General features: G+C 60.0%; 105 protein-coding genes (1 of these 105 running past the window's edge). 66 read left to right on the top strand and 39 right to left on the bottom strand.

The features are described 5' to 3' along the window. Positions 1–3,131 carry the 5' portion of a TM0106 family RecB-like putative nuclease gene (locus ABIB48_RS11385; RefSeq protein WP_354213030.1) on the bottom strand. Its footprint begins 595 nt before the window's first position, so only the first 3,131 of its 3,726 coding nucleotides appear in the window; it begins with the start codon at positions 3,129–3,131; its stop codon lies beyond the left edge, outside the window. A 129-nt stretch (positions 3,132–3,260) separates the two neighbouring features. Here ABIB48_RS11385 and ABIB48_RS11380 point away from each other — a divergent pair, with 129 nt between their 5' ends. After that, positions 3,261–4,778 carry a TIGR01777 family oxidoreductase gene (locus tag ABIB48_RS11380; RefSeq protein ID WP_354213029.1) on the top strand — a complete coding sequence of 506 codons (1,518 nt, stop codon included), beginning with the start codon at positions 3,261–3,263 and terminating at the stop codon, positions 4,776–4,778. Positions 4,779–4,799: 21 nt separating this feature from the next. Here ABIB48_RS11380 and ABIB48_RS11375 read toward each other — a convergent pair whose 3' ends face one another. Continuing rightward, positions 4,800–6,056 (bottom strand): MFS transporter, encoded by a 1,257-nt coding sequence (locus ABIB48_RS11375; protein ID WP_354213028.1) that lies wholly within the window; start codon positions 6,054–6,056, stop codon positions 4,800–4,802. 64 nt (positions 6,057–6,120) lie between these two features. Here ABIB48_RS11375 and ABIB48_RS11370 point away from each other — a divergent pair, with 64 nt between their 5' ends. Next, positions 6,121–7,314, top strand: a complete 1,194-nt coding sequence (locus ABIB48_RS11370; protein ID WP_354213027.1) for a MalY/PatB family protein — start codon at positions 6,121–6,123, stop codon at positions 7,312–7,314. Between the two features lie 68 nt (positions 7,315–7,382). Here ABIB48_RS11370 and ABIB48_RS11365 read toward each other — a convergent pair whose 3' ends face one another. Then, on the bottom strand, positions 7,383–8,276 hold the full coding sequence (locus ABIB48_RS11365) for a LysR family transcriptional regulator ArgP (RefSeq protein WP_315914570.1): 894 nt from the start codon (positions 8,274–8,276) through the stop codon (positions 7,383–7,385). A gap of 97 nt (positions 8,277–8,373) precedes the next feature. Between ABIB48_RS11365 and ABIB48_RS11360 the strand changes: the two genes are divergently transcribed. After that, positions 8,374–8,982: a LysE/ArgO family amino acid transporter gene (locus ABIB48_RS11360; protein WP_354213026.1), complete on the top strand. Its 609-nt coding sequence runs from the start codon at positions 8,374–8,376 to the stop codon at positions 8,980–8,982. Positions 8,983–9,052: 70 nt separating this feature from the next. Here the strand turns inward: ABIB48_RS11360 and ABIB48_RS11355 are convergent, their stop codons facing one another. The 14 genes from ABIB48_RS11355 to ABIB48_RS11290 form a co-directional block, all read right to left on the bottom strand. Continuing rightward, positions 9,053–9,460, bottom strand: a complete 408-nt coding sequence (locus ABIB48_RS11355; RefSeq protein WP_315914567.1) for a hypothetical protein — start codon at positions 9,458–9,460, stop codon at positions 9,053–9,055. Between the two features lie 111 nt (positions 9,461–9,571). Continuing rightward, entirely contained in the window at positions 9,572–10,555 is a 984-nt protein-coding gene (locus tag ABIB48_RS11350; RefSeq protein WP_354213025.1) for a GmrSD restriction endonuclease domain-containing protein, read from the bottom strand. Positions 10,556–10,729: 174 nt separating this feature from the next. Continuing rightward, positions 10,730–11,545 (bottom strand): HAD family hydrolase, encoded by an 816-nt coding sequence (locus tag ABIB48_RS11345; RefSeq protein WP_315914565.1) that lies wholly within the window; start codon positions 11,543–11,545, stop codon positions 10,730–10,732. Continuing rightward, a complete protein-coding gene (locus ABIB48_RS11340) occupies positions 11,542–12,711 on the bottom strand; it encodes a cysteine protease StiP family protein (protein ID WP_315914564.1) in 1,170 nt (389 codons plus the stop codon). The genes ABIB48_RS11345 and ABIB48_RS11340 overlap by 4 nt, the downstream gene beginning before the upstream one ends. Before the next feature lie 77 nt (positions 12,712–12,788). Continuing rightward, positions 12,789–14,258 (bottom strand): phosphoribosyltransferase domain-containing protein, encoded by a 1,470-nt coding sequence (locus tag ABIB48_RS11335; protein ID WP_315914563.1) that lies wholly within the window; start codon positions 14,256–14,258, stop codon positions 12,789–12,791. 26 nt (positions 14,259–14,284) lie between these two features. Then, positions 14,285–15,466: an HpcH/HpaI aldolase/citrate lyase family protein gene (locus tag ABIB48_RS11330; protein WP_110105748.1), complete on the bottom strand. Its 1,182-nt coding sequence runs from the start codon at positions 15,464–15,466 to the stop codon at positions 14,285–14,287. Positions 15,467–15,515: 49 nt separating this feature from the next. Next, positions 15,516–16,418, bottom strand: a complete 903-nt coding sequence (locus ABIB48_RS11325) for a hypothetical protein (RefSeq protein WP_354213024.1) — start codon at positions 16,416–16,418, stop codon at positions 15,516–15,518. A gap of 10 nt (positions 16,419–16,428) precedes the next feature. Continuing rightward, positions 16,429–16,980 carry a TerD family protein gene (locus ABIB48_RS11320; protein WP_170120930.1) on the bottom strand — a complete coding sequence of 184 codons (552 nt, stop codon included), beginning with the start codon at positions 16,978–16,980 and terminating at the stop codon, positions 16,429–16,431. Further along, complete coding sequence (locus ABIB48_RS11315; RefSeq protein ID WP_110105752.1) at positions 16,968–17,525, bottom strand: hypothetical protein; 558 nt, start codon at positions 17,523–17,525, stop codon at positions 16,968–16,970. Before ABIB48_RS11315 ends, ABIB48_RS11320 begins: the two co-directional genes overlap by 13 nt. A 35-nt stretch (positions 17,526–17,560) precedes the next feature. Continuing rightward, complete coding sequence (locus ABIB48_RS11310; protein ID WP_354213023.1) at positions 17,561–18,754, bottom strand: toxic anion resistance protein; 1,194 nt, start codon at positions 18,752–18,754, stop codon at positions 17,561–17,563. A 114-nt stretch (positions 18,755–18,868) separates the two neighbouring features. Then, on the bottom strand, positions 18,869–19,450 hold the full coding sequence (locus ABIB48_RS11305; protein WP_110105754.1) for a TerD family protein: 582 nt from the start codon (positions 19,448–19,450) through the stop codon (positions 18,869–18,871). Between the two features lie 87 nt (positions 19,451–19,537). Beyond that, a complete protein-coding gene (locus ABIB48_RS11300; RefSeq protein WP_110105755.1) occupies positions 19,538–20,119 on the bottom strand; it encodes a TerD family protein in 582 nt (193 codons plus the stop codon). A 69-nt stretch (positions 20,120–20,188) separates the two neighbouring features. Beyond that, positions 20,189–20,782, bottom strand: coding sequence for a TerD family protein (locus tag ABIB48_RS11295; RefSeq protein ID WP_110105756.1), 594 nt, complete (start codon positions 20,780–20,782; stop codon positions 20,189–20,191). A 47-nt stretch (positions 20,783–20,829) separates the two neighbouring features. Then, positions 20,830–21,945: a DUF475 domain-containing protein gene (locus ABIB48_RS11290; RefSeq protein ID WP_354213022.1), complete on the bottom strand. Its 1,116-nt coding sequence runs from the start codon at positions 21,943–21,945 to the stop codon at positions 20,830–20,832. A 705-nt stretch (positions 21,946–22,650) separates the two neighbouring features. On the opposite strand from ABIB48_RS11290, the gene ABIB48_RS11285 reads away from it, so the two are divergent. The 11 genes from ABIB48_RS11285 (at position 22,651) to ABIB48_RS11235 (ending at position 43,285) form a co-directional block, all read left to right on the top strand. Then, positions 22,651–23,175 (top strand): hypothetical protein, encoded by a 525-nt coding sequence (locus ABIB48_RS11285; RefSeq protein WP_354213021.1) that lies wholly within the window; start codon positions 22,651–22,653, stop codon positions 23,173–23,175. Beyond that, complete coding sequence (locus ABIB48_RS11280; protein ID WP_354213020.1) at positions 23,176–26,007, top strand: VWA domain-containing protein; 2,832 nt, start codon at positions 23,176–23,178, stop codon at positions 26,005–26,007. Between the two features lie 62 nt (positions 26,008–26,069). Further along, positions 26,070–29,597 carry a tubulin-like doman-containing protein gene (locus ABIB48_RS11275; RefSeq protein ID WP_315914555.1) on the top strand — a complete coding sequence of 1,176 codons (3,528 nt, stop codon included), beginning with the start codon at positions 26,070–26,072 and terminating at the stop codon, positions 29,595–29,597. A 1-nt stretch (position 29,598) separates the two neighbouring features. Continuing rightward, positions 29,599–32,277, top strand: coding sequence for a hypothetical protein (locus tag ABIB48_RS11270; RefSeq protein WP_354213019.1), 2,679 nt, complete (start codon positions 29,599–29,601; stop codon positions 32,275–32,277). A gap of 86 nt (positions 32,278–32,363) precedes the next feature. Beyond that, positions 32,364–34,922, top strand: a complete 2,559-nt coding sequence (locus tag ABIB48_RS11265; RefSeq protein ID WP_354213018.1) for a SaeA-related protein — start codon at positions 32,364–32,366, stop codon at positions 34,920–34,922. Then, positions 34,912–37,710: a GAP1-N2 domain-containing protein gene (locus ABIB48_RS11260; RefSeq protein WP_315914552.1), complete on the top strand. Its 2,799-nt coding sequence runs from the start codon at positions 34,912–34,914 to the stop codon at positions 37,708–37,710. The genes ABIB48_RS11265 and ABIB48_RS11260 overlap by 11 nt, the downstream gene beginning before the upstream one ends. Beyond that, positions 37,710–38,768, top strand: coding sequence for a vWA domain-containing protein (locus tag ABIB48_RS11255; protein WP_315914551.1), 1,059 nt, complete (start codon positions 37,710–37,712; stop codon positions 38,766–38,768). Before ABIB48_RS11260 ends, ABIB48_RS11255 begins: the two co-directional genes overlap by 1 nt. A 92-nt stretch (positions 38,769–38,860) precedes the next feature. Continuing rightward, positions 38,861–39,928, top strand: coding sequence for a hypothetical protein (locus tag ABIB48_RS11250; protein ID WP_211315105.1), 1,068 nt, complete (start codon positions 38,861–38,863; stop codon positions 39,926–39,928). 56 nt (positions 39,929–39,984) lie between these two features. Further along, a complete protein-coding gene (locus tag ABIB48_RS11245) occupies positions 39,985–40,932 on the top strand; it encodes a hypothetical protein (RefSeq protein WP_315914550.1) in 948 nt (315 codons plus the stop codon). A gap of 111 nt (positions 40,933–41,043) precedes the next feature. Further along, positions 41,044–42,174, top strand: coding sequence for a type I restriction enzyme HsdR N-terminal domain-containing protein (locus ABIB48_RS11240; RefSeq protein WP_354213017.1), 1,131 nt, complete (start codon positions 41,044–41,046; stop codon positions 42,172–42,174). 58 nt (positions 42,175–42,232) lie between these two features. After that, positions 42,233–43,285, top strand: coding sequence for an adenosine deaminase (locus ABIB48_RS11235; RefSeq protein ID WP_354213016.1), 1,053 nt, complete (start codon positions 42,233–42,235; stop codon positions 43,283–43,285). A 91-nt stretch (positions 43,286–43,376) separates the two neighbouring features. On the opposite strand, the gene ABIB48_RS11230 is transcribed toward ABIB48_RS11235, so the two are convergent. Next, on the bottom strand, positions 43,377–44,099 hold the full coding sequence (locus ABIB48_RS11230) for a LysE family translocator (protein ID WP_354213015.1): 723 nt from the start codon (positions 44,097–44,099) through the stop codon (positions 43,377–43,379). 117 nt (positions 44,100–44,216) lie between these two features. Between ABIB48_RS11230 and ABIB48_RS11225 the strand changes: the two genes are divergently transcribed. The 5 genes from ABIB48_RS11225 to ABIB48_RS11205 all read left to right on the top strand — a co-directional run bounded on the left by ABIB48_RS11225 (position 44,217) and on the right by ABIB48_RS11205 (position 48,322). Then, positions 44,217–44,672 carry an Lrp/AsnC family transcriptional regulator gene (locus ABIB48_RS11225; RefSeq protein ID WP_110105770.1) on the top strand — a complete coding sequence of 152 codons (456 nt, stop codon included), beginning with the start codon at positions 44,217–44,219 and terminating at the stop codon, positions 44,670–44,672. Positions 44,673–44,762: 90 nt separating this feature from the next. After that, positions 44,763–45,560, top strand: a complete 798-nt coding sequence (locus ABIB48_RS11220; protein WP_315914545.1) for a (Fe-S)-binding protein — start codon at positions 44,763–44,765, stop codon at positions 45,558–45,560. Further along, positions 45,557–47,095, top strand: coding sequence for a LutB/LldF family L-lactate oxidation iron-sulfur protein (locus ABIB48_RS11215; protein WP_354213013.1), 1,539 nt, complete (start codon positions 45,557–45,559; stop codon positions 47,093–47,095). Before ABIB48_RS11220 ends, ABIB48_RS11215 begins: the two co-directional genes overlap by 4 nt. Beyond that, entirely contained in the window at positions 47,092–47,742 is a 651-nt protein-coding gene (locus ABIB48_RS11210) for a LutC/YkgG family protein (RefSeq protein WP_110105772.1), read from the top strand. The genes ABIB48_RS11215 and ABIB48_RS11210 overlap by 4 nt, the downstream gene beginning before the upstream one ends. A 70-nt stretch (positions 47,743–47,812) precedes the next feature. Further along, positions 47,813–48,322, top strand: a complete 510-nt coding sequence (locus tag ABIB48_RS11205; protein ID WP_354213012.1) for a mycothiol transferase — start codon at positions 47,813–47,815, stop codon at positions 48,320–48,322. A gap of 101 nt (positions 48,323–48,423) precedes the next feature. Here ABIB48_RS11205 and ABIB48_RS11200 read toward each other — a convergent pair whose 3' ends face one another. After that, the gene (locus ABIB48_RS11200; protein ID WP_110105936.1) at positions 48,424–49,845 is read right to left on the bottom strand and encodes an MFS transporter; all 1,422 of its coding nucleotides are present in this window, start codon (positions 49,843–49,845) and stop codon (positions 48,424–48,426) included. 115 nt (positions 49,846–49,960) lie between these two features. Here ABIB48_RS11200 and ABIB48_RS11195 point away from each other — a divergent pair, with 115 nt between their 5' ends. Beyond that, the gene (locus tag ABIB48_RS11195) at positions 49,961–50,437 is read left to right on the top strand and encodes a MarR family winged helix-turn-helix transcriptional regulator (protein ID WP_315914541.1); all 477 of its coding nucleotides are present in this window, start codon (positions 49,961–49,963) and stop codon (positions 50,435–50,437) included. A gap of 178 nt (positions 50,438–50,615) precedes the next feature. Next, positions 50,616–51,827, top strand: a complete 1,212-nt coding sequence (fdhA, locus tag ABIB48_RS11190; protein WP_110105775.1) for a formaldehyde dehydrogenase, glutathione-independent — start codon at positions 50,616–50,618, stop codon at positions 51,825–51,827. Between the two features lie 61 nt (positions 51,828–51,888). Here fdhA and ABIB48_RS11185 read toward each other — a convergent pair whose 3' ends face one another. From ABIB48_RS11185 to ABIB48_RS11175, 3 genes are all read right to left on the bottom strand, one after another. Beyond that, positions 51,889–53,457: a stealth family protein gene (locus tag ABIB48_RS11185; RefSeq protein ID WP_354213010.1), complete on the bottom strand. Its 1,569-nt coding sequence runs from the start codon at positions 53,455–53,457 to the stop codon at positions 51,889–51,891. Between the two features lie 75 nt (positions 53,458–53,532). Continuing rightward, on the bottom strand, positions 53,533–54,927 hold the full coding sequence (locus ABIB48_RS11180; protein ID WP_354213008.1) for an FAD-binding oxidoreductase: 1,395 nt from the start codon (positions 54,925–54,927) through the stop codon (positions 53,533–53,535). Positions 54,928–55,069: 142 nt separating this feature from the next. Next, a complete protein-coding gene (locus tag ABIB48_RS11175) occupies positions 55,070–55,492 on the bottom strand; it encodes a hypothetical protein (RefSeq protein ID WP_110105778.1) in 423 nt (140 codons plus the stop codon). Between the two features lie 156 nt (positions 55,493–55,648). Between ABIB48_RS11175 and ABIB48_RS11170 the strand changes: the two genes are divergently transcribed. After that, positions 55,649–56,059, top strand: a complete 411-nt coding sequence (locus tag ABIB48_RS11170) for a hypothetical protein (protein ID WP_354213007.1) — start codon at positions 55,649–55,651, stop codon at positions 56,057–56,059. Between the two features lie 28 nt (positions 56,060–56,087). Here the strand turns inward: ABIB48_RS11170 and ABIB48_RS11165 are convergent, their stop codons facing one another. Further along, positions 56,088–56,774 (bottom strand): TetR/AcrR family transcriptional regulator, encoded by a 687-nt coding sequence (locus ABIB48_RS11165; protein WP_354213070.1) that lies wholly within the window; start codon positions 56,772–56,774, stop codon positions 56,088–56,090. Positions 56,775–56,920: 146 nt separating this feature from the next. Here ABIB48_RS11165 and ABIB48_RS11160 point away from each other — a divergent pair, with 146 nt between their 5' ends. The 3 genes from ABIB48_RS11160 to ABIB48_RS11150 all read left to right on the top strand — a co-directional run bounded on the left by ABIB48_RS11160 (position 56,921) and on the right by ABIB48_RS11150 (position 60,863). Continuing rightward, a complete protein-coding gene (locus ABIB48_RS11160; protein ID WP_354213005.1) occupies positions 56,921–58,300 on the top strand; it encodes a flavin monoamine oxidase family protein in 1,380 nt (459 codons plus the stop codon). A 74-nt stretch (positions 58,301–58,374) separates the two neighbouring features. After that, a complete protein-coding gene (locus ABIB48_RS11155) occupies positions 58,375–59,334 on the top strand; it encodes a universal stress protein (protein WP_354213003.1) in 960 nt (319 codons plus the stop codon). Beyond that, positions 59,331–60,863, top strand: coding sequence for an APC family permease (locus ABIB48_RS11150; protein WP_110105782.1), 1,533 nt, complete (start codon positions 59,331–59,333; stop codon positions 60,861–60,863). Before ABIB48_RS11155 ends, ABIB48_RS11150 begins: the two co-directional genes overlap by 4 nt. 97 nt (positions 60,864–60,960) lie before the next feature. On the opposite strand, the gene ABIB48_RS11145 is transcribed toward ABIB48_RS11150, so the two are convergent. Then, entirely contained in the window at positions 60,961–61,323 is a 363-nt protein-coding gene (locus ABIB48_RS11145) for a DUF5997 family protein (protein ID WP_110105939.1), read from the bottom strand. 90 nt (positions 61,324–61,413) lie between these two features. On the opposite strand from ABIB48_RS11145, the gene ABIB48_RS11140 reads away from it, so the two are divergent. Next, positions 61,414–62,211 carry a substrate-binding domain-containing protein gene (locus ABIB48_RS11140; protein WP_110105783.1) on the top strand — a complete coding sequence of 266 codons (798 nt, stop codon included), beginning with the start codon at positions 61,414–61,416 and terminating at the stop codon, positions 62,209–62,211. A 321-nt stretch (positions 62,212–62,532) separates the two neighbouring features. On the opposite strand, the gene ABIB48_RS11135 is transcribed toward ABIB48_RS11140, so the two are convergent. Continuing rightward, positions 62,533–62,796: a hypothetical protein gene (locus ABIB48_RS11135; RefSeq protein ID WP_146212954.1), complete on the bottom strand. Its 264-nt coding sequence runs from the start codon at positions 62,794–62,796 to the stop codon at positions 62,533–62,535. Between the two features lie 282 nt (positions 62,797–63,078). On the opposite strand from ABIB48_RS11135, the gene ABIB48_RS11130 reads away from it, so the two are divergent. The 4 genes from ABIB48_RS11130 (at position 63,079) to ABIB48_RS11115 (ending at position 66,968) form a co-directional block, all read left to right on the top strand. Further along, positions 63,079–64,098 (top strand): proline racemase family protein, encoded by a 1,020-nt coding sequence (locus ABIB48_RS11130; RefSeq protein WP_354213001.1) that lies wholly within the window; start codon positions 63,079–63,081, stop codon positions 64,096–64,098. A gap of 212 nt (positions 64,099–64,310) precedes the next feature. Next, on the top strand, positions 64,311–65,465 hold the full coding sequence (locus tag ABIB48_RS11125; protein ID WP_146213020.1) for a sensor histidine kinase: 1,155 nt from the start codon (positions 64,311–64,313) through the stop codon (positions 65,463–65,465). Positions 65,466–65,872: 407 nt separating this feature from the next. Then, on the top strand, positions 65,873–66,541 hold the full coding sequence (locus ABIB48_RS11120) for a response regulator (protein ID WP_110105786.1): 669 nt from the start codon (positions 65,873–65,875) through the stop codon (positions 66,539–66,541). A 187-nt stretch (positions 66,542–66,728) separates the two neighbouring features. Next, positions 66,729–66,968, top strand: a complete 240-nt coding sequence (locus ABIB48_RS11115; protein ID WP_110105787.1) for a hypothetical protein — start codon at positions 66,729–66,731, stop codon at positions 66,966–66,968. A gap of 69 nt (positions 66,969–67,037) precedes the next feature. Here the strand turns inward: ABIB48_RS11115 and ABIB48_RS11110 are convergent, their stop codons facing one another. Next, a complete protein-coding gene (locus tag ABIB48_RS11110) occupies positions 67,038–68,141 on the bottom strand; it encodes a GTP pyrophosphokinase (RefSeq protein ID WP_354213000.1) in 1,104 nt (367 codons plus the stop codon). A gap of 136 nt (positions 68,142–68,277) precedes the next feature. On the opposite strand from ABIB48_RS11110, the gene ABIB48_RS11105 reads away from it, so the two are divergent. The 5 genes from ABIB48_RS11105 (at position 68,278) to ABIB48_RS11085 (ending at position 72,633) form a co-directional block, all read left to right on the top strand. Continuing rightward, entirely contained in the window at positions 68,278–69,228 is a 951-nt protein-coding gene (locus ABIB48_RS11105) for a carbohydrate kinase family protein (RefSeq protein ID WP_315914528.1), read from the top strand. A gap of 24 nt (positions 69,229–69,252) precedes the next feature. After that, positions 69,253–69,783: a YbhB/YbcL family Raf kinase inhibitor-like protein gene (locus tag ABIB48_RS11100; protein ID WP_110105790.1), complete on the top strand. Its 531-nt coding sequence runs from the start codon at positions 69,253–69,255 to the stop codon at positions 69,781–69,783. A 78-nt stretch (positions 69,784–69,861) separates the two neighbouring features. Then, on the top strand, positions 69,862–70,665 hold the full coding sequence (locus ABIB48_RS11095) for an HAD-IIB family hydrolase (protein WP_354213069.1): 804 nt from the start codon (positions 69,862–69,864) through the stop codon (positions 70,663–70,665). Positions 70,666–70,696: 31 nt separating this feature from the next. Continuing rightward, positions 70,697–71,479 (top strand): glycerophosphodiester phosphodiesterase family protein, encoded by a 783-nt coding sequence (locus ABIB48_RS11090; RefSeq protein ID WP_354212999.1) that lies wholly within the window; start codon positions 70,697–70,699, stop codon positions 71,477–71,479. A gap of 38 nt (positions 71,480–71,517) precedes the next feature. Continuing rightward, the gene (locus ABIB48_RS11085) at positions 71,518–72,633 is read left to right on the top strand and encodes a glycerate kinase (protein ID WP_354212998.1); all 1,116 of its coding nucleotides are present in this window, start codon (positions 71,518–71,520) and stop codon (positions 72,631–72,633) included. 27 nt (positions 72,634–72,660) lie between these two features. Here the strand turns inward: ABIB48_RS11085 and ABIB48_RS11080 are convergent, their stop codons facing one another. Next, complete coding sequence (locus tag ABIB48_RS11080) at positions 72,661–73,974, bottom strand: uracil-xanthine permease family protein (RefSeq protein WP_354212997.1); 1,314 nt, start codon at positions 73,972–73,974, stop codon at positions 72,661–72,663. A 68-nt stretch (positions 73,975–74,042) separates the two neighbouring features. Then, positions 74,043–74,354, bottom strand: coding sequence for an ArsR/SmtB family transcription factor (locus ABIB48_RS11075; RefSeq protein ID WP_110105795.1), 312 nt, complete (start codon positions 74,352–74,354; stop codon positions 74,043–74,045). A gap of 53 nt (positions 74,355–74,407) precedes the next feature. Here ABIB48_RS11075 and ABIB48_RS11070 point away from each other — a divergent pair, with 53 nt between their 5' ends. After that, positions 74,408–75,337, top strand: coding sequence for a cation diffusion facilitator family transporter (locus ABIB48_RS11070; protein WP_110105796.1), 930 nt, complete (start codon positions 74,408–74,410; stop codon positions 75,335–75,337). Between the two features lie 90 nt (positions 75,338–75,427). Here the strand turns inward: ABIB48_RS11070 and pgm are convergent, their stop codons facing one another. After that, positions 75,428–77,071: a phosphoglucomutase (alpha-D-glucose-1,6-bisphosphate-dependent) gene (gene pgm, locus ABIB48_RS11065; protein ID WP_354212996.1), complete on the bottom strand. Its 1,644-nt coding sequence runs from the start codon at positions 77,069–77,071 to the stop codon at positions 75,428–75,430. A gap of 166 nt (positions 77,072–77,237) precedes the next feature. On the opposite strand from pgm, the gene ABIB48_RS11060 reads away from it, so the two are divergent. Next, a complete protein-coding gene (locus ABIB48_RS11060) occupies positions 77,238–77,723 on the top strand; it encodes a DUF4190 domain-containing protein (protein WP_354212995.1) in 486 nt (161 codons plus the stop codon). 89 nt (positions 77,724–77,812) lie between these two features. On the opposite strand, the gene ABIB48_RS11055 is transcribed toward ABIB48_RS11060, so the two are convergent. Next, on the bottom strand, positions 77,813–79,210 hold the full coding sequence (locus tag ABIB48_RS11055) for a peptide MFS transporter (RefSeq protein WP_110105940.1): 1,398 nt from the start codon (positions 79,208–79,210) through the stop codon (positions 77,813–77,815). A gap of 237 nt (positions 79,211–79,447) precedes the next feature. On the opposite strand from ABIB48_RS11055, the gene ABIB48_RS11050 reads away from it, so the two are divergent. From ABIB48_RS11050 to ABIB48_RS11040, 3 genes are all read left to right on the top strand, one after another. Further along, positions 79,448–79,774 carry a rhodanese-like domain-containing protein gene (locus ABIB48_RS11050; RefSeq protein ID WP_110105799.1) on the top strand — a complete coding sequence of 109 codons (327 nt, stop codon included), beginning with the start codon at positions 79,448–79,450 and terminating at the stop codon, positions 79,772–79,774. A 30-nt stretch (positions 79,775–79,804) separates the two neighbouring features. Then, a complete protein-coding gene (pheA, locus tag ABIB48_RS11045) occupies positions 79,805–80,743 on the top strand; it encodes a prephenate dehydratase (RefSeq protein ID WP_110105800.1) in 939 nt (312 codons plus the stop codon). A gap of 123 nt (positions 80,744–80,866) precedes the next feature. Further along, complete coding sequence (locus ABIB48_RS11040; protein ID WP_315914523.1) at positions 80,867–81,040, top strand: hypothetical protein; 174 nt, start codon at positions 80,867–80,869, stop codon at positions 81,038–81,040. A 56-nt stretch (positions 81,041–81,096) separates the two neighbouring features. On the opposite strand, the gene ABIB48_RS11035 is transcribed toward ABIB48_RS11040, so the two are convergent. After that, positions 81,097–82,164, bottom strand: coding sequence for a diacylglycerol/lipid kinase family protein (locus ABIB48_RS11035; protein ID WP_110105801.1), 1,068 nt, complete (start codon positions 82,162–82,164; stop codon positions 81,097–81,099). A 51-nt stretch (positions 82,165–82,215) separates the two neighbouring features. Here ABIB48_RS11035 and serS point away from each other — a divergent pair, with 51 nt between their 5' ends. Next, positions 82,216–83,493: a serine--tRNA ligase gene (gene serS / locus ABIB48_RS11030; protein ID WP_110105802.1), complete on the top strand. Its 1,278-nt coding sequence runs from the start codon at positions 82,216–82,218 to the stop codon at positions 83,491–83,493. Between the two features lie 137 nt (positions 83,494–83,630). After that, the gene (locus ABIB48_RS11025) at positions 83,631–84,479 is read left to right on the top strand and encodes an HAD family hydrolase (RefSeq protein ID WP_315914522.1); all 849 of its coding nucleotides are present in this window, start codon (positions 83,631–83,633) and stop codon (positions 84,477–84,479) included. Positions 84,480–84,571: 92 nt separating this feature from the next. Here ABIB48_RS11025 and ABIB48_RS11020 read toward each other — a convergent pair whose 3' ends face one another. From ABIB48_RS11020 to ABIB48_RS11005, 4 genes are all read right to left on the bottom strand, one after another. Then, positions 84,572–85,195 carry a PrsW family glutamic-type intramembrane protease gene (locus ABIB48_RS11020; RefSeq protein WP_354212994.1) on the bottom strand — a complete coding sequence of 208 codons (624 nt, stop codon included), beginning with the start codon at positions 85,193–85,195 and terminating at the stop codon, positions 84,572–84,574. Between the two features lie 217 nt (positions 85,196–85,412). Further along, on the bottom strand, positions 85,413–85,937 hold the full coding sequence (locus ABIB48_RS11015; RefSeq protein WP_110105804.1) for an RDD family protein: 525 nt from the start codon (positions 85,935–85,937) through the stop codon (positions 85,413–85,415). Next, complete coding sequence (locus ABIB48_RS11010; RefSeq protein ID WP_110105805.1) at positions 85,937–86,719, bottom strand: hypothetical protein; 783 nt, start codon at positions 86,717–86,719, stop codon at positions 85,937–85,939. The genes ABIB48_RS11015 and ABIB48_RS11010 overlap by 1 nt, the downstream gene beginning before the upstream one ends. Beyond that, positions 86,716–87,702 carry a WXG100 family type VII secretion target gene (locus ABIB48_RS11005; protein WP_354212993.1) on the bottom strand — a complete coding sequence of 329 codons (987 nt, stop codon included), beginning with the start codon at positions 87,700–87,702 and terminating at the stop codon, positions 86,716–86,718. The genes ABIB48_RS11010 and ABIB48_RS11005 overlap by 4 nt, the downstream gene beginning before the upstream one ends. Positions 87,703–87,729: 27 nt before the next feature. Between ABIB48_RS11005 and ABIB48_RS11000 the strand changes: the two genes are divergently transcribed. Continuing rightward, positions 87,730–87,870: a hypothetical protein gene (locus tag ABIB48_RS11000; protein WP_170120935.1), complete on the top strand. Its 141-nt coding sequence runs from the start codon at positions 87,730–87,732 to the stop codon at positions 87,868–87,870. A 90-nt stretch (positions 87,871–87,960) separates the two neighbouring features. Here ABIB48_RS11000 and ABIB48_RS10995 read toward each other — a convergent pair whose 3' ends face one another. Continuing rightward, the gene (locus ABIB48_RS10995; RefSeq protein WP_110105807.1) at positions 87,961–88,449 is read right to left on the bottom strand and encodes an inorganic diphosphatase; all 489 of its coding nucleotides are present in this window, start codon (positions 88,447–88,449) and stop codon (positions 87,961–87,963) included. Between the two features lie 183 nt (positions 88,450–88,632). On the opposite strand from ABIB48_RS10995, the gene dacB reads away from it, so the two are divergent. The 14 genes from dacB (at position 88,633) to panC (ending at position 102,505) form a co-directional block, all read left to right on the top strand. Then, positions 88,633–90,036: a D-alanyl-D-alanine carboxypeptidase/D-alanyl-D-alanine endopeptidase gene (gene dacB, locus ABIB48_RS10990; protein WP_354212992.1), complete on the top strand. Its 1,404-nt coding sequence runs from the start codon at positions 88,633–88,635 to the stop codon at positions 90,034–90,036. A 131-nt stretch (positions 90,037–90,167) separates the two neighbouring features. Continuing rightward, positions 90,168–91,316, top strand: coding sequence for an Rv3626c family coenzyme F420 biosynthesis-associated protein (locus tag ABIB48_RS10985; protein ID WP_354212991.1), 1,149 nt, complete (start codon positions 90,168–90,170; stop codon positions 91,314–91,316). Beyond that, positions 91,316–92,398, top strand: a complete 1,083-nt coding sequence (gene tilS, locus ABIB48_RS10980; protein WP_354212990.1) for a tRNA lysidine(34) synthetase TilS — start codon at positions 91,316–91,318, stop codon at positions 92,396–92,398. Before ABIB48_RS10985 ends, tilS begins: the two co-directional genes overlap by 1 nt. Positions 92,399–92,462: 64 nt before the next feature. Next, entirely contained in the window at positions 92,463–93,014 is a 552-nt protein-coding gene (gene hpt / locus ABIB48_RS10975) for a hypoxanthine phosphoribosyltransferase (RefSeq protein ID WP_110105810.1), read from the top strand. A 399-nt stretch (positions 93,015–93,413) separates the two neighbouring features. Beyond that, complete coding sequence (gene ftsH, locus ABIB48_RS10970) at positions 93,414–95,489, top strand: ATP-dependent zinc metalloprotease FtsH (RefSeq protein WP_315914516.1); 2,076 nt, start codon at positions 93,414–93,416, stop codon at positions 95,487–95,489. Positions 95,490–95,508: 19 nt separating this feature from the next. Further along, the gene (gene folE, locus ABIB48_RS10965) at positions 95,509–96,096 is read left to right on the top strand and encodes a GTP cyclohydrolase I FolE (RefSeq protein WP_308467752.1); all 588 of its coding nucleotides are present in this window, start codon (positions 95,509–95,511) and stop codon (positions 96,094–96,096) included. Between the two features lie 11 nt (positions 96,097–96,107). After that, positions 96,108–97,061, top strand: coding sequence for a dihydropteroate synthase (gene folP, locus ABIB48_RS10960; protein ID WP_354212989.1), 954 nt, complete (start codon positions 96,108–96,110; stop codon positions 97,059–97,061). Positions 97,062–97,081: 20 nt separating this feature from the next. Next, positions 97,082–97,465 carry a dihydroneopterin aldolase gene (folB, locus tag ABIB48_RS10955; RefSeq protein WP_218913004.1) on the top strand — a complete coding sequence of 128 codons (384 nt, stop codon included), beginning with the start codon at positions 97,082–97,084 and terminating at the stop codon, positions 97,463–97,465. After that, positions 97,462–97,986: a 2-amino-4-hydroxy-6-hydroxymethyldihydropteridine diphosphokinase gene (gene folK / locus ABIB48_RS10950; RefSeq protein WP_354212988.1), complete on the top strand. Its 525-nt coding sequence runs from the start codon at positions 97,462–97,464 to the stop codon at positions 97,984–97,986. The genes folB and folK overlap by 4 nt, the downstream gene beginning before the upstream one ends. Before the next feature lie 97 nt (positions 97,987–98,083). Then, the gene (locus ABIB48_RS10945) at positions 98,084–98,587 is read left to right on the top strand and encodes a DUF3180 domain-containing protein (protein ID WP_354212987.1); all 504 of its coding nucleotides are present in this window, start codon (positions 98,084–98,086) and stop codon (positions 98,585–98,587) included. 31 nt (positions 98,588–98,618) lie between these two features. Continuing rightward, positions 98,619–99,101 (top strand): PH domain-containing protein, encoded by a 483-nt coding sequence (locus ABIB48_RS10940; protein WP_245932117.1) that lies wholly within the window; start codon positions 98,619–98,621, stop codon positions 99,099–99,101. Next, a complete protein-coding gene (locus tag ABIB48_RS10935) occupies positions 99,098–100,582 on the top strand; it encodes a PH domain-containing protein (RefSeq protein WP_354212986.1) in 1,485 nt (494 codons plus the stop codon). Before ABIB48_RS10940 ends, ABIB48_RS10935 begins: the two co-directional genes overlap by 4 nt. Continuing rightward, entirely contained in the window at positions 100,572–101,495 is a 924-nt protein-coding gene (locus ABIB48_RS10930; RefSeq protein ID WP_354212985.1) for a Rossmann-like and DUF2520 domain-containing protein, read from the top strand. The genes ABIB48_RS10935 and ABIB48_RS10930 overlap by 11 nt, the downstream gene beginning before the upstream one ends. A gap of 62 nt (positions 101,496–101,557) precedes the next feature. Continuing rightward, positions 101,558–102,505 (top strand): pantoate--beta-alanine ligase, encoded by a 948-nt coding sequence (gene panC / locus ABIB48_RS10925; RefSeq protein WP_354212984.1) that lies wholly within the window; start codon positions 101,558–101,560, stop codon positions 102,503–102,505. Positions 102,506–102,608: 103 nt separating this feature from the next. Here panC and ABIB48_RS10920 read toward each other — a convergent pair whose 3' ends face one another. Genes ABIB48_RS10920 through uriH form a run of 3 tightly spaced genes read right to left on the bottom strand, consistent with a single transcriptional unit; the run spans position 102,609 to position 105,957 of the window. Continuing rightward, positions 102,609–103,544 carry a ribokinase gene (locus ABIB48_RS10920; protein ID WP_110105819.1) on the bottom strand — a complete coding sequence of 312 codons (936 nt, stop codon included), beginning with the start codon at positions 103,542–103,544 and terminating at the stop codon, positions 102,609–102,611. Next, on the bottom strand, positions 103,541–104,911 hold the full coding sequence (uriT, locus tag ABIB48_RS10915; protein WP_354213068.1) for a uridine transporter UriT: 1,371 nt from the start codon (positions 104,909–104,911) through the stop codon (positions 103,541–103,543). Before uriT ends, ABIB48_RS10920 begins: the two co-directional genes overlap by 4 nt. Positions 104,912–104,967: 56 nt before the next feature. Then, the gene (gene uriH / locus ABIB48_RS10910) at positions 104,968–105,957 is read right to left on the bottom strand and encodes a uridine-preferring nucleoside hydrolase UriH (RefSeq protein WP_110105820.1); all 990 of its coding nucleotides are present in this window, start codon (positions 105,955–105,957) and stop codon (positions 104,968–104,970) included. Positions 105,958–106,128: 171 nt separating this feature from the next. On the opposite strand from uriH, the gene ABIB48_RS10905 reads away from it, so the two are divergent. From ABIB48_RS10905 to dhaM, 9 genes are all read left to right on the top strand, one after another. Then, complete coding sequence (locus ABIB48_RS10905) at positions 106,129–107,169, top strand: LacI family DNA-binding transcriptional regulator (protein WP_245932119.1); 1,041 nt, start codon at positions 106,129–106,131, stop codon at positions 107,167–107,169. A 167-nt stretch (positions 107,170–107,336) separates the two neighbouring features. Next, positions 107,337–108,785, top strand: coding sequence for a lysine--tRNA ligase (gene lysS, locus ABIB48_RS10900; protein WP_110105946.1), 1,449 nt, complete (start codon positions 107,337–107,339; stop codon positions 108,783–108,785). A 14-nt stretch (positions 108,786–108,799) separates the two neighbouring features. Further along, positions 108,800–108,952, top strand: a complete 153-nt coding sequence (locus tag ABIB48_RS10895) for a hypothetical protein (RefSeq protein ID WP_170120936.1) — start codon at positions 108,800–108,802, stop codon at positions 108,950–108,952. Between the two features lie 96 nt (positions 108,953–109,048). Then, positions 109,049–109,390, top strand: a complete 342-nt coding sequence (locus tag ABIB48_RS10890) for a histone-like nucleoid-structuring protein Lsr2 (RefSeq protein ID WP_110105821.1) — start codon at positions 109,049–109,051, stop codon at positions 109,388–109,390. 176 nt (positions 109,391–109,566) lie between these two features. Next, positions 109,567–112,056 (top strand): ATP-dependent Clp protease ATP-binding subunit, encoded by a 2,490-nt coding sequence (locus tag ABIB48_RS10885; RefSeq protein ID WP_110105822.1) that lies wholly within the window; start codon positions 109,567–109,569, stop codon positions 112,054–112,056. 135 nt (positions 112,057–112,191) lie between these two features. Then, entirely contained in the window at positions 112,192–112,698 is a 507-nt protein-coding gene (locus ABIB48_RS10880) for an amino-acid N-acetyltransferase (protein WP_110105947.1), read from the top strand. Between the two features lie 116 nt (positions 112,699–112,814). Then, positions 112,815–113,816, top strand: a complete 1,002-nt coding sequence (dhaK, locus tag ABIB48_RS10875; RefSeq protein WP_110105823.1) for a dihydroxyacetone kinase subunit DhaK — start codon at positions 112,815–112,817, stop codon at positions 113,814–113,816. Next, positions 113,817–114,461, top strand: coding sequence for a dihydroxyacetone kinase subunit DhaL (dhaL, locus tag ABIB48_RS10870; protein WP_354212982.1), 645 nt, complete (start codon positions 113,817–113,819; stop codon positions 114,459–114,461). Continuing rightward, positions 114,458–115,159 carry a dihydroxyacetone kinase phosphoryl donor subunit DhaM gene (dhaM, locus tag ABIB48_RS10865; protein WP_354212981.1) on the top strand — a complete coding sequence of 234 codons (702 nt, stop codon included), beginning with the start codon at positions 114,458–114,460 and terminating at the stop codon, positions 115,157–115,159. The genes dhaL and dhaM overlap by 4 nt, the downstream gene beginning before the upstream one ends. The last annotated feature ends 184 nt before the right edge of the window (positions 115,160–115,343 follow it).

Genomic DNA, 115,343 nt, shown 5'->3' with positions numbered 1-115,343 from the left:
TTCAGCTTTCCTGAGTAGCTCAACCGGGACACCGCAGCACAAAGGTCCTGCTGCATGCGCCACGAATCGGCCAGGAAATAGCCCTTCTGCGCTGATAGGGTGGCTTCCCCGGCGGAGATCCAGCCCAGTGCTGATTCGTCCACAGGTGCTGGGTGTGAACCCTGCGTGACCTGTGGCAGTTGCTGCGGATCCCCGAGCAGCAGAAGCCGTTTTGCCGCACGGGATACGGCCAAGGTGTTGGCCAGTGAGTACTGCCCGGCCTCGTCAACCACGAGCAGGTCCAGCGAACCTGCGGGAACATTCGCCCCTGTCATGGTCCATGCAGTGCCGCCAATCAACGCGCCACCCTCGCTGTCCAACAGCTTGGTGAACTGCAAGTCGCTCGTGACTTTCCACGGCACCTCGTACGTGCCGTTGAGCTTCTTTCCCACGCGTTCCGGATCCACTTTTGCCTTCTCAATGGCTGCACGCAGCATGTTTTCCACCACGGCGTGCGACTGCCCCACCACGCCGATTTTCCAGCCTTGCTTCATGAGGTTGGCAATGACGTGCGAGCCCACATGAGTCTTGCCCGTGCCGGGCGGGCCCTGGACGGCCAGGTAGGAATCCTCCAGCCTCTCCACAGCAGCCGTGATGGCGGCAATGTAGTCGTGCTCCTGAACACTGTGCCCGTCCCCATGCATGACCGCGGACGGCAGCGCGCCGCCGTCTTTCAGCCTTGGTTTGAGCTTGCGCAGGATATCCAAACCGGGGTGGTTGGGCAGATGCGGCTGCTCACCCGGCTGGGGCACGGTGCTGCCCACGGTGGTGGCCAAATCCGCCAGTGCGGCCCGGATGCTGACGGTGGGGACAGGCTTGTTCGGGGCAAGTGCCATGGGTAGCTGGCCATAAGGCTGGACCTTAGTGGTGGACTTCTCCGCAACCAGCAGTGTGGTCAGCTCGGGTGTGGCCGGGTCCGAAACATCTTCCAGAACGGTGACATTGAATAGCCCTCCACGCGGGGCGGGCGCTTTGCCCGAGTCACTGGGCGTTTCCTCCATGCCTTCCGGCAGCGGGGCCTCGTGCATGCCAAACCAGGTTGTACCGGCACGGAAGTCTGAGCCTTCCGTGGCGATTCCGGTGATTCTTAGCGTGCGACCTTCTGTGCGGGCACGTGGCTTGTCGGCTGGCCTGGCCCAATCCGCCACGATCTCTGCCGTGTCAATGCGCAGCATGTTCCGCTCTTCGGTCCACGCGTTGGGACCCTTTTCCAGCCGGTCAAAGTGGCCCCACCAGAACTGCTTGTCCTCACGGCGGTGGTAGCTGGCTGCGGCGGACACCATGGCGACGGCGTTTTCATCCGCGCTGAGCTTATAGTCCTTCATGTCCTGCACGGCTTCGACGTAGGTGTGGAGCCGGAGTTCTTCCGGAGCAGGTTCGTAGCTGCTCTGCTGCTCCTCGGTGCCCGTGACGTTGAGCTTGCCGCTGCCTTCAGCCCACGAGCCCACTGTTGTGGCGGCGCTTATGTCAAAGAGCCAGTCACGCAAGCGCAGCGTGGAGACGCAGTCGTATCTGTTGTAGTCCGTGATGGAGGCCAAGGTTTCCGTAGCTTTCGCGGCCTCTTCAGCATCTCCACCCAGTCCTGCATCGCGCTGCCTGCAGTAGTTGGCGTACGCCACAACCGAGGCGCCGGCATCCTTTACCTCTCCTGAACGGACGTTGGAGCCCATGTAAAACGGTTCGAGCTTCTTAATTGAATACGACGATTCGGAGATCCGCACCGACTGGCGCACAGTGTCCAGCAGGTCCACGAGCAGGCCCGAACGCAGCCATTCGTCAATAATGTCCTCGCCCGTGCCATGCAGCACGGAAAGGTTGCGCAACGCCGACTTCTCATAGGGTGCGTAGTGGTACACATGCATCTCCGGCCATGTTTTTCGGCGCGCCTGGACATATTCTAAAAATGACATGAATGCCGCCTTTTCCTGCTGGCGGGAATGCGCCCAAAAGGGCTTGAATATAAGGTCAGCATCGGTCACTGATGAGGCCGCAACGCCGGCGGGCACGGCTTCAATGGAGCCAAACAGGTACTCAATGCCCCACTTTTCGGTGGTGGGGTCCTGCCACAGCGGATCTCCCTCAAAGTCAAAGAAGATGTCGCCGTCGCTGGGTTTAGGCAGCTGGCTGACGCTGTCCAACACCTTGTAGCTGATCTGGTGTGCGTCAGCGCCCTTCCCAACCGTGGCTGAGCCCTTTACTTCTTCCAGGTCCAGCTGCATGCGTGCCTGGTCACGGAGCCGGACCAGCGGCCCGGCAACCCCGGCTTCCGGCAACGCCGCCAGATCCTGGATGGTGGCAATACCCTGCGCCATGAGTTTGCGGCGCTGGGAGCCTGTCATGCCGTTCACCAGCAGCAAGTCTTGATGCGCCGCGACCTGCTCGGCGCAGTAGTCGCAACGCCCGCAGTACTTGATGCCTTCCTGCATCCACGTCACAGGAAGCGGCTGTGTGCGGTGGGCAGCCGTGAGCGTCAGGAACCGCTCACGGTGCTCCCGGAACACCGGCAGCAAGTCTGCCATGGCGTGGTCGCTATGCTTTCGGTTGCCCAGCACCAGCGTGGTGGTGGGGGCCACGGGGATGACATATTTTTCCAGTTGGTCTCCGTACGCTGCCAGCTGTAGCAGCGCACTGACCCGAGCATGCCTGGCTAGTTTGGTGTCGTGCACGGCGTACGAGCCGTCCGGCTGACGCATCAGAAAATCGGCGAATCCCACAAATGAACCGTCAAAGAAGGTGGCCTGGAAAACGACGTCGGCACCGGTCCGCAACGCCTCCAACGTTTCCTCACGCTTGGCCTCAAGCCCGGTCCAGCTCAGCTCGCCGCGGTCGAGGGACTTCACACCCTTGCCTGCGGATGCATCCCATTCGCCAAATTCGGCCGAGTACTCCTGCAGGATCTTCTTTTCAAAGGCGTCACCAAGCTGTGCTGCGCGTTCGCGCATGTCATCCTTCGCGAACACGGCCTTGGCGGTACGGCCAATCTTCTCATCCAGAATCCGCAGCGTCCGGTACTGGCACTCACTGGCCGTCACCAGATCTGACGCCGAAAAGATCAGCTTCGTCTCGCCTTCGGGGGAGTCAAGCAAAAACATGGGAGTGCCTTCCTGCAGCGTCGAACCACACGGTTTCGATGCTTTGAATGTAGCAAGCGGCACCGACAATGTGGCCACCGCGCATCAAGAAGCAGACCAAAATGTCACAGGGGTAGGGCAAGATGGGAAATGTCAACAAACTTGGAGGACATCATGCCCGTGTTCCGTTATGAAACGCACCTTGCTCACCCGCGCGAGGAGGTGTTCCGGTGGTTTACCCGGCCCGGCGCCTTGGTGCGGCTCACGCCGTCGTTCTTTGGCACAATTCTGGCCGAGCCCAGCGATGGCATTAATCCAGGCTCGACGGCGGCCATGGGCGTGGGTGCCCCCGGTGGGTTGGGTATGTGGCTGGGCTCAGCAGCGGGGACTGTGCGCGGCATGCTGCCCGCGCGGCTGGGGTGGGCGCGGCCGGAGCTCCGCTGGGATGCCCTGCACACCGAGCTGGTGCCGAACGAAAGCTTCACCGACGTCATGGCGAAGGGGCCGTTGGCATCGAGCTCGCACAAACACAGCTTTTTCGACGGCGATCCAGGCACCACCGTGATGCTCGACGAGATGCATTATGAACTGCCGTCGCCAGTTCGAGGCGCCTGGACACACCAGCGAATGGAGGCGGAACTGGCGCGCATGTTTGCGTTCCGGGAGAGGCAGCTGCGCGGGGATCTCGCATTTCATGCGGCACATTCAGCGGCTGGAGCCGATGACGGTGAGCCGCTCGTGATTGCGGTGAGCGGGGCGTCGGGCCTTATTGGGCGTGCGCTCTGCGCCCTTTTGGGAGGTGGTGGGCATACGGTACTTAAACTAGTCCGCCGTGCGCCACGAAGCAGCGACGAGATTTACTGGAACCCTGAGGCCGGGCACCTCGATACGGCCGGTCTGGCCCGGGCCACTGTGGTGATCCATCTTGCAGGGCACCCGATCGGTGGGAGGTTCACGGAAAGCAACAAGGAAGCGATTTTGCAAAGCCGGGTCCTTGGCACCGGTTTGCTGGCTAAATCCTTGGCCACTCTGGCAGCCGACGGCGTCCGGCGCACCTTGGTGTCCGGTTCTGCGGTGGGGTACTACGGAGCGGATCCGAAGAGTGCGGCAGGGATGAGCAGCCCACCGCCGTTGGTGGAATCGGATCCAAACGGGACCGATTTTCTTGCCAGTGTTTGCCGAAGGTGGGAGGCCGAGTGCGCGCCTGCGGCTGATGCAGGTGTGCGGGTGGTCAATGTTCGCACGGGCATTGTGCTCTCAGCAGGTGGCGGGGTCTTGCAGCGGCTACTGCCGTTGTATTTGGCTGGAGTAGGTGGCCCGCTCGGGAGCAAACAGTGGCAAAGCTGGGTAGGTATTGATGACATTGCGGGAATTTTTGCCCACGCAGCCCTGTCCCAGGACGTCAGCGGTCCGGTGAATGGTGTTGCCCCGCACCCGGTGCAGGCCGCCGAATTCGCGCGCATTCTGGGCAAAGTCTTGCACCGGCCCGCTGTTGTCAAGGTCCCTGCTCTGGGCCCACAGCTCTTGTTGGGAAAGCAGGGTGCAGCGGAACTGGCCATGGCAAACCAGCGGGTTTCGGCTCACAGGATCCAAGATTCGGGGTACGAGTTCCGTCATGGCGATCTAGATTCGGCGCTGTGGCATATTCTGGGTGCGCCACCGCGCTAAGCCAAGATGCTTGCCTGCCGGTTAGCTCACCGGGTCGGAGAGTCTCTGCTCGGGAGCGGATTCCGGTGTGCTGCGCAAGGCGCGCAGCCCAAAGGTGACCATGACGATGAGCACCGCCAGCGCCATCATGTTGACCCAGAAGAAGCCGCCAAGGGCCAGGACAGGACCGGCCAGGGCTGCCATCCCGGCAGCACCGAAGTTCATCATCATGTCATTGGCGCCCTGCAGCGGGACGCGCAATTCATCCGGGGCGGATTGGTTCAGGAGTGAGGAACCGCCAATCAGGGTGGCCGACCAGCCCAGACCCAGCATGGTCAGGGCCACTGACATCAGCACCGGATCGCTGCGCTCGGAAACGACGGCACCAACAGCGATGGCGGCCAAGAAAATTCCGCAACCGATCATGACAACGCTTAGTGCGCCGCGCCTGTCCACTAGCCAGCCAAACACCGGACTTGCCGCGTACATGCCCAAAATATGCAAGCTGATGACGATCCCAATGACTTCCAGCGAATGCCCGTGCGCGTTCATGGCAACGGGAGTCATGACCATCACGCCCACCATGATGGCGTGCCCGCCAGTCACCGCAATGAGGGCAAAAAGTGCGCGCGGGTTGTGGCTGGCCAGCCGAAGTGCACGCCACGCACCATGTGTTTTAGTGCGTTCTTTTGGGGCTATCTGCTGCGAGGCAGGTGGGGTGAGGAAGAAGATTCCCACCACCAGAGCCGCCGTCACGAAGGCAACCAAGGAGAACACGAACGGCCCGGACAAGGGCACCAGTCCCAGGCGGATGCCGAAAAGACGTCCAGGTTCTGACAAGTTGGGCCCGGCTACCGAACCGACGGTAGTGGCCCAAATGACGATGGCCATGGCGCGGCCTGCCTTCTCCGGCGCAGCACCATCCACTGCGGCGTAACGGGCCTGCAGCCCGGATGCCGTGGCCGAACCGAAGAACAACATGCCAACAGCCATGAGCCAAAACTGGCCCATTGATGCGGCGAGCAATACTAGCGCAGCTCCCACTGCTCCAAGGGCGAACCCTGTGCTGAGTGCCCAGCGACGCCCGGCCCGGACGGCCAGATTCGCTAATGGCACGGCTACTAGTCCCGCGCCCAAAGCCGAGGCTGTTTGTACAAAGCCGGATGCCGCTGTGGTGCCAGTCAATTGGGCCGCGAGGATGCCACCCACGGCAACGCCGGAGGCCACGCCAACCCCTGACAGGAGCTGGCCTACAACCAGTACGCCTTGGTTTCGGCGCTGGTGGGAAGTGGTATTCATGGGTGAATCCTTGTGTCATAAGGTGAAGGCAGACCAAACCAGTGTGACAGAGGAGCGCCTAAGTATGAGAACCGCGCAACCCCAGAGATCTGCAGCAGCGGCAGCGTTTGATGCGATTTCGGAGGAGCAACTTCGTAAGGTGGGTAGCCTTAAATGGAGTGAGCACCCTGATTCTCTGCCGGCATGGGTGGCGGAAATGGACTTTGGCCTGGCCGCGCCCATTGCGCTGCGGCTGCAAGAGTCCATTAGGAATGCTCAGGTGGGCTACCTGCCCAACGCGTTGATTCCCGCCATGAGCCGTGCCTGCGCTGATTTCATGGCGGTCCGGCACGGATGGCACGTTCGCGCTGAGAACATCCGCCCCGTTGCCGATGTTCTCACCGCATTGGAAAGTACCGTGCGCTTGTTCACCCCTGGAACCGGACGCATTGTGGTTTTGACACCCGCCTACATGCCCTTCATCTGGCTGCCCGCCACGTACGGCCGCGAGCTCATCCAGGTTCCGATGCTGGCTACCGGTGATGCTTGGGAGCTGGACTTCGCCGCGATTGAGAATGCGTTGCATGGGGGAGATTTGCTGATTTTGTGCAATCCGCACAACCCCATTGGCAAGGTTTACACGCGCACCGAGTTACTGCGGCTCGCTGAGATTGTGCAGCGGCGCGGGGCCCGGGTGTTCTCGGATGAGATCCATGCGCCCCTGGTGTACGACGACGCAAGGCACGTTCCGTACGCATCGCTAAGTGACGCTGCGGCCAGCCACACCGTGACGGCCACCTCGGCGTCGAAGGCATGGAATTTGGCCGGTTTGAAGACGGCGCAAATTATTTTCTCCAAAGCTGCGGACGCTGCTGTGTGGACGCAAAAGGGGGCGGCCAAGGAACACAGCGCCACGCCACTGGGGGTTGTGGCGAATACTGTGGCGTACAGCGAAGGTGCTCCGTGGCTGAGGGATGTGCTTGAGTACCTGGACGCTAACAGGTCTCTGCTGGCGGAACTGGTGGGTCAGCACCTGCCCGGGGCCTCTTTGGTGCGCCCGGCAGGGACGTATTTGGCGTTCATTGACTGCAACGGCCTCAACTTGGGCGGATTTGAGGGCACCCCCACCGAATTCTTCGCCGCGAATGCAGCCGTGGTGCTGACCGAAGGAGGGCTGTGCGGTGACGCCGGTGCCGGTTTTGTACGGCTGAACTTTGCCACTCCCGCGCCGATTTTGCGCAAGCTCGTGGAAGCGATGGGGGCGGCGCTTCCGAGATGATTTGGCGTTGCCGGGCTGGTAGGCGCTGCCGGAAATTAGGGCACGGAGGTGCTTAAGGTCGGAGGTCCTCAAGGTAAGGCTAGGGCTGCGGCCGCGGCCTGGCGGACTGCCGTGCTCAGGAGGTCTAGGGCCGCTGATTGGATCTTCCAACGCTGCCAGTAGAGCGGGATATGTGTGCGATGCCCAGGAACCAGTTCTACGAGTGTTTGTGCCGCGAGCCCGGCGCGGCAGTGTGCCTCCGGCATGAGGCCCCAGCCCACGCCGCGGGAAACGGCCTCGGCCAGTTGCAGGGTGTCCGGGAGGAAGTGCCGGGGCCCGGTCAGTGGTTTTCCGGTGATGGCCGCCGTGAAGTTGCTTTGCAAGGTATCGCAGCGGTCGTAGTTCAACGACGGGGCAGCATTGAGCGCCTCAGCCGAGAATCCCTGAGGAAACCATTTGGCCATGAAAGCGGCCGAGGCCACGCCACGGTAGGTCATGGCGCCTAGCGGCGTTGAGGAGCAGCCCTGGACCGGCTGTTCCGTGGCCGTAACGGCTGCCATGACAATGCCGGAGCGCAGCAGGTCCACGGAATGTTGCTCGTCTTCGCGGATAACCTCCACACCTGGCTGCCCGGACCCCGGCAGGAGCTCCAGCGCATCCAAGAACCACGTAGCCAGTGAATCGGCATTGACCACGACTGTTAACGTGTTGGGTCCGCTCACTGCTAGACCGAGCTCGGTGGCGGCGTCTGCCTCCAATTGGCGCAGTTGGCGTGCCAGTCGGTGAACTATGGTCCCGGCAGGGGTGGGGAGAATGGGGGTGGTGCGCTGGAGTAGAACCTGTCCCGCTGAGCCTTCCATGGCCTTGATCCGCTGCGAGATGGCCGACGGCGTGACGTGTAACTGCTGGGCGGCGGCCTCAAAGGTGCCATGGTCCAGCACCGCTAGGAAGGTACGCAACTGTTCGGTCTGAAAGGTTGACATTAGATTTCCTTAACTTACATGAAAAACATTAGCTGTACTGCTGATCTTTAGCCTAGTAGTTTCAATGCTTGTGACTCCATTAGATATTTTTGCGACCATGACCACCGGCCTAGGTGCTGGCCTAGCCCTCATTATTGCCATCGGCGCCCAGAATGCTTTTGTGCTGCGTCAGGGCATCCGCGGAGAGCATGTGGGCCTGGTGGTGCTGGTCTGCATGCTCAGCGACGTGGTCCTGATAGCTGCTGGCATTGTTGGCATCGGGGCCGTGATTACAGCAGTGCCTGCCGTGGTGGTGGCTGTGCGGCTGGCCGGAGCAGCTTTCCTGATTGGCTACGCTGCGCTGGCGGCCAAGCGTGCAGTGCACCCCGGGGCACTGGTTACGGGCGTGCAGGTTTCAGGGGGGCAGCAAGGTGCGCTGGGCAGGAAAGCGGCCCTGGTGACAGCGTTGACGTTGACCTGGCTGAACCCCCATGTCTATTTGGATACGGTGCTGTTGCTAGGAACCTTGGCCAACCAACAAGGAGAACTGCGGTGGTGGTTCGGTGCCGGAGCTATTGTTGGCAGCGTGATCTGGTTCAGCGCTCTGGGGTATGGGGCAAAATTCCTGCGGCCCATTTTTGCCAAACCGGGTGCGTGGCGCGTGCTTGACGGTTTGATTGCCGCCGTGATGCTTTTCCTGGGCATCAAAATGGCGCTGGGGACGTAGCGCAAGAGAGCGCAGGAAAGTTTTCCCTGAACGGCTGCGGAGCCCACGCTGAGCGTACGGTTCACCGGCCCTAGAAGAAGTCCATCTCCACCTGGAGGAAAGATTCGGCGGATTCAATGGCTGCCGTGAAGGCGTCATCCGCCGTGGGCGGTGTGTTGGGGTTGCGGGTGTACCACTCATGAACTGTTGTCCGGACATGCACAACACCTCCCTGGGCGGGCGCATAGAACAAGCCGAACCGCTGAACTGGCCACTCAGCTGAAGTTTCAATGCCCACTAAAAGTGCCGCATTCAGTGCAGGGTTAAACCATTGCGCAATAGGGCGGCGCCGATCCTCAAAGAACAGCCCGGATGCATAACGGCTTGCCACTGTGGGCCCCATTTCCAGGCACAGCCGGTCCCGCCACAACGGCAATATCTCCGAGTCATGGCGCTGCCACACTGCTGGGACCAGCGGCTGGTCGCTGCGAGAGCTCACACACTAATTTTAGCCAAAAGAGAGCGGCAGTTGCCAGAGGCTGTACCGATTGACCAGGTGTGGCACCCAAATGCGGGTGCGGTAGCGCTGCTAACAGGGTGTCCGGAGGCGTTATTCGCAGCCTACACCGTCGCCGTCGCGGTCAAACTTGGACTGGAACCCCGGGTCACCAACACGGATCGGGGCGGCACCGGCTGCCCGCACGGCAGTACAGTTCTGGTAGTACACATTCGCCGGAGCAGGGGCAGGGACCTCCGCCAGCGGAGCAGGAGCCGGGGCAGGTGCAGGGGCCGGAGCTGCCTCAACCGGGGCCACGGGAGCAACCGGAACCGGTGCAGGCAGAATCACGGGTGCTGCCGGCGCAGCGGTCTGGTTGGTGGGAACTTCAATTTGGGCGCAACTATCCAGCACCTTCGCCATGGCATCATGTTCGGCCTGTGTCACCCAAAGCTTGTAGGTGGCCTTGACGGAAATCTGCCGAGCCACGTACTCACAACGGTAGCCCTTGTTCGGGGGCAGCCAGGTGGCGGCGTCGCCGGCCCCCTTCTGCTGGTTACTGGGACCGTCAACGGCCAGGAGGTTCAAGGGATCGTTCGCCAACGCTGTGCGCTGGTCCTTGCTCAACTGCTGTGCACCCTTTTGCCAGGCGTCATTGAGAGCCACCACATGATCAATTTGAACAGCGCTGCTCGTTGTGGTGCCACGGACAAAGTCAATGGTGACGGCCGTGTAAGGGTCAGCCAAAATTCCTGTCAGGACCATGCAGTCACGGGTGCCTGGCTTAAACGTCTTGGCGCTCAGATCCCGGTCCAGAATGTCATTGCGGGTGTCGCAACCATTTTTATCCACATCCGCCCAAGCCTGCCCAAACATGGCGCGGGTGTAGCCGGTTTTTGGGGCACGGCCCTTGATGGGCAGGGTAGCAAGCACCGTCAACGCCTTCGCAGCGAAGGGAGGCTGTTTGTTGGAGGCTAGCTCAGCCCCGCCAGCATCGGGCGCCACGTCACCGTCCAGCGGGGTTTCATCCTCAGAAGTCGGGGTGGCACTGGGCGTGGCGGTGGGAGAGAAGCTCCCAGCTGGAGACTGCGTTGCCATGCTCGAGGAAGACGAGGCTACAGGTGCACCGCCGCACCCCGTTGTTACTACAAGAACGGAGGCAAGCACTGCTCCCATGAGGAAATCGGTTGCCCGAAGGGAACGGGTGGTGCGGACAGCAGTCAAGGCGCAGTTCTCCTGAAAAGTGAAGGGGTATCCCTTGAGCTTACCGCGTCAGTTAGCGGTGACTTCGGCCAGGATGCTGCGCAGAATTTCCTCACCCGCAAGAACACCGCGTACCGAGGTGAGCCGCAAATGCGAGGCCCGGTAGTCGGCGTCGTGCAATTCTCCGTGAAGGGGGCGGAAGGCGAGGTGGGCGAGCTCCAGCATGCCCTGATCCAGCAGCGAATCACCGGCGGAAATGACGTTCCCAGTGCCCGTCCGCGAGACTACTTCTGCCAGGGCGGCGCGTTTGTTAATGGGCTCAGGGACGCAATACAACTTCCGGCCCTGCACCGAAACGCGCCAACCCGCCGTGGCGCAAAGGTCCACAAGCTCGCTCAGGAAGGCCTCAGGCATGGCTTCCCGGTCAATGATGGCGTAGATAAACAGGTCCTCAGCCTGGCGCAGCCGCAGGATCCACGGCGCAAACTCCGGCTTGGAAAGGTGCGCCTGAATCTCTTCTAACGGTGCGCAGCACGCCCTCAAACTGGCTATCAGCTGCGCGTTCCACGCCGTGTCCGGCGTGCCGTGATGCAACAGCACCCCACCATTTGAGGTGATGGCATATTCGGGGACAGGGCCCGGCAGTTGCACCCGCTGGTACTGGGCCTGCGTACGTGTGGTCGCGGGGACAAAACAGGCAAGCTGCTGTACCAAAAGCAGCAGTTCCTGAGCTGTTCGCGTCATGAAGGACAATGGGGCACCCTCATAAACCTCTGCAACCACCATGGCCGGGGCATCCTTATCGGCACCAGTGAGCCAGAGCGCGTTTTTGGAATAAATGAGGGTGCGGTCCAGATCGCACGCCACAACAGAGGAGTAACTCATGCGTTGGGCACCGCTTTGCCGTCGGCGCCCACAGCGCTCTTATCGAACTGCGGATGGATCAGGCCCACACAGCTGTACGGCAGGCCCGGGACTTCCTCCACAGGGGTGCCGCGCTGTTGCGCCAGCAACAAAACATGGGCCACGTCGGCCCTCGCCTCCGGGTTGACCAGCACCTTCCATGGCACCCGCCGCAGCAGCACCCGGGTGGTTTCGCCCACGCCAGGCTTGACCAGATTGACGTTGTTAATGCCATATTCGGTGCTGATCCGTTCCACTGCCGCCCACCCAATCCAGCTGGGGGCAGGTGCCGCGGTTAGGTGTTCTTTTGCCAAACGCAGCGCGTCGGGACGGACCTGTGCAAAGTGGGTGCAGACGGCGTCGAGGAAGCCGTTGGAGACATCATTGGGAGCCAACTCGGAGTAGAACTTGGCACCGTGGAAATCATGCGGATCAATGTGGTCCACGTTGTACACGGTGCGTGAAACCAGCCCGGAAACCGTGGAATTCAAACAGGCTGACGGAATGAGGTAGTCCTCCCGGGTGCCGAACATGGATACGCAGTGTCCGGGGTCCGCCAACACGGCCAGATCGTCGGGGAAACGGATCCCGGAACGTGCGGCGAAGTCATCCAAGGCTGCGCTCAGCTCACGGGAAATAGCGCCTTTACCGGTCCAGCCATCTACAAAGAGAATCCTTGCGGGGTCAAAGTTGGCTGCTAAATAGCGCAGCGCCGTCTGGTCCAAGCCAACACCGCGCACAATGCTCATGGTGAAGTGCTCCAGTTCCAAGCCGTGGATCTCCTTGGCCCAACGCCGCATCAAAATACCTATGGGCGTGCCCGCACGGGCCAGGGAAACCAGCACCGGAGCGTTGTTGCGGGCGGCCAGAGCCAGCTCGGTCACCACTCCCACGGCCGTGGCAAGCCGTGCACCGGCCCGGGTCACGGCCTCGGTGTAAAGCTTCTGATACTCGGGGCTCGGAGAGTATTCCACTGGCAGCGACTCGGCGTAGTTGGCGGCACCGGACTGGATGGCGTGTTCACGATCCGCGGTGGGGGCCTCCAATGCCAGGTGGCTGAGGTCCTTCAAGAGCCAGGTGACCTCATCGGAGGCATAGGAGCCAAAAGCAGGCCCGGTCAGGGGTGTTGGCAGGGCAGGCTGGCTCATGATGGACCTCTGATCGACTGGACGGCTGGGTTGGCTGGGCTGGGCTGGATGGCTAGATAGTTGGCTAGCTTTAACGGTTAGGGTGCGGTTCGGGGTGGTGCAGGAGAGTGGGCCGGGAGCAGAATGATCACTGCGTCATCGGCTACCTTCGTCATTGCTTGCGCCATCCCCAAAGGGGCAAGCTCCGGAACGGCACTGTGCACCACGTCGCGGCGGGAGGTGCCAGGTTCCGGGAACACCACCACAGTCCCTGGCCGCTGGCCTGAGCCGTTCAGGTTGTAGGCAAAACGTACGCCGGGACCGTCATGGGTGAGATCATGACTGGCGAATGTCAACGCCCCGGAAATGGCGTAATCATCCCGATCGATGGGCACAATGGGGGAGCGGGTTGTGGTGGAAAAGCGCACGTTATCAGCCGGACGCAGCACCTCGAGCGCCTGCGCCACCGCCAACGGCACGAACATGTTTTCCTCACAGCCCACCACCACAATGGGCCCCTGACAGTCCAGAGCCGCTAAGTGCTCCGCTACGTGCGCCGCAATTGATGCAATGGTGGCGGCGGCGGGTGGGGCAGTAGTGCCAAAACGGTCGCTGCGCACGGGGGTGACATCCGCGGCCGTGAGTTCAAGCGTCGAGAGCCGGCCTCCGGGAAGCGGTACCGTGCCTTTAGCGGCTTCTTGAGGCAGCGTCTGAATTAACGCGCTGGCACGCGCCAAAATGTCCTCCCCCAACTCGATCCGGCCCGTACCCAACGCCGTCACCGAAATTCGGCACTCCAGCTCCTTCGCGAGGGCCGTAAAACGGGCCCGGTCCACTGCGCTGCGCAGGTCAATCAGCGCAGCCACAACATACGTGGAGTGCGGCACCAGGGCGTGCAGTTCACGGATTGTGTTGATGACGGTGGAACCGGTGCTGAACTCGTCATCAACAAGAATCACGGGCCCGTTTCCGTCGAGCCAGTGCGGATCGGTGGGGACCATGGTGTGCGAGGTGGCGTGCGAATGCCCTTCCTCAAAGCCTGCCACTGAGGCTACCCCGGGCGTTGCATGGCGGGTGGAATGGATGTAGTAGGCGCCCAAGGCATTGGCCACGAGCCGCCCCAGCCCGGTGGCCGTTTCGGCATAGCCAATCACCACGGCGTCCGGCACCTGGGTACGCAGCCGCGCCACATGCTCGGTGAGAGCGGCGATGGCCGCACGCCGCTGTGGTGAGGGCGATTGCAGGACCGTGCTCAGAGCTTTAGCAGCCTGAAGTAGCGGAGCAGGGGGTGGGCTGGAGCATGGCGGGTGAGGATCGGCGTCGTCCGCCATGGCCGCGAGCCGGTCCGCGACAAAAGCACCCAAGAGTTCACCAGCAGCAATAACCAGCCCCGGTTCGGTGGGGACATGCTTGGCCAAAACCTGAGAGACCAGCAAATGAGCGCGCTTGGGGTTGCGGCGCAGGGCCAGACCCACCAGATCGGCCACGTCCACGGCGCTAGAGGGGTCGGTGTGAAGGGACACATCCAGTGCCGTGGCAACGAAGGTTCCACGCCACGGCGCGCTCACGCTGTGATCCCTTACTCCATGCCCATTCACGCCATGCTCACTTCGAGGAGGTCCACAAAAGTGATGTCAGCCGCCGCCACACCGAAAGCGTCGGCGCGCACAAGAGTGCGGTGCGCCCACGGTTGGTGTGGTTTCATCTCATTCATTTTGTTGCCATAAGGGGACGCCGCGGCACCGCCGTTGACGTTGCCGGCAATGGCCAGAGCGTCAAGATATTCCTCATGGCTGACAACGCTCATGGCGTGCACTAGAGCCACATGGGTGGGATGGATGACGGTTTTGCCCAGCAACCCGTTGGCTAAATCGAGTTCTATCTCGCGGATGAGAGTGTCCAGGTTGGCTGTCATGATGCGTTGGCGCAATTGAATTTCTTGCGGCCCCACAAACGGGGTGAGCCGCAATTGTGGGCGTAGCACCCTTTCCGTGTTGGCAAAGTGCTCCCAGACGGGGCCGGAGATAACAAAGCCGCTCTCCGGCCGGCCCAGAACGTTCACAATATCGCCAATGACACTAGCCACCACTTTGACGTCGTATATGGTCATATCGCGTGAGCGGCGCAGGCCGAAGGCGCTGGACATGTCCGTAGCGCCAATCCGGACTGAGAGAATGTCCTCCCGGTGGGCGGACAACAAGGCATGAACATTTGTCAGTGCCGTGGCACGGCTTTCGGCATGGATCACGGCCGGTGATTCCAAAATGGGCATAATCCGCAGGCGGTGCTTACCCTCCGTGGTGCCGTCCAATCCGAGCTCGGATTGGATCAGGTGCAGGGCGTGCAGGAATGCGGCCGCCACCCCTGATTCGTTGTCAAACTTGGGGATGACAAAACCTGTCAGGACCCCCGTGCTGGGCCCGGCCCGGCGGGCCACCGAGAGAAGTTGCTCAGGTGTTCTGACCCTGACAAAGAGCAGGGGTAAGGGCTCGTCGCAGGCGGCGAGCACACCGAGCGCAGCGATCACATTTTTCTCGGCGGCGGCAACCTCCGCGTCAGCAATGGAGTCTTCTAAGCACAGCACCATGGACACGCAGCCAAGGTCACGTTGACGGCGCACATCTTTGACCAGATCCGGCCGGTTGGCGGGGGTGTAAAGTGTCCCACCCAAGGCAACGGCCTGCAGCTCGGGGGCGCTATCCGCCGTCAATTCCACCGGCAGCCGGTGGAAAAGTCTCGCTTCTTGGGAGGCTGTCAGGGAGCGGAAGTGTCGCATGTGCTCTTTCAAGGTGCTGCGTGAAGTAGGCATTATTTGGGCGGATACCCTAGCGTCCGTAGGCGGTGGTGGGTGCGCGGTGAGTCATGGAGAAGTCAAACTCCTGCCAAATCTGTAAATCAGACCAGTCGTGCGGAATAGGTTCTGCCCGCAGTTCCAAGACATTACCGATCCTGTGCAGCAGCAGCACCATTTGTGTGCCGTCAGCTGCTGGCGGCAGGGCCACGGACTCCCCGGAATACAGCCGCACTCCCATGGCGGAGCTACTGCGATTGATGAAAATAGCGCGCCGCAGCTCACGGACGTGACGGAGGGAAACCAGGGCATCGCGGCCATGATATCCCACAAGCTCGCGGTTTCCGGAGGTCATCACGGCGGTGCCAGCCTTGTGGCCGTCAACGCTCTGGCCACCAGTCACATGGCGCACGTCCTCCCAGGCCACGGCGGTGCTGCCGCCCACCAGCAGGGTGCCAACGGATGACTCCAGCGCGGATAACCTCAGGACCCGGTCCGCGAGGTTCAATTCAAAAATATCCCGGATGCCAGGTGCCTCGAACAGCAGAGCCACCTCATGGTCCTCACGCCTTGCCTTTTCCCTCTGAGCTGCCAACTTCTTTGCCCTAGGACTCGTGGACGAGTCCGGTGCCGCGCCTCCTAACACCAGTCCGGAGGGCCGCGGCGCCCCGCCCTGGGTGGCGGTTGGTGTGGCCGGTGTGGCTGCCGGTGCCGTGGCTGGTTGACGCAGGCTCAGCGACGGACTTGGAGCCGAAACTGGTGCGGGGGCCGCTGCTGCCGGGGAACGAAGGCTCAGCGAAGGGCTTGGAGTGGAAGCTGGTGCGGGGGCCGCCGCAGCCCGAATTGGTGCCTGAGCGGGAGCCGGTTTGGCGGTGCCTGGCTTGACCCGGCGACGCAAGTACGGAAGATCTGTGCGTGGAGTTGAAGGAATGTTCACGTCGGCGGGCCTACAGGCTGATCCCGTAGTCCTTGGCCACCCCGGCCAGGCCGCTGCTGTAACCCTGGCCCAAGGCACGGAATTTCCAGTCGTCGCGGTGCCGGTAGAGTTCGCCGAAGATCATGGCAGTTACTGAATCCAGCTGACTAACGGCAAGATCAAAACGGACAAGCTCGCGGTTCTCAGCCGTGGCTACACGGATGTGGGCGTTGCGCACTGCCGCAAAAGTGCCTTGGCCGCGAAATTCCGGGTCAACGTAGGCCAAAAAGATGATCTTGGAAATATCCTGCGGAATCAGGCTCAACTCAACATCGATCTGTTCTTGATCGTTGCCGCCCACAAACGTCACGGAAGCATCGGCGCTGACAAGCTGGTTGAAAAATACCAGATGCTCATTGGAGACAGCCTTGCCGTCTGAATCGCACATAATGGCGAAGGGGACCAGCTCTGCCTGCGGGCCATGGCTCGGGATGGTATCCCAACCCATGGCCACAAGAACCTGATTCAGGCCCGGGTTTTCAGCTGTCAGGGCCGCATTGGCCCCCGCCACTAGTGATGCCACGATTGGCCCTCCAAACGCAATGGATCTCTCTCTGTTGGGGGTGGTTGAAGCTGCAGCGCAGCGTCCTGGGCCGAGAACTTGTCAGCCAAGAAACGCCCATGAGTGGAAAGTTCCTCCACGGCGCCAATGCGGATCTGATTCAGCAGGTCCGCCAGAGTCAGTTGCAAAGTGGCCAGTTGCTCCGCAAAAAGGAACGTTGCGGGGGACTCTTCGTCATGGTGTGCAGGAGGCAGCGCCAAGTAGGCCTGTAGCGGGGTGGGGACGTAGCTGCAAATCATGGCGTTGAGCAGCACGCGCTGCTCCGTGGAGCAGCCTCTTATGCCAATATCAGTCACGGCCTCGCGCATCAGGTCTCCCAAATGCCGCAGCTGCGAGGTGATCAAAGGGGGAAGCCTGCTGCCGGAACGGCGCACGGATGCCCGCAAATTGTCCACGGAAAGGCCCATTTGGGCGATTTCCTCCGCCACCGGGTCAACTGCAGGTGAGGCAGGTGTTTGGGGCGCTTGGCCACCGCCAAACCTGCCCCCCACAAAACGGCCAATCATTGCTTTACCCTTGCTTCGTCGTCGTACGTTTCAGCCTACTCGCGTTCTGACTGGCGTGAACGCTCCAAGTACGGTTTTGCCTTGGCAAGACCGTCCTCGAGGGCGTGCACAGTGCCTTCCATGTTTTTGGCGGCCGATGCGCGGAAGGTATCAATGGCGTCCATGGTCTCAAAGACGTTGTCGAAGGCCTTCTGCAGCGTCTCAACGCTGACACCGGAGCTGGCAGCCTGCTGGTGGATGCGCACCGTCTGATCCTTGAGCATCTCTGAAGTCTTCAAGATCATGTTGTTCGTGGTGGTGTTGATGGCATCGATCTGATCCAGCACCATTTTCTGGTTCGCCAGGGCCTGAGCCACAATCACGGCCGTGCGCAGCGCCGAAATGGTGGTGGTACGAGCCCTGTCAACACCCTTGATGAGTTCTAAGTTGTTCTTGCGGATCAGGTCCATGGCCAGGTAGCCCTGCACCGAAACTGCCAGCTGCGTCAGGATGTCCTGATGGCGCTGGCGGATGGGGAAGAGTACATCGGCCTCAAGCTTTTGAGCCTGCTCAATCTGGCCCGAGGCCCGGGTGGCGTCAATCTTTTCAACACAGGCACCATCCAACGCCTTGGCGAAGACGGCGTATTCACTCAGGCTCTGCATGGTTTCCCACAGCTGGACCTTTTCCCCTGCCAAGGAGGCGTTGTCCTTGAGGAGTTCATCCTGGCCGGCCATGAGCGATTTAATGATGGCATCGAGCTGGGTCTGCGCCGATTCGTACTTCTGGAAGTACTTGGCCATCTTGTTGCCGCCGGGGATGAACCCCAGAATTTTCCGGCCAACACCCAGATCGGCGTTGTTGGGCGTCAAGGATTCCACCGTGCTGCGCAGGTCATTCAAGGTGCCAGCCACCTGGGCCTGGGCACTATTGCCGCTCTTCTTTGCCCCGGCAACAAAAGTTGATGAGCGTTCCAGCATGCGGCTTGAGGCATCCGAAGAGTTGGTCATCTCGCTGCCGGCCAACTTTGAAATACCGTCCACCTTGGTGGTGAATTCGGGGCTGCGGGCATCAAAAGTGGCGATCTCCGCGATGAAGTCCTTGGCCTGACGGTTGATTTCACTCTGACGTTCCATCGGAACGGGAACCATTCCGGGTGCTTCGTCAGCCACGACGATCGCGGGGGCGTCAGGGGCCTTCAGGACAAGAGCGGTTTCGGCTTCGGTGGGAGGGGTCAAAGGAGAAGTCATGGTGAGATCCAATTTTCCAAATAGTTGGAGGTTGCGGCAAATGCTAATTTATGGCTGAAGCCCGTGCCACGCGAAGAGCTGTTGGCACGGACTTCTGCACGCTTGTGCGGGTGGTTATCCGAGCGGGACACCGAAGTCGGTGGCGATCCCTGCGAGGCCGCTGGCGTAGCCCTGGCCCACTGCCTTGAACTTCCATTCGGTGCCGTTGCGGTAAATTTCCGAGAACAGCATGGACGTCTCTGGGGCTGCGTCCTCGCTCAGGTCAAAGCGCACGATTTCTTGCTCATTGCCCTGGTTGACCACGCGGCAGTACGCGCCACGGACCTGGCCAAAGTTCTGACCACGGGCTTCTGCCTGGTCAATGGAGACCACAATGACAATGCGTTCGACGTCGGAGGCGACCTTGGTCAAATCAATAAGGATCTGCTCGTCGTCACCTGCCCCGTCACCGGTGCGGTTGTCACCGAGGTGTGTCACCGAACCGTCCTTGGCAGCGGGCTGGTTGTAAAAGATGAAATCATCGCCGGACCGGACCTTGCCGGATGCGCCGACGAGGAGCGCCGAGGCGTCTAAGTCAAAGGCCTCACCCGTGGTGGTGCGAGGATCCCAGCCCAGGCCGATCAGGGCCTGCTGGAGGCCCGGGTCAGTCTTGGTCAGGGAAAGGTTGTTGCCCTTGGCAAGCGAAAGTCCAGCCATGAGATCGTGTCCTTACGTTGTTAGTGGTCGGCGGATTGCCGGTTGCGCTCGTGTGGTGCGCGGATCATTCCGCGCACCAAAGGTGGACTAGTCCAGGACGATTCCGTAGTCGGTTGCAATGCCGTGAAGGCCACTGGCGTAGCCCTGACCCACGGCACGGAACTTCCATTCGCCGCCGTTGCGGTAAATTTCAGCGAAGACCATGGTGGTCTCAGATGCGGCGTCCTCGGAAAGGTCGTAGCGGACAATTTCGTGGTCATTTTCCTGGTTGATCACGCGGCAGTAAGCGTCACGGACCTGACCGAAGTTCTGGCCGCGGGCTTCCGCCTGGTCGATCGAGACAACAATGACCACGCGGTCAATGTCGGAGGGGACTGTGGCGAGGTTGATCAGGATCTGCTCGTCATCACCGTCGCCCTCACCCGTGCGGTTATCTCCCTGGTGCACAACCGAGCCGTCTTTGGACTCGAGCTGGTTGTAGAAGATGAAATCGTCATTGTTGCGGACTTTGCCGCTGGCAGTGACCAGAATTGCTGATGCATCCAAGTCGAACTGGTCACCGCTGGTGGTGCGCGGATCCCAACCCAAACCAACCATGGCCAATTGCAGGCCGGGATCGGCCTTGGTCAGGGAAAGGTTGCTGCCCTTAGAAAGTGTCAAAGATGCCATAAGAACTGAACTCCTCTAATTACAAAAGTGCCGCTAATAAACTAAAACAAAAGAGCCTTTGGCGAAACCCTACAGTGCGTTGGCCGCGGGCTGGATCAAGTCCATGGCAGTGCGCCCGTTGGCGCGGTCCCCAATGGCCGTGAACTTCCAGCCGGTTCCTTCCCGGGAAACCTTGGACATGATCATGGCTGTGTGTGTGCCGGCATCCGTCAGCTGGAAGCGGGCCACCTCGGGGGAGCCTGCTGTGGAGTCATCGATCAGGCGGCAAAACGCGTTCTGGATGGTGTCAAAGCTCTGGCGGGAGTAGCTGCTGATCACAAAGACAATCTGGGCAACGGCAGGAGAAACCTTGGCCAGGTCAACCAGAATGGTCTCGTCGTCGCCTTCGCCTTCACCTGTGAGGTTGTCACCGGTGTGCTGGGTGGAACCGTCCTTGCTTTGCAACTGGTTGAAGAACACCGTGTCAATAGCCTTGCCACTGGCGTCAAAGAAGATGGCCGAAGCGTCCAAGTCAACATCAGCAGCCTTTTTCAAGCCACCGAAGAGTCCGCGCTTTACCGGGGCTGCAGAGTCCCAGCCCAAGCCCATCCGCACCCGGGTGAGGGCAGCGCCGTCGTTCTTTTTCAGTGAAAGGGCCTGGCCCTTTTGCAAACTAAGTCCCATAACGTTTTGCTCCTAGTGAATAGCAGTGGAAAAAATTGGTTTGAGGGTTAGCGAGAGAGCTGCCCAACAGAGGGTTTGGCAGCCGCAACCCGCTTGTTGCGGACAATAGAGGAAAGGAATGCTGCACCGATGAAGAGGACTCCAATGACGCCTGTCACTATCTCGTTGACCTCGATGCTGATGGTCAGCAACAAGATGATGGCCAGTGCGCCAATGGCCCAGTGGGCGCCGTGGTCAAGGTATTCATAGTCATCCAAGGTGCCTTCGCGGACAAGGAAAACCGTCAGTGAACGGACAAAGATGGCACCGATCAAGCCCAGACCCAGGGCGATGATGATGGGGTCGGAGGTGATGGCGAAGGCGCCGATCACGCCGTCGAAGGAGAACGAGGCGTCAATGACTTCAAGGTAGAGGAAGAGCATAAAGGCGGCCTTGCCAACAGCCTTGCCCACACCCCTATTTGCCTTCTTGGCGATTTTTGCCGCCTCGGCGTCGATATCGTCCGCATCCGAATCACCGTCACCGTCGACGTCGAAAAGGTCACCGAGGCCGTTGACGAGCATGTAGGTGACCATGCCGAGGATGCCCGCAATCAGGACGTCAACCTCCTTGCCGGGACGGACCATGAGGGCCGAGGCAACAAGGATCAGCAGGGCGATCGCCATGGACGCACCGTGCAGACGGCCAATGAACGCCAACGGCTTTTCAAGCCACTTGATCCAGTGCAGCTCGCGTTCTTCGAACATGAAGTCCAGGAACAGCATCAGCAAGAAGACACCACCAAAGGCAGCGATTTGCGGGTGTGCATCATGGAGTAAGTAGGCGTAGCTGCCGGGCGTGTGGATATCGCCCTTTTCCAGTGCGAGCGAGATGGCTTGCACCGGGTTGAGATTGGCCGTAACACCAACAATCAACAACGGGAACGCGATGCGCATACCGAGCACGGCGATGAGAATACCGACTGTGAGGAAGATTTTCTGCCAGAACTCGCTCATCTTCTCCAGAATGCGCGCGTTGACCACAGCATTGTCGAAGCTGAGGCTGATCTCAAGAACACCGAGGATGGCACAGAGAATAAGCGCTTCAACGCCACCGTAGAAGTAGGCGACAATCAGTGCCACCGCGGTGATCCCGAAGGACCAGCCAAAAGTTTTTATGAACACGCGCTGACAAGCTCCTCAAGATATCCCATGAACTGACTCAGATCAGGGATTTGGTCGATCTGGATAGGCGATGCAACGCCTCGCGGCGCTGGCGTGGATCGTGCAAACTCAATTATCTCCATTCACGCTACATATTCCTAATGGTTGGCAACGCTAAAACGTTCCATCATGTCACCGAAACTAGTGACAAACATTGTGCCCTTCCCCACTGACATTTTGCGTTTCGTGTTGTGCATACGGGATTCTCTGGAACGTTCGCAGGTGGCAGCTTGGGCGTTGCGGACGGCATAGATGCGGCCTTGAGGGCCAAGAATGTCTCACCCCCGCCCTAGTGTGGGCAATCAGCTCAAAGGTTCCTACCTTCCTCACTGAAGTTCCACGAGTTCTTTGAGGATTCTTGGGGTTTCTCTGGGCAAATGAATGGTGTGCATGGACAAGGCAGGGGCATGAGCAAGGCGGATCTGATCAGGGCACGGCCCTTTCAGCCGGCTTGGCGTGGCATTAAAGTTCCGGCGTCACAAAAACTCGGTAATGCACCTCTTGAAAGTCTCCCGGGACTTATAGCGGTAGACATTTGTCCGGAGAGTGGTCAAATGCCTACTATTACCAAAGTGATGGCGGTCTCAAAGTTAAGTAACTGTGCGTGCGTTCGCGCGGGAATTTTGCTTTCACTACGGATCGTCCAATATGCGGGGGAGCAGCACCATGTCTGACAACGGAAGGCCATTCGATTTTGGCCAGTTTGGTGGCGCTAGTGCCTCGGGCAATGCGCCCTCACCCGCGGGTGCTTCGGGTAGCGCCAATCCATTCGGTGCTGTTGGTGCTGATGGTGCTGACCGAAATGTCTACGGCGGGTCTACTCCTGCCGGCTTCGGTACTGGCATGGCGGTTGGCGGCGGTCACTACGACGGCGCCTCCGCACTCCTGCGTCCCACCAACGCACCTGTTGTTTGGCTGTACACGGCAGTTGCCACCAGCATCATCGCCATGCTCGTGGCACTCATGCTTGGCAGCACCGCAGCATTCGCCATTGGCGCCTGGATCCTGGCAGGCCCCATTGCGATCGCTTTGGTTGCGGTTTTTTCTATCCAAGACACGCGAGCACGCACAGCCGCGTTGTATTCCTCCAGCGGATTTGTCTCGTGGCTCTACCGCGGGGCCATTGTGCTTAGTCTGATCGCCGTTGTGATCAGCGCCTTGAAGATCGCTGATTGGGTGGGACGAATCTAAATGAAGCGCATACTTTCCCTTTTAGCTGCCACGGCTCTGGCCCTGCCAGTAGCGGGCGTGTTGGCAGCCCCGGCACAAGCCGCTGACGAGTCCCCGGTCCGTCCCGTGACCATGGTTGATGACTTTCGCGCCTGCATTGCTGGTGGTGGGGCCACTGACATGCTGCTTTTGGTAGACGAATCGGCCAGCCTGGGTGACCGTGACCCGGCAAATGCCCGTGTCACGGCGGCAGAGTACCTTGTTAAGCAATTGGCAGGATTCACTGACGGTGCCGAAAGTACGCTCAATGTTTCCATCAGTGTTTTTGCCAACGAGTACCGCAACGTCAAGGATTGGACTGCCCTGACCCCGGCCACCCTTCCGGATCTGCAAGGAAGCATTGCGTCGCTGAAGTCCATGACCAAGGGCATGGAAACCGACTATTGGACAGCATTGGACGGCGCGCGCCGGGACCTGGCTGCGAAGGCCGCTACCAGGGGTGATGCCCCGAGTTGCCAGGCCGTGGTCTGGTTCACCGACGGCGGACTGAACTTTGAACCCCGCACCACCGACGCTGCAAAGAAAGCCTTCGGAAGCAACAAATCCTTCGCACCTGACTTAGAGCTGACCACCCGGAAAAACACCATCGAGGCCGGCAAGCTCGCGGCCGAGGACATCTGCCGCGCCGGCGGGTTAGCCGATCAGCTACGTTCATCCAAGGTGGCCATGTTCGGCATTGGCCTTGGCGGGGCAACCCCGGAAGAGGCTGAGTTTAATTTCATGAAGTCCGTTGCCACCGGAACTGCCGGTAAAGGCGGGACCGAGTGCGGCAAGTTGACCACCCCGATTCCCGGTGAATTCCATCTGGCCAGCGGGATCGACAGCCTACTCATGGCCTTCGACGGCATCAGCTCACCAGGGCGCAGCCCCCTGGTTCAGACAAGCGGCATCTGCCAGATCGATTTCTGCGAAGACCAGGCGCATCGCTTTGTCCTTGATGCCACCACACCTCAGGTCCGCGTGCTAGCCACAGCCGACGCTGATGGCATCACGGCGTCCATGGTGAACCCTGATGGCAAACAAATCCAGTTGCCGCGTGGCGAACTGAACAAGGAAACCAAGCTTGCTGATGGCCAGAACACCATTCTTTACACATGGCTGTCAGAGAAGACGCTGACAGTGTCGATGAAGTCCGGTTCCTCCGGAAAGGGCTGGAGTGGGCTGTGGCAGTTGGGGTTCACCGATCCTGCGGGAACATCCAAAGACAAGGTGTCCAAGTCAAGTGTTCACATCTCGGGAAATCTCCTACCTGTTTGGCTGAATCCGGATGAGACACCCCTGCACGTCGGGGACACCGTCCCGAACGCACAATTTGGGCTCGTTGATCAAAACGGCGATGCCGTTGACGCCACTTCGCTGCTGGGTACCGCGCAATTGACTGCAACGCTGGTCGATTCCCAAGGCAAGGGCACCGTGATTGTCAGGGAATTGGACAAAAATTCATTGGGCACAGCTGCCTCCATGGATTTGAAGGATCTTCCCGTGGGCCCGGCGCAGATGCGCCTATCCCTGACACTGACCACAGCCCCCACCACGTTCAAGGGCAAGGACGTCCCCGGCACCGTGTTGGAGCCGGCCATGGTTTCCGTCCCCGTCACCCTGACTCCACCAGCTGACTTCCCTGTGCTGGGCTCCAGGGTGGACTTCGGCCAGGCCGAGGGCGTGCCCAACTTGAACGCCAAACTGGCCGCTTCTGGTTCGGGTTGTGTCTGGCTCCCGGACGGGCAGGAACTGAAAGTAGTTGCATCGCCGTCGGATATCGGTGGCTCGGCCATCACCCTGGGTGAGGCCAAGTCCGCGGAAAGCTGCATCAGCATCACCTCCGGTGCGGACCTGCCCCTGACATTCAAGGCCGAACATGCGGGCAACGGCTCCATCAACGGGACCATCACCATGATGATCGCCCCCGATGGTGAGCCGGCAAAGGCTATGGCCGTTGAGGTGGCCTTTACCGCAAGTCTGGCCAAGCCGCTGAACACCACCAACTTCATTCTCGCCCTAGTAGTGGCACTGATCCTGGGACCAGGCATCCCACTACTACTGCTCTATGGAGCCAAGTGGCTGGTGGCCAAGATCCCCGGCAGCTCGCTTTCTGCAGAGCTGATCCCCATCACCGTGGCCTACGGGCAGCTTGAACGTGATGGCGGGCCGTTTGCGTTGCGCCCCACTGACCTCGTCCAGCTAGTCCCCATGGAACCGGGCGGAACCCGCTCCCTCAGTATTTTCGGTGTCGACTTCAAGGCCCGGACAGGCCTCTCACCCTTGGGGACCGGCTACGTGAGCGTTGAATCCCCTAACCGGGTGGGTATTTCCTCCGCCTACCCTGGTGCTGACAGCACGGGCACGCAGGCGCGCCTGCCCCTGGCCATCCACAACCACTGGGTGTTACTGCGTGACAGGGGCACCGATCCCCAGGCTGGCTACGTACTCCTTCTGGCCAATGGTGATATTTCAGCTGCGCGCAGGCAGGCCCTGGAAGATGACATCAAGCGCCGTTTGCCCGAAATGCTTGGCAGGCTCAACGAAGCTGCCACCGAACCCGTTTTGGAGCCGGCACTCGCCGGAGCCGGCGGTGATGGTGGCTTCGGGGGATTTAGCCAGAACACAGGCCAGGGTTTCGGCCAAGATGCCAACCAGCAGCAGGGTTTTGGGCAGGGCTTTGCATCAGGGCCTGCCCAGCAGCAGGGCTTTGGCCAAGACCAGAGTTGGGGGACGCCTCCGGGGCGGGTTCCCGGACCTGAGGAAACACCGCCTGCTGGACCGTACAACCCTTGGGGACCACCTGGTGCCTAGCGCCTGCAGACTCACCTTCTTCAGCATTTTTTCACTCTAGTTTCAGGACAGGCAGACCAATAATGCGCAAATTCCTAGTAGTGGGTTGTGGCGGATCCGGCGGATCGACCCTGGCATTCATGATGGACCAGCTCAAGTCCGAGCTAGCAGCACACGGAGTTGATTCAATTCCTGCAGGCTGGCAATTTGTTCACGTTGATGTCCCAACAGCACCTGACACTGATATTGCCGGTATTGGGACTGTCTTCCAGCAAGGTGGAGATTATATTGGCACCGGCCCCGCCAGCGGCAGCTACTCCATTTTGGATAACGCCTTGAGCCAAACACTCAACCAGGCCTCCGCGCTTGGCGAAATTGGCACATGGGCACCGCGGGAGCCAGAACGGATCCACACACCGATCCACAGCGGTGCGGGGCAGATGCGTGCTGTTGGCCGCATGATTACGCTGAGCAAAACCAATGAGGTCCGCAGCGGTCTAGAACGCGCCTTCCAGCGACTAAATCTCGTTGAGACGAACACCGAAATGGCTTCCCTGAACGTTCCCGGAATGGGCGACTTCCATCAAGCCGATCCACCCATGGTCCTAGTGGTTTCCTCCATGGCAGGCGGTGCCGGCGCCTCCATGGCACTTGACGTTTGCAGACTCCTCTCGCTGGTTCCCGGCGTCACGCCCTCGATGATTGGTGTCTTCATGGTGGCGGCGGATGCCTTCGACGGTCTTCCGCCGGCAGCCCGTGGAGGGGTACGTGCCAATGCGTTGGCCATGTTGGGTGAGATTGTTGCCGCACAGACAACAGCCGCTGCCGGACATGACACGGCAACCTTGTCCGCATTGGGCCAGAAGAACGGTCTACAACCCGGGCTACCCTTTGCCCGTGTCTTCCCGGTGGGCCGCTTTGCTGGCGTTTCCCGGACCATGTTTGGTGATGGTAGCCAAAATACGCTGTATCGCGGCCTAGGCCGCGGCCTTGCCGCCTTGATGCTCAGCGGGAAGGCTTCAGGCGACTTCATCGCTTACGACCTCACTAATAACTCCACCGACAAGCCTGCATTGCGTGACACCTTCGGGTGGGGCGCCAGCTCGGAGAACCTGGCCTGGGGCGCCTTTGGCTTTGCCAGTTTGAGTATGGGCCGTGATCGTTACAGTGAGTATGCGGCACAGCGTCTGGCTCGTACTGCTGTTGACAGGCTCCGGCTCGGGCACATGCAGCCTGGCAGTACGGCGTCATCCATTGATCAGGTCAATGCCCTGGCGGATAGTCAGTGGAGCAACATTTGCCGCGCCATGGAACTGCCGGTTCCCAGCGGCGTCGTCATCAACCAAAACGATGTGCAAGCTTGGTTCAGCGCATCCGCATTCACCCGTGAAGACGCCGCCCGGATCTCTAACTCCATTACGGACGAGCAGATTGTGCCCTACATTCCGCAGGCGGGAGGTGTCCCGGCTAGTCAGTGGCTGGGCGGCCTGCGTCAACGACTGCACGAGCGCAAACCCGCGCTGACCAATGTGGCTGTCGAAGCCGCCTACCACTGGGGCTACGGCTACAAGGATCACCTGCTGGCCCGTTTCACCACAGTGGTGGAAGATTCAATCAGCCAGTTCGGGTTGCCCTACGCCCGGATCGTGGTGGACCGTATTGAAGCACTCATCAAGGAGCAACTCCTGGGCACGCTGGAGACCATGGCCGCTTACGGTGTGCCGCCGGTGGCAGCCATCCCGCAACAGTTTGAAACCGAGATTGCCATGATGAAGGTCATTGCAAACGGGCAGGCAGTCATTGACCGACTCGTAGACATGCTGCGCGGGCAGACATCGAATCTGCTCCAACTGCAGGTAGGCAAAACGATGTCCACCGTGTTGTCCGCCTTTGCCAGCGAGGTTGTGGGGCCCATGCGCGAGGCGCTGAGCGAATCCTTGACCATCCTGGATCAAGCCCAAGCAGCACGTCCCACCGCAGTGGGGCTCGCCAACGTTGCCACGAACCAGTACTCTGCCTGGCCCAGCGATGACAACCTTTCGGTGCCTGCCCGCTTCGATGTGGCAGATAACGAAATCCTGATCACCGAATCCAAGACGTTCTCCACACAATATGAGAATGACATTGTGGAGGCAGGTTCGGCAGGCGCCGGTCAGCGCGGCTTCAAGGAGGGCCAGTGGCTTGCTGTGGGCCAATCTATCAGGGGCCTTTGGCCTGTGGCCGGCGGAGATCTAGCCCCGGGCGGTTTGATGGAGCAGCTCACGTCCTGGCAGCCTGCAGAGTTCAACCGTGACCCCTTGACGGCCAAGCCCCTAACACCGTCTCGGGCATCGTTCCATGTGCATGTTGCTCCCGCGGAACTACTGGACCGGGCCCGTAAGTTCGTGGCTCGCAAGAACGAATCCTTCGACAAATTCTGCTCACTTTCACTGCGCGAGTACGTGAGGGGAACTGACGCGCGGCCCTCGGAAATCCCTGAGCGTCAGCGCGATGTGATCGCCAAGTTCAACGAGACTCTCAACCGTGCAGTGCCGCTGATCAGCGTGAACCGTGAAGTAGTGCAACAACTCCACACTGACGATGTGAAATACCGTTTCAAGTTCTCCTCCGTGCCCTTCGGTGAATTGGATGAGGTATCCGCCGCATTATTCTCAAAAATTGCTGAGAATGATGACATCGCGGAGGAAACAGCGGCCATCCTGGCCCAAGCCATGACAAGCGAGGACAAGGTCCAGCGGATCGATATCTTCGGCTCGTACCGCAACTACTCGCCGCTGGTCTTTGATTCGGTTCTGGCCCCCGTTGCCCAGCAATGGGCGGGAACATCATTGCCTGAACGCAAGAGCTTCTGGAGCCAGCGCCGCTCACGCCCACTGGCCGCATCCTTGCCCATGGGCGATGAAGAACGGCAGGCCCTCGTATCAGGCTGGTTCGTTGCCCAAATCACCGGCAGGCTGCGCCTGCCCGAACCGCCCTACACCTCAGCCGTGGAAGTCTGGGACGAGGAAAACAAGCGCTGGTCCCAATTCCCCAACCCGCTCCTTACACCGCCCTCACAGTTCCTGGCCAAGTCTTATGATTGGCTCCCGGCAGTTCTGGAATCGTACCTGCTAGCCGTAGCGAACACGCACCAAACCCCGGTACTCTCCTCCATGCGGCCCTACAACTTGCTGCGGAGTATCTATGACGGCAGCATAGAGGAGCCGGCGTCCGGCCTGTTTGAAATCTCGGCAGTTGACGATCTGGCCCAGTGGATCGCGCGGGGCCAGACGAAGTCGGGCATGGCCGGCCGGGTGCCGGAACTGACCGCGAACAGCACCATGGAAGAACGGTACGAGAACACTGCCAAGTGGCTCACGTCCATTCGCGACCTAGCAGGGGTTCATTTCATGGAACCCGAATATCTCGGAGCGCCCGGTGGTGGATCATTCTCGAAGATTCAGAACCGTAAGACGGCGGCATCAACGCCCCTGTTCCGTGATATTGCCCCAGATATTTTCGCAAGTCTGGGTGGTTTGCTGGAACATTTGGAAATAGCCTACAAGAGGGCATTGTCCGGGCCCGAATCCGGTCCGGATAGCATGGGCCTACCTGATTTGGGGGCGTTCTAGCATGGCAGCCTTGAATGTTCTTGTTGCCGCAAAGGGGCAGTTGGCCGGTCTGCGAGAGGTCCTCACTGACTGGTCAGGGCTTAGGCTGGTGGACGGCTTTATTTGGGTGGAACAGGACATGGTCACTCCCACCGGCATCAAAGGCATTGAAGTCATCGGTGGAAACCAGCGGGCTGTGAGCTTGCAGTCCATGGCCGCCGCAGCGGGCAACTACGACCGCATCCGGGTAGCCGTGCTGGTTAATGCCGCCGAGGGTGCCTTGCAGGTTCCGGCAGACATTGGGCAGCGGATTGCGCTGTTCCTTGAGTCATCTTTCGGCGGCAGGCCAGTGACTCGGGTCAGGGCCGTCACGGCGCGGATCCAGGATGTAGAGACGGTCCAGGAATTTGCCCAGGAGGGTTGGCACAACGTGGTGTTTGCGCCGGAAGAATCTTCCGGTGTGAACCAGGGGCACAGTCTGCTGTACTCCACCACCGATCCCTTTGACCTTGGCCGGCATGCTGCTGTGGGGTGCGCTGGAATCCTGGGGATGTGGCACGGCATGGAAGGTTCGGTGCTGGACCATGAAATGCCATTGCCAGGAAGTAATGCCCGTCTGGTGCGCTCCTTCTACCGCAATTTGGATGCCACAGCCGTAGAGCAGGAACTGCGTTCCCAGGTAACAAACGTTGGGGAGCGGCTCCCGCTACCAGCTCGAATGGGATCCTCAGCTATCTACATTGAAGATGTTGCACTGGCCTCACGGACCATGGCCGAGCAGTTGTGGACCAAACACGCGCATGTGCTCCAAGGTCCGAGGGAACAGCAGGTGGTCTCTACAGCCAAACCGATAGGCGCCTGGACGGCGCTGAAAATGATGTTTGGCTTTATTTGGGCTGCTCTGAAAAATGCGCCGCGCAACTGGGTCAACAGCATGGCTGTGCGCATCAAGTCTCAAGCCGCAGCCACCGTTCATTCGGTTGTGTTCGGTTCCGCCCCGGCCCAGTACACGGTAGTTGTTGATGGCATTGCCCCGGATGGCATGCCTGCCTCGTGGCTGGATGTCCGTGAGGCAGCCATTGGACTGGATAAAGTGCTGGAAAATGCTGGCATGCCGCGTGAACACGAGATCCATGCGGATCTGTCCTCTCTCTGGCAAGACTATGCCGCTGGCGCGTTGACGCTGGCGGATGCAGGAGAGCGGGTACCGTCACTGCCGCCTGTCCAGATCGGTACCGAGCGTGGGGTCCTGCGCAGCCCGCATTCTGCCGTTCCACGGGCTGCTGACAGCTTCTCCAATGTTCCCGCCCATCTGAATGCTTCCATGTCATTGAGTCCGGTGCCGCCATACGATGTGATGGGAATTTACAACACCGAACAGCGGCTGCAGACGGCCAGTGCAGACCCCAATCTTGGCGTTCCAGCAAGTACCGCACTGAATGCAATGCGCGGCTGGAAACAATACTTTGCCGATAGTTACGCCGTTCACGTAGGAAACCGGATAGCACAATTTCTGATCTCCACCACGAGCGAATTGCAGGTGGTCCTTCAAAGGATTCGCCAGGCCGGCGATGCTGCGGACAGCCTGGCCCCTGTTCTGCAGGCACAGAAGAAACTGGCCACCTGGATGAAGATCATCCTGGGCATTGCCGTGGTTGCAGTCATCGTTACAGTTGTTTTGCTACTCACCGCCACGATCGAGGGAGGCGTTGCTGCGGCCATTATTGGCGGCATTGTCATCCTTTGGTTGATCACGGCACTAATTGTCTTCATGCGAGGGCAACGTGAACTGTTCAGGCTGCTCAACGCCCGTAGCGTCATGCTGGAACAGGATGAGATCAACCGCCGGAACTTACGCCACATCCTTCGTGATTTGCGGCGTTTGGGGGACACTTACAGCCAGTTCTTGGCGTGGTCGCACGTAGTGGGCAATGTGTTACATGAACCCTTTGGCAAGGTGGAGGGGCAGGGTGCTGTCAAGGACGTGTACGTGCAGGGCCTGCCCTTGAACGTAAAAGTTGGCAGTGCCGCAATCCAGACCCAGTCCATCAGCATGGCTGCAGCGCAGCTCCGCCAAGGCATATTTTCCACCGGCTGGTTGAATCAGTCCTGGACCACTGCCATCAATGGTGCGCCCGCTCAATTGGGTGCGCGAGGCTTTGAGATTGCAGGCAATCCGGATGTGCTGTTCCGCCAGCATGGCGACGGCGACACTTCCCTGCTGCCTTTGTGGATTGCGGCGTTGGATGAGCAAGGGATCAACAATGCTGCCAGTCACGAAGTCTGGAACCGTGTGTTGGCTGAACTGCAAACCACGCGTTCGGACCTTGCCGAAGGAATGACTTCGGCTGTCAACGAGGTCCGTGGAGCAACGGTGGTGCAGTCCACTTTGGCAGCGTTCATGTCGGGCATGAGCCAGGCGGATGCAGCCATGCCGAGCCAGTTCGACGGCGAGGTGCTCACCGATCTGGGACGTAACTCAGGCAAGGGCCGCGTTGAACGCAGCGTCCCATTCCATGCCCGTAACGGCATGAGCCAATGGGCCGGGCTGGTTCAGTTGAGCCAAGGCATCGGTGCGCACGAATTCAAGGCCTATAGGGAAGCCCCGAGCGGTCCCAAATGGTGGGAAAGCTCTGCCGAGCAGGGTGTTCCCACACCTGAGGTTTGCAACGTCGAGGTGCCGGATGGGCCCGTCTTCTAGACCACGGCGGGACAGTACTATTTCGTCGTCGTCCTTTGACAGCGGGAGGACAGCAGCGGAAATCCACAGCAGTAAAGGTGAACGCAATGACAATTGATCAAAAGTATGAGGCGCGGCTCAGTGCATTGCGCTTATGGGCCAACGACGTTGCGGCCAGGGGGTACCTTGCCCCGTCGGAGAATGATTTGGCCGCGATTGCCATTGCCAAGGGAGTTGACGCGCCCGGCGTGGATGTGGATCTCGTGCAGGCGTGGCAGGGTGCCATCCGCACGTTGTTGAAGCAGGTGGCATTCAACATTGCCGATCCACACCGTCAGCTGGGCAGCGAATACGACCGGCCAGAAGGTGCAGCAGCTGTCCGGGCCTCCGCCCCGCCCGAAGTCACCGCACCCGGGCCTGTGCGAGCTCAGCCTTTGGAATATGTTGTGGAAGAGGTAGACGTGGAAGTTACCGAACAGTCGGTCCCCGCAGCCCAAGCGCCTGCACCGCCAACGCTCGCGGAACGATGTGAGGAACTGTTGAAGAACTGGCGCAGGGCGGCAGTGGATGAAGGACGGCCATTTGCCAACCAAATCAAGGATCGAAACTTGCGAGCCGTGGCCAACAGCAAACGTGATTTGGAAGCAGTCCAGGCGCAACTGCCTGGTTTTGCACAAGATTATGCGCAGGAAATCGTGAACCTTCTGGCCGCTGTGGCCCCGCCGGCTGAGATGTCCCACTCCGGCGCACCGCCTCTGCCGGATGCTGCGCCACACCCGCTTAGCGCTCAACCATCGATGGTGCCGCCCGCTGTCTCCACAGGAACGGCCTCTGTGCACTCTGAGGCCCCGGCCAAGGCTTCCACTTCAGCCATGGCCCAGCAAGCACAGCCCAGCGTTGCTGCGGCCGCAACTGCCAGCGCGCCGGGTCAAGCGGCTTCTGGGGTGCTGGAGGTGAGCATGTTTGCTGCCTATGACTTCATGTCAGCAGAAACAACACCGGGCGAGATCAAATTGACGCGAACCCAGGATGGGTCCCGCCGTTACGCGTGGGACCCCAACTCCGACCCTGGTGACTTTAAGATTTACCGCATTATTTCCGGCGATGGGATGGTGCCTTACAACCCAGACCAAGCTGACGTCATTGCCATCTCCACAGACGCGGCTGCCTTGGATCCTCGAGCATTCCGCACTGCTGTTCGCCATGTTCAGGTCTGGTGCAACTCCGGTCGGGACCAAACTGACGCGTTAAACTCCCAGCCCGTTCTGCACGCAATGCTGGATGTGGTGGGTGAAGTTCCTGTGGTGGACATCCGTGAAGACAGCGGCAGGATCATTGGACAATGGACGGCGCTTCCCGGAACTGAAAAAGTTCAGATCTTCCGTATTCCTGCCGCAGTGGCAGCATTTGCTGGCAGTGACCCCGCCTACCGGATCTTAGCTGGTGGGACCAACCTGGGCGGTTTTGTCGATACCGAGGCCGAGCGCGGTGTCAGCTACATCTACAAGGTGTATACGGAAGCTGCGGTCCATAACGTCAATCGGCTATCGGCACCCGCCGTGGTCCATATGAACGTATCCTCTGTCCTGTTGCCCGTTGATGATCTTGCCGCAACGGTCAAAGCCGACGACGATAATGAGACCGTCCTCGTTGACTTGAACTGGAGCATTCCGCCCGGGGGCCGCGTGGACATTTACCGTACCGCCACCCGGCCGGCTGCCGGCATTGAGCTAAAAGCCATCGAAGAAGCTACTTTGGAACAGGGTGGCCTGCGCCCTGAATTCCGGTTGGCCCACCCCATAGAGCCTTTGGATGGCACGGCCTCCATGCTCAATGTCCCCTGGCCGGTGGAATGGACCAGAACGTACTTCACACCAGTGACAGTTCTTGAGGGCCGCGCACATGTGGGCGCCAGCACGGTGAGCACCCGGCCCACCAGAATCCGCAATGCCAAGGTTGTGGAACGTGTGGACAGTCAGATCCTGACGTTTGAATGGCCAGACGGTGCCGATGCTGTGATGGTTTACAGCGGGGCTCCCGGTCAAGGTGCTGAAGCTGCGTTGACCGGCCAGCCGCAAGAGATTTCCCATTCGGGATATAACCAGCGCGGCGGCCTCTACTTCTCTACTCTGCTGCCGGCGGTAGGCTGCGACCTGCACTTGGTTCCCGTCAGCTATGAAGCCGGGTCGAGGGTCAGCGGTACTGTCACCACCATCAACTACCCCTGGCTGCTGCGTGTTTCTTATAACGTGGCGCAGCGAAAGAACCGATTCACAGGCAAGATCACCGGGTTGACGGTGGCGGTGCAATCCCGCATGCCGAACGCACAGTTGCCGGGATTCGTACTCGTCTATCATCCTGAGCGGCTGCCTCTGACTGCGGCGGATGGGCTGCACCTGAATATGATGCGTGACATGGACGGAGCTGCTCCGGCGGCCCGTGTGTTCCAACCCGAAAACAGGGCGCCATCAGACCCTGCCGATGTTTGGAAGACTGACCAGGCAACGTGGGATGCCGAAGTTCGCCCGGGGACAGGATATGTTCGGCTATTCCCGGCAGTGGCGCTGGAGGGGCTTAAGATGATGGCCGTACTGGATCCTGGCGTCAACGAGCTCTCATTGTTGTCCCGGGGCAATTCAGCGTGGGGGCTGCTCGGTGGACGCTGAGACTTCGTTGCCGCGATGGGGTCAGCTTAGCTATGCCTCCTTCGATCTGGGCCATGGGACACGGGGAGGGTGGCAGTTGAAGGAGCGTAGCGGTGGCCTACTCGATCAGGAATTTGCTGCCCTGCAGTCCAGGATAGTAACCCAATTCGACCCAGTGGTAGCGCCCAATGATTTCCCTGGGAGTGCAGAGATTGCAGCCATGCCCAGGCGTTTTACCCATGTTCGCGACGAATCCGGCCAAGGCCGCTACTGGCACGCCGTCATGGCCGGTGCGGATACGTCCGGACGGCCGGGAAACGTTTTCAGCCATGTCCTGGTGGACAGAAACCCCGAAAATGCCAGCCCAGGAATCCGGCCCATCCAATGGTGGAATTCGCCCGAGTTACTGCGGCCATACGGTGCTGAGCAGGTCAATGGCGCAAAACTCCCCGTGTTTTCGGCAGGAGCTTTCGCCCCTGGGCTGGGGGCCTCTAGCGTCTTGGACTTCCTCTTCGCCCAAAATGTGTGGCGGGCCGGAGTGCTTGCCGTTCTCCTTGATGCTGTGAGTGGGGCAATGCGTGGGGGACCCGGCGTCGTACTGGTTGCAGACTCGACGAACAACGCCGCCTTGTGGACGGCCGCAGTGAGCTTCCTGTGTTCTCCCCACTTTGCCCGGCAGCTTAACTTTTCACTCTTTGAACGTGCGGCTTCGCTGGAGACAGTCTTTGCCCGTGGTGTCCATCTTGCTTGTGTACCGCGTGAAGATGCGCCGTTGTTGGGTGAGCTCTCAGGCATTGTGATTCTTGATGAGGCGGAAACCCCAAATATGGGGGACGTGGGAGGTCACCCGCACACCACGGCGGCCGGATCCACCATTTCTGCAACATATTGGGGAACATTGGCTCAAGACGCTGTTGCCTCGCGTGAAACAACACAGGAAGTCATGGCGGAATTGGACCACGTCAGTGCGCGGTTGGGAGAGACCGGGGCCGACCCCAGCTGGCCACTGGCATTGACGGCTGTGCGGCAACCGCATATTTTTGCGGATGCGGCTGCCGAGGCTGTTGTTGTGTTGAAGATGTCCTCGCCGCCCTCCCTGCGCAATGACGGCGAACTTTTGGCTCAGACACTGGCGGCCATCAGCGCATCCGGCAGTGTTCATGCGCAGGATGCGTGGAATGAGCTCTTTAGGGGTGAGACATCCGAGCTGGTCCGAGAAACACTGGTGCAGACTTATCTTGAACGGGCCTTAAACGATGTTGACTGGCTGGAACTCCCCGGCAGTGTGCCGTTGCCGGAGGACTACCGGGTGGAGGTTAACACTGCGAGCCTGAAGGCTCTGGCCCGGTCAACCATCCTTGGGCTTCGCACCAGGCTGGCCGAACAGAGCAGCCGTCAATCCGTGTTGACGGCTCCGGGTGTGCTGGACTTTGTTGCTTCATGCCAGCTGATTGATTTATCAGCAAGGGCTGACACTGAACTTGCTGATGCCACGGAAGAGATCATTGAACGGGTGATCGGTGCTGTCATTGACTTTGATGATGAGGCACAAGCATTAGCCGAGATGAACGGCCCTTTGCGCAGTGGCGATGTGGCCCGGAGGTTCTTGGACGGTGTGGCACGCACAGGACGATTTGAACAATCCCTGCCTGGGAACCGGATGCCTGCAGTGTTTCGGGATTGGTTATTCCCCGGTGTGCCCCAGGCTGTGGTCCCGCAAGAGCTGAGCCGCAATGGCATGAAGCTCGATCCCATGATTGTTGAGGTGGCGCTGTGGCGTTGCGTCAACGGGCAGGGGGCCGTTGATAGGGCGCGAGTCGTTGCGGCCGTAGGGCTGATGGAAACCTTTTCCGGAACGCAAGAACCAGAGCTATTGCCGCAGCTTCTCTTTAACCAGGCCACTGCGTGGAATGGTGAAGAGCTGTGGCTCGTTGAAAAACGGTGCCCCAAGGAACTGCCCGGAGAATTGTTTTACAGCGTTCTGTTGGAAGAGCCGTGGTCCCAAGGCCTTGCGGAACTGTGCAAGCTAGTGAGTATGCGGGGGGTTCAAGACATCACGCCGTTGGAAGCTGAATTGGCCAACCTGCGCCGGGCCAGCGAAGACCAGGCTCCGGGAGTGGCCGGTCTGGCCCACTCCTGGGTGCAAGGCAGTCCTGATGTGGTTTATGAGAAGGCCGTGATGTTCGTGCGGACACTGGACAACGCTCTGACAGGCTTGGGCCGGATGCTGGGGCCAGGAAGCGTTAGCGCACTTCTGGTGGTTGCAACGGTCATAGTTCTGGGTTCGGACAAGCCATTTGGGCCGTGGCCGCACGCCCTGAAACAACAACTGAGAAGTCTCGGGAGGATGGCGGATCCCGGAATTGCCAACGCGCTTGGCAGGTGTGTGGAAACGAGCTGTCTCAGTATTGCCGACGCCGAGCATCTGGGCAGGATCGCCTTGTACATTCAGCCCGGCTTTCCAGTGGGCGCTGGCCTGGAGGGGCGCTACCTGGGCGGTATCCGGGTGCCTCTGAATGGAAGCTACGTTCCTGTTCTGGAAGTTCCGCTGCGCAAGGTCCTGGCGACCATGCCACTGTACGATCTTGATGGCGCCGCTGCCGCAACCCTGGAAGTCATCCGCGAGGGATTGCCGGAAACGGAATCGGATCGCCAACGGGAGAAGGCGTTCCAGAAACGCGAAAAGATGTTCTCCGTTTGGTGGCATCAGTTGTGTACCGAATCTGGAAGGATGGCGGCAGAACAGGACCGCCCAGCCTTCCGTGAGTCTATTAAGTCCATCAAATCGGCGTTGTGGAAGGATCGATAATGCCCACTTACATGTTGGAGGGCGCAGCTGAGGTAAAGCTCAATGTGCGCCCCCTGAGGTTCATCCTTCGCCTTGAAGGCCCCGGCGTCCAAGGCTGGTTGGAGATCTCCCAAGACTCCCGGGCCGTACAGAACGTGATGCGTCCACCCAGTGCGGAAAGTATGGTGATCCTGCCGCAAGTGGCTGGTGCCACCATGGTCTCGCTACTGCCGGTTGGGATGGAACGGTTCCCGGCCCCCACAATCGCCCACCTGTCCATTGTTGTGGAAGACAAGGTGACCGCGGATCCACAACGGGTTGTGTTGGCCCCCGTTGACGTTTCCGGGCTGGATCGCAAGGACCTGATCTTTATTTCTCCTGGCGAAGGGGCCTTGAGCGTTCGGGCAGCACACAATCAGGCAGACGCTGATTTAGGCGCGCTTGGCAACGCAGCGCGAGTGGCCACGAGGGAAATTCTGGGACTGCAATGGGTGGAGCCAGCCCTGTCCGTGAACATGGTGGTTGCTGTGGATGGCTCAGGATCCACCGTGGATCTGGTTCAAGAAGGGACTATCGCTACCGTGGCTCAGGTGATTGCCGGGATTTCCCAAGTTGTATCAAACGGCCGGGACGTCAACGCGGCAATTGTTGACGAGTCGTTCCACCTGCTGCCACCTGCTGACCTGGCGCAACTGCCAGCGCTTATCAACGAACACTTCAAGAACCGGATTCCATCCAGCGGTTTCCGTTCAACGAGCCGCCTTGATAGTCACTACGGGCTCCCCGCACAGCAGCTGGTGTATCTGCTCACTGATGGGCTGCCTGCGGATGCCGAAGAGCTGCCACGGTATGGGTCCGGGGAGGAAATCCGCCACATAGTGGCAGTTGGTGATCCGGCAGCGTGGCAGCTTTTGGGCGGCTCGCATGCTCCCAACACACTCATAGAAGCGCCTATCCAAGGCGAATCGGTCAGTGACAGGCTGCTGCGGGACCCCCGTGCACTATCTGCAGTGGTCGCATCACTACTGCAGGCATGTTTCCCTGCAGGCTCGGATTTGTCAGGGAAGGTGAACCGATGAGCACTAAATGTCCTAGTTGTTTTCAGGAGATTACGGATCAGCAGGCGTTCTGGGTCTGTACTACAGGGCTATGCCCCACAGAGACTGACGAAGTGGCTAGCGGATTCATGGGTTTCGAAGTCAAAAATGGTCCCAAAATATATCAGCCACCACCCGCTGATGCCGGTAAAAACTGGCGCCCGGCAGATACCGCCGCGTGCGGTGGCTGCAACGAACCGGCACAGGATGCATGCCCGCGCTGTCACTACGTGCTGCCTATTGATTGGCGTGTGGGGCGGGCTACGTGCATTGCCATGAGTGGCGCCCGGGCAACCGGGAAGTCACTTTATTTGGCTGTTTTGGTCAAAGAACTGAAGTACTTGATGAGCCTGCTCAATTGCTCGGTTGACTTTGCAGACAACCGTTCACGGGAGAAGTACACGGAAATTTATGAGAAGCCACTCTTCAAGGAGCGCGGCCTCATGAACCCCACCCCCAGCAATCTGCAGGCGGATTCGTACACCCGCGACCCGGTGATTTTGAGCCTTGGCATGGTCAATGGGGTGCGCCGTTTCCTCTCCATTCGCGACGTTGCGGGTGAGGACATGGAGAACCCTCCAGAAAACCTGCGTCCGCTCTCTTTCCTGGCTAATGCCGATGCTTTGTTCTTCATGTTTGATCCGCTGGCCGTCCCCGATATTCGGCTCAAATTGCAGGACCTCATCCCCGCGCAGCTCCTTCTCGGAGGGGACCCGCAGATGGTCTTGGGAAATCTGCTGCGCATGCTGGGTTCCGCAACACCACATTTGGCGGTGATCCTGTCCAAGTTTGATGCGCTCCAGGAAATGCGCAATGTGGATGATGTTGCATGGCAGTCAATCATGTCCAACTCAGGGGCTGCTTTTCTGCGAGACCCAAGTCTGCAAAGTGCTGCCTACAACCAGCAGGATGGGGACCTTCTGCACGAGGAAGTGCGCAGCCTGTTGCACAAACTTGAGGCCAAGAACCTTGTTATGAGTTTGGAGAATCCAAATAACGGACGGCCGTTGAACTACCGCTTCTTCGCGGTCTCAGCCCTCGGCGAATCACCCAATGGGAAATCCGTGCACGCCCGGGGGATAGCCCCGTTTAGGTGCCTGGACCCGGCGAAATGGGTTCTGAGCGCTACGGGTGTCCTCTAGAAGTTCGCCCGGCTAGGCCAGCGGATACGGGCAACATTATCAAAGGTGGAACGGTCATGGATCTGAACATTTGGTTGAATTTCCTCATGCAGTCCGCCATGATTGCTGCCCTGGCCAGTCTGGTTTTTGGCGGACTGGCCGGGTATGCGCTGGCTTCTCTGGGCAGTATCCCGGTGTGGGTAGGAATCCTTGTTGGCGCCTTGATACCCGTGCTCGGTTTGCTGATCTTGGCCATTGTGGCTTTGGCCAGTCACAAAAAGATGGCGCCCCTTCCCGGGGAACTGTGGTGGATTCGCTCCCGTGCAGGAAGAGTTTTCTTGACAGCACTGGGTATCCTGGCGGCAGTGTTGCTGTTGTCCATGTTTCTGGGCTGGTTCAAGATGCGAATTGCGGGGATACCCGCGCTGAGCATTGGCGCCTGGGGCACAGTCATTGGGGCCGTCTTGGTGATTTCCCTCGTGGTTGTTGTGGGTGCGGCTGCGCTCGGGGTAAGGCGTCCCACACGTACGGGGGCCGTGCTGATGGGCTGGTTTGGCTGCTGGTGGATGTTCCTCTCCGTCGTGGCCATTGCACTCCAAGCCCCGGCTGTCTCCCTTGCCAGTTCGGTGGGTGCGCTCAAATATACGGTGGGGGACGTGACGAAGTTGCTGAACCTGGAAAATGTGGCGGGGGAGGTGCGACTTCCCGACGGCGTTGACCCGGCATGGTTGGGCTTGGACAGTTCCACTGTGGACCTGTCCACGGTTGATCTGGGCCAAGCCATCCCCGATCTCTCCTTCAGCGTGGGGCCCGGGTGGTGGTTGGCCCTCACCTTCGGTTTTGGTGCCGTGGTGTGGTCCTTTGCCATGATCAACAGGGCGTCCGAGAGGACCCGAGCGTGTGCGGCACCAGCAGCGCATCTTATTAAAATTGACCCCGTTCAATCCCAGGGTTTTGGAGCGCCGGGGCCATATACCAACATGCCGCAGCCTTACAACGGCCAAAGGAATTATTGGGAACAGTAAACGGGCACCCTGGCCCGGATGCTGCAGCACTATCCAAGGAAGCGCCCAACGGGGCCGGGCAGTGGATAAAAAACAGCAACTTCAATGCACAGACGCAAGGAGTACGGACGTATGGAGAAAATTTCATTGGATGCCAAGGGCCAAAACCGGCTCAATATCTTAATCAGGTGGGCTGCTGAGCTAACCCGCGCCGGGCGTCAAGTGCCAGATTATGCAGACTTGGAACTTATTGCCCACACCAAAGTTGTCGCAGTAGACGGTGCCGGGGCTCACATTGTTCAGGCCTGGGAGCCCACCATCAGTTGGATGCTCAAACAGGCAGCCTTTGGCGTAGGTGACCCCTACCTGCATCTGCCGGAAGAGCTTCTCGTCCCGGCAGGAAGCGAACCGGAGGTGGCCGCCATCGTCCAGGTGGAGGTGACAGTAGAAGCAGTACAGATAGAAGAGGTGCAGGTGGAAGTATCGCTTGCCCCCTCTCTTGACTCCGTTCCTGTCCCGGTCCCGGCAGAGGCGCAGGCGGCAGAGCCCAAAGCGGTGCCAGTATCCCGCACCCCCAAATGGGAACTTGCGGCGATTGAACAAGTGCACGAGGCCATTAAGCGCTACGTCAAGCCGCTTGAGGCGCTCAAGGCCCGGGATGCCAACGAGGGAGATACCCGCATGGTAGTGACGGACATGCTGTGTGAGGGGCTGGACTATGACAAGTTCAAGGACCTCACCACCGAATACATGGTCAAACAGGACTTTGCCGACTACGGTGTGCGGATCGACAAGCAGATGGTGGCCTTCATCGAGGTCAAACGGATCAGCCAGAAACTCAACGAACGCCACCTGCGCCAAGTACTCATGTACGCGGTCAATGAAGGTGTGGAGTGGATGGTGCTGACCAACGGTGCCGTGTGGCAGACCTACCACCTCACCGGCGGGTTGCCCGTGGTGGTTGATCTTGTGTTTGAGGTTGATCTTTTGGGGCCGGCACCGCTGGCTGAGAAAACAGAATTGATGTTCCTATTGCACAAGGAAGCCCTGAAGCGCCGGCGTATTGATGAGATGTGGCGGCACAGGGCAGCCACCGAACCTGGCGCGCTGTTGGAGTTGATCCTATCCGAGGCCATGCTGGATGAGTTGCGCAAGGAAGTACGCCGCAGAACGGGCATCGCCACCACGGCAGAAGCTCTCAGCGAAGTGATTCGCACTGAAATTGTGGATCCAAAACTGCTGGCAAAGCTGTTTAAGGCCTAGTCACGAGGCGGCCTAGTCACACCGCGGCTCAATGGCCGCTCCCACGTAGACTGGCACCATGACTGACGCCTCTGCTGAACGCGATGACTCTGTTAACCACGTTGACGCGGGGGCCCTGACGGCCCTGCCCAAGGCTGAGCTGCACCTGCACATTGAGGGCACGCTGGAACCGGAATTGATCCTGGAACTGGCCGCCCGCAATGGCATCGCGTTGCCGTTCCCCACGCTTGAGCTGCTGCATGAGCAGTACCAGTTCACCGATCTGCAATCCTTCTTGGATCTGTACTACGCCAATATGGCAGTGCTGGTAACGGCGGATGATTTTACCGATATGACCCGCGCGTATTTGCGCCGGGCCAAAGAGTGCGGGGTACGCCACGCGGAAATCATGTTTGACCCGCAGGCCCATGTGGCGCGGGGCGTGGAATTGGCCACGGCGGTCAACGGCATAGCGGCTGCGCTCGCTACCAGCGTGGCTGACTTTGGAATCTCCACCGAACTCATTGCTGCTTTCCTGCGTGATGAATCCGAAGGCTCAGCGCTGGAGGTGTTGGAAGAACTGCTGGCCATGAAGGCGCCGATCATCGGCATTGGGCTGGACTCCGCAGAGGTGGGCAATCCGCCGTCGAAGTTCATCCGGTTGTACAAGCGGGCAGCCGAGGCAGGGTTGCGGCTCGTGGCCCACGCGGGGGAAGAAGGCCCTCCCAGCTACGTTGAGGACGCCTTGAACTTGCTGGGTGTGGAACGCATTGACCACGGCATCAGGGCTGTTGAGGACAGGATCCTGGTCAAGCGGCTGGTTCGGGAGCAAACCCCCATGACAGTTTGTCCGCTCTCGAATGTGCGCCTGCGGGCGGTGGACACCTTGGCTGCGCACCCCCTGCCGCAAATGATTTCAGCAGGGCTCAATGTCTGCGTCAATTCCGATGACCCCGCCTATTTTGGCGGCTATGTGAGCGCCAACTTCGAAGCACTGGCTGCCGAGTTCGGTTGGGATGTGGCAACCGTGGAGCTTCTGGCGGGCAACTCCATCCGTTCCTCCTTCGCATCGGTTGCACGCAAGGCCGAGTTGCTGGCCGAACTCGCGGCCTGGCGGGCAGCTCAGGGCTAGTTGCTGGCCTGAGGCGCTTAGTGTCCGTAGGCGCGGGCTGGCCAGCTGGTCCAAGGCGCCTGAGGCGCTTAGTGTCCGTAGGCGCGGGAGCCTAGCCTCCGGCCAGCAGTTGGCTGGCCGCCTGTGCCACGGGGGCAATTTGCTCCACCAACAGCACCCCTCCCAGCCCGCACATGATGATGCCGCTGGTGAGGGTCACACCGCGGGCTGCACCCGGGCGTGAACGCAGCAGTTTACGGGCGCCGGCTGCCACGAAGGTGTAAATGATTGCGGTCATCAGAACAAAGGAAAGCCCCAGAATGGCGGACTGCAGTGGCACCGAAAATGCGGCGTCGGCCCTGATGAACTGAGGCGTAAGGGCCACAAATAGCAGCATTCCCTTCGGGTTGATGCTGCTGGTGCCAAAGCCCTGCAGGAACGCCCCCCACTCAGATCCGGGACGGTTGCGAAGAGCGTCAGCTGCTGGCAAGGAGTTTCCGGCGGCCATATCCACGGGCAGTTCGCCGTTGGGTCCCACGGTGAGGAATCCGGCACCACGCCATGACTTGGTGGTCATGAACCCGAGCCACAAAAGGTAGATTGCCCCCGCTATGGTCAGCCAGAGCAACAAGCTGGGCATGGCAGTCATCAAGGCCGCAATTCCCGCCGCCAACAAGATGGTGTGCAGCACATAGCCGGAGGATAGCCCCGCAACGGCGGGAACAAAGCTGCGCTTGCCCAAGCCTGCCGCAATGGCGAACGCCCAATCCGGGCCCGGGGTGCATGTCAGAGTGACGGCGACTATAAGGAAGCCTGTGAGTGCCTGCGGATCCATGCTGCTCCTGCTGCGTGCTGTGGTGATGCTGATGGGTACCGCAATCTTAGGGAAATTTATGCCATAAGTGTTTACCTTTTTCGCCCACAATAGTGGTTATGGCGATAAGATATATCTGTGATTGATGCTATAGACAAAGAAATTTTGCGCACGCTCCAAGCTGATGGCCGTAAGAGCGCTACCGCACTCGCCGCTGAGGTGGGGTTGACGGTTGCGCCGTGCCATCGCCGGTTAAAGGACTTGGAGGCGTCGGGTGTCATTAGCGGCTACCGGGCCATCATTGATCCGGCCGCCGTTGGGCTGGGCTTTGAAGCGTTGGTCTTTGTCACGCTGGCCCGCGTGGACCGCCCCACCATCGAAGACTTCGAAGCCATGGTTGTGGCCAATTTGCACATCACCTCGGCCCAACGCCTTTTCGGAGACCCTGACTACATTCTCAAGGTCATGGCGAAGGACCTCAGCGATTACCAGCAGTGCTTTGACAATGAACTGACCATGCTCCCCGGCGTGCAGCGTGTGAGCTCAACGTTGGTCATGAAAAACCTCAAGCCGGGTGCGGGACTGCCGCTGTAGTCTTGCGCCACGGACCAGCGTTAGAGGCCGTGACAAAAGTTAGGGTGTGGTCAGTCCACATTGAATGTGTTTTGGCCTACAGTGGAGAACATGAAAATTGCGCTCTTCGCCACTTGCATCGTCGACGCCATGTATCCGCGCACAGCACAGGCCACTGTGCTCATTTTGGAACGGCTAGGGCATGAGGTGGTGTTCCCGGCGGGGCAGGCCTGCTGTGGGCAGATGCACGTCAATTCCGGCTACTTCAAGGAAGCCCACGCCGTGGTGGCGAACCATGTTCAGGCCTTTGACACGCAGGATTACGACGTCGCCGTGGCGCCTTCTGGTTCCTGTGTTGCCAGTGTGAAGCACCAGCATGAGCTGGTGGCCCGCCGTTGTGGGGACCCCGCATTGGAGGCCCGGGCCGCGGTGGTGGGTGCAAAAACGTATGAGCTGTCCCAGCTACTAACAGATGTCCTGGGCATAACCAACGCCGCTGAACAACTGGGCTCGTACTTCCCCCACAAGGTCACCTACCATCCAAGCTGTCACGGCATGCGCCTACTGCACTTGGAAGACCGCCAATTGAACCTGCTGGCCAGCGTGGGCGGCATTGAAATGGTGGAACTGCCGCAAGCGGATCAGTGCTGTGGCTTTGGCGGCACCTTCTCCATGAAAAACGCCGATGTCTCCGCCGCCATGAACGCGGATAAGGCGGCCAATATTTGTGGCACCGGCGCCGAACTGTGTTCCGGCGGCGACGCCAGCTGCCTCATGCACATTGGCGGCGGACTGTCTCGCCAAGGCAGTGACGTGGGCACCCTCCACTTCGCCGAGATCCTGGCCAGCACACTTCAAAACCCCATCACCGTCACCGGCGAGGTCACATTGGCAGGGAGCAAGCGATGAGCGGCAACACTTTTCTGGGCATGCCTACACTTCCGGTTTTTGGACACGGTAACCTCAACGCGACCGAGCCGTTTCCGCAGGCCGCGCACCGCGAACTGGGCAATGAGCAGCTGCGTGCCAACCTGAGCCACGCCACCCACACCATCCGGGACAAGCGGCTGAAAGTTGTTGCCGAGCTGCCCGACTGGGAAGACATGCGAGATGCTGGCAGCGCCATCAAGAACGCCACCATGGCGAACCTGCCGGCCCTGCTGGAACAATTCGAGACGAACTTCACCGCACGCGGCGGGATCATCCACTGGGCCCGCGACGCCAACGAAGCCAACCAGATTGTCACCGCGCTTATCCGTGAAACCGGCGAAACCGAGGTGGTCAAGGTCAAGTCCATGGCCACCCAGGAGATTGGCCTCAATGAATACCTCGAAGAGCAGGGCATTGCCGCCTACGAGACCGACCTTGCGGAGCTGATAGTCCAGCTCGATCATGACAAGCCCAGCCACATTCTGGTCCCGGCCATCCACAAGAACCGCAGCCAGGTTCGGGAGATCTTCCTGCGCGAGATGCCTGTTGTGGACCCGAACCTGACTGATGAACCAGCGCGTTTGGCCGAAGCTGCCCGCACGCATCTTCGTAAGAAATTCCTCTCTGCGAAAGTGGCCATTTCTGGTGCCAACTTCGGTTTGGCGGACACGGGCACCCTGACAGTGGTGGAGTCCGAAGGTAACGGCCGCATGTGCCTTACCCTGCCGGAAACCCTCATCACCGTCATGGGCATTGAAAAGCTGCTGCCCCGCTGGGAAGACCTGGAAGTGTTCATGCAGTTGCTGCCGCGTTCCTCCACAGGGGAGAGGATGAACCCTTACACCTCGTTGTGGACCGGAGTCACCCCCGGCGACGGCCCCCAAAACGTGCACCTGGTGATGCTGGATAACGGCCGTACCGCAGCACTTGCCGACGAGTTCGGCCGGACCGCGCTGAACTGCATCCGCTGCTCGGCGTGCATGAACGTTTGCCCCGTCTACGAACGCACCGGCGGACACGCCTACGGTTCCACTTACCCAGGACCCATTGGCGCCATCCTCTCCCCGCTGATGACCGGCATCAAGAGCGAAGAAAATAACTCTCTGCCCTACGCCTCCTCCTTATGCGGGGCCTGCTTTGACGCCTGCCCGGTGAAGATCAACATCCCCGAAATCCTTGTCCACCTGCGCGGCGAGGACGTTGACTCCCAACGTGCAAAGCTCAAGGTCCCCAGCCAGATGGACCTCATGATGAAGGGCGCCGAGTGGGCGTTTTCCTCAGGTGCGCACCTGAATCTGCTGGAAAAAGGGCTGCCTCTGGGCAAGTTTGCCGCCGGCCGCGACAAGGTCATCAAGAAGCTTCCCGGACTGGCTGGTGGGTGGACGCAAAGCAGGGATATCCCCGCACCGCCGAGCCAGTCATTTCGCCAATGGTGGGCCAAGGAACACAAGCCAGGTGCCGCCGCGATACCCGGAAACAGCAGCGCTGGAACCACAGAAGGGGAGCAGGCATGAGCGCCCGCGAAGAGATCATGACCAGGATCAAATCGGCGCTGCGCGATGCACCCGAGACTCCCGTGGTGCCACGCGAGTACCGCCGCGCCTCGAACATGAGCGCGGAGCAGCGGCTCGAGCAACTCGTGGAGCGGCTCATCGACTACAAGGCGAACGTGTTCCTCACGCCCGCCGCTGAGGCCCCGGCGCGCCTGGCGGAACTGCTGGCCGGATCGGCCTCGATTGTGGTGCCGCACGGCCTGCCCCAGGCGTGGCTTTCCCGGCTCAAAGACGTTGCTGTGAAGAACGACGCCGGGGCGCTGGCTATCCATGTTGACTCACCCGAGCATCGCCTCACCACCGCCGAGTTGGATGCCGTGGACGCCGTGGTAACTGCTTCCGCTGTGGCAGTTTCAGAGACCGGGACCATCATGCTTGACGGCAGTGAGGATCAGGGCCGGCGCATCATCTCACTGGTTCCGGACCGGCACATATGTCTCCTGACGGTGGTCCAAATTGTGGAGGTGCTGCCCGAGGCCATTGCGCGCCTGGAAGCCACCCGCCCGCAGACGTGGATCAGCGGGCCTAGTGCCACGAGTGATATTGAGCTTGAACGGGTTGAGGGTGTCCACGGTCCGCGCACGCTGGATGTCATCATCCTGACATAAGCCAGGACGCTCCGCGGCTCCGGCGTACTTCCCCTCGACAGTGCCCGGCGGTGGTGGGAGCATGGCCCCTATGGAAACTTCGCAGCTCTTAGAAGATGCTTTTGGTCGGATTGACACCATTGTCTCTGCGGTTCTGGACGGGCTGAGCCCGGAGCGGGCGAATTGGCGGCCCGGCGGTACAGGCAATTCCATCGCATGGCTTGTATGGCATCTAAGCCGGGCACAGGACGAGCAGATTGCCAACGTTTCGGGCCTGGAATCAGTGTGGAGCAGGGGCGGCTATGCCGAGAGTTTCGGCTTTGCGCTTGACCCTGCCGATCACGGCTATGGGCACACGTCGGCGCAGGTGGATGCGGTGCGTGTACAGTCTTTGGCTCTCCTGCAGGAGTACCACCACAACGTCCTAGCTCAGAGCCTGGATTACGTCCGGGAACTGTCCAATTTTGAGCTGGATCAGGTGGTGGACACAAGGTGGAACCCACCCGTCACGCTGGCGGTGCGCCTCGTCAGCATTGTCGATGACTGCGTACAGCACGGTGGGCAGGCGGCCTACGTCAAGGGCCTGCCCACCACGCTCTGACGCGGATCTGCGCAGGATCAGCGCCGGAGAAAAACACAAAAGCGCAGCTTCCCCCGGCGTGTGTGGCTGCCAAGGGAAGCTGCGCTGTCAAAGCCGCTACGTTAGGCGACGGGCACGCCCGACTTGGCGGCCGGCGTCGTGCCATGAGCTGGTGCATGGGAGGGCGCCGCACCTCCTGTGGGGATGCAGGCGGCGAGCACGGCCGAGGCCACAGCAGCGCCGATGGCCAGCAGGAATGTCACGCGGAACGCATCCATGGTGGGCAATGAGTACGGGCCAAGCTGCATGCTCATGGAGGCCAGCACCACTGTGATGACGGCGGCTGAACTGGACGTTCCGATGGCACGCATCAACGAGTTGAGGCCATTTGCTGCGGCTGTCTCGGTAATGGGCACGGCGCCCATGATGAGGGCGGGCATGGCGGCGAAGGCAAGGCCCAGGCCGGCGCTGATCACCATGGAAGCGACGATGATTTCCCATACGGCGCCGTTGAGGAACAGGGCGACGACATATCCGGCTGCGATAACGAGGGCACCCAATGTCAGGGTCACCTTCGGACCGCGGCGTGCGGAGAGCTTCGCCGAGACGGGGGAGAGCAGCATCATGACAATGCCGCCCGGTGCCAGCGCCAGGCCTGCCTGGATCATGGTCAGTTCAAGCCCATAACCGGTTGCGGCCGGGGCCATCAGGAGCTGGATGAAAATCAGCGACATGCCGTACATGGCGAAGCCGATCATGATGGAGGAGAGGTTTGTCAGCAGTACTCGCGGACGCGCCGAAACCCGCAGGTCAACGAGTGCGTTGGTGGTGCGAAGCTGGTAGAAGCCCCAGACGAGCAAGACGACCACTGACGCGACAAACATGCCGATGGTTAGGGGGCTGTCCCAGCCCCATTCACTGCCCTTGGTGACAGGTACAAGCAGTGCAACCAGACCTACCGCCAGTCCGGCAGCGCCCCAGCCATCAAAACGGCCGGGTGTGAAAACGGGGGATTCGGGCAGAACAAAGGCTATGAGCAAGGTGCAGGCAAGGCCCAGCCCCGCCGCAACCCAGAAGAGTATGTGCCAGTTGGCGGTTTGGGCAATCAAGGCGGACAACGGGATACCGATGGCCCCGCCCACACCCATGGTGGCGCTCATGGTGGCGATGGCAGGCCCCACCTTTGCCGGCGGCAGCTCGTCACGCATGATGCTGATACCCAACGGGATGGCTCCCATGGCCAGTCCCTGAAGTGTGCGTCCCACTACGATGATCGAGAGCGAATCACTTAGAGCACACAGCACTGAGCCAACCACCATGGCTAGCAAGCTCAGGATCAGGATTCGGCGCTTGCCGAACATGTCACCTAGACGTCCGCTGATGGGCGTCACTACAGCGCCGGCCACCAGCGTTGCTGTGATGGCCCAGGAGGCATCAGTGGCGGAGGCGTTGAGGAACTTAGGCAGCTCGGGAATCAGCGGAATGATCAACGTTTGCATGAGCGAGACAACAATGCCGCAAAACGCCAACGTTGCAACAATCATGGCCGGTGAAGGTGTGCGGGTGGAACTTTTGTTTTTACTACTGAACACTGGGCTCCCGATAAAATCAATCTTGTGTATGATGCAATAAGTATGCATCATACACAAGATTATTGAGATGAGGATTGTGCTACACGAAGAAAAGGTGCTGGAACAGCTCGAATATGAGCTGATGTTGCTGGCTCGGCATGCTCTGCGCCCGTATCACCGGCACGAGGAAGTCCTCGACCGCTCGGCCATGGTCCTCCTGAGTTGGCTGGAAAATGTTACCCCCATGACGCTCAAGGAGCTGGCCGCGGCGCTCCGGTTGGATGCCTCCACTGTGCACCGTCAGGTGGCGGCACTGCTGCGCACTGAATTGCTCGCCTATGCCCCAAATACAAGCGGCGAGGTAGCCCGCCGTGTGACGCCCACACCAGCCGGGATTGCTGCCATGAAGGCGACGCGCACTATCCATGCCCAAGGTATTGAGCGGGTTATGGAGGAGTGGCCGGTGGCGCGCCGGGCACAGTTTCTGGCCGGACTCCAGGAGTTTAACAGCGATGTTGAGCGGCTGGAAGGTAGCCCCTGGCCGCGCGGCGCCGTCACATCGTGATTTTCCTTACATATTTACTTTTTCCGGCCTAGGCTGGGCTTTACTCCACCGTCCCTGCTCTCGCCACGTAAGTAGTTGTGTGCGTGGCAGTTGCCTGTAGCGGCCGTTGGGGATGTGTCTCGTTGCACTAGAGGGCGTCAAGTGCCGCCTTCTGAACTAACAGATAGGAAGCATATCCATGTCAGGAAACAAAGCAGTTGCCTACAAGGGACCTGGAGTGGTTGAGGTCATTGACATTGACTACCCCACATTTGAGCTCAAGGACGGGCCGGGCGTCAACCCGGCAAATGTGGGACGCAAGGTTCCCCACGGCGTCATTTTGCGCACAGTTGCCACTAACATTTGTGGCTCGGATCAGCACATGGTCAGGGGACGCACCACAGCTCCTGCTGATCTGGTCCTGGGCCACGAAATCACCGGCGAGGTCGTTGAAGTGGGCCCCGACGTCGAATTTATCAAGGTTGGCGACATCTGCTCCGTCCCCTTCAACATTGCCTGTGGCCGGTGCCGGAACTGTAAGGAGCGCAAGACCGGCATCTGTCTGAACGTCAACCCTGACCGCCCGGGCAGTGCCTACGGTTATGTGGACATGGGCGGCTGGGTAGGCGGGCAGGCCGAGTACGTGCTGGTCCCTTACGCCGACTGGAACCTTTTGAAGTTCCCGGACCGGGATCAAGCACTTGAGAAGATGCTGGATCTGACCATGCTCTCCGACATTTTTCCGACAGGGTTCCACGGTGCGGTAACGGCCGGGGTAGGGGTTGGTTCCACGGTCTACATTGCCGGTGCCGGACCCGTGGGCCTTGCCGCAGCCACCTCAGCACATTTGCTGGGTGCCGCCGTGGTCATTGTTGGAGACATGAATGCGGAGAGGTTGGCGCAGGCGCGCACATTTGGTTGCGAGACCATTGACCTATCCAATGGCGATCCAGGGTCTCAAATTGAGCAACTGCTGGGTGTTCCAGAGGTTGACTGTGCTGTAGATGCTGTTGGCTTCGAGGCGAAGGGTCACGGTCATGGGGCGGGGGAGGCTCCGGCCACCGTGCTGAACTCGCTCATGGACATCACCGCGGCAGGTGGTTCCTTGGGCATTCCGGGACTCTACGTGACAGGCGATCCCGGCGGCATCGATGCGGCAGCGCAGAAGGGCGCGTTGAGTCTGAGTTTGGGCACAGGCTGGGCCAAGTCGCTAGCCTTCACTACGGGGCAGTGCCCTGTGATGAAGTACAACCGCGGCCTCATGATGGCGATCTTGCATGACAAGGTCTCCATTGCCAAGAACGTCAACGCCCAGGCGATCTCGCTCACCGATGCGCCGCGCGGCTATGCCGAGTTCGACGCCGGTGCGGCCACCAAGTACGTCCTGAACCCTAACGGGTACCTGGACTAAGTCAGGCGGTGACCGCTGGCCCGGGAAACGCGTTTCGTTGCCCGGGCCAGCTTGCATCCGGTTACTTTTCCCACGGCGCTTTGAAGGGGAAGTAGTCCTCTAGGAAATCTGTGACAAGTTTCCGGCGCAATTCTGGTGTGGCATCGCCGAAGCTGCCGTCATTGAGGCACAGAAAGTCAGCATTGCGCCGGGCCAGCACGTGCGGGAGTTGGGTCAGGCCAGCCATGTTGGCGGTGTCCACATAGATACCCCTGCCATCCTTGTGCATGACCGCCCGGCCGGTCAGCAAGGCGTAGTAATGGTAGAGCGAATTCGTCACGGAAATATTATTGGCAGCCCTGAAGGTGCTGGCCGCGGTTGCCGCAAACTCGGGCTCAAATTCCTTGTTCAATTGGGTCAGGACGGACCTGCGCAAGGGGGCCGCGCTGTGTTCCAAGTGGCGGGTTGTGAAGGCGCCGAATCGATCCAATAAAAGCCTACGGTTGACCCGGGCTGAATTCTCAAAGCCGCTTCGTTCTTGGGCGCTTTCGCCCAGACCAATGCGGTTGGGGGAAAGCATGAAACGGCTGATGCCCCCTGGCGTGAAAAAGAGCTCGGGTGAGAGTGGGCGAGCAAAAAACATGTCGTCATTGGAATATAGAAAATGCTCGGCCAACCCCTCGATGTGATGCAGCTGTGATTCCACGGCCATGGAGTTGTGGGTTGGCAACACGGAAGGGTCCGCGAAGTGCTCGTGGCTGCGGACCAGCGTGATCTTTGGATGATCGTTTAGCCAAGCCGGTGCGGCTGAGTCTGTAGCGATGAAAATTCGACGAATCCACGGGGCAAACATATGCACCGAACGGAGGGCATACTTTAGCTCATCCACTTGCCGGAAACGCGATTCATGATCGTCGCCCTCGCCTAGTACGGCTCCAGATTCAAGCTCACGCCGGGCGGCCTGGTAGTCCTCGGAGCTGCCGTCAACCCACGAAAACACCATGTCTATCTCAAAGTTGATGTCAAAGACGTGGGGTGCAAGCATGTTTTCAATGGTGGGCCAGCTCCGGCCGTACCGCGTGAGCGTAGCCGGAACAAAGTCCCGGCGTTCGATGCTGGTGCGGGTGAGAGCGTTGGTGCCAGGGGGAAATATGTGGGCGTCAGAGTAGTCCCAAAATTCAAGTTGAATGGCACCTGCGGCGCCGTAATACAGGCCGCCCCGGGGTTCTACGCGTGGCCGGTACAGCCGAATGATTAGGGCTTCTGGATCAGTAGATAGAGCACCGTCGGCGAGCAGCACTGTGGATTTTTTCTTAGCCACGGTTCGGGCGTAGAACGGTTCATTCCGGAACCCGAGCGCCAAGGAGTGCTCCACGCCAGCCCGTAGGGCAGAGTTGATAGCGAGCACGGGGCGGTTATCTTCTCCTCGAACCAAGAGGTACTCGATGGAGCATGCATCGAGGGCGTCACGAACAGCCAATAGATCGGCCACTGTGGCGTCCTGCGGCAATACGGGGTTTTTGTGGTCTGCGCCGTTGATCAGCGCCAGCATGCCACGGTGCTTCACCACATCGTCACGGCGCAGAATGACTGAGCTGGCGTTACTTTCGGATAGGGGTGAGCAGTGTTGGGGCTGGTTGGCGCTGTTCAAGGGACGGCTCCGAATTGGCAAGAAAGAGATGGGCCGGCGGGCAATAACCCACTTGCGAGTCTATCGCCCTGCGGACTACCGCATGGGCACTTGCCCCATCCGGAACACATGAGAGGGATCGAAGTGTTCGGCTAGCCCCGACAGTCGCTCTAGAACCGGTGCCGTATAGCTTGTGGCAAAGCCAGCCTGTCCCTCGCTCGAGGCGAAGTTGGGCAGCGTGCCACCATGTGCCCACGGAGACATATGTTCGCGCTCCCCGGCCGCGTGTGTGGCAAGCGCCGGTAAGTCCGGTGGCGGTGCCGCGGCCACGGTTGAGAGTCCAAATTCGGCATCACGGTGGCACAGGGCGCTGGGAATCTCGGGCTCTTGGGAGAGCAACCCACCGAACTGGCGGATTTCCACCATGAGTTGCGGGGAATCAGAGTCCGGCCCGGCCACGTTGAGAAGGGTTTGTGCTGCTGCGGCATCGAAGGTGGCCAACAAGGCTGAACCTTCCGTGGCTGGTAGGGCGTCCTCGGGGTCGGAATGCACCAGGCCAATCATGGAGGAAGGCATGGGCCCCACAGCATCCTTGAGCATCGGCGCAACGGAACGCAACGGCGCAAGCCAGCGAGCGCCGTCGTCCGGTTTTCCGGCAAAAACATACCGCACCGCAATGGTGAACTTGCCGGCGATGGGTTCGGGCACTCCCGGCAGGGGCGGCATTTGCATCAGAGCCACCGAGGTGGTTGCGGCCGCTGTCAGCGTGGATCTCCATTCCGTCCAGGCGTGCAGGATATCGGAGACGTGGTGCGTGTCGAAGAACAGTGCACCGGCATAGATCATGGGCAGTGGGAGCAACTCGAATTCCATGCCGGTGATGATGCCCAGTGAGCCTTTGCCGCCACGCAGCCCCCAGAATAGTTCGGGCTCGTCGGTTGCGGTGGCGTGGTGCAAGGCGCCGTCGCCGGTCACAACATTGATGGAGCGGACCCTATCCGAGGCTGCCCCGTATGTCCGCGCCATGGGGCCGATCCCGCCGCCGCTGGTGTACCCGGCCACACTGACGCCAGGTGCGGAGCCGCACAATCCCGCCAAGCCGAGGCCTTCGCACTCGCTCAGTACGGTTTTCCAAGTGACGCCGGCGCCGGTGGAGGCTGTCTGGGTGTCAGTGTTGATGGTGCACTCATCTAGTGCGCGGGTGTGGATGAGTAAGGCCCCTGCCATGTCGCTGGCGACCCCGTGCCCCGTGGCTTGGGCGGTGACCGGGAGACCGTTGGCGGCGGCGAACTTCACCGACTCCACCACGTCCTGTGGGTTGCACGCCTCCACCTCTGCTGCCGGGCAGGTAAAGACGGCCATGTTCCAAGGTGTGGCGAGTTCGGCGTAGTGAGGGTCGATGGGTTCGTAGAGTGGCCCGGAGAGACGGTGGCGCAGTGAGTCAAAATCAGGGCCTGCGCCGGATGGTGTCTGTGTTGATGCTGTGTGCATGCTGATCCTCCGTGGGTTGGCCGCTGCTAAACGCTACGACCCCCCAGGGCGGCCTCTTTCCAGCGTGCCACTTTGCACCGACTCTGACTAGATGTTGTGTCTGACTTTGTGGCACATTTCTGGTACGACGGCGGAGCCCCTGTCAGCTTTCCTGCGTGCGCTTCTTGCGGTGGAAGATGAGGGCAACGGCAATTCCGGCGAGCCAGAAGTCTTTGGCCATGGCGGTGCCTGCGGGTGTGGGGCGAATACTGCCGGGGTGGGTCATCCCCGGTGCCTTCAAATAGGTGGCCACTAGGCCGCCAGAAAATACGCCCAGTGCCAGCCCCGCAAGCCGGGTGGGGACGAAGGGGGCCAGCACAACAGTCCCCAGGGCGATTTCGGAGTAGCTGAGATATTTGCCAAACTTTTCAGGCGCCAGCTGGCCCAGTTGCGGGATTGCTCGCTGGGCGGATTCCTGTAGTCCGGCAGCCTGCTCCATAGGAAGGTTGAGTTTGCCAATTCCGGTATTGAGAATGAACGCTCCGGAAACGAGTCGAAGTGCTGCGTTGCTAATGCTGAATCCCATGGTTGTCTCCTGAAGTCTGCGGTTAACGTGCAGCTTTAGCCTATGGTTACCAGCAAACCCTGGCTAGTGTGGTCCGCTTTCTGGGCCGAGACTCAGTCCCTACTGGCTGTAGGACGGAGATTTGATGGCGGCGATTCCTCCAGATATGGTTGCGCGATGAAGCAAAAGCCTGGCTCGGGTGTCCGTCGGGCGTGGATGAAGGTGATCCTGATGCTCGCAATACCCGTCCTCTTTCTTGTCTGGGTGATCATCGTGGTACCAGCTTTGGTGATTTACGACAGTTTCCACCCAGTAGCGGTTCAATGCACGGTTAAGTCCACGAGCCTCTATGAGGGGTCAAAACGGTATGTTCCATTTCGGGTAATTATTGAAACTGACGACTGTGGCGATGTGTCTGTTGCTAGGGGAGTAACTGCTGAAAATCAGCAGGACATAGCCGATAGTTTTGTTCTAGGTGAGCGCTATGAATTCACCGTGGGTAAGTTCGAGCTTGAGTGGTGGAGCCCCTTGAAACAGAAAGCCGGCGGAACACTCGTGGCAGAGCACTACCGCAAAATTCTTACCTAGGACTGCGCTTCGATCCTCCCAGTAGCACTTACTCCGTATCACTGACTCTGGTGCTAGTTGCCAGCAATCCCGCTATCATGGCGCTGAGTCCAAGAGTGAAAGCGGCATTGGCATCGCTTTGACCGCCGGGGTTGCTGCGCTGGGTGACCGCGGCGGCAAAGTGAGGTGCCTGCGGGGCCAAGGATCCGGCGTCGAAAATATCAGCGGGAGCATTGACATCATAGGCGGAGCCATAAATGAATGACTCCAGCGCCACCACGGCGTCAATGATGGAATCCGAGGGCCAGCCGGCCGCAAGGAAGCCCTTCGTAACGGCCTCATACATGGTGATTGTGGCGGGTGCGTTGGTGACCGGCAGCAGTGCAATCACAGGGATCAGCGGCAAGTGCGCGGCAAAAACATTACGGTAGGAATGCGCCCAAATCTTGACGGCGTCCGCCCATGGTTCCACCCCAAAAGCAGTGACATCCACCCGGCCCATCAAGTGATCCTCCACCAGCAGCAGCACATCCTGCTTGGAGCGGACATGGTTATACAGCGCCGAGGGGGCCACATTCAGTGATTTGGCGAGCGCCGCCATGGTCAGGCCCTTGTACCCGTCAGCGCTAACCAGCTTCAGTGCAGCTTTGGTGATGCGAACGGAACTGAGTACCGCCTGTGGTGGGCGCCCTGCCCGGCGTCGTGCATGGGTGGGTGCGCCTGCAGCTGAGCCCAAGGTCACGTCCCCTTCCGTGCGCAACGGCGCAAGATTTTTACTCCACCCTCTTTACGGGAGGCGGTGATGTCGGTTACAGTCTAATCTAAATGAACGGCATTCATTTAGTGAAGCCTGTCACGAGCAGCTTCGCAGGAGAGGGAAATATGACATCCGAGACAATCAGCATGGACCGCGACGTCGTCATCATCGGCGCAGGACCGTCAGGGCTCACCGCAGCACGCGAATTGAAAAAGGCTGGCCTGAGCGTGGCCGTCCTTGAGGCGCGGGATCGCGTGGGCGGGCGCACCTGGTCCAACACGATCGACGGCGCTTGGCTGGAAATTGGCGGTCAGTGGGTCTCCCCGGATCAGACTGCGCTGATTGGTCTACTCGACGAGCTCGGCCTGGACACCTACCCCCGCTACCGCGACGGCGACAGCGTTTACCTGGCGCCGGATGGCACCCGCACCCGCTACACCGGTGAGATGTTTCCCGTCAGCGCCGAAACCGAGGCTGCGATGAACAAGCTCATCGAGACCCTAGACGCGCTCGCTGCCGCCATGGACCCGGCCAAGCCCTGGGAGCACCCGGCGGCACGCGAGCTGGACATCATCTCCTTCCACCATTGGTTGCGCAGCCAGTCTGAAAATGAGGAGGCCTGCAACAACATTGGCCTGTTCATTGCCGGCGGCATGCTCACCAAGCCCGCCCACGCCTTCTCCGCATTGCAGGCCGTGCTCATGGCTGCCTCGGCAGGCTCCTTCAGCAACCTAGTTGATGACAATTTCATCCTGGACAAGCGGGTCATCGGCGGCATGCAGGGACTCTCCCTCGCCATAGCTGCCGGTTTGGGTGAGGACGTTATCTTGAACTCCCCGGCCCGCACCATCCGCTGGGAAGAGGCCGACGGCGGCTACCGCGCCACCGTGATTGCCGACGGCGCCACCGTGAGAGCCAAGCGTGTAGTCATGGCCGTCCCGCCAAACCTGTACAGCCGCGTCTCCTTCGACCCGCCGCTGCCGCGCCGCCAGCACCAGATGCACCAGCACCAGTCCCTGGGCTTCGTGATCAAGGTTCACGCCGTGTACGAAACCCCGTTCTGGCGTAAGGACGGACTCTCCGGTACCGGCTTCAGCGCTTCCTCCCTGGTTCAGGAGGTGTATGACAACACGAACCACGAGGATCCCCGCGGCACTTTGGTGGGGTTCATCTCCGATGAAAAAGCTGACTACGTCTTCACCCTCAGCGCTGAAGAACGCAAGAAGGCCATCACGGCAGCCCTCGCCGAATTCCTTGGCGATGAAGCAGCCGAGCCGGTGGTCTACTACGAATCTGATTGGGGCTCGGAGGAGTGGACCCGTGGCGCCTACGCTTCCAGCTACGATCTGGGCGGTCTGCACCGCTATGGCGCCGATCAGCTGACACCCGTTGGGCCCATCCACTGGTCCTGTTCCGACCTCGCAGCAGAGGGCTACCAGCACGTTGACGGGGCTGTGCGCATGGGCCAGGACACTGCAGCGAAGCTGATCGCAGAACTGGCGTAGCAACCGTTGGTGGGCTGGCCCCGCCCGGCATCCCCGGCAGCACAATGACAATGACGTCCTGAGGAGGACCCTTTATGCGGTATGTAGTTGGATATACGGCCAACGGCCGTGGCGGCGATGCCGTCAACCTAGCGGTTGCCTTGGCCCGCCGCCAAGGGGCCGCCTTGGACCTTGTCATGGTGATGCCTGAGGATTCGCCATACAACGGTGTCTACCCGCCCGCGGCGGGCTTTGAAAACATTTTGGCTCAGCAGGTTGGTCAGTGGCTGGAGGAAGGCTTGGCCTTGATCCCCTCCGACGTTGTGGCCACGGCGCACGTGGTCCGGGGTGAATCTGAAGCTAGCGCCTTGATCGAGGCAGCCAAAGACCTCCACGCTTCGGCGCTGATCATCGGCGCCAGCAGCACAGGCCTGTTCAAACGTTTCACCGTTGGTTCGGTGGCCAGTGCCTTGCTGCACGCATCGGCCGTTCCTGTGGTTTTGGCTCCCGCCGGTTATAGCCGCACTGAGCCCATTACCCGCCTGACCTGCGCCGTTGGTTCGCGTGAGGGTGCCGAACAAGTGCTCATGGTGGGGCTCACCACGGCTAGGCGCCGCGGCTTGCCGCTGCGCCTCGTTTCCCTCGTAGCCCTTGGCAACGATGACGGCGGCACCACAGTAGAGGATGCCAGCAAGCACTTGCATGGGCTCGTCGATGCCAGTGCAGCGCTCGATGCGGACTTGTTGGCGAAACTGGACATCGAAGTTGTGGTCGGTAGCGGGCGGACCATTGAGGACGCCGTTGATGGCCTGCATTGGAAGAAGGGTGAGATCTTGATCATCGGATCCAGCCGGCTAGCACAAGGTAAGTCCATATTCCTGGGCAGCACGGCCAACCGCATCCTGCGCGCCCTGCCTGTGCCTATGATCGTGGTTCCCCGAGACTATGCGGGAACTGCGGATGATCTGCTCCAAACCAGCCAGGTTCCCGTGGTTGACGCCGCGGGGCCATCATCGGTTGCCCCCACATCGGAAGTAAAAGAGGCAGGCAAATGAGTTCTCGGGACACAGTAAGGAATGCCACGGGAGATCACGGGCTGAGCGAGAAGGGCCTCAAGGCCGGCTCGGTTGGTCTGATTGGCGCGGTAGTCATAGGTATCTCCTGCATCGCTCCGGCCTATACTCTCACCGCGGCTCTGGGCCCCACCGTTTCGGAAGTGGGGGTGCACCTACCTGCCATCTTCCTTGTAGGCTTCATCCCCATGCTCTTGGTGGCCCTTGGTTATCGGGAACTGAACAATGCCATGCCCGACGCCGGCACCTCCTTCACATGGGCATCGCGCGCCTTTGGTCCATGGCTGGGGTGGATGGGTGGCTGGGGACTGATCGCTGCCACCATCATTGTGCTTTCTAACCTGGCTGCCGTTGCGGTGGACTTCTTTTATCTAATGTTGGCGCAGATCTTCAGCAATCCGGGCCTAGCTGATCTGACCCGCATCCTGCCCTTGAACATTGCCACCACGCTGGTCTTCATTGCCGGCGCCTGCTGGATCTCATACCGGGGCATGGAAACAACCAAATCCTTCCAGTACATACTGGTGGCATTTCAGCTGCTGGTGCTGGGCTGGTTTGCGATTGCGGCCTTCGCGCACGTTGCCAATGGCACAGCCTTTGACGCCACTACCATTTCGGCCGACTGGTTCAACCCCTTCGCGGTTGAATCCTTCTCCCAATTTGCTGCGGGAGTGTCCTTGTCCATCTTCATCTTCTGGGGCTGGGACGTGACCTTGACCATGAACGAGGAGACAAAAAACCCGAAGAAAACCCCAGGGCGGGCCGCCACCGTCACGATCGTGGTGATTGTCTTGATCTACATGACGGTTTCTTTGGCTACCTTGTCCTTCGCCGGGATTGGAACAACCGGTCTGGGCGCGGGAAACCCAGAGAATCAGAACAGCATCTTTGCTGTGTTGGCAGGGCCAGTCATGGGACCCTTTGCCATCTTGATGTCACTGGCCATCTTGAGCTCATCCGCCGCATCACTGCAATCCACCTTTGTCTCCCCAGCCAGGACGCTGCTATCAATGGGACACTACCAAGCCCTACCGAAGAGCTTTGGCAAGATCAGCCCCACCTATAAGTCCCCGGGGTATGCCACGATCGTCGCCGCCATTGCTGCAGCAGCGTTCTACATCGTCACCCGGACACTGTCCGAGAATGCTCTGTGGGACACCATTACGGCCTTGGGCATGATGATCTGCTTCTACTACGGCATCACCGCGCTGGCCTGTGTCTGGTACTTCCGGGCAGAAGCTTTTCACGGTGCAAAGAATTTTGTGTTCAAGTTCCTGGCCCCACTAGTAGGCGGCGTGATCTTGCTGGTCATGTTCTTCAAGACCGCCTATGACTCCATGGATCCCGCTTACGGTTCCGGCTCCAACATTGGCGGGCTCGGCTTGGTGTTCATCCTGGGCTGTGGGGTGCTCTTGCTGGGGGTGGTGCTGATGTTCATCATGTACAAGCGCAGCCCCGAGTTCTTCAAGGGCCAAGTCCTGAGCCGGGCCAGCCAGCCCTATAACCCGTAACCGGAGCAGGGATCCCAAAAAGGACGGAGCTTGCGGGAAGGGACGGCGGTAGACCGCCGTCCCTTCCCGCAAGCTCCGTCCTTTAACGTTCCGGCGGTCAGCTCTTGGGGCGGCGGGCTTCCTCGCGCTCCTTGGCCAGCTTCGCCTCGGCGCGAGCCTTGGCGTGCACGGAGCGTTCCTCAACCAGCCACGCCGGGGGAGCCTGCAGCAGCGCGGTGATCTCCGCCGTCGTGAGTGCCTCGGTAATTTCTGAACGGTTCAGGCCACCAATGGAGATGTTCAACTTCTGCGCAATCACTGGGCGCGGGTGCGGGCCATTGCGGCGAAGCTCGGCCAGCCACTCCGGGGGAGTGTCCTGCAAAACCTTGAATTCCTCCCGGCTGATCGCGTTCTCTTGGAATTCAGCGGGAGCCGCGGGCAGGTGGATGCCCAGCTTCTTGGCCGCTGTGGCGGATTTCATGGCTTGGGGGGAAGGTTTGATGCTCATATATCAAGGGTACCGGTGCGGAGACGGTAGTTTAGTGGCAAAGCTGTGAGTTAGGGTAAACAGGTGTCTGAATCCCGCGAACTTACAGTGACCTTCATCCCGGGCGTGACCCCTGGAAAGTGGATCCACCGATGGCAGGAGCGCATGCCTGACGTGCCGCTTGTCTCAAATCCGGTTCCGGAATCCCATCAACTTGATGCCTTGCGCGCCGGCGAGGCGGACATGGCGTTTGTCCGCCTGCCCGTGGACAAGTCCGATCTGAACGTGGTGAGCATCTACAGCGAACTCTCCGTGGTGGTGGCACCTAAGGATCACCCTATCGCCGCCTTCGAAGAGCTCGACGTTGCGGATCTGGCCGACGAATACCTGCTGGCTGACCCCGATGACTTCCCGGCCTGGCGCGATATTTCCACCGAAATTGCCGCCGGAACCCGCAAGCCGTTGCCCGCCATGGGCTCCCTCGAAGAGGCCCTGGATCTGGTGGAGGCCGGGCTCGGCATCCTGATCCTGCCCATGTCCGTAGGCCGCCACTTCAGCCGTAAAACCCTACGATCACGGCTGCTGCACGGTGTGCCGGACACCAGCATTGGCCTCGCCTGGCCGCTTCTCGATCCGCCCAGCGCGGACGAGGAAATCTTCCAAGAGTTCATCGGCGTGGTGCGTGGCCGCAGTGCCAACAGCTCCCGCCAGCCCTCCGTCCTAGCCAAGCAGGATGCCGCACCGAAAAAGGGCGCCAAGTCTGCAAAAGGTACGACGCCGGCACGCAGTAATGCGGCCAAGTCCAAGTCCGGCGGTGCCAACCTGCGCGGCGGTGGCCGGCCAGGCGGCAAGGCGCGGGCCGCAAAGCGCGGTCGGCGCTAGTCCCCAACCCCTCCCACTGCTCGCAAGCTCGTAGCGGGTCCCTCGGGGCGGGGGCCCACCCAACCCCTCCCACTGCTCGCAAGCTCGTAGCGGGTCCCTCGGGGCGGGGGCCCACCCAACCCCTCCCACTGCTCGCAAGCTCGTAGCGGGTCCCTCGCGGGCGGGGGCCCACCCAACCCCTCCCACTGCTCGCAAGCTCGTAGCGGGTCCCTCGCGGGCGGGGGCCCACCCGCCTGCTCCCCCGTCTTATGATCACGTCTTAAACTAAGGAACCCCCAGCGTTTGCCGGGGGGTTCCTTAGTTGCGCTGTAAAAAAACTTCTTAGCGTGAAGCTTCGATCTGCTGCAGCTTCTGCTTGTTGACCAAGGTCTTGACCTGGGTCAGATCATTGATGACGTTATTGAGCTGCTTCTTTGAGGTGGGCCAGGTGGTGCCCTTGAAGCGGGTGGCGTCGGCGCCTTCCCAGCGAACGGACTGAGCCTTGCCGTCAAGGGTGGACATTGCCGTGGTGATCTGGTCAATGGCTGAAGCCAACTTGGAAACCAGTTCTGCCATGTCCTGGGGATCATTACCGATCATTGCCATGATGAACATCCTTTGCTAGAAAAATTTGCGGTTCTGCCGCTGTGCCTTCGCTGTTACCGGGGGTTTCCGGGGAAGCGATTACTTAGAATCTATCCCGGCTCCATCAACATCGTCGATGGGTTGGCCTACCCATGCAGACCTCCCCATGCCCTGTGGCCCGGCTGTGGACCGCCGGGGACTGGCCAGCGAATCATTGACACGCCGAAGGTGCCGTGCCATATTGACGTGAAATGGCGGAGGAAGAGCCCACGCCTGGTGTCTGCGCTCGAGGGAGAGACGGCTATGAAAGCGGCAATGTGGGAAATTGAAACTTTTGACTATCACACAGCCGGTGAACCCTTCCGGATTGTGCCTACCTTGCCCTTCTTAATTGAGGGCAGTACGGTGCAAGAACGGCGTGAATATGCCATCTCCGGGGATGCGGATAAGATCCGCAAGTTGCTGGTGAACGAGCCCCGCGGGCATGGCGATATGTACGGCGGGTTTGTGGTGCCGCCCAACGATCCGGGCGCACACTTCGGAGCCCTCTTCTGGCACCGTGAGGGATTCTCCACGGTCTGCGGCCACGGCACCATGGCGTTAGGAACCTGGGCCGTGCGCAGCGGCCTTGTCCGCGCCCCGGACGACGGCGACACTGACGTTGTGATTGATATTCCTTCGGGTCGCGTCACGGCAAGGGTGAGCATGCTTGAGGGGAAAGTTCATGAGGTGGCATTTAGGAACGTGCCTTCCTTTGTGGTGGCCAGGGACGTTGAAGTCCAGACCACGGATTTTGGGCGGCTGCGTGTGGACTTGGCCTGGAGCGGGGCACTGTACGCATCGCTGCCGGCAGCAGCAGTGGGTCTGGAGGTGACGCCGTCGAACTTGGCAAGAGTGGTTGCTGCGGGACATCAAATAGTGGCCGGACTTGAAAGGCAGCCAGCCAGTTTCGGCCCCTTTGAAACAGGGATGGACGGTGTTTTCGGGACCATTTTTCATGAACCGGTGAAGGCGCCCGGAGATGCTTTGAAACAACGCAATGTGAGCGTTTTTGCTGACGGTCAGGTGGCGCGCTCGCCCAGCGGATCGGGCACGGCGGCACGTGTGGCGTTGCTCAGCGATTCAGGAGAGTTGGCCGAGGGCGAGACGTTGGAGAGCTATTCCATCATTGACTCGCGCTTTGCCGCACGCGTGGTGGATCGGCTCAGCGGACCGGACGGAGGGCTCGTGGTGGAGGTTAGCGGCCGCTCTTTCCCCGTAGGCGAAGGAAAATTTTCTCTCGATGCCGACGATGAGCTGGGACTGGGGTTTGTCTTGCGGTAACCCGGGGCCCGGCTGTTTGAGTGGACTGGTTGGCCCGGCTGTTTGAGCCGGCTTCGTTACAGCGTGGGGGTGGGCTCGTGGATTGGCGCAAAAGCTGGGACGATAAGCCTGTGATTGAACACAAAAGTCCTTCTTTGGACCACGCGCAACAAGCGTCTGCAATCCGGCGGAATCTGAAATTTTCTGATGTGCTGCGGGCGGGAAGCTCGCCCATGCCGCTGTGGATTGCTTTCGTCTTTGCTGTTTTCGCCACTGTCTCGGCCTTTGACGATGTACGGCTATTTTTCTTCTCCGATAAGGGATCACAGGCCCAGTGGCTGGTGATCGCCTGCACGTTCGCCTACTGGTTAGTGTGGATGTCAATGGCTTTCCGGCCACGGTTAGTCGCTGCGTTGTTTGTTCTCCAACTTGCCACCATGCTGCCACAAACAGAGTTGGGTGGGCCCCTCCTGTTGGCCTTCGGCACGCTAGCTGTAGCGGCGTACAGGGTTTCCGCGCGCTCCCTTGCAGTGATGGCGGGTAGTTTCTTGGTGTGGCAGTTTCTCTGGGCGTCTTTTGTCTCGGATTTGGGAACTGTGCAGCTGTGGGCCTATGTGCCGGTCACCCTCTTCGTGATGACACCGGGATTAGCTATCAAAGTGTTGCGGGAGCGGGCTATCCAGGTTGAGCGCACCCAAATGGCAGCTGATGAGAAGGCTGTCAGTGCTGCCTTGGAAGAACGCAGCGAACTAGCGCGCGAGCTTCATGATGTTGTCACTCATGGGCTCACCATGATCGCTGTGCAAGCCAACCTTGGCAAGTTTTCCCATGAAAGCCAGGCGAAGCAGGAGGCCCTCGATGAAATTGGGTCCATGGCCCGCAGTTCTCTAGATGATCTACGCCGGCTACTTGTGACCATTCGCATCGACGAGCGCCCTAACCAGAATTCCTCCGAGAATAATGTTGGAATAAAGCCCAGTGTTGCTTGTATTGACTTGGGGCTTAGTCTTAACGACTCACAGAAGCGGCTCAGCGGTCTGGGACGTCCCACCCGGGTGACAACCTCAGGAGATCTAGAGCGGATCCCCAACGGTCTGCGTCCCACAGTCCTGCGAATTCTTCAAGAGAGCGCCACCAACGTGCTCAAGCATTCGGGCAAGGGTGCGCACTGTGAGATCTCCTTGAATGTGGGAGAGGACAGCTTGAAGGTAGTGATCCGCAGCCGCATGACAGCAGGGACGCCGCGCTTACCTGCTTCCGGAACCGGCTTGGCGGGGCTGCGTGAACGGACTTCGCGGCTGGGCGGAAGTCTCGAGGCAGGCGCAGAGGGACGCTGGTGGAGTGTCAGTGCCGTCTTGCCGTTTAAAGGGCGCCAGACACTGGCCTAGCAGACTAACTCCGTCAGGATGACCACAAAAGGTATTTTATTGGCTCGATCGAAAAAAGTGACCATAAGGCTAATCTTGATCTTTTTGCTCTTCAAACCCTAGTCCACGGGGACAGTCATGCCCCTAAAGCATTGAAGCGCGGGTGCTCTGTGCATAACCTGAAATGTATTGGGCGGCAGTTTATCCCAGCTAATTAGGGACCTAGCCAGAGCACGTCCAACCCGCACGTTTGGAGATCATCATGAACGCACACATTTTCTCAACACGCACAAGCGCCGTAGCGCCAGCAAAGTTGATGCCGGCAGGTATCTGGCCCACAGATTCCACCACCCTTCCCACGCGCTAGAAGGTAGCTAGAGACGGGCTGGATGATTTCCCCTAGTGCCAGAGCTACGTAGACTGACACCATGAGTGTGCCGGTTGATGAAGTCCAGACAATTGAGATAGTCATTGTTGACGACGAAAAATTTGTGCGGGGAGCCCTGCGAACATACCTATCCCAGACCAAGGACCTTGTGGTTGTTGCTGAGGGGGAGAACGGCGAAGATGCCATTCGTCTGGCTCGGGAGCACCGCCCCGACGTCATGCTAATTGATTTGCAGATGCCAGTCATGGACGGTGTCACCGCCATTCGCCACATTGTGGCTCAAAATCAGGAGATAGGCATTCTTGTGGTCACTGGCCACATCTCCGACATCCATCTTAAAGCGGCACTGCTGGCAGGTGCGGGCGGCTACGTGGTCAAGGACGCGGAACCCGAAAGAATCGTGGCAGCCGTGAGGGATGTACACGCGGGGGATTGCCCTATTGACCCTGCCGTTGCGCACTTACTTATTGAAGATCTCCGAGGCAGCCGTCCGGTGACCCGGGGAGACCAAAACATTGAGCTGACGGAGCGGGAAGAAGAAGTACTCAAATTGCTGTGCGATGGCCGCAGCAACAGTGAGATTGCCGCTGAGCTTTACCTCTCTGAATCGACCGTGAAATACCATCTAGTTCGATTAGGCAGGAAGTTTTCCACGCGAGACCGCCTGCAACTGGTGGTAACAGCGTTGCGTTCCGGATTGGTCAGCTAGAGAGCTCTTATTGCTCAAAAGCACTCATTTAAGGCCCCAAAAGGGGTCTTACAGCAGCGTTCTTTAAAGACTATCCAAAAGGACAGGCTTAAAGGGTGTGCTGTCCGTATCCGGGCGGAAGCTGTGGACCTAAGCTGAGAGAACTGTGGCCTCTGGTGCTACAGGCCCGCCATTGAAAGGAACACCCATGAAATCCCCCTTTACCTCCGTAGGCATCGCTGCAGTGCTCACCGCAGGACTCATCATGGCGCCGGGGCTTTCAGCTGCCCAGGCTAGCGGCCCTGATACTCAAGCCCCCATCACGTCGACGCAGTCCACCAACGTTACTGGAGGCTCGAATGCGGGCAATCCCATTTCTAGCGGGGCTGTAAGCACTTATGGCATGTTCTTCATCCCCTGCAACATCTTTTTCCTCCGCCTCTGCTAGAAGCAGCGATACAATCCAGATTGATAGCAGTGAGAGCGTCATCGGGTGAACCCGATGACGCTCTCTGCTTTAGAAACCCTGGGCTTTACGGTAGCGGCGCATCTGCTGGTGACGGCGGATCAGGCTGTCCCGGCGCGGGGTTTGCTCCGTTCCGGGTTCTTCCGCTGTCAAATCGATGTGACTCTCCCCGAACTGCCACAGCAGCAAATCGTCCAAGAGACGGTCTGGCCCGGGGGAGTACCTGTGATCCAGCGCCTTGCGAACATTGGAAATAATCTCCGGCTGTAAGAGCGCGGCCAAGTCCACTGTCTTACCCAACCCGTGCGCGGCTACCAGCTCGGCAGCCCAGCCCCAATCATCGTCGGACTTCCTATCAACATGCGGCAGCAAGGTTTGCCAGACAGCCTTGATCCGGTTGGGGGTCAGTGAAACATTGCCCTCACCGTCCGTATCCCAGTAACTAGTGACTGTTTCATACCGGTCATGAAGCTCCGAGAACGCGGACTCCACGGTCTCCAACATGGCTGCCGTAGCCGTGAACTGGCGGTCAAAGTACGGGCTCCACGCGCGTGGATCCTGGGACTTGAAACGAATATCATGCTCAATCTCGCTCCACGCATGCGCGAAGATGGTGCGGATTTGGCATTCAAAAAAGTAACTGCCGCTGGGCTTTGTCTCTGGATCCAGGAGTGACTGATAAGCCCGCACCACATCATTTTGAATGGTGCGCAGGATCAGGTGACGGCTGGAGTAGCCATACGTTCCCGACTCAATGGAACCAATATCCTTTTCGGTATCGCCACGGCAGTCAAAAATACTGCGCTGGCGCTTGATCAGGTTGGCGGCCTGCGCGTTCTCGCCCGGCAAGGTGGTGATGACACGCACGCCCACCATATCGGTCAGGTTGCGCAACGGGTCAGGGAACTGCAGGGTGGGGGCGGCATCGGGTTCGGGCACCATCCGGGAAGCCTTCTCCCTAAACGATTCAACTGTTTTTGTGCGGCTCGTGACAAAGAGCGGCTTGTCCTCGGCTTCTGAAAGAACTTCGCGGATGAGAGATTCCAGCTCAGCAGTGGCGTCCATTAGTGCCGGCCTGGTCCGTTCGAAGTCTGCCACCGAGGCGCGCACGGCCGGGCGCAGTGAATCATCGAGACGTTCCCAATTGCTACTCATGATCTGAGCTTAATCGGCATTGCGGTGCACGGGCGAACAGCGATGCCGCGTGTCAGAGAAAAATTGAGTCCAGTTGGTCGCTAGGCAGCCTGCTGCGATGAGAGCGCCAACACAGCTGGCACCGTAGTCTTGTGCCATGTTGACTGTTATTGGTGAAGCCTTGATCGATGAAGTTGTGCACGCCGGACAGGGGGCTGTTCCGCATGTGGGTGGCAGCCCCATGAACGTGGCTGTTGGGCTGGCACGGTTGGGGCACCCCGTCCAGTTCCTTGGCCGCATGGGCCAGGACGCCTACGGTGACATGGTGTCCGGCCACTTGAAAAGCAATGACGTCCTGGTGCCGTTGCTTCCCGATCAGCTGCCCACCTCCGTGGCTCGGGCGGTGTTGGATGCCAACGGCGCCGCCAGTTACGAATTTGCGCTGGACTGGACGCTGCCTGCCCTGGCAAGCTCCGGGGGTTCGGGCGAAAGCGTTGGGAGCTTCATGCTGAACGGGACCACCTTGCTGCACACTGGCTCCATTGCCACCATGCTGGCCCCCGGCGAGGACCACGTCCTGGCTGCCGTCATCAGCGCCCATCCTCACGCAACCATCTCCTACGATCCCAACTGCCGCCCCAGCATCATTGCGGATGTGGCCCATGCCCGCAGCCAGGTGAAAAAATTTGTCCAGCTAGCTGACGTCATCAAGGCCTCCGATGAGGACCTCGCCTGGCTATACCCCGGCGTTGACCCTAAGGAATCGGCCCGCAAATGGCTGGCTCACGGAGGTGCGGAAGGCCCCGCCGTCGTGGTTCTCACACAGGGTGCAGACGGGCCGTGGGCAGTGTGCGCAGCCGGTGAAGTAGCCTGCCAAGTGCCCTCCGTAGAGGTTGTGGATACGGTGGGGGCGGGGGATTCGTTTATGGCGGCCCTGCTCTCTGGCCTCGTGGACAGGGAATTGGACGGCGCCCAGCGTCGAGCCGAACTTCGAGCCATCAGTAGCGGGGTCCTGGCTGACATCATTGATTATGCTGCCCGTGCAGCAGCAATCACCGTTTCCCGTGCGGGAGCCAACCCGCCACACCGCACCGAACTGCAGAATTAAGCAGAAGTAACTAGAGAGGTAACCATGTTTGACTACGATCCATACGCATTTTTGACCCCCGTGCCGAGCTTTGAGGTGCGCAGTGATTCCTTCACCGACGGGAGCGTTTTTGCCCCCGCGCAAGTCCATGCCGGCGCGCATCCGGACGGTTTGGATCTTTCACCGGCGCTGTCCTGGAGCGGGTTCCCGGCAGAAACACGCAGTTTTGTGGTGACCATGTTTGATCCCGATGCGCCCACCGCGAGCGGGTATTGGCATTGGGCAGTGGCGGACCTCCCGGTTTCCACCACCTCGCTGGCGCAAGGTGCCGGGACACCCGGATCGCCGCAGCTGCCCGCCGGAGCCCTGTGCCTGAAGAACGACGCCGGGTTCCCCGGTTACATGGGCTCGGCACCTCCTGCAGGGCATGGGGCGCACCGGTACATGGTGGTGGTGCATGCTGTGGATGTGCAGACGTTGGAGCTTTCCCCAGATACCACTGCCGCTACCCTGGGCTTCAACCTGCATTTCCATACGCTGGCCCGTGCCCGGCTTACGGGTCTTTTTGAACTGTAACTACTGGGTGGGCCGAAGCCGTAGCCGTAGTGCTGCCCGCACAAGTGGGACTTTGGCAGAAGTTGGATAGCCTTGAGTATGCGTTTAATTGCCAGTGATATAGACGGAACCATTCTGGGCCGCGACGGTTTGATCAGCCAGCGCACCGTGGAGGCCTTTGCCGGCGCTGCCGCAGCAGGCGTTGACATTGTGTTTGTGACAGGACGTCCGCCCCGCTGGCTCGACCCCATCCGGGAACAGATCGGCCACACCGGCACAGTCATCTGCTCCAACGGCGCCGTCAGTTACGATCTCGCCACGGAAGAAGTGACGGCGTCGCACGTCCTGGACTGGGACACCGTGGCGCAGGTACGCGCCATCGTCACAGAGCTGGCGCCCGAACCGTACTTTGCACTGGAATCACTCACAGGCTTTCACGTGGAAGACGGCTTCTTTGGCAACCGGACCGCCGGCGCAGGCTTGGTGCCCGGTGCGCTCACCCCGGGCATGGCCGATGGTGGCATCATCAAGATGCTCGCCATTCTCCACAGCGGCAATGCCGACGAGTTCCTGAACCTGGTCCGCCCCGGCGTGGCCTCCCTGATGACCGTCACCCACTCGGCACCCGATATGGCCCTGCTTGAAATGGGCCCGCTGGGTGTCAACAAGGCCGTCACCTTGGCCCAGTACGCAGCAGCCCGGGGGATCGATGCCGCTGACGTTGTGGCTTTCGGTGACATGCCCAATGACATTGAAATGTTGTCCTGGGCAGGGGCCGGGTATGCCATGGCCAGTGGACATCCGGATGCGCTCGCGGCCGCAGCGTTGCAGGCGCCACGTTTTGAGCTCGACGGCGTAGCCCAAGTCATCGAGTCCCGTCTGGCAGCGCTTCGGCTGGCATGAGTGCTCGGGAACGGGCCGGGGACTGAAGCCGATGGCTAAGAATAAACCTCCGAAACCATTTTTACTCTCCGCTGCGCGGTTGGCCATTGCGCATCGAGGCTACTCCCGGGATGGTCTGGAGAATTCCTTAACGGCCTTCAAAGAGGCTCTCGATTTAGGCTTTGACTACGTTGAAACTGACATCAACACCACGGCAGACGGTGTTGCCATGGTGTTTCATGATGCAACGCTGGAGCGCACCACCGATGGTCATGGCAGCATTGCCGAGCTACCGTATGCCGAGGTGCGCAAGGCGCGCATTGCTGGCAGGGAAGTCATCGCCACGCTGGAGGAATTTGTTACGGCCCTGCCGGAGGCCAGATTCAACATTGACGTCAAGGATGCCGCCTCCGTGGGCCCGTTGATTGCGGCCATTGAAAAGCACGGGCTGCACCATAGGGTTTGTGTGGCTTCCTTCTCCGACAAGCGGCGCCGTTCGGTGTTGGCCGGGTTGAGTCAACCCGTGGCCAGCTCACCCGGACAACGTCTTCTCGTGGCATATTTTCTTCTCTCATGGTGGCTGCCGGCACCGGTTATCCGGAAATTAATGCGTGATGTGGACGTCTTGCAGATCCCTACGCACTACGGCCGGGTACCGCTTGTTACGGAGTCTGGGGTGCGCCGGGCGCACGTGCTGGGCCTGAAAGTTCATGTCTGGACCATTAATGATCCGGCAGAGATGGAACAGCTTTTTGACATGGGTGTGGACGGCATTATGACGGACAGGGCAGACCTTTTAGCCGCCGTCATGCGCCGCAGGGGCTATTGGGCGTAACGTTCGGCCATGTTAGAGACGGGTGGGAGGATGGAGACATGCGAATCCTCATTGCCCCGGACAAGTTCAAGGGGACCCTCACAGGTCCGGAAGCCGCTGCAGCCATGGCTGAAGGTGCGCTGCGGGTCTACCCCGACGCAGTAGTCACCGCCTTGCCCATTGCCGATGGCGGCGAAGGGACAGTGGAGGCTGCTGTTGCTGCTGGTTTTTCAGAGCGCCTGAACGCCGTGGTGGGGCCCATCATCAAGCCCGTTGGTGCCGTCTGGGGTTTTCACGAAGACAGCAAGGTGGCCGTCATTGAAACGGCGCAGGCCAGTGGATACCTGCTGAGCGAGCCCACAGTGGAAAACTCCCTGCGCGCTCACTCTTATGGCTGCGGACAGTTGATTGCCGCGGCAATGGATGCCGGTGCCACGGAAATCATTATTGGTTTGGGTGGTTCCGCCATGACCGACGCCGGTACGGGCGCCCTGCGTGCGCTGGGCCTGAAACTCCTTGATGCCCAAGGGAACCTGGTACCGCTGGGCGGAGGCTCACTGCTTGACGTGGTGGCGCTTGATGCCAGCGGCTTGGATCCCCGGCTGGCGGATGTGAAGGTGCGGATGGCTGTGGATGTGGACAATCCGCTCTACGGCCTCAACGGTGCCGCACACATTTTTGGCCCTCAGAAGGGAGCGGACCCGGACGCCGTGGAACTTTTGGATGCCGGGCTGCGCAACCTGGCCTCGGTGGTCAGGGAAGCCACAGGCGTTGATATTGACACACCCGGAGCGGGAGCAGCGGGCGGTTTCCCGTCAACGTTCATCGCCTACGCCGGCGCCCTGGTGGAGCGCGGATTTGACCTTGTCGCTGACCTGATCGAACTTGAAAAAGCCCTGGATGAAGCCGATCTAGTCATCACGGGCGAAGGCTCCCTGGATGAGCAGTCGTTATCAGGGAAGGGGCCCCTGGGCGTGGCTGACGCCGCCCACGCGAGGGGCATTCCCGTGGTGGTGGTGGCCGGACGCATCACCGTGACGTTCGAGCAATTGGCCAAGCACGGGGTGGTTGCAGCGGTCAGCGCAACGGATGTTGCCGGGTCCCCGGAAGCGGCATTGGCGGACGCTGCCCGGTACACCACGCGTGCCACCTCCGAAGCGCTCAACGGCATCTAAAAACCCAGCGTTGAGAATAAGGTGCGGCTAGGGGGCCTTACTCAGGGCCGGCTCTTCTTCGTGTTCCAAAGGATCGCTTGCCGTGCCGCGCCACTTCGCCAGGGCGCTCATGCCGTGGTAAATGATCAACGCGGTGGCCGTGCCCAGTGCGATGCCCTCAAAGCTGAGGGTTCCTACGGACCAGCTGAAGTTCGCGATGCCCACAATCAGTGCGACGGCGGCCGTGGTCAAGTTGATGTTGTTGGAGAAGCTGACCTTGTTCTGCACCCAAATCCGCACCCCCAGGACACCGATCATGCCGTAGAGCAGCGTCGCGGCGCCGCCCAATACGCCCACGGGGACGGTGGCGATTAGTTCACCGAACTTGGGGGAGAAGCTCAGCAGCAGCGCGGCCAGGCCGGCCACGTAGTAGGCGGCGGTGGAGTACACCTTGGTGGCCGCCATGACGCCAATGTTTTCTGCATAGGTGGTGGTACCGGAGCCGCCGCCAAAGCCGGCCAAGGTGGTGGCAACGCCGTCGGCAATAATGGCCCGCCCAGCGTACGGGTCAAGGTCCTCACCGGTCATGAGTGCCACAGACTTCACATGGCCAATGTTCTCGGCAATCAGAACCAGCACCACGGGGATGAAAAGGCCCAGGACGGCGAAGTGGAACGTGGGGGTTTGGAAATGGGGCAGGCCAATCCATGCGGCGGAGTCCATCTTGCTGAAGTCAACCTCATGGCGCAGCACGGCCACCAAGTAACCCACCACCACGCCAACCAATATGGCCAGACGGCCCAAAATACCGCGGAACAAGACGCTGACCAAGATGATGGTCAGGAGAGTGACGAGCGCCGTGATGGGCGCCTGCTCAAAGTTGCCGCGAGCCGCCGGTGCCAGATTCAAGCCGATCAGGGCAACAATAGTTCCCGTCACCGGGGCGGGCATGAGGCGGTTGATCCACTCCGCACCGAACTTTTGCACAATCAGCCCCAAGACGGCCAGTGTCACGCCGGCCACCACAACGCCTCCCAGTGCTCCGGACACGCCAAATTGCTGTTGGGAGGCCATGATGGGGGCAATGAAGGCGAAGCTTGAACCAAGGTAACTGGGCACACGGCCCCGGGTCATGACCAGGAACAGCAAGGTGCCGATGCCGGAGAAGAACAGTGTGGTGGCAGGGGGCATGCCGGTGATCAGGGGCACCAAGAAGGTGGCGCCGAACATGGCCACCACGTGCTGTAAGCCTATGCCGATGGTGAGGGGCCAACTTAGCCGCTCATCAGGAGTGACAACCTGCCCTGGAGTGATGGACTTGCCATCGCCGTGAACGCTCCATTTTGTGCCCAGCAAACTCATCTTTTTCTCTCTGTTTGTGCCGGGCTTAAGTATCCGGTCCGCAGATAAGAATATAGGAGGCGCGGGGCTTAGGGGTGCGGGATGTGTCCCTCGTTGGCCAGAAGTACCACGCCGAGGAGATCGTTCAGTGCGTGGGCCAAGTCCGGGTGGGCTAGCTCATACCGGGATCGCCGGCCTTCTGCCACTGCAACGGCCAGGCCGCATTCACGCAGGCAGGAGAGGTGGTTGGACATTTTCTGGCGGGAAACGTCCAAGCGCTTCGCCAGATCTGCGGGATACTGCGGCTCCCTGGCCAAGCTGATCAAGATTTCGGCCCGGGTGGGGTCGGAGAGTGCATAGCCAAAACGGGCCAGCACTGCTGCGTTGCTAATGGGCTTCATTCTCAATATCATACAGCATTTGGTGAATTCAGCGTTGCCTGTACTATTAGAGCATGTCTGGTCACAATCATTCCCACTCCCATGCTGGGGCTCCCGGCGAAAGTCACCATGGCCGCATTGCTGTGGCTTTGGGGATCACGCTGGTGGTCTTTGTTGTCCAAGTGATCGGTTCCATTATCACTGGTTCGCTGGCCCTGCTTTTCGATTCAGCGCATGTGCTCACCGATGCCGGGGGGCTGGCCATGGCGCTATTGGCTGCACGGTTGATGGTGCGGCCAGCTAACAGCAGGCGCACGTGGGGCTTTGCCCGTGCCGAGGTACTGGCGGCCACAGCGCAAGCCGCGGTGCTTCTCGCCGTCGGACTTGTGGTGTTGGTGGAAGGCATTCAGAGGCTCTTTAATCCCACGGAGATTGCCTCCAAGGAAATGATTGTGTTCGGAGCCATCGGCCTCTTGGGCAACATTGTCTCCATGTTTGTGCTGATGGGCGGGCGCAACAAGAACTTCAACATGAGGGCAGCGTTCCTTGAGGTGGTCAACGATGCGCTCGGCTCGGTGGCCGTGATTGTGGCCGCGATCATCATCGCCACCACTGGTTGGATGCAGGCCGACGCCCTTGTTGCCATGCTGATTGGCGCTCTGATCCTGCCGCGCACCGTGAAGTTGCTGCTGGAGACAGTCCACGTGCTGCTGGAATCGACGCCGTCCGGGCTGGACCTGGACGAAGTCCGCGAGCACATTCTCGGCATTGACCACGTGCGCAGCGTGCACGATCTGCACGCCAGCCAGATCGCAACGGGTCTGCCCATTCTCTCGGCCCACGTGGTGGTGGACGATGAATGCTTCCATGACGGGCACGCACCTCAGATGCTCGACGCCCTGCAAAGTTGTGTAGCCGGGCACTTTGCTCTCAGCATTGAACATTCCACCTTCCAGCTGGAGACCGCGAGTCACGCAGAACACGAACTCGGCGCCCATCACTAAGAGAGACATGAAAAATGCGCCCGCCTCCCGAAAATGCGCCCCGTCTGCGGGGCGCATTTTCGGGAGGCGGGCGCGAAACTTCCGCCGAGGCTAGGAGATGACGCCGTCCACGAGCGCCTTCGCCTCTGCCTGCACCTGTGCCAAGTGCTCGGGACCCTTGAAGGATTCGGCGTAGATCTTGTAGACGTCCTCGGTGCCTGAGGGGCGGGCCGCGAACCAGGCGTTTTCGGTGGTGACCTTCAACCCGCCAATTGGCGCCCCGTTGCCGGGCGCCTCGGTCAGCTTGGCCGTGATGGTTTCCCCGGCCAAGGTGGTGGCAGAAACGTCCGCAGCGGAGAGCTTGCCCAACGCAGCTTTTTGCTCACGGGTGGCGGCCGCGTCAATGCGCGCGTACGACGGCGCCCCGAAGCGGTCTGTCAGCTCACCATAATGAACCGAGGGAGACTTGCCGGTGACGGCGGTGATTTCCGAGGCGAGCAGGGCCAGCAGGATGCCGTCCTTGTCCGTGGTCCAGACAGATCCGTCCTTCTTTACAAACGATGCGCCAGCGGACTCCTCGCCGCCAAAGACGCCCTCGCCGGAGAGTAGTCCGGGCACAAACCACTTGAAGCCGACGGGCACCTCGACGAGTTGGCGGCCAAGATCCGCAGCTACCCGGTCAATGATGGAGGAGGACACCAGTGTCTTGCCAACCCCGGCTGTTGCGGGCCACTGGGTGCGGTGCGTGTAGAGGTATTGGATGGCCACGGCCAGGTAGTGGTTCGGGTTCATGAGCCCCGCATCCGGGGTGACGATGCCATGGCGGTCGGCGTCGGCGTCGTTACCGGTGGCAATGTCATAAGGTGCCCCGGCCGCAAGCTTGTTGATCAAGGAAGCCATGGCCGACGGGGATGAGCAGTCCATGCGGATCTTCTCATCCCAGTCCAGGGTCATGAAGGCCCACTGCGGGTCCACAAGGGGGTTCACCACTGTCAGGTCCAAGTGGTGGCGCTCACCAATTTCACCCCAGTAATCAACGGAGGCGCCGCCCATGGGGTCCGCCCCGATGCGCACGCCCGCGGACCGGATGGCATCCAGATTCAGTACGGAGGGCAGATCATCCACGTAGCCGGAAAGGAAATCGAACTTCCCCGTGGTGGCCGCGGCCAGAGCCTCGGTGAAGGGCACTCGGCGCACACCGCGCAACCCGTCCTCCAGCAGCGCATTGGCACGGTTGGCGATCCAGCCTGTCGCGTCGGAATCAGCCGGGCCGCCGTGCGGGGGGTTGTACTTAAAGCCTCCGTCGCCAGGCGGATTGTGGGAAGGTGTCACCACAATGCCGTCGGCCAAAGCATCAGTGCGGCCCAAGTTGTAGGAGAGGATGGCGTGCGAAACAGCAGGGGTCGGTGTGTAGCCGTGGCGTGCGTCGATCAAAACCTGTACGCCGTTGCCAGCCAACACCTCAAGGGCGGTGTTCTGTGCAGGCTCACTCAAGGCGTGGGTGTCCTTGCCCATGAACAAGGGGCCGGTGATGCCCTGGCCGGCACGGTATTCCACAATAGCTTGCGTGATAGCGGCAATATGGCCCTCGTTGAAGGATGCCTTCAACGAGCTGCCGCGGTGTCCGGAGGTGCCAAAGGCAACCCGCTGCCCCGGATCGCTGAGGTCCGGCAACAGATCGTAGTACGCATCCATCAAAGCAGTGATGTCAACAAGGTCCTGGGGAAGGGCAAGAGTGCCCGCGCGGCTAGCCATGAACACAGCATGACAGAGCCGAACCCCGTATGGCACGCGTTGCCCAGAGTGTGAACTACAAAAGGAGTGCCGTTTCTAGGGTGACGGTGGCTGCTGGACTACCATGGAGGTCAATACCAGTCATAAATTTGTGCCATGGTGGGCACACATCCTGTAGGAGAAAAAAGTGTCCAACCAGCCGGATCAGCCGCAGCCATACGTGCCCCCGGGCTACTACGCCCCACCGGTTCCCCCGTACATTCCTCCGGCCCAGCAGGAACAGCCGAACTATGCGCAACCGAACTACGCCCAGCCGGCGCAGCAGGAGCAGTACGCCCAGCCGCAGTTTCAGCAGCCGCCACAGTTCAACGCCCCCGCCTACTATCAGGGCGGCCCTGGCTACCCCGGAAATTATGGGCCCAAGGGATTGAGCGTGGCGAGCATGGTCATTGGGCTGGTCTCAATCTTCATGCTCGGCATCTTCATTGTCCCGCAAATTGTGGGCGTCATCTTAGGACACAAGGGCCTCAAGCAGGAAAGTCCCCAGGGCCGTGGATTCGCTATCACGGGTCTGGTGACAAACTACCTGGCCCTGGTGGGTTACGGCCTCATTGTTGGGCTGTGGGTGGTCCTGATGGTGGCCGTTGGTTCCTCCTCCTCATACTCCTACTAATAATCTGCCAAAGTACATGAGGCGGCACGGACCTTTTCGAGCGAAGGTCAGTGCCGCCTCATGTGCTTTAACGCAGGAGTGCTTGAGGGCTACCGGACCCCGGCCATCAACTTCTTGATGGGCTTCTTGGCCAGGAACAAGGCGGCGCCGAAGGCAATGGACACTAGACCGATCGCTAGGAAGTACGGGGTCTCATTAGCGGGGTTGTACCACTGAGCAAGCACCCCGGACATGGCAGTGCCGAGTGCGACGGAGAGGAAGAACAACGCCACCATCTGCGTCTGGAAGGCCGCCGGTGCCAGCTTGGTGGCCAGCGAGAGACCTACGGGGGAAAGCATGAGCTCGGCCACCGTGAAGAGCAGCAGGATGAACACTATGGCCAGCATCGGCACCATAGCCATGCCGGCAAACGGAATGAAGGACAGGTACGCCAGTCCCATGACAACCAGTGCCACGGAGAATTTCACGGGTGTGCCAGGCTGGCGGTCACCCCATTTGGTCCACAGCGCGGCAAACACACCAGCCAGGATGATAATAAACACCGGGTTGATCGAGGAAACCCAGCTCGCCGGAATTTCCCAGCCGAGGATGGTTCGGTCCAGGCGCTGGTCAGAGTAGAGGGCAATCACGGTGAACTGCTGCTGGAAGAGCGACCAGAATACGGCGCTCGCCAAGAACAGCGGGATGAAGGAGAACACGCGGCTGCGCTCGAGGCCGGTGACCGTCTTATTGGCCAGGATGACGGCAAAGTAAGCAACCGCGGCCACAATAACCACGGCAACAATGACCCACTTGAGGTTTTCTGCCGTGATGAGCTTCAAGGTCACAGCAACCACGACCAGTGCCACGCCACCGACTGCCAGGGCAATAAATTTGCCGTACTGTGCGCGGGGGAGCGGGTTCGGGATCTCGTGGGCGGATTGGGGCAGGTTCTTGCGTGTCAGACCGTACTGGAGCAGGCCGAAGGCCATACCCACAGCCGCTGCGGCGAAACCAACGTGGAAGCCGTATGTGACCTGCAACCAACCTGTGGCCAGAGGGCCAATGAGTCCACCAATGTTGATGCCCATGTAGAAGATGGAGAAACCAGCATCGCGGCGGTTATCGTCCTTGGCGTAGAGGCTGCCCACTAGGGCGGTGGCGTTGGCCTTCAAACCACCGGAGCCCACGCCAATGAGAATCAAACCCAGAGCCAGGCCCGCGGCACCCGGAACCAGTGCAAGGGAGAGGTGACCGGCCATGATCATGATGGCACTGTAGAACAGCACCTTTTCCGAACCCATGAGGCGGTCAGCCACCCACGCACCGAGGATGGTGGACAGGTAAACGCCGCCACCGTACGCGCCAACAATCCCCAACGCGGTGGGCTGGTCAATACCCAGGCCGCCCTGGGTGATTGAGTAGTACATGTAGTAGGCAAGAATTCCTTGCATACCGTAGAAGGAGAACCTTTCCCACAGCTCGACGCTGAAGAGGTTCAGCAGCATCTTTGGCTGGCCAAAAAATGCGGTGTCAGGATTCTTGGGGGGAGCCGTTGCCTGATCGGCGGGGCTGTTTTGTGAGCTCACATCTTCAATTTTCGCACTCGAGACGCGTTACGTCATATTTGCAATTGTGTGCATATTAGTTAGCAGCTCCCTCCCGGGTGTTCGTTGCGCTCATAGAGGGCAGCTCGGGAGCTAGGCTTAGTTAGTATTGGCTTTTATTTTCAAGGAGAGAATCACATGTCAGACATCATGAACGTAACGGTCGCCGATCTGGGCGGGGATGCTGTGATCCTGGATGTCCGCGAAGACTACGAGTGGGAAGCCGGCCATGTGGACGGTGCCCTGCACATCCCGTTGGAGCAGTTGCCGGCCAGATTTGAGGAGCTGGACCCTGACGTTGACGTCAACGTCATTTGCCGCACTGGCGGACGATCCTTTAGGGCCACCACCTGGCTGGTGCAAAACGGTTACAGCGCCTTCAACGTCATTGGCGGCATGGGTGCCTGGTTTGAGGCAGACAAGCCCATGGTTTCCACCAACGATCAAGCCCCGCGCGTGCTCTAACTCCCTTCCCCCATCAACGACAGGCCCCCCATGACAGACGCGCCCTTTGACTCCAGCTTGCCCCTGACCTTTCTTGGGCCGGAAGGAACCTTTACCGAGGCTGCCCTGCTGCAGGTTCCGGGCGCTGGTGCGATGCTACGGATCCCGTCAACCAATGCTGCGGCCGCCCTCGCCAAGGTGCGCGCCGGTGAAGCTTTTGCTGCCATGCTGCCCATTGAGAATTCCATTGAAGGCGGTGTTCCGGCCACGCTGGATGCCATCTCCAAGGGAATGGAGTTGCGGATCATTCATGAAGTAGTGGTCCCCGTCAGCTTCGTCCTGGTGGCGCCGGCCGGGGTGGAGTTGGCGAACATCAGCTCCGTGGGCACGCATCCGCATGCCTGGGCGCAGACACGGGAATGGTTTGGCGAACACCTGCCACTGGCCTCGCATGTGCCAGCAAATTCGACGGCGGCTGCCGCCCACTCGCTGCTGGAGGGTACGGATGCGTTCCAAGCTGCGGTGTGCGCTCCGCTGGTGGCCGAGCAAACGGGGCTCAACATCCTCGCCGCAGGCATTGAGGACAACATGGGTGCCGTGACCCGGTTTGTCCTGGTGGCACGTCCTGGATCTTTGCCGGAGCCCACAGGCGCTGACAGGACCACGCTGTCCATTGCCCAGCCTGATGACCACCCGGGCGCCTTGATGGCTCTGCTGGAGCAATTTGCCAGCCGCGGTGTGAACCTGAGCCGCATTGAGTCCCGGCCCACGGGACAATTTTTGGGGCACTATGTTTTCAGTGTTGATTTGGAAGGGCACATCCGTGATGCTCGCGTGGCCGATGCGCTGCGGGGCCTGCACCGGGTAACCGCTGAAATTCGCTTCCTGGGGTCCTATCCGCGCGCCGACAAACAGCCGCCATTGATTCGCCCCTACAACTCGGATACGGCCTTTGAGGACGCCGCACACTGGGTCCAGGCCCTCCGCTAGTATCTGCCACCGGCGCATCCCTTTCGGACAAGGACCGGCAAGTCTATGCTTGGCCTATCTCCACAAGATCACTTGCAGGAGATGGAAAGAAGTTGCTCCCACCAGGGAAGAGGCGCGTCAATCATGGATCAGCATGCAGAGCAAAATAATCGCCAAGACGGCACCATTGTGAACCCGGGTAAAAATACCGGCAAGGACACATCAGTTGGTGACGAGGGTGATGACGCCAACGAGTTGCGCTTCGATGAAGAGCAACGCCTCATCCAGGAACAATCGCACCGGCCCGAAACCGACTAGGCCCGAAACCGACTAGGCCCAAATCAGGCTGGTGTGCCGGCTGAACCCCCAGCGGGCTAGGCCGGGCCGTTGGGTGCAGCGACCCGGACCAGCACGGCCTTGGGCTCAACACTGACCTTGACGGCTGTCGCTGGCCCGGACGGGTCTCCATCGATCTGGGTCTCCACCGGCAGGACCGTGCGAATGGTCAGGTTCCGGGAGCGGTAAAAATTGATGACCGGCAGGTGGTTTTTGTGCTGAAACACCACTTTTCCGGCCATCGCCAGCCAGCCGAAAGCGCTGCGCGGGCTGATCACAACAACGTCCAGAACGCCGTCGTCAATTAAGGCCCCGGGCACAAAGTCAATGCCGCCCGGCAACAGGCCACAATTGGCGAACAATACCGAACGGACCTTGCGCTGTTGGGCGGGCTCATCATCGAGAGTGATGCTGATCTTCTTGCGCCGTCCGGCCAAATGACGCAGCCCAGCCTCGCTGTAGGCTAACCAGCCCACATGCTCCTTGAGCTTGGAATTGGTGTCATTCATGACATCTGCGTCCATGCCCAAACCGGCAATGACCATGAAGGAATGTTTTGAAATAGCGCCTGTGATGCCGTCCTCGAGCTCCATCAGCCCGGCATCAATGTGGCGCTGGTGGCCAAAGAGAGCTATCTGGACACACCCTGCAATATCAGTGACATCAAGGCTCAGATTGCGGGCAAGAAGATTCCCGGTGCCCAAGGGAATGATGCCAAGGGGAATCTCAGTGTGTCGCAGGGTCTGGCCCACTGCGCGTACCGTACCGTCGCCGCCGCCCACAATAACGACGTCGGCCTTGGCTTCCAGCGCAGCCGCAGCCATGGAGAAACCAGGGTCCTCCGCGGTGGTCTCCATCAAGAGGGGCTCCGGCCAGCCAGCCATGGACACCGAGCGACTGATGAGGGTTTTCGCCGCGTCGGAACCGTTTTTGGTGGGGTTGTAGATAAAAACAACTTGCTGCTTGGCCAGATTGATTTTGTGCGGAGAATCTGCCACGGCACTGCGGGTGTGCTTTTGGGCGAGCTTGCGCACACCGAGCCAGCTGGCGCCGGAAGCAAGCACAATGATGACCACAATGAGGGCTACAAGAAGTTCGGTAGGCATGATTGTCTAACCATAGCGGTTGAAGTTGCATTGATTGGATAAGCTTAGGACGTGATCGATGTACGAGACCTCTGCGAAAATCCCGAAATTTACCGTGCCAGCCAGCGTGCCCGTGGTGCCGAACCGTCTGTGGTGGACTCCATCATCGCCGCGGAGCGCTCCCGCAAGTCCGCGATCACCTCTTTTGAGGCCCTGCGCGCCGAGCAAAATGCCTTTGGAAAGAAGGTGGCCAAGGCAAAGGGCGAAGAAAAACAAGCCCTGCTGGCCGAAGTCAAGGAGTTGGCGGTAGCCGTCAAGGCGGCCTCAGCAACAGCCGAGGCAGCCAGCGCCGAACAGGACACGCTGGTACGGAGCATGGCCAACCTTGTCACTGACGGCGTCCCCGAGGGCGGCGAAGATGACTTTGTTGTTCTCAAAACGGTGGGCACGCCGCGCGAATTCCCCGACTTCACCCCGCGTGACCACCTGGAAATTGGTGAGTTGATCGGTGCGATCGACATGGAACGTGGCGCCAAGGTCTCCGGATCCCGCTTCTACTTCCTCAAGGGTGTTGGTGCGCGCCTTGAAATGGCGCTGCTGCAGATGGCCATGGACCAGGCCATCGAAGCCGGGTTCACACCCATGATCACCCCCACCTTGGTGTTGCCCGAGACGATGGCCGGAACCGGCTTCGATGTGGAGCACGACGCCGAAATTTACCGCCTTGCCGAGGACAATCTGTACCTGGTGGGCACCTCCGAGGTGGCCTTGGCCGGCTACCATGGCAATGAGATCATCAACGTTGAACAACCCGTCCGCTATGCCGGCTGGTCCTCCTGCTACCGCCGTGAGGCCGGCTCGCACGGTAAGGACACCCGCGGGATCATCCGCGTGCATCAGTTCAACAAGGTGGAAATGTTTGTTTACACCACGGTTGAAAAGGCTGCCGAGGAACACCAGCGCCTGCTCGCCTGGGAAGAGGAAATGCTGGCCAAGGTGGAACTGCCTTACCGTGTCATTGACACGGCAGCCGGTGACCTGGGCATGTCCGCCGCCCGCAAGTTCGATTGTGAGGCGTGGGTTCCCACCCAGGACGCCTACCGTGAGCTGACGTCCACCTCCAACTGCACCACGTTCCAGGCGCGCCGGTTGAACATCCGTGAGCGTCAAACCGCGGACGACGGCGGCAAGGGTGGCACCCGCGCTGTTGCCACACTCAACGGCACGCTCGCTACCACGCGGTGGATTGTGGCCATTTTGGAGCATCACCAGAACGCGGATGGCTCCGTCAACGTCCCGGTGGCCCTGCGCAAGTACATGGGCGGCTTGGAAGTTTTCCCCGTCCTGTAACTGCCGGAATCTTTTCTGTAAAGAACACCGGGTAAATACTCACACTGTGCATAGGGTTGTGAGTATTTACCCGGTGTTCACGGCTTTAACAGTCACTGAGTGTGTTTTTCTCAGCCCCATCTGTTTGACTTGGGGGTATGACAATGACAGTAAATAGCGTAATTTCCGGCATCGATGACCGGAGTGAAGAAGTAACAAAGTATCTAGTAGCCCTGGATATTGACGGCACCTTGGTTGATCACGACGGGCTCATGAGCGATGGTGTGCGCGCGGCCGCCCAGGCCGTGGTCGACGCCGGGCATCACGTTATCCTCGCCACGGGCCGATCCTTGGGCGCTCTGCTGCCCATAGTGGAGGCAATAGGGATGCGCCGCGGATTTGGGGTGTGTTCCAACGGCGGGGTGAGTATCCGCCTGGACCCTGACCTTGCTAACGGGTATGAGGTCATTGAGCGGGTGACCTTTGATCCGGCCCCTGCCCTGAACGCCTTGCGGGATAAGGTGCCTGGCGCCCGGTTTGCACTAGAAGACGCCGACGGGAACTTCCTGGCAACCTCCCGTTTTCAGGATGCCAGCTTTGGCATTGAAGCCCGAGGCGTGGATTTTCAGCACTTGTTGGCGGCCAAGGCCGTCCGGGTTGTGGTTAATAGCGCCGAGGCCAGTACGGAGGATTTCGCGGCCGCCATTACGGCTGCCGGCCTGCACGGGGTCACCTATGCAATCGGCTGGAGTGCTTGGCTGGACATTGCCGCTTCCGGTGTCACCAAGGCCTCCGCTCTTGAGGTGCTGCGCTCCAGACTGGGCGTTGAACAAGGATTAACAGTGGCTGTGGGCGACGGCTCCAATGACATTGAAATGCTCCGTTGGGCGGCCCGAGGCGTGGCCATGGGCCAAGCCATCGATGAGGTCAAGGCTGTTGCTGATGAGGTCACAGCTTCCGTGTACGACGACGGTGCTGCCGCGATCTTACGGTCCCTTCTCGCCTAAGAAACAGTTCCGCCCAGTTTCGAATGGCTCGGTTACTTCCGGGCCTCCAAACAAGAACGCTCCCGCAGCATCGGTGCGTTTTTGCCCAACGCTCACTCGCCTTCTGCAGCAGGCACGGTGGCTAAAGACGCCGCGGCCTGTTCAGAACCTGCCGGGATGAAACCGAAGCGCATGTCCGCGATGGTGGTTCCGGTTAGCAACAAGGCCACAATGGCGCCGATACCGCTCATGGAATCCCACAAGCCGTGCAAGAGGGCTACTGCCACGTAGGCGTAGAAGATGCTGAAGCGGAACCGGAAATGTGTGCGCCCGCGGGCTGCGCCGAACAGGACAGCGCCGAGGATGGCAGTCCACAACATGTGGCCCACAGGTGTCAGGATGGCACGTAATGCCTCAGTCTGAAGCAAGGTGATGAGGTCCAGGCCCTGGGTTGTAATGACAGCGTTGAAGGCGTAGCCGGCGGATTCGAAAGCGGCAAAACCTGCGCCAACCGCGGCTCCCAGACGAGCACCCTGGCTGGCAGATTTGGGGATGACCCGCCAGCCGATCACGATCAGGACGATGCCCTTGACCAGTTCCTCAATGAACCCCACGGACACATAGGTGAAGAGGTTGTTGGCCAGGTCCGCTTCGAGCAGGGACGCGCCGAGAACCCCGCAAATCCCGCCCACCACAAATGCCAAAATGACCCTGAGGGTTGTGGTGTTTCCTACCATGCGTTCCAACACAAAGAGGACAACACAAAACGGCACCAGAAAACTGCCCAGCAAGATCAGGGTGGGGATCAGGTTGCTGTTGAGCTTTGGCTCCGAGCGGATTGGCTGTGGTGCTCATGGGGAGGAATCCCCTTGTCCCAGGCCAACCGCCGGTGCGGCGGGGCAGGTGCCTCAAGTCTTGGCTTGTAGCATCTTCAAGTCAATACAAAGGGTTGGATCAGGGTCTCATCGCAGCTTGCAATGCCCGCGTTTGCTGCTTGTCGATGCTGGCGTGATAAGTGCTTTTGGAAGCCACGTTTGGGTCTCCTGCGCCAAGGATGGCAAAGAGAATCACTATCAGCCAGCCGGGGAAAAGTACTGTGCGCAGGAACATGAGCCAACCGCTCCGCCAGAACCCCGGTGCACTTCCGTCACGGAGTTTTACAAGTTGGGTGCCCCCAGCCAAAGTGCCCAGAGTGTGGCCGCGCAGGCACAAGAAGCCATATATCCAAGAGCTGGCAATCCAGGTGCCAACTCCAGCAACGATTGCTGTGGCCGCGCCATTTTTTCCCATGGCTAGGGCCACTATGAGAGTCAACACCATGACCACGGCAAAATCCAAGGCCCATGCGCCAATGAGTTTCCCATCACTGGCGCGGACCCCCCACGTGCCATTGCCGAATTGAGCGGTTCTTTTGGGATTCCAGGAGCCAACAGGCACAGGGGCATGGTTGTTGGACTGATGCGGAGGAAGAAAAGACACTACAGGCCCGCCTCCACAACTTCACGAATTGCTCCCACACCAGTGGCCCGGGAGATTGTTGCCAGATTCAGCATTGCCATACCGTTGTCCTCGCTGGCGCTCATGCCATGGAGCTGATCACCCTGGGTGTAGATGGTGTAGTGCCTGAAAGTGTCCGGATCCAGGCTGATGGCCGAAATGGTTGTCACGCCCCGGGTGTCTTTTAATGTGGCTTCGGCAACTTGCGCGAACCTCTCTGCCGTAAATGACAGGGGGTCGCCATCAGCGCAATCAACTTCGGCGGCATTGGCCAAGGTCATGAGACGATCGGGGAACTCGAGGCGACTGACAACTGTGAAAGTGTGTGATCCGGCACTGTCCACGACTTCTTCAAGTACCTGGTCCGCGTGCACATAGCCGTACATCCATACACGGTCCCCGTCTTTGGTCAGCTCCGCTGTAACAACACGTTCGCCCAACCGCCGAAGAGTTAAAATGCCGGTGATTTCATCCGCTGCACCAAGCCCGGATGGTGCTGTCTCCCCTTCCCCTATGAGCGGGAAAGCCAATCCTTTAGACAAGAGGGAGCGTAGCGCCACATTACAGGCGAGCTCCCTTTGCTCGGTGTGCAGGTCAAGCCAGGGCAGGGCCACGGCTTGGGAGCGTTCCAGCCCGTCAAGTGCCACTATTTCTTCGTCGGTCAACATGGGCAGGCTGAAGCCCTCGCCGGTTGAATTCGCGAGCACGGACTCTGCGCACTGGATGTCCCGTTGGGTCCATTCAATGGTTTTCTCGGTGGTCATGCGAACAATCCTCCAAGGCTCTTAACGGGATTCGAGAAGAAATTCTTCGCCCCGTTCACAACATTATTGGCACCTTCAACTACGCCGCCAACGGCCTTTTTGGCCCCATCAAAGACATTACCAGCGGCGTTTGCGATCCCTCGCCCCATGGCTTGGCCCCATTTAGTGTCGGCAATCAAGTTACCAACGGCCCACCCGGCAGCGATAACTCCAGCACCTACAACAATTCCAATGCCCACAGGGTTGCTGAGCAGACCCACGGCCATGAGGAGGCTTCCGCCTCCGGCCACCACGCTCATTCCGCCGGAGATACGGTCCATGACTCCCCGTCCGCCGTCGTGGTCGGGCCAGAACATGTCGTGGATGCCGCCCCCAATGGCAAAGGGTGCGGCGGCCACGCCCGCGAACCGACCGAAGGCCTTGAGCCCGGTACCGATCTTGCCGACTATTCCATCAGCCTTGGTGAAGACGCCAAGAGCATTTTTGAAGTCGTCCCCAAACTGAGCGAAGTTGGGTAGTTTCCCCTTGAGGTCGAAAATCGTTTTGCTTGACAGTAGGCCCTTCCAGTCTTTGAGGTAAGTGAGCGCATCTTTGCCCTTCAGGCCCAACCCCACTAGTCCTTTGCCCCAATCGATCAGAGTGTTCTGTGGGTTCCAACCATTGTCCTGAGGTGCCGGAGCAACACAACTTTCCCCAGTGCCATCAATGCTGGCGGCCGAACTTGCCGTTTCCTGTTCCTGAGCATTCTTGCGCAGCATGGTGGAAACTTCCGCCAACGTGCGGGACGTGGCAGCAAGGGTGGGGCGGTGCGACGAGTTCCATGTTTGCCGGAAACGGTCGGCGTCTGGCCCTTTCCATCCGCGGGACTGGTTCACCACGTTGGAGAGCAGTTGTGCTTGCTGTGACAGGGCATGGGAGGCCTTGTCCATGGTCTTGGCGAAGTCCCGAAGGTCAGCAATGTCAGCGCCAATAAAACCGTCCATGGCTGTCCTTTCGAGACTGTGAATCCTGTGAGCTCCTTTATGGAAGCTCAAGAAGAAGAGGAATTGAACAATGGCCAGTCTATTGACAGCTCAGAGGTGCTGCCATGGGCAGAACTGTCCATGGCAGCAGGGGTGAACTTAAAAGAAAGAACCGACGGCGTGCCATAGTGGCCACGGCGGTCGAAATTTCAACCTCCCTGGACGCTATGGCACGCCGTCGGCGTGTGTCAGTCTCGGTGCTTGGCCAGCAGCGGAGAATTAGTGCTGTGTGTCTTTGTAGCGCTTGATGGAGGCGGTCAGCTCGGCTTCTGCGGCGGCGCGGTCGGCCCAGCCTTCAGCCTTGACCCACTTGCCGGGCTCCAGGTCCTTGTACCGGGTGAAGAAATGCTCGATTTCCTTGATCAGGAATTCGTCCACATCGGAAAGTTCCTGAATGTGATCAAAGCGCTTGTCATCAACAACACAGAGAACCTTGGCGTCTCCACCGGACTCGTCCGTCATGTTGAATACGGCGATGGGGCGGGCATCCACCACAACGCCTGGGTGCAGGTCAAAGTCCTGCAACAGCACTAGGGCGTCCAGAGGATCGCCGTCTTCGCCGAGGGTGTCATCGAAGAAGCCGTAGTGCGTGGGGTACGCCATGGAGGTGAACAACACGCGGTCCAGGCGCACGCGGCCGGTCTCGTGGTCAACTTCGTACTTGACGCGTGATCCGCGGGGGATCTCGATGGTGACGTCGTGCTTCATCGTTATGCTCCTCATGATGTTGTGTGTGCGGGCGAACCCAGCCCGGCACAGGATTTGAGTCTAGTATGAGGATATAGGCGCTTTTGTTGCGCTAAAAACCCGCCCGTTCTTTTTGGGCACAATATTGCCCTTTTGCTGAGGCCGCGAGCCGAAGCCACCTGCTGTGAAGGAACCGCCTATTTCATGGGACGCACGTCAAAAGCTGTGACGAGTGGCTTGCTCATTTGTGCATTGGCCGCCGTTACGGTGCCGGTGGGACTGAATCTGCTCCCTGCCTTCCTTCCTCAAGATCCGGCCGCGGTGGCCGTTGTACCCGCCGCCCAGCTGGCACCCACCAGTATCAGCACGCTGAGCGGAATTTCACCCCTCTCCGCCGAGGCTCCACTGCCTGACACGGCCAAACTCTCAGCCGAGTTGAGCCAGGCCCTGAAGTACGAGGGCGCGGGCACCTTCAGCATGTATGTCAGCGATGTTTCTTCCGGGAAGGCGCTGTTCTCCCAGGATGGGCAGGTAGCGCGGACACCGGCGTCGAACTTGAAATTGTTGACAGCGGCGGCAGCCCTGGACACGCTAGGCCCCGGCACCCGTTTGCCTACCCAAGTCCTGGCCGGGGCCACGGCCAATGACATTGTGTTGCGCGGCGGCGGAGACACCATGCTTGGCGCCGGGGAAGGCGATCCGGAAGCCGCCCTAGGGCATGCCGGGCTGGCCGACTTGGCGGCCGAAACCGCCACAGCCCTCGCCGCCGCGGGGGTCAAGGGCCCGGTTACCCTCAAGGTGGATGACACCTTGTTTACGGGCGCCGCGCTGAATCCCCAGTGGACGGAAGGGGACGTTGAGGCCGGTGAAATTGCCCCTATTTTCCCGCTTGCGCTGAACGCCGGGCGCTACGAACCTGGTGTGCTCAGCGGACCGCGGCCCCAGGATTCTGCTATGACGGCGGCACAGACGTTCTCCGATGCGCTCGCAGACGCCGGCGTAGCCACCACGGATTTAATTTCCCGCACCACCGGGGCTGGGGCCGGTGCTGTACTAGCCAGCGTGGACTCAGCCACTGTTGCCGAGCAAGTCCAGTACATGCTTTCTGAATCTGATAACTATGTGGCGGAAGCCCTGGGCCGGATGGTGGCCGTGAAGTTGGGCAGCGCAGCCAGCAACGCGGGCTCCGTGGCAGCTGTTCGCCAAGTGGTGGAAGCGCTGGGGCTGTCCATGGACGGTGTTCTCACCACTGACAACTGTGGCCTTGGAGTTGGCAACTTGATCAGTTCCGAGCGTTTGGTGGCACTGATATTGCTTATGCTGGCGGACCCTTCCTCTGACATTGGCCAAGCCCTGCCCGGGCTGCCCATTGCCGGGCTGAGCGGCTCACTATCGCAGCGCTTTGTCACGGCGCCTGATCTGGCTGGCGCAGGTTTGGTGCGGGCCAAGACGGGCTCACTCAATGAAGTGACCGCCCTGTCCGGTTACGTCATCAACTCCCACGGCCGGTTGTTGGCCTTCTCCATACTGGGCAATGGTTTGAGCGGCGGCGCGGGCGCCGCCCGTCCCGTAGTTGATGACGCCGCCACCATCCTGGCCCAGAGCTAACCTGACCCACGGCTAACCGCACCCAGGGCTAACCGCACCCAGGTGCTCCCGCGGCCACGGACGTAGCGCACGGACCTAGCGCAGCTGTCAGTGGCCAGCGCCTTGTCAGGGAATTGTGATCTGATGGATTCATGAGCCCGCACAGCAATGACGCAGCCGCACCACCTCCCACTATGGTCAATTGGGGCCTCGCGGCCAGAACAGCTGCCAATTTGGCGCCTGCCGGGCCGGCCTTATCGGGCTCGGAAATATCCGCAGCCGTGGAAAATATGCGCCTGATGGCCGAACGCTCGGTGCCCTACGTCCATGAAATCTCCCAGCTCGAAGCGGCAAGGGATCTGCGTGATTCTGAGGTTCTCATAGTCGATAGGGCCTCTTGGGCCAAGGCTAATACTCAGAGCTTTGAAGTCATGATGGACCCCGTACTACGCGCACTCGCTGCCAAGGCAGCCGAATCGTCCAAGGCGGGCAACACCGGCGGATCAGCACTGAGCGCCACTGTTACGGGCGCCCAATTAGGTGGCGCCCTGGCGTTCCTTTCCAGCAAAGTTTTGGGCCAGTACGATCCCTTTGCCGCGTTGGCGCCCTCCGCCTCGCCCAAACAGCAGGCCTCGGGTGGGCGGCTTTTGCTGGTGGCGCCAAACATCATCACAGTGGAGCGTGAGATGAAAGTTGACCCTGCCGATTTCAGGCTCTGGGTCTGCCTGCACGAGCAGACCCACCGGGTCCAATTCGCTGCTGCGCCGTGGCTGCGCCACCACATGCTCGGTGAGATTGAGAAGCTTGGGGCTCTGTTGGTGGGTGACTCCGAGAACTTTGGTGAGCGTCTTCTGGAATCTGCCAAATCACTGGGCAGCAAGAAGGAGAAGGCGGCGGCTCCCGCTGGTGAAGCTCACCGCGGCAGTGTCCTTGACCTGATCCAGAACCCTGATCAAAAGGCGGCACTCTCGCATTTAACCGCGGTCATGAGCTTGTTGGAAGGGCACGCGAACGTGGTCATGGACGGTGTTGACCAAAGTATTGTCCCCACAGTTCGCACCATTCGCCAGCGCTTCAACAGCCGCAGCAAGGACCGCGGTGTGATTGAAAAGTTCATCCGTAATCTGATGGGCCTGGACGCCAAAATGCGTCAGTACAGCGATGGCGCCAAATTTGTTCGCGACGCCGTTGGCGTTGTCGGCATGGAGGGATTCAATAACGTGTGGACCCAAGTGGAAAATCTGCCCACGGAGGAAGAAATTCACAACGCCCGCCTCTGGGTTGAACGGATGGGGCTCTAATGTTGGCGCAGGGCACCTCCCGAGGCCGGCTCGATCCGACCGTGGGCAAGGCCCGGGCCATGGTGGGCGGCCTGCTCGGGTTGAAAACCACCGGTAAGAACCGCCCAGTCCAGAATCCGCCACTGATCCTGGTGGGCTGTAGCGGCGGCCCCGACTCTCTGGCGCTGGCCGCTGTGTGTGCGTTTTTTGCCACGCGTGGTGAGGTGCGGGTGGGGGCCGTGGTGGTTGACCACCAGATGCAAGAAGGCAGTGCCGAGGTTGCTCAAGCCACCGCCGGGCAGTTGCGCGGGCTTGGCCTGGACCCGGTTGTGGTGCGGACCGTGGACCTGGAGCACGACGGCGCGGGCCCTGAAGCGGCTGCTCGCGCTGCCCGTTTTGGGGCACTTGAGGCGACAGCACACCAGCTGGGCGCCGATCAGGTACTTTTGGGTCACACCCTGGATGATCAGGCGGAATCCGTTTTGCTGGGGCTGGCCCGTGGCTCCGGAACCCGCTCCCTGGCCGGCATGCGTGAACGCCGCGGCATGTATGTCCGCCCCTTTTTAGGGTTGCGTCGCGATGAGACATTGGCCATATGTCAGGCCCTGGGCCTGACCCCGTGGCACGACCCCGCCAACCAAGACCCCGCCTATCTGCGAGTCCGCGTACGCAACACCGTGCTCCCGTTCCTCGGTGCCGAACTTGGCCCTGGCGTGGCGGCGTCGCTGGCACGCTCGGCTACCATTTTGGGTTACGACGCTGACTTCCTTGATGAACTTGCCGAAGCGGAATTTGTCACGTTGGCGCAACGCAGTACCGAATCAGGCACGGAATTCCCACAGATTGCACTGAGCGAGAACGGCCTCAGGGGACTGCCCGCGGCCCTACGGATGAGAGTGTTGGCGCTGGCCGCCGTCGAACTTGGAGGGGTGCAGCCCAGCCTTGAACGGCTGGCTGCCGCCGAAACACTGTTAGCCCGGAGCGGATCGGCCGGACCGGTGCAACTGGCCGGAAAAGTCAGTGCCTGGCGAATTTCCCGCAAGCACAGTGTTCCCCACGAAGGCGCCAGCTATGGGAAGCTTGTTCTTAAGCGCAGCAGTTGAGCGCAACACGCACCAAGAAACAGCCTAAAAACCAGTACCAATCCTTCACAAACAGGAGTCATGGGTGGATTCACAAGACGTCCAAGCCGATCTCAAGCACGTTCTTTTTACCAAAGAACAAATCCAAACACGCGTAACCGAACTGGCCGCGCAGATTGATGCCGATTACCAGGGCCGTGATGTCCTGTTGGTGGGAGTTCTCAAGGGCGCTGTCATGATCATGGCTGATCTGTCCCGCGCCCTGCACAGCCACGTCACCATGGACTGGATGGCTGTTTCCTCCTACGGTTCCGGCACCCAGTCCTCCGGCGTTGTCCGGATCCTGAAGGACCTGGAAACCGACCTCATGGGCAAGCATGTGCTCATTGTTGAGGACATCATTGACTCGGGTCTGACCCTGTCATGGCTGCGCGCCAACCTGATGTCGCGCGGACCGGCTTCGGTGGAAATCTGCACCCTGCTGCGCAAGCCTGCCGCAGCCAAGGTTGAGATTGACGTCAAATATGTGGGCTATGAGATCCCCAATGAATTTGTTGTGGGCTACGGTCTGGACTTTGCTGAAAAGTACCGCAACCTGGACTTCATCGGCACCCTCTCACCGCACATTTACGAATAAAGTGCACTGTGGCGCGCCCGTTCCCCCTATGGAAGCGGGCGCGCAACCTTTTAAGCGTTGTCGCGCCGTGACGGGCCCTGCCGCTCTAATGATGCGCACGCGAAGCACCTGCAGCGGCGTCACTGTGAAGGCTGTGCCATGGCAGCAGTCAACCAGGCGCATAAGCTCAGGGCGGCACACTCAGATAGTTGCTTTTACTCCTCGAGAGTCAATAAGCGCCCCTGGAGCGAGCAACAATTGCAGAATTGCCGAATTCGTTATGCCCTCAGGGAACTAAAGGGCGATCCTGTGCGTGTAGCAAGACGAACGGTGTAAAGCTATTAGTCGGGGACGTGCCGGTAGCGTCCTGTACGAGTATGAATTGGTTGAGCGGAAGGGACGAGGCCTGGCCTCGAACACATGAAAGTCAAAAAACTCTTCAAGGGTCCATTTATCTGGATCATTGTGGTTGTTGTGCTCATTGGAGCCGGCCTATTTACGTTGACCGGCACAAGCCAAAGCCGCATTGGAACTTCAGATGGCCTGAGCCTGCTCAAAAATGACAAGGTTGCCTCGGCTAAGATCTTTGGTTCCGAAGGCCGAGTGGACATGATCCTCAAGGACAACTATGTCAATGCCGACGGCAAGGACCAGGGCAAAAACGTCCAGTTCTTCTACGGCAACTACCGCGCAACCACCCTGCCGGAGGTCATTGATAACGCCAAGCTGGCGAAGTTTGATGACCAGCCTGCGTCCAATAACTTTTGGTCGAGCATCTTCTCCCTCCTCATCCCGTTCGTCCTGATCGGTTTGATCTTCTGGTTCCTGTTCTCCCGCATGCAAGGCGGCGGCAACAAGGTCATGCAGTTCGGCAAGTCCAAGGCCAAGCTGCTCACCAAGGACCACCCGCAGGTGACCTTCAATGATGTTGCCGGTGCTGATGAAGCCGTTGAGGAACTCCACGAGATCAAAGACTTTTTGCAAAACCCCGACAAGTTCACCGCTGTGGGTGCCAAGATCCCCAAGGGCGTGCTGCTGTACGGCCCTCCCGGTACCGGCAAGACCCTGCTGGCCCGCGCCGTTGCAGGCGAAGCCAATGTGCCGTTCTACTCCATTTCAGGGTCTGACTTTGTTGAAATGTTCGTTGGCGTGGGTGCTTCCCGAGTCCGCGACCTCTTTGAGCAGGCCAAGGCCAACTCCCCGGCCATCATCTTTGTTGACGAGATCGACGCCGTTGGCCGTCACCGTGGTGCCGGCATTGGTGGCGGTAATGACGAACGCGAGCAGACCCTCAACCAGCTGCTGGTGGAAATGGACGGCTTTGACGTCAAAACCAACGTCATCTTGATCGCCGCGACCAACCGTCCCGACGTCCTGGACCCCGCGTTGCTGCGTCCGGGCCGTTTTGACCGTCAAATCCCCGTGGAGGCTCCGGACCGTTTGGGCCGCGAACAGATCCTGCGGGTGCACGCCAAGGGCAAGCCCATGGCTCCCGGTGTTGACCTGAACGCCGTTGCTAAGAAGACTCCCGGTTACACGGGTGCCGATCTGGCCAATGTGCTCAACGAGGCTGCCCTGTTGACAGCCCGCTCCAACGCCCAGCTGATCGATGACAGGGCCCTGGACGAGTCAATTGACCGCGTCATGGCAGGCCCGCAGAAGCGCACCCGCGTCATGAAGGAACTGGAGCGCAAGATCACCGCGTACCACGAGGGTGGACACGCGTTGGTTGCCGCAGCCATGCACAACACGGCTCCGGTCACAAAGATCACCATTCTTCCGCGCGGCCGCGCCCTGGGTTACACCATGGTGGTTCCGGAGGATGACAAGTACTCAATCACCCGCAATGAACTGCTGGACCAGATGGCCTACGCCATGGGTGGCCGTGTTGCTGAGGAGATCGTTTTCCACGATCCGTCCACTGGTGCATCAAATGATATTGAAAAGGCCACCGGAACCGCGCGCGCCATGGTCACGCAGTACGGCATGAGCGAGCGCATTGGTGCCGTGAAGTTGGGTACGGCGGCCGGCGAACCGTTCTTGGGTGGTTCGGCAGGCCATGACAGGGACTACTCCGAAGCGGTTGCTTCCATGGTTGACGAGGAAGTCCGCAAGCTCATCGACCAGGCTCACGATGACGCGTACGAGGCTTTGATCATGAACCGTGACATCTTGGACCGGTTGGCGCTGGAACTGCTGGAACGTGAAACGCTGAACCAGGCCGAGATTGCAAAGATCTTCATTGATCTGCGCAAGCCCGCCCAGCGTCGGGTCTGGCTGTCTAAAGAATCCCGCCCGGTCTCGGACCTGCCCCCTGTCATCACTGAAAAGGAACGCCGCGAAGCCGCAGCCGCGGGTGAGCCGAACCCTGAAACGCTCTCCCCTGAGGATCAGATCGCCAAGGCACAGCTCAGTGGAGAACTCGACGCACCCGGTAACTCTCCTGGCATCGATCTGGGCAAGGGTGACGCCCCTCAGCTCCCAGGCCAGCCCTAATCCCGGTAAGATCACATCCGTGACTGAATACGAGGATGAATACAAGGTGGACTTGCCGCGCATTGAGGCTGCTGTGCGGGAAATTCTTCTGGCCATTGGTGAAGATCCGGAGCGTAGCGGTCTGCTGGAAACACCCAAACGTGTTGCCAAGGCTTATGGTGAAGTTTTTGCCGGCATACACCAGGACCCCGCAGCAGTTTTGGGCGTGACCTTTGACATCTCCCACGAGGAAATGGTGCTGGTTAAGGACATCCCGTTCTATTCAACCTGTGAGCACCATCTAGTGCCGTTCCACGGCAGTGCCCACGTAGGTTACATCCCGTCGTCGGACGGGCGAGTGACGGGATTGAGCAAGCTGGCACGGTTGGTGGATATTTATGCCAAGCGTCCACAGGTGCAAGAACGCCTCACCAGCCAGATTGCGGATGCCCTGATTGAGCATCTTAAACCTCGTGGCGCCATTGTCGTCATTGAATGTGAACATATGTGCATGTCCATGCGTGGCGTGCGTAAACCAGGGGCCAAGACAGTCACAAGCGCTGTCCGCGGCTTGCTTCACGAACCCGCAACCCGGGCTGAAGCCATGTCCCTGATTCTCGGAAGGTAAAACTAAACACCATGGATTCCCTCGCTGCTGCGCCCGGAACGGGCCCGGCCACCTCGCCTCTGCCCGTTCTGCGGGCCCGTAAGTCGCTGGCAACTTTTGCCGCTCTGCCCACAGACCGTGCCGTGGTGATGGGTATCTTGAACTGCACCCCGGACTCCTTCAGTGACGGCGGTGACTATGACTCCACCGAGACCGCGATCGCCCATGGGCTGCGCATGTTTTATGGGGGAGCGGACATCATCGACGTGGGCGGTGAATCCACGCGCCCCGGTGCAGTGGAAGTCTCAGCGGCCCAAGAGCAGGAGCGCATCCTGCATGTCATTGGCACCTTGGCCAAGGCCGGTGCACTGGTGAGCGTGGATACCCGCCACGCCTCTACCGCAGCGCTGGCGCTGGATGCCGGGGCAGGGATGATCAATGATGTCTCTGGCACCAACGTACATGAGGACATGATCGCGCTGATCGCCGAACGCCAAGTCCCGTACGTTTTGATGCACAGCCGCGGGGACTCACGCCACATGGATTCACTTACGCAGTACACGGATGTTGTGCAGGACGTGGTGGCCGAACTCGGCGAGATTCGTGAGCGCTTCTACGCCGCCGGAGTCAAGGCAGAAAATCTGATCCTGGACCCGGGCATCGGCTTCTCCAAAAATGCCGAACAAAATTGGGAACTGCTGGCAAACCTTGACCGGGTGACGGCGTTGGGCAACAAGGTGCTGGTGGGTACCTCGCGGAAGCGTTTCCTTGGATCGCTCTTGACCAGTGCGGGCAAGGCCGCTGCCCCGAAAGAACGCGACGACGCCACCTCAGCCACTACGGCCTTGGCCGGTACGCAGGGCATCTGGGGCGTCAGGGTGCACGACGTCGGCGCCAGCCTTGACGCTGCAAAGGTAGCCGCACGGCTCCTGCAGGGGAAGAAAAGGCGTGAAGAGCGTCTTGCAGCCGCCGGTGCAGCACAGTGAGCGTGCTTGACACGATCCGCTTGACGAGAGTTACGGCCATTGGGTACCACGGTGTTTTTGAGCATGAGAAAAGGGACGGGCAACCGTTCATCACCGACGCCGTCCTGCACATGGATGTGGGTGCGGCCGCTGCCACGGATGACTTGTCCAAGACGGCAGATTATGGCGCCGTGGCAGAAGCCATCGTGGCTGTAGTGACAGGTGAGGCCTTTGACCTGATTGAAACGCTGAGTGTGTGCTTGGCCGAGAAGATTTTGGCTGACTTTCCCGTGGTTCAGGCTGTTGAAGTGACAGTTCACAAGCCCAAGGCCCCCATCCAGGTGCCGTTTGGGGATGTCAGCATCACTGTTTTCCGTACCCGTGAATCGGTGCAGCCCGCCACCACGGCCGTGGAGAGCTCATGAGCGCCACCCGTGTGCTGACCCGGGCCATTTTGGCTCTTGGCAGCAACCTCGGTGAACGCGAAGGTACTTTGCAAAGCGCCGTGGGTGATCTTGTGGACCGCCCCGAAGTGCGGCTGCAAAACGTTTCTCCCGTGGTGTCCACGAAGCCTGTTGGCGGGCCGGCCGGGCAGCCGGACTTCCTGAACATGGTTATTGCCGTGGAGACAACGCTGACCTCCCGGGAACTTTTGGCACACTGCCAGGCTGTGGAAAGCCTTCATCACCGCACCCGTGAGGTGCGTTGGGACGCCCGCACTCTAGACGTTGACATCATCATTTACGGGGACGAGCAAAGCTCAGACCCGGTGCTGACGCTGCCGCACCCGCGTGCGGGCGAAAGAGCGTTTGTGCTCTACCCCTGGTCACTCATGGACCCCAACGCCACCCTAGTGGGCGAATCTGTGGCGCAACTGGCCCAGTCCGCTCCTGACATGGCAGGGATTTTCCATGTGCCAGATGAACCCGCAGCACTGGCACCTTAGCAGTTTCCCTAAGGCTACGAATTCCCAACGGCCCAAAAACCAGTACGGTTAAATAAGTAGTCACCAATGAAGCGATGAGGCAACAATGAGAAGCACGATGCGGACTATCAGGCCCGCGTGGTTGGTAGGCGTAGCTATTGTTTTGGCTGCCGTTTCCTGGGTGGGTACGGAACTTACGTCCCGGGCCAGCCTGGCCCTTCCTGTGCTGCCGCTGAGCTCGCTGATCACCATGGGCTTGATATCCGTGGTCTGCCTCATTCTGGGCCTGAAGGTGCGCCGTTGGCGTGACGGCAAGCGGGAAAAAGCACTCGATCCGTTGTTGGCTGCCCGGACAGTGATCTTGGCGCAGGCCTGCGCCTATGCTGGTGCCGTACTTTTCGGCTGGCATGCCGGCATCCTCATCAACCAGCTGCCAACTATTGCCATGCGCAGCGATCTTTCGATTATCTGGGTCATGGTGGCCCACTTGGCCGGCGGGCTCGTCATGGTGGCCATCGGTGTGATGGTGGAGCGTTTTTGCAAGGTGCCGCCGGAAGACAACGAACCCGGCACCACCACCCGGCCCAAGCGTGAAGCACAGGGGGAGGAAGGGTTTGCCTAAATCTCAGAGCCACTCAATTGATCCTGAGGGCGTGGTTTTTCTTCCTGTCTCCGGGAAACTCGTAATTGCCCGTTTCATCACCGCGGTAATCGGGGCTTTGCTAGTCCTGGCCATCACGGCCGTACCGCTGATCCTGCACCGCAGCGGAGTTTGGGCCGGTTATCCGGCCTGGTTGGCGTGGCTGGCTCCGATCATTGTGGTGGTGATTCTTCTCTGGGAAATGATTCTTATTCCACGCCAGGTGCGGGCCATCGGCTATGCCGAACGGGACGATGATCTGCTTATCCGTGGCGGGATCATGTTCCGCCGGGTCATGGTGGTTCCCTACGGGCGCATGCAATATGTGGATGTCACCATGGGGCCCTTGGAACGCATGCTGGGTTTGAGCACCATTCATTTGCATACGGCCTCGCCCGGGACCAATGCGCTCCTCAACGGGCTGCCGGCAGCCGAGGCCGGGCGCCTGAGAGAACAGTTATCGGCCCGCGGTGAGGCGAAACTGGCCGGCTTGTGAGCGAACAATTCTTCCAAGAGCAGCCCTTTCGTACGGACGCGCCGGAGCAATGGCATCGGGTTCATCCCGTCTCACCCTTGGTCCGCGGCTGGGTGGCAGTTGTTGCCGTCATGTTTGTCTTTGGCCGAAACTCGCTGGACTCGATATTTTCCGGCGACGGGGTTGAAGGTGCCTTGCCCACTCCTGGCGGCATGGCGTTTTTGATCATGGTGCTTGTGGTGGCTGCCTCTGCTGTGATCTTTGGCCTGGCGTTCTTCTTATCCTGGCGTTTTACCCGCTACCAGGTCACCGATGATCACGTGCACATCAACTCCGGTGTGGTGTTCCGTCAGCAGCGCCGAGCCCGCATTGACAGGGTGCAGGCTATTGATGTGGTCCAACCCCTGCTGGCGCGGGCCTTTGGCTTGGCGGAGCTGAAATTTGATGTGGCCGACGGCGGGAAGTCGGCCATGCGCTTGTCCTTCCTTAAGCTGGCGGAGGCCAAGCGGCTCCGGGCCGCGATTCTGGCCCGTGCGGCAGGCCTGTCCGTTGACCCTCTGGCACCGACCGAGGTGGCGGAGGCGCCGGAAAGTCACGTTCTAGCCCTGAAACCGGCCAGAATTATTGGCGCCGTCGTGTTCAGCGGGACCACGGTTACCGCCCTGCTGGTGGTGGGTGCCGTGGTGGTAGCTACTGTGTGGAGCGGTGAGCTCGGTATTTTAGTTGCTGCCGTGCCCTTGTTCATTGGGTTGGCAGCCTCTTACTGGAAAGCCATCACAGGTGACTTTAACTTCCGGATTGCACTCTCACCTGATGGCATCCGCCTGCACTACGGCCTGTTGGAAACGAGAGCTCAGACCATTCCGCCGGGCCGGATCCAAGCGGTTGGTATTAGCCAGGGGCCCATGTGGCGCCCCTTTGGCTGGTACAAGGTTCATGTGAACGTGGCCGGTTATGGGGCCGATTCCTCGGATCATGGCTCACGGACCGTCATGCTCCCGGCCGGAACATTAGCCGAAGTCATGGCCGTGCTGGGACTGGTATTTCCGGACCCCGGCGTGGAAAATCCCTTCGAGGTGTTTACCGCAGGGCTCAAGGGCCCCGGTAATAGGGAGGGCTTTGTGCATTCCCCGCCCTCCGCCCGCTGGCTCGATCCCTTTGCCTGGCGTTATAACGCTTTCCGGGCCACCCAAACGGCCCTGTTGTGCCGCCATGGCAGGATCGTCCGGCGTTTGCAGGTGGTGCCGCATGAGCGGACCCAATCCCTCGGTCTGCACCAAGGCCCGCTCATGGCGGTGTTGGGCCTGGCCAGCTTCGAACTGCATTCCACTGTTGGCCCCATCAGGCCTTTGGTCCGTCACATGTCAGTTGCCAACTCATTGGCACTCTTTAATGAACAAGCCGCCCGCGCGGCAACCGCACGCCGGATCCACCGTGACGAGAAATGGCTCGCATCCGCGGCACCACAAGAACTCCCTGAGGAGACGGAAAATGGCGATTAAGCCTGGCAGGCTTGGCATTGGAATCATTGGAGCTGGCAAGGTCGGAGCAGTCCTTGGGGCGGCGCTGCGCGGTGCCGGGCACGCTGTTGTGGGTGTTTCTGCGGTGTCAGAGGAATCCCGTGAGCGGGCGGAACTGCTGCTGCCAGGAGTTCCGGTCCTTGACGTGGCTGACATTGTGGAACGTTCGGAACTGGTGCTGTTGGCTGTTCCGGATGATGCCCTGAGCGATCTTGTTGCGGGGCTGGGTGCCGTGGGGGCATGGCACGGCGGGCAGTTGGTGGCGCACACCTCGGGACGTTTCGGTACGGGGGTGCTGGCCCCTGTCAAGGCGGCCGGTGGGATTCCCTTGGCTCTGCATCCGGCCATGACCTTCACCGGCATGAGCCTAGACCTTACGCGCCTGGTTGATTGCAGCTTCGGAGTGAGCGCCGAGCCAGCCATGCTGCCCATCGCCCAAGCACTGGTGGTGGAGATGGGGGCGGAACCGGTGGTTATTGCCGAGGCTGACCGTGTCCTTTACCACGCGGCACTGGCGCATTCGGCGAACCACATGGTCACTCTCGTGGCCCAGGCGGGGCAGATATTGGCTGACATTGGCGTGGAGTCAAGTGGCCAGGTGCTGGGTCCCTTGCTGCGTGCAGCCTTGGAGAATGCGCTGACCACGGGGGAATCGGCACTGACCGGTCCGGTGGCGCGCGGGGATGCCGGAACCGTGGCGGCCCACGCGTCCGCCTTACGCGAGTACGCGCTGGACACTTCTTCCGCTGACGTCCTTGACGCGTACCTGGCCATGTCTGCCAGCACGGCTGCCCGGGCGGCCAAGCGCCGGATGCTTTCCGCGGAGGCGTATCTTGGTATCCAGGCGGCGTTGATGCCCGACGACGAAGCTGACACGGGCGTAGCCGGAAGCTAGGTTCCTCTCACCTGGGTGACGGGTGGTGCGGCAGTTGTAAGAAGCGTTGATGAGAGAAGACCATGAGCATTGAACTTGTAAGGACCATTGCCGAGCTGAAGGCCAAAACGTCCGCGCTGCTAGTGTCCAGGGCCGGGGCCGGAGGCGGCGAGGTAGGTTCTGGGGCGCGGGCAGTCGGTACCCTGGCCCTGGTGCCCACCATGGGTGCCCTGCACCATGGCCACGCCCAGCTGGCGGCGGCCGCGGTGGCGGAGAACTCCGTGGTGGTGGCCAGTGTGTTTGTGAACCCACTGCAATTTGGTGACGCCACCGATCTGGCCCGCTACCCGCGCACCACCGATGCCGATCTGGCGCTGCTGGAAAAGGTGGGCGTTGATTTCATGTTCGCCCCAACCGTGGAGCAAATGTACCCCACGGGGGAGCCGATGGTGCGGATCACGGCCGGGAAGCTGGGGAACATGTACGAGGGCGCCTCACGCCCCGGACATTTTGACGGCGCGTTGACGGTAGTCGCCAAACTATTGCACGTGGGCATGCCCGGGCCTGGATTGGCGGCCCCTGATGCTGCCGGGCGTCTACCGTACCGGGCCTATTTTGGGCAGAAGGACGCCCAGCAGCTCACCTTGGTGCGCAAGATGGTGGCTGATTTGAACTTCCCGGTAGAGATTGTTCCCGTCCCCACCGTGCGTGATGCGGACGGGCTGGCCTCTTCGAGCAGGAACCGTTTCCTCTCGGAGCAGGAGCGTGAATCCGCCCTGGTACTCTTCCGTGCCTTGGCGTTCCTGAAGCGCCGGGCCGATGCCCATGAACCACTGGACATTGATTCCGCCGTGGATTTAGTGCGTAGCGCCCCAGGCGTTGACCTGGACTACTTGGAAGTAGTGGATCCGGCCACGCTGGAAGTTCGCGGCGAAAACTGCCAGGACACGCCGTTCACCGGCGAGGCTCTGGTGCTGATCGCTGCCAAGGTGGGCCCGGTTCGGCTCATAGATAACATGCCCTTGGGCTGACGCCGCCACCCTCACGCGGCAACCGGAACTGTGCGCAGAGCAGAATGGAAAGCCCCGGCCAGAGTATGGTCGGGGCTTTCTTAGAGCAAATTGCTGGTGCGCATCACTGGAGGATGGCGTCTACTTCTGTGCCTGAGGGGTAGGCCGTCTGGGTGCCCTTCTTGGTAGCAGCCAATGCCGCCGCAACAGAGGCGTAGCGGGCAGCCTCCACAAGGGTGCTGCCAGCTGCGAGTCGGGCGGCAACGGCGCCTGTGAAAGCATCACCGGCTCCAGTGGTGTCCACGGCGTCAACGGCTGTCGGGGCTATGCGCACTACTGGATTATCTATGTTGTGTGCGTCCAGCACCATGGATCCCGCCGCCCCTAGTGTGACTAGAACCTGATGCAATCCACGTCCGGCGAACTTCTCCACGGCGCCAAGCCACGCGGCTACCGGGGCATCCGGGGCAGGCATGATGAAGCCATCAAGGAATTGCGAGGCCTCGTGGGAGTTGACGAGCAAAACATCGCTCAGTTGTGCCAGCTCTGTGGTGATCGCAGCGTACGGAGAGAGGTTGAGCAGGACGCTTGCTCCGGCGTCGTGCCCTGCTTGGGCAGCAGCCTGCACGGTCTCCAGAGGAACTTCTAGGCACAGGCACACCACGCCGGCGCCGTTGAACAGCTCCGGGTTCATATCCGCGGGGGAGAGGGTACCGTTAGCGCCGGCAGAGATGATGATGCTGTTCTCGCCCCGGGCATCAACCGAGATGATGGCAACTCCCGTGGGTTCGCTGACTCGCCGGACGTGGCTGACGTCAACGCCGGCACCAGCCGTGGAAGCCAGTAGCATCTCACCGTTGGAATCGCTTCCAACAGCACCCAAGAGAGTGACATTGCCGCCTAAGCGGGCGGCGGAAACTGCCTGATTTGCGCTCTTGCCGCCGGGATTGATGGCAAAACCGTGGCCATGCAGGGTTTCGCCGGGGGAGGGCAGGCGTTCTGTATAAATGGTCAGATCTGCGTTCAGGGACCCGGCAACAACAATTCTGGAAGCTTTCATGGACCCACCTCGGCATCGAGGGGTTTAGGCACCAGCAACGAGGCGGCGAACGCGGCGGCGCTCAGAACCAAGGCCACAACAACCACTGTCAAATAGGAGCCGTGGCCACCTAGTGGAGCCGTTGCTACTAAAATGGCCGGCAGCACTAGAAAGCTGAGCCCGGCACCTAGATTGAAAGCGCCGGCATTCATGCCAGGCAGGAAGCCAGGGTTTCCTTCGGGGGACAGCACCACACCAAGACCGTTGAGCATGATGTTCACCGTACCGGCATACATAATGCCCAGCAATACGGTTCCAGCAATCATCCACGGCAGGCTATGCAAGCCCAGGAAGCCGATGATGGCGAGGGAGCCAATGCTGCCCAGCAGGCCAATTCTTAGCATCTTGGTGTAGCCAAACACCGGGGCCAGACGGCCCGTGATGGGGCCAAAAACCCAGCCGAGTAGAGCGTAAGGGGTCAGGATTAGCAGGCTCATCTCGGTGGCACCAATCCCAAATCCGGGATCGGCGCCCTGCACGAAGGCCGGCACAATGCCATTGATCACGGCAAAAATACCGGTCATGGTCAGCGTTGTTGTCAGCAGCGGCGCCCAAGTGGAGCGCTGGCGCAGGTGCACAATCTCCACCATGGGATGCGCCGAACGCTTCTCCACTGTCCAGAACGCCATGAAAGCTAGCACGGAGACCAGAGCCAAGGCCAGTGCGCTCAGCAACGGACCGGGCGTGAAGCTGCCCACCAACTTGGTGGCCTCGTTCAGTGCGGTCAGCAGGGCGCCAACGGCAATAACAATGAAAAATACGCCAAGCCAGTCCATCTTCGTGCCTTCGCCGGGCTTTGATTCACCGGCGAGGAACGCGATCAGCACAGTAGCGATCACGGCCACAACAACCATGAGCCAGAAAATGCTGCGGAAGCCAAAGTGTTCGGCAAAGTAGCCGCCCACGAAGGAGTCAATGCCCGCGATCCCGCCATTGACGGCCGTGACAAGGCCCATCAGTGCACCGTACTTCTTGGGATCCCGCACGGCGGAACGGAGCATGATTAGGCACAACGGAACAGTGGGTCCGCTAATGCCTTGAATGATCCGGCCTACAAAGAGCCACGTGATGTCTGGGGCCATGGCCGAGATGATGGAACCAACGCCCATCATTGCCATCATGGCGATCAGGACCTTTTTGCGCCCGATGATGTCGCTCAGGCGGGGCAGGAACAAAGAGAACACAGCTGCCGCGGTGAAGAACCACGTTTGGGACAGGCCAATGGCCGCTTGGCTGGCGTTGAGTTCCTCGCCCATCGTGACCAGCGCCGGGCTGAGCATGGAGGCATTGAGCTGGAAGGCAATGCAGGCAGTTAGCAACGCCACCATGAGGGCCGTGATGTTGCCGGTCTTGGCAAACTTATTCGTGGTGGAGAGAGGGTGGCTCACAAGTCAACCTCGCCAATGCGTACCAGGGCATCGGTGACCATGTTCCAGAACTTCTCATGATCAAGGCTCACAGCCACTGAGGTTTTGCAGCCGGCCGGTGCCGGGGCGCGGAAATCGGCCACGGTCATACCCAAGGTCAGTGTGCCCGTGAGCTCAATGTCAACGGGAACCTTCTGGGTGGTCATAACTGTTGGATCGATGACGTAGGCCACGGCGCAGGGGTCGTGGACCGGTGGGTAGTCGAAGCCCTGGGCGTCCTTATAGGTTTGCGTGAAGAATTCCATGAGTTCCATAACGAACTTGGCCGGTTTTGTGCCCACAGCCTCGATGGCGGCAACAACCTCGGGTGTGGCGAGTGCCTGATGGGTGAGGTCAAGGCCCACCATGAGAACTTCCCAGCCCGCATTGAAGACAATGTGTGCGGCCTCGGGGTCAATCTTGATGTTGAATTCAGCTACAGGGCTCCAATTACCCACGTGATAACCGCCGCCCATCAGGACAACTTCCTTCACGCGCTCAACGATGCGCGGTTCCTTGCGGACAGCCATAGCAATGTTGGTCAAGCCGGCAGTGGGCACCAAGGTGATTGTGCCGGGCTCGTGCGCCATAACAGTTTCAATGATGAGGTCAACGGCGTGGCGCGGGTCAAGCTCGATTCTTGACTCGGGCTGATCGGGGCCGTCCATGCCGGAGTCACCGTGAATTGTTGGCGCCGTTTCAATGGTGCGCACCAGCGGGCGGTCGCAGCCCGCGGCAAAGGGGACGCCGGTGATGCCGGCAATGGTACCCACGGAAAGGGCGTTACGGGTGACCTTTTCAAGGGTCTGATTACCCACCACCGTGGTCACGGCGAGCAGCTCAATGTTCGGGTTGCCGTGTGCCAAAAGCAGCGCTACAGCGTCATCATGGCCGGGATCGCAGTCAAGGATGATCTTGCGGGGCGCGCCGGTGGGGGCAGTAAGACCTGTGGTGAGGTTCTGTTCCATATTCACTTAATTCTCCACGTCGTTGGGGGGATTCCGGCGGGCCGGGATCTTGCTCAGCGCTTAGTCTGGCACCGAAAAGCACCTCACGTCAACCGCTTAACGCACTTTACGTTAAGCGTTTGATCCATTGCGCTTGTAACAACTCCGCTGTGGCCTCGATAGGATCGCTGCATGGATGATTTTAAAACCTCCTCTGTACCCCGCGAAGGGTCCGCGCGTGTCACGGCTGCCATGGTGGGAGCCAGGGCCGGAGTCTCAGTAGCAACGGTTTCACTGGTGACCAGCGGCAAGACCGCGGGCCGGGTCTCAAAGGAAAACATTGCCAGGGTCCAAGAAGCTGTTGCCGAGCTGGGTTATGTTGTCAACGGTTTGGGCAGCTCACTCGCCAAGGGGCGCAGCAATATTGTCATCTTGGTGGCCCCGGATGTTTCCAATCCCTTCTTTGCCAAGGTCATTGCCGGTGTTAGGGAAGTTCTAGGCGAGAGCTTCCAATTACTGCTCTCGGTGACCGAGGCCGGGCAAACCCCCGCACCGCAAGATGTGCGCAAGCTGCTGGCGCTGCGCCCGGCGGGTTTGTTAGTTGACGCCCCCAGTGCACATTTTTTGGCCGAGCTTCAAATGAGCGATCCCATGGTGCTTTTGGATGCCGCCGGTATTACCAGCGCCGCGCCCTCAATCAACTTCGATGTTGCCCACGGCGCCCACTTGCTGGCACTCCACCTGGAAGCGCAAGGGCACGCTGCGGTGGCTTATCTTGACAGCTCAACAGGTACGGAGACGTTCCGTGTGCGCCGCGAGGCCTTCCACCGTTCCGCAGCCCAGCTCGGACTCAAAGTGGTGGCCCAAGGCAGTTCCATGATTGACGTCGGTGCGGCGGCTCTGGCGTTCACTGACTCCTGGTCGGATTGGTCGCACAAGGGGGTGTCCGCCGTCGTTTGTGCAACAGACACCCACGCCTACGGGGTTCTGCAGGAAGCGCGTGTTGCGGGACTGGCTGTTCCGAAAGAGCTAGCAGTGACTGGCTTTGACGATCTGCCATATTCTGCAACTTCGAATCCTGGCCTCACCACAGTGCATTTACCGGCACTGGAAATGGGGCGGCTCGCCGGTAGGGAATTACAGAAGCTCATGGCTGGAGAGGCTGCGCAGACGGTACCCAAGACGTTGCCGGCCACGCTGGTAGTGCGCGGCTCTACCGCAGAGCCCGCCTAGAACCGTCACAAAGAAGAGTAGAACTCTTCTGCAGGGAAGGTGAGGGGAGGCTAGTAAGAGGGTGGAAAACTAGGCACGTAGGATTCACCCAGATTCACCAACTAAGCTGTTAACTCGTGAGCGCAGAAAATACCCTTTCCCCTGAACCCAATGACGCCTCTGAGCAAATGCTTGTCCGTTTGGACAAGCGAACCAAGTTGCTTGAACGAGGCGAACAGGCCTACCCGGTTGGGGTGGCGCGGACCCACACACTCGAAGAGATCCGCGCAAAATATCTGGAACTTGAAGCAGACACAGCAACAGGTGATGTGGCTGGTGTCACCGGCCGGGTTGTGTATATACGTAACAAGGGCAAGCTGTGCTTCGCCACACTTCAATCGGGTGCCGGAGCACGTCTGCAGATCATGCTCTCGCTCGCAAATGTGGGCGAAGGCGCGATGGCCGACTGGAAGGCTCTGGTTGACCTAGGCGATCACGTCTTCTTCAAGGGTGAGGTCATCAGCTCCCGTACCGGTGAACTCTCCATCATGGCATCCGAATGGGCTATGGCATCAAAGGCGCTTCGCCCGCTGCCTGTTCTGCACGCAGAACTCTCCGAAGAAATGCGTGTGCGCCAGCGTTATGTTGACTTGATTGTCCGCGACACCGCCCGCGACCAAGTTCGGATGCGCTCAGCCATCGTCAAGGCCATCAGGGACACGCTCCACGGCGAAGAATACATTGAACTTGAAACGCCCATTTTGCAGCTCATCCATGGTGGGGCTTCAGCCCGCCCGTTCCACACGCATCTTAACGCTTTTGACCAGCCCATGACTTTGCGTATTGCAATTGAGCTGTACTTGAAGCGTGCAGTGGTTGGGGGCATGGATAAGGTCTTTGAAGTGGGCCGAATCTTCCGCAATGAAGGGGTCGATTCAACGCACAGCCCGGAATTCACCATGCTGGAAGCCTATGAGGCTTATGGTGATCAATTCACCATGGCAAAAATCATGCAGCGCATTATTCTTGCGGCAGCAGATGCCGTGGGTTCACGTGTCATTGAAACTGATCGCGGACCAATTAACCTCGACGGAGAATGGCCATGGCTACCCGTCTATCAGGGCCTCTCCGACGGTGTTGGCCAGGAAATCACCCCCGAGACAACGGCAGAGCAATTGCGCGCCATTGCGAACGAGCGCAACATCAAAATTGATCCGGCCTGGGATGCTGAAAAGCTTGTCACGGAACTTTTTGGTGAAATTGTAGAACCGACACTAATTCAGCCCACCTTCGTTTGCGATTACCCGCCCTCGGCCCAGCCCCTGGCCCGTCCGCACCGGGACAAGGAAAACCTCATTGAGGCGTGGGACCTGATTATTGACGGCCGGGAAACCGGAACAGCATTCTCTGAGCTCATTGACCCGGTAATCCAGCGCGAACGTTTGACCCAGCAATCACTGGCAGCGGCGGCAGGAGACCCTGAAGCCATGCAGTTGGACGAAGACTTCCTGCGGGCCTTGGAATACGGTGCCCCACCCATGGGGGGTCTGGGCCTGGGTGTTGACCGTTTGGTCATGCTCTTCACAGGTGTTGGTATTCGGGAAGCCATTCTCTTTCCCTTGATGAAGCCAGAGTAGGAGCAGCAAAGAAAATGGAATACATTGCAGTTATTCTGCCATCATTGGGTGTTGGTGCACTTTTCTACTTCGCCATGAAGGCAATATTCAATGCGGATCGTTCAGAGCGTGAAGCAATGATAAAGGCGGAGCGGGAAGCGGATTCCTCCGGTGAACAAGGCAGCTAACGGCGCTGCTATTGATTGAACTTTGACGTGAAAGAATTTTCGAACCATAATTTATTCAGAAGTATTCATTAAATCTATGTTAGGCGATTACTCCCCATGGCACAGAAAATTCACATCACACTTGTAGACGATATTGACCAGAGCCCCGCTGATGAAAATGTCACCTTTGGGCTGGACGGTATCAGCTATGAAATTGACCTCTCAAACGAGAATGCAGAAGCATTGCGTACGGCACTTGGCAAATACATTGCTGCCGGGCGCCGTGCAGGAGGCCGTGCGGTCCGTGGTCGCGGAGCTGCGACTGCCCCCAAATCTGGCAGCGACGTAGCTCAGATCCGTGCTTGGGCTCGTGAAAATGGGTTCGAAGTCCACGAACGGGGCCGCATTCAGGCAGAGATTCGCGATGCCTACCATGCAGCGCAGGGCGGTCAGGCGTAAGCTTTTCCACGCTTAGCCCACCCAAGAACCACGGCGGGGCCACCTCATGAGGTGGCCCCGCCGTCGTACTTTAACCAGCAGGATCAAGGATTCTTATTTCCCCTGTGGCGAACACGCCCCCACGAGGCCCGGCTACTGCGTAGCATCAAAGTACGCAGTAAAAGGAGTGTGGCGAAATGTTTGAGCGATTCACTGATCGAGCCCGACGTGTTGTTGTGCTGGCCCAAGAAGAGGCCCGCATGCTCAACCACAATTACATTGGCACGGAGCATATTCTGCTCGGCCTCATCCACGAGGGTGAAGGTGTTGCCGCCAAGGCCTTGGAGTCCTTGAACATTTCGCTGGACGGTGTTCGCGAACAGGTCCAAGAGATCATTGGGCAGGGGCAGCAAGCTCCTAGCGGGCACATCCCCTTCACCCCGCGCGCCAAGAAAGTTCTTGAACTTTCACTGCGTGAGGCGCTACAGCTGGGCCATAACTACATTGGCACCGAGCACATCCTGCTCGGGCTGATCCGTGAAGGCGAAGGCGTTGCCGCGCAGGTGCTGGTAAAGCTCGGAGCGGATCTTGGACGCGTGCGCCAGCAGGTCAACCAGCTGCTTTCCGGCTACCAGGGCAAGGAGCCGGCGGCTAGTGGCGGCCAGCAACCCGAGGGCCAGCCCGCGGGTTCGGTGGTGCTGGACCAGTTTGGCCGGAACCTGACCCAGGCGGCACGGGAAAACAAGCTTGACCCGGTCATTGGGCGCGAGCATGAGATGGAACGCGTCATGCAGATCCTCTCTCGCCGCACCAAGAACAACCCGGTCCTCATTGGTGAGCCCGGCGTGGGCAAGACAGCCGTTGTTGAAGGTTTGGCGCAGGCCATTGTGCGCGGCGACGTGCCTGAGACCATCAAGGACAAGCAGCTGTACACCCTTGACCTGGGTTCCCTTGTGGCTGGTTCGCGCTACAGGGGTGACTTTGAGGAGCGCCTGAAGAAGGTCCTCAAGGAAATCCGCACCCGCGGGGACATCATCCTCTTCATTGACGAAATCCACACCCTTGTGGGTGCCGGTGCCGCCGAAGGTGCCATCGATGCTGCCTCGATCCTCAAGCCCATGTTGGCTCGTGGTGAACTGCAGACCATTGGTGCCACTACCTTGGATGAGTACCGCAAGCACATTGAGAAGGACGCCGCTCTTGAGCGCCGCTTCCAGCCCATCCAGGTGATGGAACCCACCGTTCCGCTGACCATTGAGATCCTCAAGGGTCTGCGTGATCGCTACGAGGCACACCACCGCGTCTCGATCACCGACGGTGCGCTGACGGCGGCTGCTACGTTGGCTGACCGCTACATCAGTGACCGCTTCCTACCGGATAAGGCCATCGATTTGATCGATGAGGCCGGTGCCCGTCTGCGCATCCGTCGCATGACTGCACCACCCGAGCTCAAGGCCATGGATGGTGAAATTGCTGCTGTCAAGAAGCGCAAGGAAGACGCCATTGACGCTCAGGACTTTGAGGGTGCCGCCTCGTTGCGCGACGATGAGCAGAAGCTCATCACCGCCCGTGCCGAGAAAGAACGCCTGTGGAAGTCAGGTGGCCTGGATGAGATCTCCGAGGTCGACGAAGAACTCATCGCTGAGGTATTGGCGAACTCCACCGGTATCCCGGTCTTCAAGCTGACCGAGGCCGAGTCCACGCGTCTGCTGAAGATGGAAGATGAACTGCACAAGCGTGTGGTGGGTCAGAACGAAGCCATCAAGTCCATCTCGCAGGCGATCCGCCGTACGCGTTCGGGGTTGAAAGACCCCAAGCGTCCGGGTGGTTCGTTCATCTTCGCCGGTCCCACCGGTGTTGGTAAGACCGAGCTGGCGAAGGCCTTGGCTGAGTTCCTCTTCGGCGACGAAGACGCACTCATCACCCTGGACATGTCCGAGTACTCGGAAAAGCACACGGTTTCGCGCCTGTTCGGTGCCCCTCCGGGCTACGTTGGCTACGAAGAAGGTGGCCAGCTGACCGAGAAGGTCCGCCGCCGTCCGTTCTCCGTGGTGCTCTTCGATGAGGTGGAGAAGGCTCACGCCGATCTGTTCAACTCGCTGCTGCAGATTCTCGAAGATGGTCGTCTGACCGACAGCCAGGGCCGAGTGGTGGACTTCAAGAACACCATCATCATCATGACAACCAACTTGGGCACGCGTGACATCTCCAAGTCGATTGCCACTGGATTCCAGTCCGGCTCGGACACACAGACCGGCTACAACCGGATGAAGGCACGCGTCTCGGAGGAGCTCAAGCAGCACTTCCGCCCCGAGTTCCTGAACCGTGTCGATGACGTTGTGGTGTTCCCGCAGCTGACACAGGACGAGATCATCGAGATCGTGGACTTCATGGTTGCACGCTTGGAGACTCGTTTGGCAGATAAGGGCATGGGCATTGAGCTAACACCCGCCGCCAAGGTCCTGCTCGCCACCAAGGGCTACGATCCCGCGATGGGTGCCCGGCCGCTGCGCCGCACCATCCAGCGTGAGATTGAGGATAACCTCTCCGAAAAGATTCTCTTCGGTGAGCTCAAGGATGGCGACATCGTTTCAGTGGGCGTTGAGGGCGAGGGCGACGAGGCGAAGTTCACCTTTGTGGGCACGGCCAAGCCGAACATCCCGGACGCCATCACGGCCTCGGCCTAAAGAACCAAACCTAAAGCAACAAAGTAGTACCTCGCCAGACGCCCGGTTAGTTAGCTAACCGGGCGTCTGTGGTTTAAGTGGTGGCGGTTTAAGGTGCCCCCGGGGTCATAGACTGAAGCGGTGACTGCACAAACCATTGCCCCCGCTATTGTCCTCCGGCCTGCCAGGACGGCCGATGTCCACGCCATCAAGAATCTGGTGGCCCCGCTGGCCGAGAAGAGAATTCTGATTTCCAAGGAGTCCGTCACCTACTTCGAGGCCATCCAAGAATTTTTGATTGCAGAAATTGATGGCGAAATTGTTGGCTGCGGGGCGCTGCACGTCATGTGGGAAGACCTTGCAGAGATCCGCACCCTCGCCACTACTGATACCTTGCGGGGCAGGGGAATTGGCCGGGCGATCGTTGAAAAGTTGCTGGTAAATGCCAGAGTACTCGGCGTCAGCCGTGTCTTTTGCCTGACCTTCGAGGTGGACTTCTTTCTCCGCAGTGGTTTCACCGTCATGGCCGACCAGAGCGTTGTTGATCCCGCCGTTTACTCCGAACTGCTGCGATCCGCCGATGAAGGTGTTGCCGAATTTTTGGATCTTGCCCGGGTTAAACCCAATACTCTGGGCAATACCAGGATGATCTGCCAGTTGTAGTAACCGCAGCGAAGAGCTGACATCTCTACCAACGGGGCATAGGCCCGGGTAGGGTTCAGAGGGGGGCCGTTTCAAGGCACCCCACTAATCGCTGTGTGATTTCGGAGGGTTTAGTCATGAAAAAGCTCATCAATGATCCCAAGACGGTAGTCGATGAATCGGTGGAGGGATTTGGCCAGGCACATGCCGGACATGTAAGGGTGCACACTGATCCGCTCTTTGTGACCCGTAAGGACGCGCCCCGGGCCGGCAAGGTGGGGCTAATTTCGGGCGGTGGCAGTGGCCATGAGCCCTTGCACGCAGGCTATGTGGGATACGGCATGCTGGACGCCGCAGTTCCCGGCCCCATGTTCACCTCGCCTACTCCCGACGCCATTATTCCGGCGACCATCGCAGCCAACGCTGGCGCCGGCGTGGTGCATATTGTCAAGAACTACACCGGTGACGTGCTCAACTTTGAGACGGCAGCCGAAATGGCTGAGGCTGAAGGCGTTTCTGTCCGCACCGTCCTAGTCAACGACGACGTTGCCGTGGAGGACTCGCTATACACGGCAGGGCGCCGCGGGGTGGCTGGGACCGTGCTGGTGGAAAAGATCGCAGGTGCTGCCGCAGAGCGCGGGGATGATCTGGACGGCGTGGCCGCAATTGGCCAGCGCGTCAATGACAACGTGCGCAGCATGGGTGTTGCACTGTCCGCCTGCACTGTCCCTCATGCCGGGGTGCCCAGTTTTGAACTGGCCGAGGATGAGATTGAGATTGGCATTGGCATTCACGGCGAACCGGGGCGCCACAAGATTCCCATGGAGAACGCCGACGCAATTACGCAACGGCTGTTGGAGCCGATCTTGAGCGACCTTGCTCCGGCGGCAGGGGAGCGGGTACTGCTCTTTGTCAACGGCATGGGCGGCACCCCGGCAAGTGAGCTGTACATTGTGTACCGGCACGCCGCCAAGGTCCTGGAAGCTGCCGGACTCATTGTGGAACGCTCGCTGGTGGGCAACTACATCACCGCCTTGGAAATGCAGGGCTGCTCAATCTCGGTGCTGCGCCTGGACGATGAAATGATTGAGCTGTGGGATGCACCCGTGAACACGCCTGCACTGCGCTGGGGGATGTAAATGAAACCGACACTTGACACTGCCTGGGCCGTGCAATGGCTGCGGCTGGCAGCAAAGGTCATTGCCGAAAACCGGATGGCCTTGATTGAGCTGGACAGAGTCATTGGAGACGGGGACCACGGCGAAAATATGGACCGCGGCTTCAGTGCCGTCCTGACGAAGCTCGACGCCGAGCCGCCCGCCACCCCCGGAGCCGCCTTCAAGCTGGTGGCAATGACGTTGATGTCGAAGGTGGGAGGGGCTGCAGGGCCGCTCTATGGCACGGCATTCCTGCGTGCCGCCACAGCCGTGGGGGACGCAGCCGAGCTGGATTCAAACACGCTCGCCGCCGCCCTGGCCGCCGCACGGGACGGTGTGGTTGCCCGTGGCAAGGCGTCAGTGGGAGAGAAGACCATGATTGACGCCTGGACCCCGGCCGTGGACGCCGCGTCCGCAGCTGCTGCCTCCGGGGCCACTCCGGCGGCCCTCTTGGCTGCGGCAGCCACGGCTGCCGAGGCCGGTTCCGTCTCCACGGATCCATTGATTGCCCGCAAGGGCCGCGCCAGCTATCTGGGGGAGCGGGCGATTGGGCACCGCGATCCGGGCTCGGTCTCCTCGGCACTGATTTTGCGTGCAGCAGCACAGGCCGCGGGGGAGGGCGCATGAGCGTAGGGTTGGTCATTGTCTCCCACAGCACCCAGCTGGCGGCCGGGGTTGTTGAACTGGCCGAGCAGATGGCCCCCGATGTGGTTTTGATTCCCGCCGGTGGCATGGACGACGGCGGCATTGGGACATCGCTGGAAAAGGTCATGAGTGCGCTGGGGCAGGCAGATACCGGGGCCGGGGCAGTGGTGCTGACCGATCTTGGCTCGGCCGTCATGACGGCCGAAGCCGCGATGGAATTCATGGGCAGCCCCGAGCTGGTCCGCTTGGCCGACGCGCCTTTGGTTGAAGGTGCGGTTGCTGCCGCGGTGGCCGCACAATCCGGGGCATCACTCGAGGTGGTACTCAAGGCCGCCGAGACGGCGCTGGCTGCACCAGCCATATCCGCCGTACCCGCGCCGGCCGCTGCCGAGGGGCCAGCTTCATCCGCTGCCGTGGCTGATACCGCTGTGACGGCTGTGCTGAGGCTCATCAACCCCATGGGCCTGCACGCCCGCCCGGCGGGGGCACTGGCAGGCGCACTCGGGGCCATGGATGTGGATATTGAAATCAACGGGGTGGACGGGCAGTCGGTCATGATGCTGATGACGCTCGGTGCCGCACAGGGCACGGAGCTGAACGTCTCGGCCACGGGTCCGGACGCGCAACGGGCCGTGGAACTGGTGCGCACGCAAGTGGAAGCCGGATTCGGAGAGATCTGAGATACCAGGACGTGGTGGCTGTCATTTTCGGGTGGTTCGCGCGCCGGCAAGGCGATGCGGAGGTAGTTGTTAAGATCGGAGGCCTGTCCAGAGCTTGTTGCTTTTTCCTTTGGTGGGGCGGGGATCGTTGTTGTGGGGTACGCGGCGGGCAGAGCTGGTTTTGTAGTTGCTCAGTCGAAGGGCT

Source organism: Arthrobacter sp. UYCu511 (assembly GCF_040547105.1).
Classification (GTDB): domain Bacteria; phylum Actinomycetota; class Actinomycetes; order Actinomycetales; family Micrococcaceae; genus Specibacter; species Specibacter psychrochitiniphilus.
This window is presented reverse-complemented; position numbering and strand designations above follow the sequence as displayed.

Coding starts and splice junctions, on each gene's coding strand:
- ABIB48_RS10905 (WP_245932119.1), top strand. CDS start 106,129: ATGGATGATTTTAAAACCTCCTCTGTACCCCGCGAAGGGTCCGCGCGT.
- ABIB48_RS11125 (WP_146213020.1), top strand. CDS start 64,311: ATGCCGCTGTGGATTGCTTTCGTCTTTGCTGTTTTCGCCACTGTCTCG.
- ABIB48_RS11180 (WP_354213008.1), bottom strand. CDS start 54,927: ATGCACACAGCATCAACACAGACACCATCCGGCGCAGGCCCTGATTTT.
- ABIB48_RS11375 (WP_354213028.1), bottom strand. CDS start 6,056: ATGAATACCACTTCCCACCAGCGCCGAAACCAAGGCGTACTGGTTGTA.
- ABIB48_RS11085 (WP_354212998.1), top strand. CDS start 71,518: ATGCGAATCCTCATTGCCCCGGACAAGTTCAAGGGGACCCTCACAGGT.
- ABIB48_RS11315 (WP_110105752.1), bottom strand. CDS start 17,525: ATGATTGGCCGTTTTGTGGGGGGCAGGTTTGGCGGTGGCCAAGCGCCC.
- ABIB48_RS11265 (WP_354213018.1), top strand. CDS start 32,364: ATGACAATTGATCAAAAGTATGAGGCGCGGCTCAGTGCATTGCGCTTA.
- ABIB48_RS10895 (WP_170120936.1), top strand. CDS start 108,800: ATGGAATACATTGCAGTTATTCTGCCATCATTGGGTGTTGGTGCACTT.
- ABIB48_RS10945 (WP_354212987.1), top strand. CDS start 98,084: ATGCGGACTATCAGGCCCGCGTGGTTGGTAGGCGTAGCTATTGTTTTG.
- ABIB48_RS11155 (WP_354213003.1), top strand. CDS start 58,375: ATGCGGTATGTAGTTGGATATACGGCCAACGGCCGTGGCGGCGATGCC.
- ABIB48_RS11280 (WP_354213020.1), top strand. CDS start 23,176: ATGAAGCGCATACTTTCCCTTTTAGCTGCCACGGCTCTGGCCCTGCCA.
- ABIB48_RS11305 (WP_110105754.1), bottom strand. CDS start 19,450: ATGGCTGGACTTTCGCTTGCCAAGGGCAACAACCTTTCCCTGACCAAG.
- ABIB48_RS11205 (WP_354213012.1), top strand. CDS start 47,813: ATGGAAACTTCGCAGCTCTTAGAAGATGCTTTTGGTCGGATTGACACC.
- ftsH (WP_315914516.1), top strand. CDS start 93,414: ATGAAAGTCAAAAAACTCTTCAAGGGTCCATTTATCTGGATCATTGTG.
- ABIB48_RS11195 (WP_315914541.1), top strand. CDS start 49,961: ATGAGGATTGTGCTACACGAAGAAAAGGTGCTGGAACAGCTCGAATAT.
- ABIB48_RS11370 (WP_354213027.1), top strand. CDS start 6,121: ATGAGAACCGCGCAACCCCAGAGATCTGCAGCAGCGGCAGCGTTTGAT.
- ABIB48_RS11275 (WP_315914555.1), top strand. CDS start 26,070: ATGCGCAAATTCCTAGTAGTGGGTTGTGGCGGATCCGGCGGATCGACC.
- ABIB48_RS11365 (WP_315914570.1), bottom strand. CDS start 8,276: ATGTCAACCTTTCAGACCGAACAGTTGCGTACCTTCCTAGCGGTGCTG.
- ABIB48_RS11055 (WP_110105940.1), bottom strand. CDS start 79,210: ATGCTGCTGAACCTCTTCAGCGTCGAGCTGTGGGAAAGGTTCTCCTTC.
- ABIB48_RS11130 (WP_354213001.1), top strand. CDS start 63,079: ATGAAAGCGGCAATGTGGGAAATTGAAACTTTTGACTATCACACAGCC.
- ABIB48_RS11120 (WP_110105786.1), top strand. CDS start 65,873: ATGAGTGTGCCGGTTGATGAAGTCCAGACAATTGAGATAGTCATTGTT.
- ABIB48_RS11240 (WP_354213017.1), top strand. CDS start 41,044: ATGGAGAAAATTTCATTGGATGCCAAGGGCCAAAACCGGCTCAATATC.
- ABIB48_RS11295 (WP_110105756.1), bottom strand. CDS start 20,782: ATGGGACTTAGTTTGCAAAAGGGCCAGGCCCTTTCACTGAAAAAGAAC.
- ABIB48_RS11115 (WP_110105787.1), top strand. CDS start 66,729: ATGAAATCCCCCTTTACCTCCGTAGGCATCGCTGCAGTGCTCACCGCA.
- ABIB48_RS11110 (WP_354213000.1), bottom strand. CDS start 68,141: ATGAGTAGCAATTGGGAACGTCTCGATGATTCACTGCGCCCGGCCGTG.
- ABIB48_RS11075 (WP_110105795.1), bottom strand. CDS start 74,354: ATGAAGCCCATTAGCAACGCAGCAGTGCTGGCCCGTTTTGGCTATGCA.
- ABIB48_RS11025 (WP_315914522.1), top strand. CDS start 83,631: ATGACAATGACAGTAAATAGCGTAATTTCCGGCATCGATGACCGGAGT.
- ABIB48_RS11160 (WP_354213005.1), top strand. CDS start 56,921: ATGACATCCGAGACAATCAGCATGGACCGCGACGTCGTCATCATCGGC.
- ABIB48_RS11150 (WP_110105782.1), top strand. CDS start 59,331: ATGAGTTCTCGGGACACAGTAAGGAATGCCACGGGAGATCACGGGCTG.
- panC (WP_354212984.1), top strand. CDS start 101,558: ATGAGCATTGAACTTGTAAGGACCATTGCCGAGCTGAAGGCCAAAACG.
- pheA (WP_110105800.1), top strand. CDS start 79,805: ATGACAGACGCGCCCTTTGACTCCAGCTTGCCCCTGACCTTTCTTGGG.
- tilS (WP_354212990.1), top strand. CDS start 91,316: ATGTTGGCGCAGGGCACCTCCCGAGGCCGGCTCGATCCGACCGTGGGC.
- ABIB48_RS11135 (WP_146212954.1), bottom strand. CDS start 62,796: ATGGCAATGATCGGTAATGATCCCCAGGACATGGCAGAACTGGTTTCC.
- dhaL (WP_354212982.1), top strand. CDS start 113,817: ATGAAACCGACACTTGACACTGCCTGGGCCGTGCAATGGCTGCGGCTG.
- folK (WP_354212988.1), top strand. CDS start 97,462: ATGAGCGCCACCCGTGTGCTGACCCGGGCCATTTTGGCTCTTGGCAGC.
- ABIB48_RS11020 (WP_354212994.1), bottom strand. CDS start 85,195: ATGGTAGGAAACACCACAACCCTCAGGGTCATTTTGGCATTTGTGGTG.
- ABIB48_RS11380 (WP_354213029.1), top strand. CDS start 3,261: ATGTCAACAAACTTGGAGGACATCATGCCCGTGTTCCGTTATGAAACG.
- uriH (WP_110105820.1), bottom strand. CDS start 105,957: ATGGAACAGAACCTCACCACAGGTCTTACTGCCCCCACCGGCGCGCCC.
- ABIB48_RS11090 (WP_354212999.1), top strand. CDS start 70,697: ATGGCTAAGAATAAACCTCCGAAACCATTTTTACTCTCCGCTGCGCGG.
- ABIB48_RS11170 (WP_354213007.1), top strand. CDS start 55,649: ATGAAGCAAAAGCCTGGCTCGGGTGTCCGTCGGGCGTGGATGAAGGTG.
- pgm (WP_354212996.1), bottom strand. CDS start 77,071: ATGGCTAGCCGCGCGGGCACTCTTGCCCTTCCCCAGGACCTTGTTGAC.
- ABIB48_RS11215 (WP_354213013.1), top strand. CDS start 45,557: ATGAGCGGCAACACTTTTCTGGGCATGCCTACACTTCCGGTTTTTGGA.
- ABIB48_RS11080 (WP_354212997.1), bottom strand. CDS start 73,974: ATGAGTTTGCTGGGCACAAAATGGAGCGTTCACGGCGATGGCAAGTCC.
- ABIB48_RS11345 (WP_315914565.1), bottom strand. CDS start 11,545: ATGAGTTACTCCTCTGTTGTGGCGTGCGATCTGGACCGCACCCTCATT.
- ABIB48_RS11255 (WP_315914551.1), top strand. CDS start 37,710: ATGCCCACTTACATGTTGGAGGGCGCAGCTGAGGTAAAGCTCAATGTG.
- ABIB48_RS11040 (WP_315914523.1), top strand. CDS start 80,867: ATGGATCAGCATGCAGAGCAAAATAATCGCCAAGACGGCACCATTGTG.
- ABIB48_RS10920 (WP_110105819.1), bottom strand. CDS start 103,544: ATGAAAGCTTCCAGAATTGTTGTTGCCGGGTCCCTGAACGCAGATCTG.
- ABIB48_RS10930 (WP_354212985.1), top strand. CDS start 100,572: ATGGCGATTAAGCCTGGCAGGCTTGGCATTGGAATCATTGGAGCTGGC.
- ABIB48_RS10885 (WP_110105822.1), top strand. CDS start 109,567: ATGTTTGAGCGATTCACTGATCGAGCCCGACGTGTTGTTGTGCTGGCC.
- ABIB48_RS11175 (WP_110105778.1), bottom strand. CDS start 55,492: ATGGGATTCAGCATTAGCAACGCAGCACTTCGACTCGTTTCCGGAGCG.
- ABIB48_RS11360 (WP_354213026.1), top strand. CDS start 8,374: ATGACCACCGGCCTAGGTGCTGGCCTAGCCCTCATTATTGCCATCGGC.
- ABIB48_RS11245 (WP_315914550.1), top strand. CDS start 39,985: ATGGATCTGAACATTTGGTTGAATTTCCTCATGCAGTCCGCCATGATT.
- ABIB48_RS10995 (WP_110105807.1), bottom strand. CDS start 88,449: ATGAAGCACGACGTCACCATCGAGATCCCCCGCGGATCACGCGTCAAG.
- ABIB48_RS11330 (WP_110105748.1), bottom strand. CDS start 15,466: ATGCGACACTTCCGCTCCCTGACAGCCTCCCAAGAAGCGAGACTTTTC.
- ABIB48_RS11235 (WP_354213016.1), top strand. CDS start 42,233: ATGACTGACGCCTCTGCTGAACGCGATGACTCTGTTAACCACGTTGAC.
- fdhA (WP_110105775.1), top strand. CDS start 50,616: ATGTCAGGAAACAAAGCAGTTGCCTACAAGGGACCTGGAGTGGTTGAG.
- ABIB48_RS11230 (WP_354213015.1), bottom strand. CDS start 44,099: ATGGATCCGCAGGCACTCACAGGCTTCCTTATAGTCGCCGTCACTCTG.
- ABIB48_RS10985 (WP_354212991.1), top strand. CDS start 90,168: ATGAGCCCGCACAGCAATGACGCAGCCGCACCACCTCCCACTATGGTC.
- dacB (WP_354212992.1), top strand. CDS start 88,633: ATGGGACGCACGTCAAAAGCTGTGACGAGTGGCTTGCTCATTTGTGCA.
- ABIB48_RS11095 (WP_354213069.1), top strand. CDS start 69,862: ATGCGTTTAATTGCCAGTGATATAGACGGAACCATTCTGGGCCGCGAC.
- ABIB48_RS11220 (WP_315914545.1), top strand. CDS start 44,763: ATGAAAATTGCGCTCTTCGCCACTTGCATCGTCGACGCCATGTATCCG.
- ABIB48_RS11070 (WP_110105796.1), top strand. CDS start 74,408: ATGTCTGGTCACAATCATTCCCACTCCCATGCTGGGGCTCCCGGCGAA.
- ABIB48_RS11050 (WP_110105799.1), top strand. CDS start 79,448: ATGTCAGACATCATGAACGTAACGGTCGCCGATCTGGGCGGGGATGCT.
- uriT (WP_354213068.1), bottom strand. CDS start 104,911: ATGGTGGCGTTGCTAACTGCCTGCATTGCCTTCCAGCTCAATGCCTCC.
- ABIB48_RS11035 (WP_110105801.1), bottom strand. CDS start 82,164: ATGCCTACCGAACTTCTTGTAGCCCTCATTGTGGTCATCATTGTGCTT.
- ABIB48_RS11010 (WP_110105805.1), bottom strand. CDS start 86,719: ATGACCACCGAGAAAACCATTGAATGGACCCAACGGGACATCCAGTGC.
- lysS (WP_110105946.1), top strand. CDS start 107,337: ATGCTTGTCCGTTTGGACAAGCGAACCAAGTTGCTTGAACGAGGCGAA.
- ABIB48_RS11270 (WP_354213019.1), top strand. CDS start 29,599: ATGGCAGCCTTGAATGTTCTTGTTGCCGCAAAGGGGCAGTTGGCCGGT.
- ABIB48_RS11300 (WP_110105755.1), bottom strand. CDS start 20,119: ATGGCATCTTTGACACTTTCTAAGGGCAGCAACCTTTCCCTGACCAAG.
- dhaM (WP_354212981.1), top strand. CDS start 114,458: ATGAGCGTAGGGTTGGTCATTGTCTCCCACAGCACCCAGCTGGCGGCC.
- dhaK (WP_110105823.1), top strand. CDS start 112,815: ATGAAAAAGCTCATCAATGATCCCAAGACGGTAGTCGATGAATCGGTG.
- ABIB48_RS11340 (WP_315914564.1), bottom strand. CDS start 12,711: ATGAGCCAGCCTGCCCTGCCAACACCCCTGACCGGGCCTGCTTTTGGC.
- ABIB48_RS11210 (WP_110105772.1), top strand. CDS start 47,092: ATGAGCGCCCGCGAAGAGATCATGACCAGGATCAAATCGGCGCTGCGC.
- ABIB48_RS11350 (WP_354213025.1), bottom strand. CDS start 10,555: ATGGCAACGCAGTCTCCAGCTGGGAGCTTCTCTCCCACCGCCACGCCC.
- ABIB48_RS11105 (WP_315914528.1), top strand. CDS start 68,278: ATGTTGACTGTTATTGGTGAAGCCTTGATCGATGAAGTTGTGCACGCC.
- ABIB48_RS11005 (WP_354212993.1), bottom strand. CDS start 87,702: ATGGACGGTTTTATTGGCGCTGACATTGCTGACCTTCGGGACTTCGCC.
- ABIB48_RS11100 (WP_110105790.1), top strand. CDS start 69,253: ATGTTTGACTACGATCCATACGCATTTTTGACCCCCGTGCCGAGCTTT.
- ABIB48_RS11285 (WP_354213021.1), top strand. CDS start 22,651: ATGTCTGACAACGGAAGGCCATTCGATTTTGGCCAGTTTGGTGGCGCT.
- ABIB48_RS10890 (WP_110105821.1), top strand. CDS start 109,049: ATGGCACAGAAAATTCACATCACACTTGTAGACGATATTGACCAGAGC.
- folP (WP_354212989.1), top strand. CDS start 96,108: ATGGATTCCCTCGCTGCTGCGCCCGGAACGGGCCCGGCCACCTCGCCT.
- ABIB48_RS11200 (WP_110105936.1), bottom strand. CDS start 49,845: ATGATTGTTGCAACGTTGGCGTTTTGCGGCATTGTTGTCTCGCTCATG.
- ABIB48_RS11145 (WP_110105939.1), bottom strand. CDS start 61,323: ATGAAATCCGCCACAGCGGCCAAGAAGCTGGGCATCCACCTGCCCGCG.
- ABIB48_RS11310 (WP_354213023.1), bottom strand. CDS start 18,754: ATGACTTCTCCTTTGACCCCTCCCACCGAAGCCGAAACCGCTCTTGTC.